The following is a 115,343-nucleotide window of genomic DNA, read 5'->3' as shown; positions in this document are numbered from 1 at the left end:
CCTATTACATGATCCTCGCCATGCTGTCCGAGGCGCCCGAACGCACCATGACGATGACCGAGCTGGCCCAGTTGGTGCGCTCGTCGGCGAGCAGGCTCTCGCACGCCGTGGCCAAGCTGGAGGCCCAGGGCTGGGTGCGCCGGTGCAAGCGCCCCGGCGATGCCCGCACGACCCTGGCCACGCTCACCGGCGAGGGGTTCGCGGCCCTGGTGGAGGCGGCCCCCGGCCACGTCGAGCACGTGCGGCGGGTGCTGTTCGACCGCCTCACCCCCGAGCAGACGCGCCAGCTCCACGAGATCTCCGGCGCCCTGCTGGGCGGCCTCAACGCCCCGGCCGTCGCCGACCTCGGCATGCCCGGCGGTCGCTGACCATCCACGCCGCGCGGCGCCCGCCCGCGATCAGGGGAGCACCCGGCCGACCATGCGCGCGTACATGCGCCCCGGGCTCGGGACCGACGGCGGGGCCAGGAAGCCGGGCAGCATGGGCAGGTCGACCGCGAAGGGCTGCAGGCGGTCGTACAGCGCGACGGCGTCGGCCGGACGGTCCTCGGGCTTCTTCTCCAGCAGGCCGGCGATCAGCCGGTCGAGCTCCCCGGGCACGCCCGGCACGCCGGGCGGCCGCTCGTTCACCTGCTTCTCGAACACGGCGTACTCCGTGGGACCGACGAACAACTGTTGTCCGGTGAGCATCTCGTGCAGCACGCAGCCGAGGGAGTACAGGTCGCTGCGCGGGCTCGCCACCCCGCTCTGGATCTGCTCGGGCGACATGTACGCCGGGGTGCCGAGGATCTGGCCGATGCGGGTGAACTGCGCGACGTCGGCCTCGCGCAGCATCGCCAGGCCGAAGTCCAGCACCTTGACACTCCCGTCCGGGCAGAGCATGAGGTTGGTCGGCTTGAGGTCGCGGTGGCAGATGGACAGGGCGTGGGCGGCCGACAGCACGGCGCACGCCTGGGCGGCGATGGCGGCGGCCCAGGGCACCGGCAGCGGGCCGTGCTCGCTCACCAGGTCGGCCACGGTGACGCCCTCGATGAACTGCATGACCTGGAACAGGCGGTGCTCGAAGGTGCCGAAGTCGTAGAGGATCGGCGCGCCCGCGTGCTCCAGCCGGGCCAGGATGCGGGCCTCGCGCATGAACCGCTGCTCGAGCTCGTCGTCGTGCCCGCCGGGGAAGCGCAGGAGCTTGACGGCGACCTTGCGGTCCAGGCGCCGGTCGTGGCCGCCGTAGACCGCCCCCATGCCGCCCTGGCCGAGAGGCAGGTCGTCAAGCACGTACCGGTCGCCGATGACCATTCGCCCCTCCTGATGATCTATCGGGGAAAAATACACCCTCAGCCCTCGGGGCGCAGATGACCGCCGGCCAGCCCGTCAAAGCCTAGCCGGACGAGCCTCTCGCCAAGGGCGGCCGTCGCCCGCAGGCGGTCCTCCAGGGCGAGCAGCTCGCGAAAGGCCCTGCCGTACGCGCGCTGCTCGGCCAGGGAGAGCAGCGGGACGCGCACCCGGCGCGCGTCGACCCTGCTCACGCCGGAGTAGGGCCGGGCGGCCGAGGCCCCGGCATGGCGCAGGTGCCCGGCCAGGAAGTCGGGGTCGAGCCGGTCGCGGTCAAGGCGGTAGAGGTGGAGCTGGGGCCCGAGCACGGCGCCCGGCTCGGCGACCACGCGGGCGGCGCCGTCCCCGGTCGCGACCGTCGCCACCACGTCCCCCGCCGCGAGGACGACGTGGCCGGCGCCGGCCGGGGCGCGCCCGGACGGCGGGCCGCCGGCGACCACGTCGGCGGCGGTGAGAACCGGCACCTCGCCGGCGTCGGTCGTCATCTTCGGCGGGCCCGGGTGGATCGTGACGATGCCCGCCCTGACCAGCTCGCCGATGGTCGTCGTGGGCAGCTCCCGCGCCTGTTCCGGCGGCGCGACGCCCGGCAGCGCGCCGGTCAGCGAGGCCGCCGCGTCCGCGAAGCGCTCGCGCACCCGCCCGAACTCCGCCACCGCGTCCGGCTCGTCCGGCGGCCGGCGGTGGCGCGCCGGGCTGAGATCCACCTCGTCGTCCAGCAGGTCGATGATGCGCACCGCGCGGCCGGGGGCCGGCGGCTCGCCCTCGGGGTCGGCGGCGAAGGCGCGCCAGGCGGCCTCCACGCCGGTCAGGCCGTCGGAGGCGTCCAGCATGAGCACCTGCGAGGGCGGACGCTCGCCGGGCTCGGGGCGGCGCAGCAGCCACAGGTCGGGGCCGCCGGCGGCGAGCGTCAGCACCGCGCGCAGCGCCCCGCCGCGCAGCAGGTTGCCCCGGATGCGCTTACCCGGACGGCGGCCGGCCGCGGCGGCCGGCATCAGGATGGCCACCAGGCCCCCGGGGCGGACGCGGGCCAGGCAGTGCTGCACCCAGGCGAGCTCGGACTCGCCGCGCGGCGGCAGGCCGTACTCCCAGCGGGGGTCGCCGGTGAGCTCCTCGTGACCCCAGGCGCGCTCGTTGAACGGCGGATCGCAGACCACGACGTCGGCGCGCAGGTCGGGGAAGCCGTCCTGCCGCAGGGAGTCGCCGGCGACCAGGTCGGCGCGGACACCGCGCAGCAGCAGCCGCACGGCCGCCAGCAGCGCCGCCGTCTCGCCGCTCTCCTGGCCGATCACGCGCGCCCCGGTGAAGGGAAGCAGCAGGGCGCCCACCCCGCAGGCCGGGTCGAACACGGTCGCGGGGCCGCCGGCCGGGTCTCCTGCGACCTCGGCGGACCCCTCCGCCCCCTCGGCGGAGCCTTCCGCGGGCTTGGAGGAGCCTTCCGCGGGCTCGGCGCGGGAGCGTGGGGCCGGGCGGGCGCCGGCGAGCCGGGCCATCAGCTCGGCGTGGTCGGCCCGCGTGACCGACAGGCGGCGCGAGTGGGCCTCGACGTAACGCTCGCAGAGCAGTTCGAAGGCGTCCGCAGGCCCCTGTTCGGCGGTTAGATCGGCGAGCAGGCGGTACAGCCGGATGTCGATCAGGCTCCAGTCGACCGGCACGGGCAGGTCGGCCGTGGCCGCGGCGGCGGCCTGATGCAGCCGCTTGGCGGGCTCCTGGCTGCGGGTGACGGCCTTCCAGCCGCCCGGGTCGCGCCGCAGGTACAGCAGGAACGCGCCCGCGCAGGCCACCAGGTCGCCCAGGCGCAGGTCGTCACCGGCGGCTCGTAACCGCTGCCACGCGCGGTCGCCGAGCGACATCTCATACGATTTGCCGTTACGGCGCAGCCACTCCTCGACTTCGGGAAGGGAGAAGAGCGGGCTCGCGGCCGTGCCGCCCACAGGCTGGGGGAAGTCGTCGTAGCGACGCCGCCAGTTGCTCACCGCCGCGCGGCCGACATCGGCGAGCCGGGCGATGTCGCCCGCGTTCAACGTGGCGTCGTGTCCCATAAGCGTCGCCCCTTCCTGCTCGCCTACCGGTACCTTGGCGGCTCAGGGTCAGATTAGTCCACCTTGCCGCTCCAATCCACAGAATATGTGCTTGTGAAGTGTTTCAACCAATGATTTACTGAGGACATGTCAAACAACGCGTCGTTCACGTTGCGCTACGCGGCCCGCACCGACGTCGGCCTGCGCCGGGAGCAGAACGAGGACTCGGTGTACGCCGGCCCCCGCCTGCTCGCCGTCGCCGACGGCATGGGCGGGCACAGTCATGGCGAGGTCGCCAGCGCCACCGTCATCGCCGCGCTGTCCGTCCTGGACGGCGATCCGCCGAGCGGCGACCTGCTCGGGGCGATGGAGTCCGCCATCACCGAGGCCGTCCGGCGGCTGAAGGACATGACCGACCGCGACCCCAAGCTCACCGGCATGGGCACCACGCTCACCGCCATGCTGTGGGACGGCGGCCGCTTCGCCCTGGCCCACATCGGCGACTCCCGCGCGTACATGCTGCGCGAGGGCATGCTGTACCAGATCACGCGCGACCACACCCTCGTGCAGTCGCTCGTGGACGACGGCCAGATGACCGCCGAGCAGGCCGCCGCGCATCCGCGCAGGTCGCTGCTCATGCGGGCGCTCGGCGGCAGCGGCTCGGTCGAGCCCGACCTGTCCCTGCGCGAGGCGCGCCCGGGCGACCGCTACCTGCTGTGCTCGGACGGGCTGAGCGGCGTCGTGGGCCCGCAGGGGCTGCACGAGACGCTGACCTCCCTGGAGGACCTGGGCGAGGCGGCCGACCGGCTGATCGCCCTGGCCAGGGACGGCGGCGGTCCCGACAACATCAGTTGCGTGGTGTGCGAGGTCGGCGCCGGGGCTTGAGCCGGGTGCGCGCCGGTCAGACGGACGGGTGGCGGTGAAAGACCGCAACCGCGATTATCTGCTGAAACAGGATGTACGGCGCTGATGTCGCCGCACCCCTGTTCAAAGCGGGGTTATCGGGGTAGCACGCACTGCCGTGCCTCGAGCTGCCGTGATTATGAACCCGCTCCGGGTGGCCGACCCGGACCGCCACCGTGCCGACGTGACCGCCGAACTGGCGCGGCACGGCTGGGACGAGCCGTTGTGGTACGAGACCACCGCCGAGGACCCCGGCGCGGGCATGGCCGCCAAGGCCCTGGCCGAGGGCGTCGACGTGGTCTTCGCCTCCGGAGGGGACGGCACCGTCCGCGGATGCGCCGAGGGCCTGATGGGCACCGGTGTGCCCCTGGCCATCCTGCCCGCCGGCACGGGAAACCTGCTGGCCCGCAACCTCGGCATGCCCACCGCGCTGCCCGAGGCCGTCCGCGTAGGAGTCGCCGGGCGCACCAGGGCCATCGACCTCGGCGTCCTGGACGGGCGTCCCTTCGTCGTCATGGCCGGCATCGGGCTGGACGCCGCCATGGCCGACAGCACCAGCGAGAACGCCAAGAACCGCATCGGCTGGCTCGCCTACGTGAGCGGCGTGGTCAAGCACATCACCGACCGCCCCTTCCGCGTCACGCTGCGCCTGGACGGGCGCACCACCATCCGCCGGCGGGCGGTCATGGTGCTCGTCGGAAACGTCGGCCGCCTCCAGGGCGGGCTGGAGCTCCTGCCCGAGGCGCGCCCGGACGACGGGCTGCTCGACATCCTCATCCTGGCTCCCCGCACCCCGACGGACTGGCTCCACGTAGCCTGGCACGTGCTCACCCGCTCGCGGCGCCACGACCGGCGCGCCGAGCGGTACACCGCCTCCCGTGCCCTCATCACGGTGGACCCGCCCGTGCTGCACGAATGCGACGGCGACCCGATCGGCCATGCCACCACCATGTCCGTCGAGACACGCCCCCAGGCGCTGCTGCTACGCACGCCGCGCGGAACGGAGAGCTGACCCATGGGAACGGCGACCGCGGTACCGCAGACCAGGTCCATGAGCGGCGAGGAGCTCGGCGCCGACGACGCCTGGGCGACGCTGCGTCGCTACGGTGGATGGCACCTGGTCCGCGACTCCTTCGTCAGGTTCCGTTACGCGGACGGCTTCAGTCACTCCCGCGCCCTGGCCTTCCAGATCTGCCTGTCGGTGATCCCCGGCGCCATCGCCGTCGTCGGGCTCAGCACCGTGCTGCACCAGGAGCGGATCGGCCAGGTCGTGCAGCTCGCCATCCGCCGGTTCGTCCCCGGCGACGGGGCCGAGGTGGTCAACGACGCCCTCGCGGTCAGCCGCCACCACGCCGGCGCCGGCGGCGCCATCGCGCTCTGGCTCGGCCTGGTCACCGCGCTGGTCGGACTGACCACCGCCATGGCCCAGGTCGAGCGGGGCGCCAACCGCATCTACGGCGTGGAGCGGGACAGCCCCTTCCGCCGCAAGTACACCAAGGCCGTGCTGATGGCGGTCAGCGCCGGCTCCTTCATGACCCTCGGCTTCGCGACCATGGTGGGCGGCCAGGCCATCGGCCGCTCGCTCGCCCAGGTGTACCACTGGAGCGACACGGCCCTCACGGCGTGGACGCTGCTGCGCTGGCCGGTCGGGTTCCTGCTGGCGCTGCTGTCGGCCTCGGTGCTGTTCCGCGCCGCGCCGCGCCGCAAGCAGCCCGGCCACACCTGGCTGGCCGCCGGAGGCGTCGTCGCGCTGACGCTGTGGCTGCTGTTCACCTGGGGACTGACCTTCTACATCGAGAACACCGGTTCGTTCGGCACGACCTACGGCCCGCTGACCGCCGTGATGGCGCTGCTGCTGTGGTCGCTGCTCAGCTCCGTCGCGCTGTTCCTCGGACTGTCGTTCGCGGCGCAGCTCGAGGCGTGCCGGGGCGGGATCGGGGACCCCATCGTCCCTGACCCCGGGCCGAGCGGGACCCAACATCGCACGGGAGGCGACAAGGTGGGAGAAAGACGGTCATGAGCATCTTCACAACCGGGCGCCGGCTCGGGCACGCGATCGCCGATCAGGCCCGGCCGAAGGGACGCCGGCACGGCTGGGCCCGCAGGCGGATGGACAAGGACGCCAGGCTCGGGCTCCGCCTGAGCCTGGCCTCGGGAGCGCTGTTCCTGGTCCTGGTCCCGTTCACGCTCCTGCTGGTGCTGGTGAAGACCTCCTTCGGCCCGCTCAACCGGCTGGACGAGGGCGCGGCGAACTCCCTGCACGCCTACGCCGTCGACCACCCCGCGTGGGTGAGCTTCCTGCGGCTGTGGACCGACGTCTTCGGCCCCGGGCCGTGGCGGATCGTGGTCGGGGCCGCCGCGGTCTGGCTGGTCTACAAGCGCGCCCCCCGCCTGGCCGCCTGGGCGGTCACCACGATCACCGTCGGCGGGCTGCTCGGGCTGGCGCTCAAGGTGGTCGTCGCCCGCGCCCGGCCCCACCTGCCCAACCCCGTGGACCTGGCGCCCGGCTCCTCCTTCCCCTCCGGGCACGCCGTCAACGCGACGCTCGGCGTCGGCATCGTCCTGCTGCTGGTGATGCCGCTGCTCTCCCATCGACAGCGGGTGGCCGCCTGGATCGCGGGCGCGATCATCGTGCTCGGCGTGGCCTACACGCGCGTCGCGCTCGGCGTCCACTGGGTGAGCGACGTGGTGGCGGGCGTCGTGTTCGGCGCCGCCGTCGTCGCGGCGACCGCCGCGGCCTTCGAGACCTGGCGCCGCGACATCGGGCGCCGACCGGCCGAACCACACCGCGAAGGCGTGGAGCCGGAGGCTATGCAGGACATCTCAACGAAGGGAACTGCGCATGGTCACCGACACTAGAGTGGTGGCGAACCGGGACACGGGCTGGTCACAGACCGCCGCGTGGACGCTCCGCCTCCTCCTCGCGCCCCTCGCGGTGCTGGCGGTGGTGACCCTCGGCGTCGGATGGCTCATCATCAAGCCGTTCCATAGCGAAGTCGCCGGCGAGATCGCGGTCAACCAGGGGTTCGCGGCCGACCGCACCCCGTTGTTCAACACGCTCACGCACTTCGGGTCGATGCTGTCGGACACCCCGGTGATCGTCGTGCTCACCGCGATCGCCGCCCTGACCTTCCGTTTCGCCTTCGGGCGCTGGCGCGAGTCGGTCTTCATCATCCTGGCCGTCTGGTCGCAGTCGATCGTCTTCCTGCTGGCCACGGTGTTCATCCAGCGCCCGAGGCCGACCGTCCAGCACCTGGACCCGGCGCCGCCCACCTCCAGCTTCCCCTCCGGGCACACCAGCGCCGCCGTCGGCTTCTACTGCGGGATGGCCCTGGTGCTCACCCTGCACGCTCATCGCCACACCGTGCTGAAGGTCCTGTTGTGGACGGTCGGCCTGGCCGCCCCGCTGATCGTCGCGGTCTCCCGGCTCTACCGCGGCATGCACCACCTGACCGACGTGAGCTGGGGCCTGGTCCTCGGCTTCGTCTGCCTCGCCGTCGTCGCCCACGCCATCCTCGGCACCCCCCTGCTCCCCGGCAGAAAATCCACCACCCGTCCTATCCCGGCCCCGCACAGCGGCTGACCACATCGCCGTCAGGCCGGCCTTCACGTGTGGCGGTCGATTCCAGATCGACGCGACACAGTGCTCGATCTTCGGCGCGAGGAAGCACGGCAAGACGCCCGGCTGGACGCCCCAGCCGGGCGTCTCGCCGTTTGACGCAAGTCCTCCGCGGCTTGGGCCGAAATTGTCGGGCTTATCAGAAATGCTCTGGGTTGATGCCTTGTCGTCGCCACTCGTCGAGAGGGAAGAGCATGAGTGCGGTCACGCCCGAGATGATCGACTACTACGTAGGGCTCCTCAAGGATGTGCACCGACTGAATCACTATGTCAGCAACGCGATGTTCTGGATGGTGGTGCGAGGGCGGGCGGAGCCACTCACGGTCCGCGATATCGCCCGCCGACTCGATGCCGACCTTGACATGACGACTCTCCGCACGGTGCTGGAGCGGGGGCAGGAGCGCACCCTCGTCCTGGAACAGAGCGACCACGGTGTGATCATGCTGGGATACAACATCTGTGTCAGCGCTTCCGACCTCTGGGACCGCCTGACCAAGAACGCCCAAGCGTGGGCCTTCGGGTGGATGGTCAACAACGCCAATGAGTTGCTCTATGCCGCCGACGGCAGCCTGGTCACCAGGCTGAACGTCTTCTGGCCCGAACCCGAGCAGTGCACGGGCCGGGACCCACGGGCGCTGGACCACCACCTCGGTGCGATTCGGGAGATTGTCGCACGGAGGGACGCTGATGAACGGGCGGGAGCATTCGACTCTCCCCCCTATCCCCGATATCCGCACTGGGCGACCGCCCTGGCGACCATGGAGGCGATGACAGGCGCTCGCCTGGACCTCGACCGGTTCACCCGAAAGCAGCCGTCCATCCGAGCCCGCGGCCTGGGCTGATCGCGCTCGGTGCGCAACGGCCACCGGTGCCCGACCACTTTCCGGTCGCCGGGCACCGCGCGACCGGCGGCGTCGAGGGGAAGCCGCCAGGTCGTGTCTTCGGCGGGCGGAGGTGATCGCGGCCGGGTGGGCCGAAAACGCGATCACACGCCTCTGCGAAGGTTTTCTTCGGAGGGACGCGTGTCCCTCCGGCACCGCCCCGGACTCTTTATGCTGCCTCCTGACGATCTAAACGGCACGACGGAGATCCGATGACCACCGATCGCTCCTCGCCTCCGCACCTGATGGTGTTCAGCCACGCCCCCGGCCCTATCGACGAACCGATGACCAAGCTGGGTGGTCAGCCGGTGTGGCTCCAGGAGCCCGCGTGGCCCGTCTGCTTCAGGCACGAAACGCCCATGGGCTTCATCGGGCAGTTCCGCCTGCCCGGACGACGGGTCCGGGTGGCCTATCTCTTCATGAGTGCTCACCATGAGGGGACGTGGGACGCCGAGGGGGGCGAGAACGCCCTTATCGTGCAGCCGGGCCGGGTTCCGTCGTTCGTCGAGACGATCCCCCGGCGAACCGGGGAATCTCTCGTGCACGAGGAGTTGTTCGTCGACCTGGAGGAGGTGAACCAGACGGATGTGAGCACGCGGGACTCCTGGCTTCTGGGAGCCCCGATCTGGCAGCAGTACGAGGAGGTGCCTCCAGGTGGGCCATGGACGTTCTTCTTCCAGCTTCGAGCATCCGTCGAGAATCACTACGACCTCAATTTCGGTGACGCGGGCGTCGGATACGCCTTCCTCTCCGGGGACCTGGCGGAAGGGCGGTTCCTCTGGCAGGGGTGACGCCTTGGCCGGGGCCCGGTACGGCGATGGGGCGATCCGTACGGCGGATCGCCCCATCGTGAGACCGCTGGGAACTAGTTGATGACCTTCACATAGAACTGGTTGTACCCGCTGGGAATGTTCTTGCCGTCGTAGTCGGAGCCGAGGACCCGATAGCGGGCGAAGAAGCCGGGAAGTGCTCCGCCCACACTTCTATTGTGCGAATGATGAACGTACCTTACGGCGAAGTTCCTGGTGTTGTTCACTCGCGCCGACCCTTCCAGAGTCGTGGCGAACGGGTACTCGTCACAGTCCAGGCCTTCCTTCTGCGGGACGATCAACGGCCATCTGCGCCAGCACCAGTCCACCGAGTTCTCGCGGTTCTGCGCGTTGATGTCGCCGTCGGACGTGCGGTGAAGTCGGTTCCCGCTTCCCTGTTTCCCCGGAATGACCTTGTGGCCGTCATACTTCGTCGGCCAGGTGCTGTCCGCTCTATCGAACGCATCGTCGATCAGTGCGGTGGACTCGTTCTGAATCGGGGAGCCGTCGGACCAGGCGTAGATGCGGTGGACCACGAACGACGGGGTCTTGAAGAACACGCACCCCCCGTATCTCATCGTGAGGGTTTCGGAGGTGTCGCACCTCGCGGACACGGGAGCCATGCCCGCCTTGCGAGGATCGAGGTATGTGATCTTCGCCGGGCTCGTGACACGAATCTCCGGCGTGAAGTTGCACATGCCGAGCTTGTGCGGCGCGAAGCTCCCGTTCTTGTCCGAGAAGAACGTGATCTGCATGGCGGGCTGCGCCTTCCAGTTCGCCAGCGTGTCGTATCGGTTGTTGGTGCCCTGTGGCCGGCAGGCCGACTCAGTGGGCCAAGGTGAGGACTGCAGCCCGAGGTGGACGCTGACGTTCTGCAGCGTGTAGTAAGGACGGCCCCCGAGTGCGATCAGGTCTTGCGTGATGATCGGGTTCGTCACCCTGATCCATGTGTCGATCTCACGACTGTTGCGCCCTGTTCCGGAGTCCTTCTCCGACCAGGTACTCCCTTTTTCGCCACCGGTGAAGGTCTTAGCCAGAGTCGTGACCGTGAATTCGACGTTTCCCACGATCTCTTCTTTGGGGAGGCCATTCCTTTGGATGATCGTGCGTTTCAGGGCGGCCCCTATTGTTCGTTTCCTGCACCAACTGTACAGGTTTTTGATCCAGCCGCGAGGATGAGAGAATGTGAACGCCTGGGCGGGATTCGCGTCGCACTCCGTGAGATCCATGTGGTAGTAGGGGAAGGAATTGACCGCGGCGGTGGCGTCCGCCCCCCGCTCGGAATCCGCGGAATGCCAGGCGGACGGGCCGGCCACTGCGGTTCCGGTGGTGGTGAACGACCAGTGATGGTCGGCCATGCCGTTGCCGGCGCCGTCCTCGGCGCCGCTGACGGTGGCCGTGTAGCGAGTTCCCGCCTTCAAGGGCTCGCCGGGGGTGAAGGTCAGGGCCGTGGAGGATGCGCGAGCCGATGTCCCGGGCACGATCACGTCCTGCGAGTCCCACAGCTCGATGACCGCGTTGGACACCGGTTCGCTGAACCAGACCCCGATAGGGGTGTCCTGCGGGATGTCGATGGAATTGGCCGACGGGTCGGTCGCTGTGACCGTGGGTGCGACCGCGTCCGGCTGCGCGCTCTCGGTCAACGTCAGCTCGTCCAGGTAGGTCTGGACATCAGGCGAGGTAGGAGTTGTGATCGACACCCGGATCTGCGCGGTTCTGACACCCGCTGGGGAAAGATACGAGTTCTCGGAGCTCGACCATTGAGTGAGATCTGGTGTGAGCCGGGATGCGCTGGGAGTCAACCGCTCCCCATTGGCGTCGAACCAGTCGAGGCCGTATTCGATTTCCGTGGCGACGCCCGACTGCAGGAATCTCCCCTTGAGCGAATACCGCGTGTTCTCGGTGACCGCGATTCCCGCCTCGGATCGAACGGTGACGCTCCCAGCATCCTCCTCGGGGGTCAGCAGCGCCGCCGCCTGTTGCTCGTAGGCCTTCGCCTGTGTGCGCTGCAGGGTTCCGCCCGAAGCCGTCCACGGGGCGATGCCCGTCTCGAAGAACGGGTTCTCATTGAGCACGGGCGCGGGAGTCGTGATGGGGGGATCTGGAATATCGGGTACGTCGTCGATCTCACTGCTGTCGACTTCGAACGTGTCCTCATCGGAAGCCTGCTCGGCTGCGCCGTCCGCCGCCGTGAGCGGAGGGATCACCGGTGGCGTCGCCGACTCCGCTACCTGGTTCTGCAGAACTTCAGTCACGGTGGAGATCGTCTCTCTCGGCTCTCCTTCGTGGGTATAGATGACCTGCTCGAAGGAGCGAGGGGCGGGTTCGTACTCAATGAAGAGGATGGGTTCGTGGTCGGGCATCTCGCGGTCGTGGGTGCCGCTTTCTTGGGACCGGAACTGGCGCCAGTTGATGATGGTGGTCTCGCTGGGGGCCATGAGGACCAGGCCGTGGTCGGGTTCGCCGTTGGCCCAGGACTGGACGATCGATTCGATGGACCAGAGCAGCTCGCCGGTCTGGCAGCCGGCGGTGTCACTGTAGGCGGCCTTGTTGCCGTACTGGCCGGATGTCGTCCAAGTGGGCTGGTTGTTCCAGGACAGCGTGGCGGGGGCCCAGCTAGAGGTGAGCTTTCTGGCCACGGTGCCCGAGGCGACCTCAAGGCCGCAGTTCTTGGTGCTGCCCGCCGGGGCGCCCGAACGGTAGTTCCACAGCATCAGGTTGGCGTCGAGGATCTTCGCCTGGTCCAGCGTCTCGGTGCCGGTGACGTTGTAGTGCAGGTAGATGCGGGCGATGTCGGCGCTGGTCTGCGTGGTCCCCACCCGCAGCCAGCCGTCGGTGAGGTGGTTGAGAGATGGGTTGTTCTTGTTGACCCACGCGTCGTCGGTCAGGCCCGCGCCGATGTACTCGCTTGCCACCGACATGGTCACCGGGTAGGTGACCGAGGGGTCGGACAGGAACGCGGCGTCCGGCCGGAGAACGAGCTTGGTCGTGTCGCGGGCGTGCTCGACGGTGGCCTTGACCTCGCCCATCTTGCCGGAGTCCGGGGACTGCTCGGCCAGGGCGTCGACGGCCTGCACGGCGATCGGGGCGGCCTTGGGCTTACCGTCCTTGGCCAGCAACTGCTGCGCGCCGTCGGGCCCCTTTCCGTACGTCATCCCCGTGGGCAGCGCCATGGGGAGCTCGACCGACAGAGGGCCTTTGGGGCGCTCCCGGAGCACGATCTTCTGGACGAACCCGTCGGCCTCCGCACGGACCACCAGGTCGACGCCCTTGGTGACGGCGTCGCGATATTCGGCCTGGTCGCCCGATACGACGGGTGCGGGGAGCCTCTTGTTCCAGCGGAACCCGCCCTGGGAGTTCCCGGTCTCGGCCGTGACCAGGGTCGTGGAGTCCTTGCCGCCGAAGCGCAGCGGGGACTTGACCCGTCTGGCGGTCAGCCGCCCGTTCTCGGAGACGATCGTGGTGTCGATGGGCTCCCAGACGGCCGTGCCGTCCTTGGCCGTGGACCTGAGCTGGATGGGCCGGGTGTGCAGTTCGGTGCTCAGGGTCCTGCCGTCGGTGTTGGCCCACACCTTGGCGTTCTCGCTGAACAGTGCGGGCACCTCGACGCGCTGACCGGTCTCGCGCGCCTTCTTCTTGGCGGCTTCCACCTCTTTGTCGCCGGAGGGAGTCTGATCTCCCGGTGTCTTTGCGGCATTGGAGGGTCGCGATGGCACAGGGTTGGCCCCGGCAGCGGTGCCGGGATAGACGGTGGCGGCCGCGGTGACCACGGCCGCTACGAGTACTCCGGTGAGTCGCCTGCGCGCCGGGCCTCTGGTTCTGATCACGGGCAGCGCTCGTGGACGGGGGGTGGCTGCATGTGGCTTCCTTCTCTGCGAACGGGGGCCTTGTCATGGCGGCACCGCTGCCGAGGTGTGCATGGGCTCGACGGGCCCGTGCACCCATGTCGCTCGCGTCGTCGTCTCTCCGGCGAGGGATGCGCTCACTACGCCGCCGCGAGGACCGCTCGGTGTCGATGTCGCCCTGATTGAGACACGGCTGCGCCGCCGGTGCGCCTCGTCCGCGCGCCGTTCGGGACGTTGTCGCAGGTGAAGGAGGTGATCCGCGTTGTTCGGACCGGTTCGGTCCGAACAACGCGGGCTGGTCGTGGCAGGAGTTCGGAGATGTGGCGCGGGGACCGGTCAGGGGGCCGGGGTGAGGAGGTTCTCGCCGGCTCCGCACTCCTTCTGGCTCCGTCGTCTCCGTCCAAGGCCGCTCGAACACCCCGGGCGGCCTTGCCGTAGTCGGCCGAAGGGGCCGGCGATGGGGAGACCGGCTGGGTGGGGCGAACAGCGGGCGCCTTCGCCGTGGGAAGGGCTCGCGGGTGGGTGTGTCTCAGATGCCGAGGCGGCCGTTCTTGATGCCGTCCAGGAACGCCGACCATTCGCCAGGGGGGGAGATCAGTGCGGGTCCATCCGCGTTCTTGCTGTCGCGGACGGCTACGACATGAGGGAGGTTGCCGGCGACCTCAACGCATTCACCCCCGTTGTTGCCACTGCGGGAACTCTTCCTCCACACGGCCTTCGACAGATCCCTGGTGATCAGGTCTTCGCGTTCCATCGCTCTACTGCTTCCTTGATGATTTGGAGGGATTCGCCAGGACGGTAGGCTTCTGTGTTGAGTCTGTCATATCGATCCACGATCGACGCGACAAGATTCGGCTCTGCTGACACCTCTCCTCTGCCTGCGGAGTCAACGGACACGGTCGTCGGCGCGTCCGTCAGTTCCGCGATGACGAATGCGGACGATAGTCCGTCAGTACAGGCAGTGTCATAGGGAACGAGTTGTACCGTGACATGGCGGCGAGCCGCCACCGCCGCTAGGTGTCTGAGCTGATCTCTCATAACTTCCCGGCTGCCAATCGGACGCTTCAGTACCCACTCGTCGATAAGTACTCGCAATTGCGGCGGATTGTTTCGGATCGAGGGCTTCCTGGCGCCGGATGCGGGCGGCTACCTGCTCTTCCACCTGTGCTTCTGGGGTCGAGAAGTGACCGAGGAAGACCGCCCGCGCATAGTCCTCTGTCTGGAGGAGCCCTGGAATCAAGAAGGGCGCCCAGACGCGCAGCACGGTGGCCCCGGGTTCGATCTCTTCCAGCCACCGCAGGAACCACTCTGGCCCAGAGGGGGCATGGTGGATCCGTCGGTGCAGCCGGACGAAGTGATCGCCGCCGGGTGGTTCGAAAACGCGATCACACGCCTCCGCGAAGTCGAGTTGCGGGTTGCGGCTACCGGCTTCGATGTGTCCTACAAGGGACGGTGAGCACCCGATGCGTTCAGCCAACCGTCTCTGCGACCAGCCTCTCGCCTTGCGGCGTGTGGCCAGCTCACGGCCAAAGCCTGTGACAGGGGACGTGCGAGGGTCGGCATTGTCGGCCATGGTCGCCTCTGAGTGTTCGGTAGAGATGCGGATGACGCATGCTTACATTGCGGTTACAACTCTTACATGAGCTGAGGTTTTCTGTCGTTGAATCGTCCGTCCATTCTTTGCGCAGCATGACGACTTCTATCGGCATTCTAGGCACGTCAGACAGGCGGTCAGTGAAGGTCTCGTATCGAAGTCGACAATTTGCTCACAGGAATGGTGCCAGTAGTGACAGATCAAGATCTGCGAAGTCGTCGAACCCGTACGACGGGTGGCGCAAATTCGATCACCGCCCGGGTTCCCCCGACGCTGAGGGAGCAGCAGTACTACCACCTGGTTCGGCCGGCGTGGGGTCTCAACCGGCGGGGACTGCGCGCGGCGGTGGAATTGCCGCTGAAGACCGAGCCTGTGGTGGTGGTGCCGCGGACGGCGACGAGCGCGCTGCGGGTCATGGCGTGCAGCGTCGAGGGGATATGGGTCTACACCTGGGGCCGGGGTCCGGATCAGCGGGTGAGGGTGGTGGCCGACGACGCGGCCGAGCGGGTCTGGGAGGTCGTGCAGTGAGGACCATGGGTGGCCTGCTCGGCAGGGTCGAGGTTCTCGGGCTGAGCAGTTCGGTGAAGATCGCGCGGGAGTATGTGCGTTCGGTGCTGCGGGTGGCCGGGCGGTGCGACCTGGACGAGGTGGAGATCCTGGTCAGTGAGGTCGTCACGAACGCGGTGCGGCATTCGGACTCGGGGCGCCGGCCGGGCGGCGTGGTGGCGGTCCGGGTGTACGACGACGGCGAGACGGTACGGGTCGAGGTCACCGACGAGGGATCGCCCGGCGGCATACCGATGGTCCCGGTACAGGCCGAGCCGTTCAGCGAGAGCGGCCGGGGGTTGTGACTGGTCCGGGAGTTGTCCACGTCCTGGGGATGGAACCAGAACGCCGAAGGCCACACGGTCTGGTTCGAACTCCGGCCATGACGCGCCCACCCGGTCCGGCCGCCCATGTCACGCAAACGGCCGGACCACCCGGACACCAGAACTCGCGACCGGTGCATCGGCTCACCGCCGTACACGGCGCCGGATTCACCGTACGACGTCCCACCGCTTCGGCGCCGGTTGATTAGCTCCACGTCGAGGGAAACTGTGCCAGGTCGCGCTCCAGTGATACAGCCGATGCCACCGAAGCGGCCGGACCACCCGGACACCGCAAACGGCAACGAGCGATCGGCGTATCGGCTCACCGCCGTACATGACGCTGGTGTCTTCAGCGGGCGGCCCGCGCTTCTTGCGGTGAGGGAGAGGTCAGGGGGTCGGAGTGAGGAGGTTCTCGCGTTCTACGGCTTCGAGGGAGAGGGTCTTGTAGCCGACCTCCTCGAACAGGACCGTGACACGGTCGGGTTCGCGGCTCATGACGACGCCCGGGCCCCACTCACTGTGCCGGACCTTGGCGTGCATGGCGAAGGGCGTCTCGCCGGCGTGCTCCTCGGGGATGTTCTCGGTGGCCGTGCCGGCGCGGCAGGTGTCGCAGTTCCCGCAGGCCCGCTCGTACGGCTCGCCGAAGTACTCCAGCAGCGTCCGCCGCCGGCATCCGGTGGTCTCGGCGTACGCGCGCATCATGTCGATGCGGGACTCGTCCACCCGGCGCCGGGTCGCGTCGAGCTCGGCCGCCCGCGCCGCCGCGTCCTCGGGCGAGGGACCGTCCTCCACGGCGCGCAGGTCGCCCCGCTCGGTCACCGTGACCGCGCCCGTCCGCTCCAGCAGGTTCACCACGCCGGTCAGCTTGGAGGAGCCGACGTCGAGCAGGTCGCGCAGCTCCCGCGCCGGGACCACCCCGCCGTGCTCGCCGACCAGCGTCGCCACCCGCACCAGCATCTCCTCGTCGACCCGGCCGCCGGCGAAGAACCTGCGCAGGCCGAGGTCCTCCGGCCGGTAGAACAGCACGGCGGAGGCCGGCTCCTGGTCGCGTCCCGCCCGGCCGATCTCCTGGTAGTAGGAGTCGAGCGAGTCCGGCGGGTCGGCGTGCAGGACGTACCTGACGTCCGGCTTGTCGATGCCCATGCCGAAGGCCGAGGTGGCGACCACCACGTCCAGATCGCCGTCACGGAACAGCTCGTGGACCCGGTGCCGGTCGGCGGCCTTCATCCCCGCGTGGTAGGACTCGGCCCGCCGCCCGGCCTCGCGCAGCGCGGTCGCGTACTCCTCGGCGGACCGGCGGGTCGCGACGTAGATCAGGCCGAGGCCGGGACGGTCGGCGGCGTCCTCGATCAGGGCGCGGCGCTTGTCCTCCTTGCCGACGAACCTGCGCACCTGGAGGTCGATGTTCGGCCGGTCGAAGCCGCGCACGACCAGTTCGGCGTCCGGCAGGCCGAGAGAGGTGAGGATGTCGTCGCGCACCAGCGGCGCGGCGGTGGCGGTCAGCGCGACCACCGGCGGGTGGCCGAGCCGCTCGATCGCCTTGCCGAGCCGCAGGTAGTCGGGGCGGAAGTCGTGCCCCCACGCCGAGACGCAGTGCGCCTCGTCGATCGCGATCAGGGACGGCCGCGCCTCGCGCAGCCGGTCGATCACCTCGGGCTTGGCGAGCTGCTCGGGGGACAGGAACACGAACTCGGCGGTGCCCGCGTGCACCTGGTCGAGCGAGGCGTCGCTGGTGCCGCCGGACTGCGCCGAATTCACCGCGACCGCGCCGCCCGCGTCGGCCTCGGCCAGCCCGGCGACCTGGTCGCGCTGCAGGGCGATCAGCGGGGAGACCACCACGGTCGGCCCGTCCAGCAGGAGGGCGGGGATCTGGTAGACGGCCGACTTGCCGCTGCCGGTCGGCATGACGACCAGGACGTCCCGCCCGGCGAGCAGGTGCTCCATCGCCTCGCGCTGGCCCGGCCGCAGGTCCTTCCACCCGTACGCCTCGCGGGCCACCATCCGCAAGCGCCTGCCGTCACGGCCGGAGGCCCTGCGCAGCGCCGTCCGCAGCCGCTCGCTCACCGTGATCCGGGTCTTGCCGCTCCCCGCCTTCGGCTCGGCCTTCTCCGAGGCCGCCGCGCGGGTGCGCCCGCCCTTCCCGCCGGACCCGCGGTCGCTACCGGGCTGTCTGCTCATGACGGCTCGCTCCCCCCTCATCGTTCACCGGCCGCGACCCGGCGTTCACCGGTCGCGGCCGTCGCGGCGCCGTCCGCGGGCCGCACCCTCCAGTGCCCCCGAAGGGGCCTCTTAAGCCGGTGACCGGCGGGTTCCACGGGGCGGCCGGGGCGGATGTCACCCGAGGGACCAGTGGCTAGTGCCGTGCCTGAGGGGATGCCGCCTCCGCGCTGCCCGGCGCGGTCGCGGCCTTCTGCAAGAACGGGGTCAGCAGACCGGGAATTCCCTGGTCGGCGAGGCGCAGGGCCTCACCGAGCTCGACGTCCCACACGCCGTACCCCTGGCGGCCGGCCGCCGTGGTCGCGGTGAGGGTGGCCAGGCCGGCGCGCCGCTGGAAGAACGACCTGCGGATGTTCCAGCCGATGACGCCGTCCAGGTCCAGGGCCACGCGGCGGCGCACCAGCGTGCCCCACCGGGTGACCAGGTGGCCCGGCGTCAGCGCGTGGCCGAGGGCGCGGTAGCGGTCGGCCGCGAGAGGCACGGTGGCGACCGTGCCGAGCAGGGCGAGCTGCCAGCCCCAGGCGGGCCACCCCTCCCACTCCCACAGCGCCGCGAGCGCCGCCGTCACCGGCAGGCACACGGCGAGCGCCCGCGTGAAGCGGCGGCGGAGCGCGGCCGGGCCGTGCGGGGTGAGCTCTACCGTCAGCGGACCCGCGGTGCCGATCACCCGGCCCGCCACCGCCACGGCCTCCGCGCGCGGGGCGGGGGGCAGCAGCATGGAACCGCCGCGCTGCGCGCCGCGCCCGACCCGCAGGCCGGTGGCCACGGCGATCAGCCGCGCGCCGCCCGCCACGCGCAGCGGCAGCGGCTCGCTCACCTCGATGCCGCGCAGGCGGCGCTCCTCCAGGGTGGTGGCCCGTGTGGTGATCAGCCCGCGGGTGACGTGCAGCGTGCCGCCCGCCGTGCGGGTCAGGCGGAACCGCCAGAACGCCAGCACGTACCCGAGTGTGGAGGCCACCGCGACGAACACTGCGAGCACGGCCACCACGGCGGTGACCTGCGCCCACAGCGCCTCCTGGCCGAGCCGGTCGACGACCTGCCGCACCGGGCCCACCTGGAGCAGGTCCACGTTGCCCTCGTTCGCGATGCGGGAGAGGAAACCGGCGAGCACACCGGCGGTGATCAACCCGGACATGGTGAACGGCCCGTAGCGGATCCACGCGGGGTGAAGAGCCGCCAGCTCGGTCTCCGCCGCCGGGCGCCGGAGCTGCGGGACCTCCCGCGTCCCGGTTTCACGGCCGTCCGGCGGTCCGGCGGGGATCGGCCCCTGACTCCCCTCGGCGGACGCCGCGTCCGCGGGCGGGCGGTGCAGGAGCTCCTCGCGCAGCCGGGCGACCTCGTCGGCGCGCAGCGCGTCCAGGCGCAGGGCGCCGCCGCGCTTGGTGTCGGTGCGGCCGGTGCCGATCTCCACCCGGGCCAGCCCCAGGAGGCGGTGCAGCATGTGGGAGGTCGCGTCCACGGTCCTGATGCGGTCGCGCGGCGCGGTGAGCACCTGCCTGCGCAGCAGGCCCTTGCGCACCTGCACGTACTGCGGGGTGACGCGGTAGGTGGTGGTGAACCACCGCAGCGTGCCCAGCACCAGCGTGGCCGCCAGTCCGGCCAGGCCCCAGAGGCTTCCCCGCTCTCCGCTGTGACTGAACCCGGCGAACAGCAGGCCGACGAGGGCGGGCGTGTTGCGGATGGTCTCCTGCACCGGGTGCACGAGCAGCATCCGCCGGCTCAGCCGGCGCCACGGCGCCTCGTCCTTCGTGCTCGCCTCGTCTCTTCCCGGGGTGCTCACGTCGCGTCACCCGTCGTCGCCTCGGTGCGCGCGGTGAGCTCGTCGACCAGGCGACGCGCGGTGTCGCGGCCCAGGCCGTGGACGCGCAGCGGGCCCGCGGCCGAGGCGGTGGTGACGGTGACGTTGACCAGCCCGAACAGCTGCTCGAGCGGGCCGCGCTCGCTGTCGACCGTCTGGATGCGGGAGATCGGCGCGATGCGCCACTCCTGCCGGAGCCAGCCCGACTGGGTGTAGACGGCGTCGGCCGTCGTCTCCCAGCGGTGGACCTTGTAGCGCCACCAGGGCATGACGGTCACGTGGGCCACGGCGAGCACGGCCGTGACGGCGAACACCACGACGTGCGGGCCGCGGTCACCGTCGTCGAGCAGCAGCCAGGCCACCTGCACGGCGGTCAGCACAAGCCACCCGAGGACGGCCCGTACCGTCCAGAACCAGATCGCGGTGCGGCTGACGCGGTGCCGTGGCGGCCGGAGGGAGAGATCAGCGGATTCCACGTCTCTACTCTGGCAGCACCACGGCACTGCGTCGCAGTGGACACCATCCGGAAATCAAGCAGACAAATGTCATATACCGCTGAACGTCATGCCAGGGCGCACTGGGTGTTGTTGAGCGTGAAGGCGGCGGGGGCGGTGTTGGTTCCGCTGTAGGAGGCGCCGAAGCCGAAGGAGGCGGAGCCGCCGGGGGAGATGGCGCCGTTCCATCCGCCGTCGGCCGCCGTCACCTGACGGCCGTTCTGGGTGACCCGGGCGTTCCAGGCGTTGGTGACGCGCTGGTCGCCGGCGAAGGAGAAGGCCAGGGTCCAGCCGTTGACCGCCGCGCCGGTGACGCTGATCGTCACCTCGCCGTTGAACCCGTTCTGCCACTGGCTGGTCACCTTGTAGGCCACCTTGCAGCCGAACCCGCCACCGGAGGTGGGCGTGGGAGTCGGCGTCGGGGTGGGAGTCGGCGTGGGCGTCGGTGTCGGCGTCGGTGTCGGCGTCGGGCTGGGCGTGGGTGTCGGGGTGGGTGTCGGGGTGGGCGTGGGTGTCGGCGTGGCGGTGGAGTACGTCAGGCCGTAGCCGTAGTCGAACAGGGCCGGCTTGCCGTCGCCCGCGTTGATGGGTTCCTGGGAGAACTGGCGCATCCACGTCATCGGCAGCTTGCCGCTGGGCGCGTAGTCGCCGAACAGCACGTCGGCGACGCCACCCCCTTCGGTGCCGGGCAGCCACGCGGCCACCAGCGCCCGCCAGCCGTCGATCTGCGCGGCGATGTCCATCGGCCGCCCGGAGACCAGGACCACGATCACCGGCACACCGGAGGCCCGCAGCCGCGACAGCGTGGCGAGGTCGGTGCTGTCCAGGGACAGCGACGACGGCCGGTCGCCCTGGCCCTCGGCGTACGGGGTCTCGCCCACCACGGCGATCGCGGCCCGGTAGGAGGAGTCGATACCGCTCCCGTCCCGGTTGTAGGTGACGGTCGTGCCGGACCCGGCCTTCTCGCGGATGCCCTGCAGGATCGTCGTCCCGGTGGTGGTCGCGCCGGAGGACCCCTGCCAGCTGATCGTCCAGCCGCCGCTCTGGTTGCCGATGTCGTCCGCGCTCTTGCCGGCCACGAAGATCTTCCCGCCGGATCTGGCGAGCGGCAGCACGCCGCCGTCGTTCTTGAGCAGCACCTGGGACTTGCGGACCGCCTCGCGCGCCAGCGCCCGGTGGGCGGCGTTGCCGACGGTGGAGGTGTAGGAGCGGTCGGTCAGCGGCTTCTCGAACAGGCCGAGCTCGAACTTCTTGCGCAGGATGCGCCGGTTGGCGTCGTCGACGCGCGCGGTGGTGACCCGGCCGGCCTGCACCTCCGCCTTCAGCAGCGAGATGAACCTCTTGTAGTCGTTGGGCACCATCACCATGTCGATGCCGGCGTTGACGGCCGTCCTGACCTCGTCGGCGGTGAACCCGGACTGCCCGTCGAGCTGGTCGATGGCGGCCCAGTCGGTGACCACGAAGCCGGTGAACCCGAGCTCGCCCTTGAGCACGTCGGTGATCAGGTAGCGGTTGCCGTGCATCTTCTGGCCGTTGAAGCTGCTGAAGGACACCATGACCGACCCGACGCCGCGGTCGACGGCGGCCTTGAACGGCGGCAGGTGGATGGCGCGCAGGTCGGCCTCGCTGATCTGGGTGTCGCCCTGGTCCTTGCCGCCGGTCGTGCCGCCGTCGCCGAGGTAGTGCTTGGCGGTGGCCAGCACGGAGGCGGGCCCGTTGAGCGAGGAGCCCTGGAAGCCGTCGACGATCGTCGTCATCTGGCTCACCAGCTGCGGGTTCTCGCTGAAGGACTCGTAGGTGCGCCCCCAGCGGTCGTCGCGGGCGACGCACACGCAGGGCGCGAACGTCCAGTCCACCCCGGTGCCGGAGACCTCCTCGGCGGTGGCCCGGCCGACGCGCTGGGCGAGGTCGGGGTCGCGGGTGGCGCCGAGCCCGATGTTGTGCGGGAAGATCGTCGCGCCTCCCACGTTGTTGTCGCCGTGTACCGCGTCGACCCCGTAGATCATCGGGATGCCGAGCGGGGTGGACAGCGCCTGCCGCTGGAAGTTGTCGTACATGTCGGCCCAGCCGGTGGCCGAGTTGGTGGAGGGCGCGGACCCGCCGCCGGAGAGCACCGAGCCGATGCGGTAGGTCGCGAGGTCCGACACCGGGTTGAGCACGGCCCGTTCGGCCTGGGTCATCTGGCCGACCTTGTCGTCCAGGGTCATGCGGGACAGCAGGTCCTCCACCCGGGCGGAGACGCTCAGGCCGGGGTCCTTGTACGGCGGGTCGGCGAGCGCGGTGGCCGCGTGCGGCCGGTCGACGACGCCGAACGCGGCCAGGGCCAGCATCGCGACGAGGGTCGTCCTCAGGATCTTGCGCGGGTGGCGCGGCCGTGACACGGCGGTCATCGGTTCCTCCTCGATGTCGCCGTGACGGTAAGAAGCCGCCGCGCCGCGGGTCAACCGGGCGACCCGTCCACCCCCGATGACCTGCGGGAACGTCAGAAACTTTCAGGTGGGGGCCGGCGTCGTCGCGGCCCGCGTCAGCCGTCGTAGCGGTAGTAGCCGGCCAGGTCGGGAAGCAGGCCGACCGGGTCGGTGCGGATCGTCGTGCCGGTGCGCAGGGCGTTGATCATGCGGCCGGCGCCGATGTAGATGCCGACGTGGTGCGTCTTCACGGTCCGCTTGCGGATCTTCCCGTAGAAGACCAGGTCGCCGGGGCGCGCGGCGGCGGCCGGAACCTTGCGCAGGCGGCGGACGTGGTCGTCGGTGGTGCCGCCGCCCAGCACGTCCTCCTTGTAGGCGAGCTGGTACACCCAGCGGGTGAGCCCAGAGCAGTCGAGGCCCTTGGTGGTGGCGGCGGGGCACGGCCGGATGGAGCCGCGGTAGCCCTGGCAGGTGCCGAGCGAGGGGCCCGGCCGGGCGCCGTGGCCACCGCCCCAGACGTACGGCACCGGCCCGCCCGGCCAGCGCGTCTGCCTCTGCCCTTCCTGGATGGCCATGGCGATGGTCACCACCCGGTTCGGCTCGCCGCCGACCAGCAGGGGAGCCGACCCCGCGGCCAGGACGAGAACGCCCGCGATGACGGCCGCGCGGACAGCCCGTGCCACGTGAACCCCCCGTTCCGCCTGTTACACGTCCTCACCATTCTCATCAAGCCGGTGGTAGGTGTCGGCGGATGTCCGGAAATGTCACCTCAAGGACAGCTTGTGCGTCGCACGGCGGACGTCATGAGGCCCGGCCGGGCCCGTTGCAGGGCCCGGCCGGGCTGTGGTCTCGCGCTCCCAGGGCATATCGAGACCACGTATGGGGGGTCAGGCGGGCGTGCAGGTCACCGAGGAGGGGACTCCGCTGCCGCCGTTCGCCGTGAAGCCGAACGCCGTCGACCCGCCGGCCGCCAGGCCGCCGTTCCAGGAGAGGTTCTTCACCGACACGCCCGACCCGGACTGGGTGTAGGTCCCGCTCCAGAGCTGCGTGATCGTCTGGCCGCTGCTGGGGAACGTCCAGGCCACGGTCCAGCCGGTGATCGCCGCGCTGCCGCTGTTGCGCACGGTCACGTCGGCCTGGAAGCCGCCGCCCCAGCTGCTGGTGACCTTGTAGGCCGCCGCGCACGCCTTACCGGCCGTCGGGGTCGGCGTGGGAGTCGGCGTGGGAGTCGGCGTCGGGGTTGGCGTGGGAGTCGGCGTCGGGGTTGGCGTGGGAGTCGGCGTCGGCGTGGGGGTGGGGGTGGGCGTCGGGGTCGGCGTGGGGTCGGGGCCCGAGCCGGGCGCGTTGCCGTAAATCTTGGTGCCGCCCGAGTACACCGGGATGTTGGTCACGGTGACCGGCGTGGCGCCGGGGGTGGTGGCGACGCCGGTGTAGGACCAGTCGTTGGTGGGGTCCCACGACCCGGAGGAGCTGGCGATGCGGAACTGGGCCTCCCGCCGCGACTCCGACTGCCCGGCGGGCGCGATGGTCGTGCCGGAGCAGTCGATCGTGACGTAGTAGACCTTGCCCGAGTACTGCGTCGGCCCGGTCGGCGCCTTGCACTGCGTGTAGGCCGAGGCCAGGGTGATCTGGCTCGGCGTGGTGTCGCCGTCCAGGGTGAAGTAGTAGCGGAACGACCCGTCGGTCAGCGCCCGCGCGGGCCAGGCCGAGTGGTTGACCAGCAACGCCTTGATCTCGGTGTAGGTCGAGCCGGTGGAGTTGAGCGACGCCTGCAGGTAGATCTCCGGCCCGTCCGGGGTCTCGGCCACCGGGAAGTTGGCGAGCGGCGTGCCGCCGTACTCGCGGTACAGCCGGGCGAGCGCGCCGGTGAATGCGGCGTTGTAGTCGGTCGCCACCTCGTTCATCACGTAGTCGCTGCGGCTGTCGGCGTAGGCGTCGTCGTTGGACTTCGGCCCGCCGACCAGAGCGCCGTACAGGATGTGCCTGCTGTCGGCCGGCTCGTTGAGGCTGTTGGACCACGACCCGTGCGCGGTGCGGTGGTGGGGGTTCCTCGGCGGGTTCGCGCCGAAACCGATCATGTAGGAGGACCTGCGCGGGTTGTCGCCGAGCGCGTAGTTGATCTGCCGGACCCCGAAGTCGTGGTAGCGCGCCTTGCGCGTGGTGTCGGTCAGCCAGTCGCTGTAGACCAGGGCGGTGAACGCCGTATTGGCGGCGTAGCGCAGCGAGCCCCAGGTGTCCAGCACGGCCTCGCCGCCGGGGGAGTAGTTCACCTTGGCGCCGTTGACGCCGACGGTCCACCAGTCGAGCCAGCGGTTGGCGTCGTCGACGTACTTCTGCTTGCCGGTCAGCTTGGCCAGCAGCACGTACGCGCCGTAGGACTTGTCGTCCCAGGCGATCGTCCACTTGTAGGAGCGCGTCGTGCTCTGCGGCTCGGTGCCGAGGTTGTCGTAGTAGGTCTCCGCCTTGCTCAGGTAGGAGGCGTCGTTCGTGGCGCGGTACAGCCAGATCGCGCCCCAGACCAGCTCGTCGTTGTAGCCGCTCCACGACTTGTAGTAGCTCGCCGCGTCGGTGATGCAGTCGCTGTACACCTTCCTGACCGTGTCGGCGAAGGTGTAGAGCTGCTTGGCATGCGTGAGCAGCGTGTCGGCATAAGTCGGGTTCGTCGGGCGGAAGACCATGGAGGAGGCCGCCATCGCGGCCGCGGTCTCACCCGCGAGGTCGGAGCCGCCGCAGGAGGCGTCGATCTTGTAGGCCGGGCGCTCCATCGGCATCACCTCGGCCGGACCCCACCACGCGTGGTCGGTCCCGCCGTTGCCCACCTGGCCGTACAGCACGTTCGACGACGGATGGGCCTTGATGAAGTAGTCGTTGACCCACTTGAGGTTGTCCAGCAGGTACGTCAGCTGGCCCGAGCTCTGGTAGGCGTCGCGGTACTCCACGGCGCCCCAGGCGAGCATCGTCGTGCTCGCCGCCATCGGGAGGCCGAACTTCACGTGGTCGCCGGCGTCGTACCAGCCCCCGGTGAGGTCCAGGCCGGCCGAGCGGCCGTCGTTCATCCCCGAGTCGCCGCGCCAGGTGACGCGGTTGCCGGCCGGCAGGTCGCCCGACCGCTGGGCCTCGTAGAAGAACAGCGACTTCTGCAGCGCCTCGCCGTAGTTGAAGGTGGCGGCGGCCGCCGGTGAGGAGAACACAGGGAAGAGCGTGGCCGACGCGGCGAGGATCGCCAGGCCGGTGAGCGCGCGTCTGAGGGACATCGATCGCCTCTCGAGCCGGGGAACTGGTGGAGCCGATATGGGTGCGCCGCGGGGGCGGTGGTGGGTCGGCGGGGGTGCGACGGGGGTCAGGCCCGCCGCACCCCGCTGTACCGGGGGGCGGCCGCGGTCAAGGCGTGCCGCGCCCCTTCGGCCGGGGGTGCGACGGCGTGTCAGGCGCCGCCGCACCCGCGGGGGCCGGGGTGCGGTGGCGTGTCAGGCGCCACCACACCCGCGGGAGGCCGGATCAGGGGAACAGTCGGCCGTACTCGGCGAGGGCGACGGCGACGTCGACCTGCGCCCAGAAGCGGTGGTAGTTGAACGTCGGCGCCGGGCCCGTGCCGTCCAGGTACGCCTGGACCTTCGGCCAGCTCGGGTCGTTCTTGTACCAGCTGCGGATGGAGATGAAGGTCGAGCTGGAGTTGATCGGGTCGCCGTTCGGCATCTTGCCGCTCCAGCCGGACGGGACGTAGATCGGGTCGTCGAGGCGGTTGTAGTCCGCCTTGGTCTCCGGCACCGACACGCCCTTGCTGTCCTGGTCGTTCGCCCAGATGCCGTCCAGCAGAGCCTTGGCCATGTTCTTCGCCGCGGTGTTGTTCGCCTTGGCGGCGTAGTACATCAGGACCTTGGCGTAGGAGCCGGCGACGCCCACGTCGGTGGTGTAGTCGGCGATCGACACGTGCAGGCTCGCGTTCGACCCGGGGCTGGAGGCGTTCCAGGTGTCGGGCTGGCCGGTCCACTTCAGCGTCGAGGGGATCTGGAAGGTCCCGTCGGAGTTGATCGTGGTGTTGGCCATGGCCCACGCGACCCACTTGTCGAGGATGGCCTTGGCGGTGGTGTTGCCGCTGGCGTAGTACAGCTCGGCCACGCGCTCCAGCGACCACGCCTGGAAGCCGAACCACTGGTTCGACGGCGGGTCGTGGTAGACCGGCTGCCAGTCGTAGGCCATGCCGTAGAAGGTCGGCGTGCCGGACGGCGGCGCCGCGTAGTGGCCCTCCCAGCTGTTGGTCGCGCCACCGGCGATCGCACCCTCGGTCGACTGCAGCCAGCGGTAGAACTCCAGCTGACGGGTCAGGCTGGTGCTCCAGTCGGTGACGGCGGTCGCACCCTTGGGCTTGAGCGCGTCCACGTTGGACAGGGCCCAGGCCGCGAGCGGGTTCTGGTAGCCGGAGTGGTTGTGGCTGGAACCGATGCGCCACGCCCAGCCGGCCGAGGTGTCGGTCGCGCCGCCCCAGGCGTAGTACCACGACAGCAGGTAGGCCGAGCTGTCCTTGCCGGTGCCCGCCGCGCAGGAGGTGCTGGTGCAGCCCTGCTTCTTGAAGTACTTGTCGTACATCGCGTAGCGGAGGTAGTCGCCCATCTTCGCGGCCTTGGCGACGGTGGCCGAGATCTGGGAGTCCTTGCCCTGCGCCTTGGCCCAGGTATAGGCCCAGTACGCGGCCTGGACGGCGCGCGCGTCGGCGTCGGGGGCGTTGGTGTACTTCCACTGCTTGGCGTAGGACGCGTCACCGGTGAACAGGTCCAGGTAGCCGTTCGGGCCGCCGAACTTCATCGTGTCGCAGGACGGCTGGGGGATGGTCTCGAAGACCGACTCCTCCGGGCCGCGCTGGTAGGTGTTGATGTAGGCCGGCTTGGTGGTGCCGTCGCCGCAGCGGCCGAAGCCGTAGGTGTTGTCGACGTCCAGCAGCCAGTGCATGCCGTAGATGTCCTTGTTGCCGTACGCGCTCTGCAGCTCCGACGCGATCGGGTCCTTGCCGACCGAGACGCCGCTGTCGAGCTTGGACGGGTACTGCGAGATGTTGTTCCACTCACCGGCGTAGGTGGCCGGCTTGCTGGCGTCGTAGAACGAGTTGGTGGGCTGGTCCTGCTGGGAGGGGATGATGTACTTCTCCATCGTCGCCCAGGCGTTGTTGAAGTTGGTCCACGTGCCGGTGACCTGGCCGTACACCGCCTCCAGCCACAGGAAGTAGCTGAACGCCTCCGAGGTGGTCTCGTGGCCATGGTCCGGGGCCTCGACCATAAAGGTCTCCACCGAGTGGTAGGGGACGCCCTGCGGGGAGAAGTACCCGTTCGACGAGTCGTGGATCTTGTTGTACATCGTGGTGAAGCGGGTGATGTACTCGTTGCCGCCGCTGGTGCCGTCGTTGTCGGCCTCGGTCGCGGCGACCGACGCGGAGGTCCAGCCGCTCGCGGTGGAGGTGAACGTCGCGGTGCCGGCCGTGGTGTCGGAGTCCTCGGCGGCCGCGATGCGCACGGTCTGCGGGGTGTTCCAGTTGGAGGTGGTGAACGTCAGCGACGCGCCCGAGGAGATCGTGAGGTCGTCGTCACCGCCGCTGGCCTTGGCCGTCGTCACGGTCACGCTGCTGGAGGGCTGGCGGGACAGGCTCACCGTGTAGGTCGCCGAGCCGCCCTCGGGAACCAGGAGCGTGTTCGAGCTCGCCACGATGCTGGAGGTCTGCGTGCCCGACACCGTGATGCCCACCGGAGAGGAGGTGGTCGTCGCGCCGGAGTTGTCGGTCGCCTTCGCGGTCAGTGAGTAGCTGCCGGCCGCGACGTTGGTCCAGCTGTAGGTGTACGGCGAGCTGGTGTCGGTGCCGATCAGCGTGCTGCCCTGGTAGAAGTCGACCTTGCTGACCGTGCCGTCGGAGTCGGCGGCGCTGGCAGCGAGGTTCACCGTGGCGGGCGCGGTGTAGGTCTGGCCCGCGGTGGGCGAGGTCAGGCTCACCGTCGGCGGCTGGTTGGTGGGGGTACCGCCACCGTTGCACGTCGTGCCGTTGATCGTGAACGACGTGGGCTTGGAGTTGGTGCCGGTGTGCGAGCCGTTGAACCCGATGCCGACCGACTGGCCACTGCCCACGTTGCCGTTGTAGCTCATGTTCGTGGCCGTGACGTTCGCGCCGCTCTGGGTCCAGTTGGCGCTCCAGCCCTGGGTCACGCGCTGGCCGTTGGCGAAGGTGAAGCCGAGCGACCAGTTGGACCAGGCGTCACCGTTGTTGGTGATCTTGACGTTCGCGGTGAAGCCGTTGTTCCAGTCGTTGGTGCTGTAGTCGACGGTGCAGGCGACGGCCGCGGATGCCGGTACGGAGGCCAGGACGGTGAACAGGCCCGCCACCAGGCTGGTCAGCGCCAGCCACACGGCACGTCTTTTCATCCGTGACCGTGGGAGCGCTCCCGCTCCTAAGGATGTTGTTGACATTCTGGAGGTACTCCAAAGTGATGAATGGCGATGGACGGTACAGAAGTTGGCACAACGTCAGGTCTCGCACCGGGTGGGGAAGAAGTGGACTTATGGGAGCGCTCCCACCATGGATTCTGCTGGGTACACCAAAGATGTCAATGACATGTCAGGCGGATTTCAGGCGACGGACGCCTCTGGCGTCGCCAGCCTGCCCGTTCTTAGCTTCGCCTTATGTCGGCGGGCGGAGCGCTGTTGAAAGTTTCAACTGGTCATGAAGCGCCGTGAACGGGTTTCCCGGCCGTCCGCCGGGCAGGCCGGGGAGTGGGGGCGGGAGCTTCCCCTGGGCGGGCGCGGGGCAGGTCGGACGGGTGCGGCGGCCCACGTCACGGCCGGAAATGATCGCTTGGTCGTGACGCCGGCGCGGGGGCGTCGGCTCGGCTCGCCGCCCGGGTCCGGAACCCACGGAAATGATCACAGCTGGATGCCCGGTGTGAGATATCCCGCTTTGTCTGAAGGTGACGGTTTTGGGCCTTTGGGTACAGGGTGGAGTCATGAACAGAGTCGATCCGAGAAACCTGAGCGTGCGAGATCTGCGCGCCGAGCTCCAGGAGCTCGAGGAGTCATGGATGGAGACGCTGCTTCGCGGTTCCGAGGATGCCGTGGACGACTTCGCGTCACGCACGCGGGAGCTCGAGGAGGAGTTCGACCGCCGTCAGCGGGAGCGAGCCGGTGAGGCCGCCCCGACCAGCCAGGACGCCGCGCTGAGCGGCCAGGACGCCGCCCCGAGCGGCCAGCACGCCGTCTCGACCGGCCAGGACCCCGCACTGAGCGGCCAGGACCCCGCCCCGATCGGCCAGGACGCCGGACTGAGTGGCCAGGACCCCATCCCGGGCGGCGAGGACGCCGAGCCTGGCGGCCGGAAGAGCGAGCTGCAGCCGGTCGCCCGGCACGAGCCCGAGCGGACCGGCTCGCAGGACCTGGGCGGCGAGCCCCGCGGGGAGGCGCAGGACGGGCTTCACCCGGACGTGGACGGTGAGTCCGGCCGGGAGGCACAGGGCGAGCCTCGCCTGGACGTGGACGGCGCTCCGGTCGCTCCGCCGTTCCCCCACGAGGCCGTCTCCACTCCGGTCGCGTCACCGGCCGTCTCGGAGGCCGTCTCGGAGGCCGCCCCGTCGCCGGCCGTCCCCGAGGCCGCCCCGTCGCCGGCCGCTCCACCGGTCGGCCCGGAAGCGGCCGTGTCGCCGGCCGGGCCGCAAGCCGCTGTGTCACCGGCCGCCCCTGAGGCGGGCGTCCCGTCGGACGGGTCGCCGGCCGTCCGCGAGGAGCCGGCAGGGGCCTATCGCGGGTGGGACGGCGCCGGGGACGGCGGTCGCGGCCGGGCCATCCGGCCGGGCAGACGCCGCAGAGACGGCGTCCCCGCCGTCCGTGAGCAGCGGTCGCCGGGCAAGGTGGCCTGACCCAGAGGTTCTCCCATGAACGTTCGGGGCCCGTCCGAGGAGATCGGACGGGCCCCACGAGCGTTCAGGCGGTGTCGTCAGCGGATGTCGCGGATGTCACCGATGGTGTCGTCAGCCGGTGACACCAAGAGCCGGGCGCTGCCGCGTCTGGGCCTGAGCCTGGGAGCGTGCCTGCGAGCGGGCGTGAGCCTGGCCGTGGCCCTGGTGCCGGTGCCCACCGTGGGCCTGGCCGCCCTGGTGGCCGCGGTGACCGTCGCTGCGGGAATGGTGGCGGTGTCCGCCGCCCTCGCCGAGCACGCCGGTGATCGTGCGCACGTTGGCGAACTCCACCAGGCGGTCGTCGTTCCTGTTGTGGTGATGACGGATGTTCCGCGCCCTGTCGTCCACCTTTCTGTCGTCCGCGCGGACCTCATGCCTCCCCTTGGCGGCGCTGTCGTCCTCTTCCTTCTTCTCCACCTTCTCCACGCAGACTTCGGGGCAGGCGCCGCCGGGACCGAGGTCCTGGTGGATCGTCGCCGAGAGGCTCGAGTCGAACGACGCGCTGCCGGGGAACAGGGCGGTGATGGAGTGCGGTCCCTCCTCGAGGGCCGGGGGCACGAGAACCGCCTGCCCGGTGGCGTCCAGCGGGGCGGCGCCCCGGCTGATCCCGTCGGCGAGGAACACCACCTGGCCGGTCGGCGGGGTCGTGCCGTTGGTGCGCACCGTGGCGGTGAGGCTCAGCGGGCCGCGGTGCCCGGGGTCGGAGCAGGAGGTGGTCAGCGTGACCGTCGTCCTGCCCCCGCAGATCGGCCGCCTGATCCGGGCGTCGTTCAGCGCGACGCCGGCGCCGGTGCGCGCCAGAACGCGGCCGTTCACGATCGCCCTCGTGCCGATGTCGACCCCGGCGCCGGCCAGGACGGTGCCGTCGAGGACCGCGCCTGCGCCGATGATGGTCCTCCCGACGACCCGCCAGAAGACGTTGCACGCCCGCGCGCCGCCGGTGAGGGTCACCGTGCTCCCCGGCAGGGCGTTCAGCGAGCCGGGGCCGGAGGTGCGGAAGACGAAGACCGCGTTGGGGTCTCCGTGCGCGTCCAGGGTCAGGTTGCCGGTGATCGCGAAGGAACCGCCGGTGGAGTCGTACACCCCCGGCCCGCGGGTGGTCCCCCCGAGCTGCGACGGCACGGTGGCGGTCGCGACGCGGCTCGCCGCGTCGTTGTAGGCGGTGGTCAGCGCCGTCTGGGCGAGCGCGGCGATGGGGTCGCCCGCGTGGGTGACACCGATCACCCTGCCGGGCGGGAAGCCGGTGACGGCCGCCCCCGGGCTCACCCCGAGGTTCCCGGTGACGAGCGAGGGGCCGGTGTTGTGCACCGACGTTCCGGCCAGGAGTCCGAATGCGGCGGCCGGGCCCAGCGGCACCGGCGCCGTGGCGGCGCTCGCGGCGTGCGGTGTCGCGATGACGGCTCCCATCGCGACCAACGCGGGGAGGGCCGCCGCCAGCAAGGAACGAACGAAATGTCGTGCCCCCGCACGAGAACGACTGCCATTGTTCATGAAGCGGTCCTTTACTTTCGGTATCGCTATGAGAAAACGCATTGCCGATGATGCGTCTGGAGATCCTCACGGTACTGATCGTTGGACCCGCTATCCTCGTGCGACATGCGGATGATTTAATTCCGACGCCATCTGCGGATAAAATGGAAAAGTGTCCCGTTGCCGGTGGAAGGGGCGCCGTTTCCGGCAACGCCGTTAAGCGCGCCGCGGGGTGAAATGGGCGGGGGCCCGCTCCAGTGGGCGGGCGGTGGCCGAATCGCCGGGGACGCCCGTGGAAAAGACCGGAATCCGGACATGAGAACGGCGGGCGGGCGCGTCGCGCGCCCGCCCGCCGTTCGGCCGGAGGACGGGTGTCCCGTCCGGGGCCGATCTCACCAGGGGGGGTCTCCCCGGCTCACGGCCGCCGTCGTGCGGCGCCCGTGACCGGGGACGATCGTCGTTTCAGGAGCAGATGAAGGATGCCGGGGCCGGCGTCGAGGGGCCGTTGGCGGTGAAGCCGACGGCGACCGACTGCCCGGGAGCGATGCTGGGGGCGTAGCTCGGCGCCTTGGCGGTGAAGGTGGTCCCGCTCTGTGTGAGCGTGGCGTTCCAGCCGCTGACCAGGGTGACGCCGGAAGGCATCGCCCAGGTCACCGTCCAGTTGTTCCAGGCGGAGGTCCCGTTGTTCTTGACGGTGAGCTGGGCCTGGAACCCGCCCGACCAGGCGTTGGTGATCGTGTACGCCGTCCCGCAGGCGCCGGCCGTGGGGGTCGGGGTCGGGGTAGGCGTGGGCGTGGGAGTGGGCGTAGGAGTGGGCGTCCGGGTCGGCGTGGGGGTGGGGGTGGGCGTGGGCGTGGGGGTCCTGGTCGGCGTCGGGGTGGGGGTCCCGGTGCCGCCGCCGACCGGCGGGATCAGGTAGGGCTGCAGGATGCTCTGCTTGGCCTGATCGACCGTGGCCCAGTCGTCCTTCAGGATGCCGCCGGTGTCGCCGGAGTTGGGGTTCCAGGACCAGTAGGTGAAGGACATGCCGTTCACCCCGGTGCCGGTGTACTTCATCAGCTCCTGCAGCCACACCTTGTCGGTGTTGCTGGCCAGCGTGGTGCCGAACTCGCCCATCATGATCGGGGCGATGTTCTCCTTGTAGAGGTAGCCGAAGAACTTGTCCCAGATGGCGGGCATGTTGGCCGGGTAGTTCGGGTCGTCGAACCACGTCTGGTGGAACACCGAGGTCGCGTACTCGTGGGGGGAGTAGACCAGCCGGTTGGCCACGTTGAGCCGCACGGGGTAGTCCCTGGCCTTGGAGAGGTTGCCGCCCCACCAGCCGCAGGGCTCGTCGGGGATGTTGTCCCAGGCGTTGGCGTTGCCGCCGCTCGGGCAGCTCACGCCCTCGACGAAGATGAGCCAGTTGGGCTGCACGGACAAGATCGCGTTGCCGGCCCGCTCCGCGGCGAGCCGCCAGTCGCGGGCGGTGTCGCCGCAACCCCAGCACGAGCCGGTGCTGTTCGGCTCCGTCCCGTCGGCGTGCGGCTCGTTGTGCAGGTCGGCGCCGATGACGGTGGTGTTGCCCGCGTAGTGCTGCGCCAGCGACTTCCAGTCGTTGATCCAGGTGCTCTCGGGGACGGCGCTGGTGTACCAGAGGGCGGTCTGGCCGGCCGAGGTGGGCCGGTGCCGGTCCAGGATGATGCGCATCCCCTTGACGCCCGCGTAATCGATCACCTTGTCCAGGATCTGGATCGGCGACAGGCCGACCAGATCGGGGTTGGAGTAGGTGTTCACGCTGGTGGCGACCGCGCCGGGCTTGATGGCGTCGTCGGAGAACGGCACCCGGATGGTGTTGTAGCCCAGGCTCGCCATGAGGTCGAGCTGGCTCTTCCACGGGTTGTTCGCCCACAGGCCGTGGAAGGTCTTGTTGTCGGTCTCCATGCCGAACCAGTTGATGCCGGTCAGCCGGACGGTGGCGCCGGTGCTGTCGACGATCTTGTTGCCGTTGGTGTGCAGGTAGCCGGTGCCGGTGCCGCCCGCCGCCGCGGCGGGTGCGGAGCCGAAGGTGACGGCCAGCACGGTGGTGGCGGCGGCGGTCGCGACCGCGGTGACGGCCGCCTTCCACCTCGTGCCGATCGATCGAGATGTCATCAGGTTTCCTTCACGACTGAGGGGAGCGCGACGGCCGCTTACGGCACGGCCGTTCTGTACGGCCAGGTCGCGCACGTCATGCTTCGGCGCGGTTTTCCGGCCCGTCAACCGGGAGCGGAGAAGGCGCCTCGCTGACCTGCGTAGCCCGTTGTAACTTTCATCGTGGAAGGAGTGCCTCTGAGGGCGAATCGGGGCCCAAGAGGGCCCAGAGTCTTGGGAGCGCTCCCACTTCGCTCCCGCCGTTGCCCCCTTCCAGTGGGCTTCCGGGCGCCGGCCCGGCCCCATGTTGTCAAGACATCCTTGTCAAGGTGGTGAACTCCGGCGGCGGGGCGGCGTTATTGCACACCTCACGGCGCGCGGCGCGCGGACTTATCCGGAGAATATTGTTGTCCATAAAAGGCGGCTTTTATGGATTAGCCGGTCTGGTCGCCGAACGGCCGCCGGTGCGCGAGCCCGGCGGCCGTTCGGCGTACGGTGGACCACCCGACGCGGTGGATCACCGGACGCGGGTGACCCGGACGACGCGGTGGTCCGCAGCGCGGTGGTCCGGCGGACGCGGTCGCTCAGGCGCTGCGCTGGAGGGCGGCGCCGATCAGCGTCAGCCCTCGGTCCAGCTCCTTGCGCACGTCCGGCGTGAGACCCCCTTCGCGTTCCCGGTCGTCGAGTTTCTCGCGTACCTTCGTCAGCTCTCTGACCGGGTCGTCCGGCGACTTCAACAGGTTGTGCACCACCTGCCGCAGGTCGAGGGCGACGTCGGAGCGGATGGCCCCGAGGTACTCCCCGGCCTCCAGCGTGGCGTCGAAGCGTCCCACCGCCTGGGTGAGCGTCGGCGCGGCCGGGCGGGCGCTCGCCGGGACGCCCGTGCGCTGCCGCTCGGCCGCCGTCGAACGTGCCGGGACAGGCGGCGCCTTCGACGGTGCGGGCGGCTCGGAGGCGAGCCGGGTGAGGGTCGGGACCGGCGAGGAGCCCGCGCCGCGCGCGTCGCCGGAGATCGGCTCGTCGAGCGCGCCGGAGTGCCGGGAGGCGGACGCGCTCGCCGATGGTGTCGCCGGCGCCGCGTCCGGCGGCCGGGTGGTGACCGAGGCCGTGACGGGCGGGCGCCCGTTCGGCTGGATCCACAGCAGGGCCGCGGTCCAGGTGGCCAGCATGACGGCCGCGATGGAGGCCATCCGTGCCCGCCGCACCCAGGTCGCCGTCTCCCGTCCGGCGGTCAGGAACGCGCTCAGCGAGGCGGTGAGGGTCTCTGCCACGTAGTGGGCCGTCGGCCGGTCGCCGGGGTCCTGGGCGAGGCAGCTCGCGCAGAGGTCGGCCACCTCCTGCGGCAGGCCGGGCGCGCGCGGCACGGGCGGCGGGCCGGTGCGGTGCGCCGCCTCCAGCGCCTCCCACGTCGTCTCCGGGTAGGGGTGCTCGCCGGTGAGCATCGCGTACATCAGCACACCGAGGGCGTACACGTCGACGGCGGGATGGACGCTGGAGCTGGTGAGGCGTTCCGGCGCCACGTAAGGAGGGGTGCCGAAGTCGGCCAGCCTCTGGTCGACCTCCTCGCCGACGAACGCCGCGATGCCGAAGTCCAGGAGCTTGGCGCCCTCAAGAGTGAGCAGCACGTTCTCCGCGGTGACGTCCCGGTGGACGATGCCGCGCTGGTGGGCGGCCGCGAGCACCATCGCCACACGGGCTCCGATGACCGCCGCCTCCCGCCAGGGCAGGGGGCCCTCCTCGCAGATGCGCTCCGACAGCGGCCGCCCGTCGAGCAGGCGCATCACGACGTACGCGGCGAGCCTGCCCCGGGCGGTGACCGTCTCCCCGTAGTCGTACACCTCGATCGCGTCCGGGTGGATGAGGCGGGCGGTCGCCCGCGCCTCCCTCCGGATCAGGTCTCGCCCGCCGTGGTCACCGCCGACGCTGCCGTCGAGAACCTTGATCGCGACGGTACGGTGCAATGACTGGTCGAAGGCCCGCCAGATGGCGGACATCCCCCCGGAGGCGATCTGCTCGACGAGCCGATAGCGGCGCGTGAGCACATCGCCTTCCTGCATGCCCCCCGAATCAAGTTGATTCACGTACCACCAGCTCCGTGGGAAGTATGGGGTTGCCGTGCGGGACGTCATCCTCCGAAGTGATCGACATGAGCAGCATCCTCGCGGCGAGCACGGCCATCTCCTCGACCGGCTGCCGCACAGTGGTCAGCGTAGGCGAGGTGTGCCGGGCGAGGGGAGCGTCGTCGAACCCGACCACGGCCACGTCGTCCGGCACCCGCCGGCCCGCGCGCCGCAGTGCCTGCATGGCGCCGGCGGCCATCGGGTCGGAGGCGGCGAACACCGCGTCCAGGTGCGGCGACCGCTGTAGCAGCCACTGCATGGCGTGCGCCCCTGAGGCGTGGGTGAAGTCGCCGTAGGCGACCGGGACGTCGTTCATCCCGGCCGCGTGCAGCGTCCGCAGGAAACCGTCGAGGCGGTCGCGGGCGCCGGGCAGCGTGGGCGGCCCGGCGATCACGGTGATCGCCCTGCGGTTGGTGAGCAGCAGGTGTTCCGCCGCCTGACGCGCCCCGTCCATGTTGTCCATGTCGACGAACGGCAGCTCGATGCCGTCCGGTGGACGGCCGGCGCTGCGCACCGCGATGCCGGACGCGGCCAGGGTGACGGCCAGAGGATGTCGCTCGCGGGCGCCCGCGAGCAGGACGCCGTCGAAGGAGCCCGTCACCAGTGGTGGAGCGGCGATCGTCGAGGTGGCCGGGGTGGCGTTCATCACGACGAACGGCACTCCATAGCTGGTGAACACCTCGTCCGCCGCCGAGAGCAGCCGTGCGTAGAAGGGTTCGGAGAACATGCGCTGGGTGTGTTCGCAGATGACGGCCGCGACAAGCTGGTCGGACCGCCGGGCGGACGTTCCCCGCGGCGCGCGATGCCGTACGTAACCAAGACGTGACATGGCGTCGTGGACCTGACGGCGAGTGGAGGTGCTCACGCGGACAGAGCCGGTGAGCACTCGTGAGGCCGTGGCGGGGGAGACCCCTGCTTCGGCTGCTACCTGGGCAAGCGTGGGCTGGTCAGCCATCCGGCTTCCTCCGCTTTCAAGGTATATCGCGAAGGCGTGGGAGCGCTCCCATTACAATAACAGTGTTTCTTGCGTGTCAACAGATGTTTCCGGTAAATGTTCCACGCCCGGTCTGGAGGCGATGTTACGGACATATTCCATGCGAAGAAAGGTCCCTGTCAGAGATTCCTGCCCGGCCGGGGTCGGACGGGCGGCCCGGCGGGGCGGCGGCGGGGAGCGCCGTAGGCCACAGACCTGCTCAGCCACCCTCGGACATGCCTATGACCGCGCGGGCGAGAGGCCCGCGCGGGCGCAAGTGTTACCGCAGCGTTACCTCAAGTCTCTGGCGGGTGGTTGTTCCGTTCCATCCGGCCTGAGACGTCTATCGGCGTTAGTCGCTCTATGGGTGATATGGGCGATTGGTTGCTCTAAGAGGGCTTTAGTGGCTGATGTCCTTCATGCCGCAGGCATTGACGATCAGCTCGAAGAGCTCTCGAACGGGCCGCCGGCGGGATGGGCGTCACCGAGGAAGCGCTCGGCCCGGCTGGGCCACCCGGAACCGGTGGTGGCCCAATCCTCGGCCCTGCGGGCCGGCTCGGTGCTCCTGCTGCGTGCGTCACCCGGCGTGTCCCCCACTCCGACGGTGCCAGGTCCAGGATCGACACAGGGACGCTCGACCCGCCACGGGCGACACCAGGGTCAGATCACTCACAACCCCCACAACCCGCCGGCGATGCCCCCTATTCCTTCGAGGATGGGACGGGTCTCACGCCGATGGGACCACTGCGGCGGGTCTCACGCCGGCGGGCGGTCGTCCGCCGGCACGGTGACGAGCTCGGCGGTGCAGAAGGCGCAGCGGCGCGCCTCGAGGGGGATGTCGCTCAGGCACTCGGGGCACTTCTTCTCGGTGCTCTTCTTGTCCCGGTCGAGGTAGGAGACCAGCCGGGTCATCGGCATCACCACGAGCCAGTAGATCACCGCGGCGATGATCAGGAAGGTGAGCAGGTGGTTGACGAAATCCCCGTACTTGAACTGCGCCCCGTTGAGGGTGAAGGAGTACTTGGAGAAGTCGGGGTTGCGCCCGCCGGTCACCGCGCCGATCAGCGGCGTGATCAGGTCGGCCACCAGCGCCTGTACCAGGCCGCTGAAAGTGGCTCCCACGACCACCGCCACGGCCAGCTCGACCAGGTTGCCGCGCATGAGGAACTTCTTGAATCCACCCATCTCAGGGTCCTCCGGGGGGAGTGTCACCGGCTCGGAGCCGGTCGGCTACCCGGCCACCGTCCCGCAAACCCTCGGCGGGGTGCGGGCCGGGCCGGCTCGGGGGGAACGGCCGGAGCCGGCGACGGCGTCCGGAATTCGTCGTGATGACGATATCCTATTTCGTCGTGGTGACGATATCGAGCGGGTGTCATAAAGCGGGCGCCGGGCAATGTGCGCCGATCCGGGAAAGCCGGAGGCGGGCTTGTGCCGACCCGCCCCTGGCCTCGGTCTCAAACCGTCTCTTTGCTATTCGGAGAGACTCTGCAGGTCGAACTCGCCTTTCTTGGCGCCGTCGATGAAGGCCAGCCACTCGTCCTCGGTGTAGACGAGCACCGGACTGTCGGGATCCTTCGAGTCGCGGACCGCTATGTGACCGCCGGTGGCGGCGACCTCGACACAATGCTCGGCGTTGCACCGGCTGGCGGAGCGCCATCGCACGTCGTTATCATACGAGGATGATGAGAGCCTCATGAATTCCCCTGATGGTCGTCGAAGTGACAGGATCACCCAGGAGGGATGTCCATATCCGGCATTATGCCACCAGAAGATCATCGAGGCGTCCGTTCACCCCTCTTGATCAGGATCTGTATTTCTGCGAGACTTCCTCGATGAGCGCGCGGGAGGCGCCCTGCCCGAGACCCACGGCGCGCAGATGGCCGATGAGGTCGCGGTAGGCCTGCAGTTCCTTCTCTTTACGGAAGTACTCGATTCGCCCGCCGACTTCTTGATATATGACGTCGGGAATGGGATCGGCCATCTCGAGCAGCGTGAAGGTCTCGTTCAGCCCTTTGTGGGAGCCCGCGCTGAACGGGATGACCTGCAACGACATGCGGTGGCGCCCCGAGAGCTCCAGCAGGTGCGACAATTGTTCGTACATTACCCTCTCGTCGCCGATCCGGCGGTGGAGGGCCGACTCGTCGACGATGATGTGCAGGCGCGGCGGGTCTTTCTTGTGCAGGATGTCCTGCCGGCGCATCCGCAACTCGACGCGCTTGGCCAGGGTTTCGGCGCTTATTCTGCCCGCCACTCCCTTGATGATGGCGCGGGCGTAGCCGGACGTCTGCACGATGCCGGGAAATATGCCGGTGTCGTAAGAGAAGATCGCGACGGCGTCCGCCTCGTGGCCGATGTAGGCGCGGAATTTCTCGTCGGGGTATTCCTCCCACCACTCCGACGCGCGCGCCTCGCGGGCCATCGCTATCAGGACGGCCGCTTCGGCCGGGTCGGCGCCGTAGATGGCGCACAGATCGCGCACGTCCCGCGGGATGACGCCGCGCGCGGCGGTCTCCAGGCGGCTGATCTTGGCCACCGAGCACTCGAGCCTCTGCGCCGCCTCTTTCATGGTGAGACCGGCGTCCATCCGCAGCGCGCGCAGCCGGGTGGCGACCTCATGGTGTCGGAGCGACGGATTGATCCCGGCCATGACCTGCTCACCTCGCCTCGGCGCGGTGATCACCTTCTCGGATGCGCGGTCACCGCTGATGCCGAGTCTCCTCCGTACTGTTAGGGCGCACACTACTCATGCCCTATGGGCAGCAAGGTGTTCGCCGGAGATACTTTCCTGTGGCAATTGCCAATGGCGGTTGCTCTTGGCATCAACCCGGGTAAACGTAAGGCTAGCCCCTACAGAGAGGACGTCACTCCCTAAGAGCCGCCTCCTCGCGGGGTGGCCGTCCCCTGCGGGAGGGGGAGGGCCGGGCCGCGAGGCGGGCGGCGGACGGGTGGCGTTCCCGGGGGCGCGTTGAGGCCGGGTCCGGTGGTGGGGGCATCGACCGGCTCCCGACCACCGCGAGAGGACCGATCCCTATGAATGTGAGCCCCGCCGGGATCGCCACCACCCTGTGGACCCACATACGCGAACACGCCCTCGCCCGTAACTGGGAGCTCAGCGACGCCTTCTTCGCTGAGATCGACGGCTTCGCGTGGGTGCAGGGCTGGGCGATCGTCCGGCGCCGGACGCGCCACACCTACCGCGACCCCCGGTTCGACCGGGTGGTCGTGTGCTGCACCTGCGGGGGGAACGGCAGGGGGGAGGGCGGCCGTCCGTGCCGCACCTGCAAGGGGGAAGGGCTGCTCAACTTCTTCGAGCCGCCTCCGGCCGCCAGGAAGAGCGCCTGACCCGGTACGGCGCGACCGTGCCGGGGGCCTGACGCCGCTCCGGACCGCGCCGCCGGCCCGCCGGATAGCCGCCCGCATGGGCCCCGCGGCCGCCATCTCCAGGTGTTCCCGTGGTCAGGGTTGTTTAATGTGCCGCGCCTGCGGCAGGTCCCCAGCCGTGACCGAGTCGTGTGACCGCCCTGTTACCGCCCGAGTGTCCCCGACGGCCTCGACCTGCGGGTCAAGTAGCCTGGCACGGACTGCGCGGATCGCACGGGTGACAGGGTCGGCGCGGCGTCGCGGACAGCAGGTCACATTGGTACAGCGCACGATGTCCTCCTGCGAGAAGTGATCTGGCGCACTGAGCTGCGCTGGTCGGCATGGTCAGGAGAACATGGGGCAAATCCCTATCCGGGTGGTGACATGATCGAGATTTGGCCCGGCGACCCCTATCCGCTCGGGGCTACATACGACGGCGCGGGCACGAACTTCGCGCTCTACACCGAGGTGGGCGAGCGTGTGGAGCTCTGCCTCTTCGACGAGGACAACAAGGAGGAGCGCGTACCCCTCACCGAGTGCGAGGGTTTCGTGTGGCACGGATACCTGCCCGGCATCGGCCCGGGCCAGCGCTACGGCTACCGCGTCCACGGGCCCTACGACCCGGCGCGCGGCCAGCGCTGCAATCCGAGCAAGCTGCTGCTCGACCCCTACGCCAAGGCGATCGAGGGGAGTGTGAAGTGGGACCAGGCCGTCTACGGCTACCGCTTCGGCGACCCCGACAGCCGCGAGGACACCGACTCGGCGCCGTTCGTGCCGAAGTCCATCGTGGTCAACCCGTTCTTCGGGTGGGGCCACGACCGGCCGCCTGCGACGCCGTACCACGACACGGTGATCTACGAGGCGCACGTCCGCGGCCTGACGATCCAGCATCCGCGCATCCCCGAGCGCATCAGGGGCACCTACGCCGCGCTCGGGCACCCGGAGATCATCGACCATCTGACGGGGCTCGGGGTGACCGCGGTCGAGCTGATGCCGGTGCACCAGTTCGTCACCGACGACACCCTCCAGCAGCGCGGGCTGACCAACTACTGGGGCTACAACACCATCGGCTTCTTCGCCCCGCACAACGCCTACTCCAGCTCCGGCGAGCGGGGCGGGCAGGTGCTGGAGTTCAAGGCCATGGTCAAGGCCCTGCACGAGGCGAACATCGAGGTCATCCTCGACGTCGTCTACAACCACACGGCCGAGGGCAACCACCTCGGGCCGACGCTCAGCATGCGCGGCATCGACAACGAGGCCTACTACCGGCTCGTCGACGACGACCAGCGCTACTACATGGACACCACCGGCACCGGCAACAGCCTGCTCATGCGCTCGCCGCACACGCTGCAGATGATCATGGACTCGCTGCGCTACTGGGTCATCGAGATGCACGTCGACGGCTTCCGCTTCGACCTCGCCTCGACGCTGGCCCGGGAGCTGCACGAGGTCGACCGGCTGTCGGCCTTCTTCGACCTGGTCCAGCAGGACCCGGTGCTCAGCCAGGTCAAGCTGATCGCCGAGCCGTGGGACGTCGGGCCTGGCGGTTACCAGGTGGGCAACTTCCCGCCCCGCTGGACCGAGTGGAACGGCCGCTACCGCGACACGATCCGCGACATGTGGCGCGGCGAGCCGGCCGCGCTGCCGGAGTTCGCCTCCCGGCTCACCGGCTCCAGCGACCTCTACCAGGACGACAGCCGGCGCCCCGCAGCGTCCATCAACTTCGTCACCTGCCACGACGGCTTCACGCTGCAGGACCTGGTGTCCTACAACCACAAGCACAACGAGGCCAACGGCGAGGGCAACCGCGACGGCACCGACGACAACCGGTCGTGGAACTGCGGCGAGGAGGGCGCCGCGGGCGTGGCCGTGGAGGCGCTGCGCGAACAGCAGAAGCGCAACTTCCTCACCACGCTGTTCCTGTCGCAGGGCGTGCCGATGCTCTCCCACGGCGACGAGCTGGGCCGCAGCCAGCAGGGCAACAACAACGCCTACTGCCAGGACAACGAGATCAGCTGGGTCGACTGGTCCGACATCAAGGAGAACTGGCTGCTGCTGGAGTTCACCCAGCGGCTGGCACGGCTGCGGCGCGACCACCCGGTGTTCCGGCGCAGGCGCTTCTTCTTCGGCCGCGCGGTCCGCGGGTCGGGCGACGAGCTGACCGACATCGCCTGGCTCACCCCCGGCGGCGGCGAGATGGCCGACGCCGACTGGCACAACGGCTACGCCCGCTCGCTGTGCGTGTTCCTCAACGGGGAGGCCATCACCGAGCCCGACCGGCGCGGCCGGCGGGTCGTGGACGACTCCTTCCTGCTGATGTTCAACGCCCATCACGAGACCATCCAGTTCACGATCCCCAAGGACTTCGGCGACGCCTGGGTCCCGGAGATCGACACCGCGGTGCCGATCGCCATCGACACCAAGCTCTACCGCGCCAAGGAGGAGGTGCCGGTGGAAGGCCGATCGGTGCGGGTCCTGCGCCGCGCCTGACCACGCCGCGCCCGCTCCGGCATGCCCGACGAGACACCCGCGAAGGAACACGACGTGACCGAACCGGCCAAGCCCACGGCGACCTACCGGCTCCAGCTCACCCCCCGCTTCGGGTTCGGGGAGGCGAAGGCCCTGGTCGGCTACCTGACCGAGCTGGGCGTGAGCCACCTGTACCTCTCGCCGATCCTGCAGGCGGTGCCCTCCTCCGAGCACGGGTACGACGTGACCGACCACACGCAGGTCAGGGCGGAGTTCGGCGGGGTGGAGGGGCTGCGGAGCCTGGCGGCGGCGGGGCTGCCCCTGGTCGTGGACATCGTGCCGAACCACATGACGGTGCCCGTCCCCGAGTCGGGCAACGCCCGTCTCTGGGACGTGCTGGCGCACGGGTCGCAGGCCGGTTCGGCGCGGTGGTTCGACATCGACTGGCAGGGCGGCGGCGGCAAGGTGGCCATGCCCGTGCTGGGCGACGAGACCGACCTGGAGGCCGAGGTGGTGGCCGACGGCGACGTGCTGCGCTACTACGACCACCTGTTCCCGGTGCGGCCGGGCAGCGGCGGGCGGTTGGCCGACCAGCACTACCGGCTGGTGCAGTGGCGGCGGCCGCCCGGCTACCGGCGGTTCTTCGACGTGTCCTCGCTGATCGGCCTGCGGGTCGAGGACCCCGAGGTCTTCGAGGCGACGCACGAGGTGATCCTGTCACTGGTCGCCGAGGGCGTGATCAGCGGGCTGCGGGTGGACCATCCCGACGGGCTGGCCGACCCGCGCGGCTATCTCGCCCGGCTGCGCGAGCTGGCCCCGGTGTGGACGGTCGCCGAGAAGATCCTGATCGACGACGAGCGGCTGCCGGACGACTGGGCGTGCGACGGCACCACGGGGTACGACGCGCTCAACATGGTGACCCGGCTGTTCGTCGACCCGGCGGGCGCCGAGCCGCTGCTGGAACTGTTCGTCCGGCACACCGCCTTCCCCCGCGACTACGAGACGGTGCGCTACGAGGCCAAGAAGCAGGTGCTGGCCCAGTTCTTCACCGGGGAGGTCGAGCGGCTGACCCGGGAGCACCCCGAGCTGCGCGAGGCGATGATCGAGCTGCTGGCCGCCATGCCCGTGTACCGCGCCTACGCGGTGCCCGGCGAGCGGCCGCCCGCCGAGACCGGCCGGCTGCTGCGCGAGGCGGGGGCGCGCGCGGCCCGGCACGCCGACCCGGCGGCCGTCGAGCGCGCCGTCGAGCTGGTCCTGTCCGGCCCCGCCGAGACGGTGACCCGCTTCCAGCAGACCTGCGGCCCGGTCATGGCCAAGGGCGTGGAGGACACCGCCCTGTACCGCTGGTACCCGCTGGCCTGCCTCAACGAGGTCGGCGGTGAGCCCGACCGGTTCGGCGTGCCGGCCGAGGAGTTCCACGCCTACTGCGCCGGCATGGCGCCGTACACGATGACCACGCTGTCCACCCACGACACCAAGCGCTCGGAGGACGTCCGCGCGCGGCTCGCGGTGCTGTCGGAGCTGCACGAGGAGTGGGCCGAGGCGGTCGCCGGCTGGTCCGAGCGGGTGTCCTTCGACCCCAAGCTCGACTACTTCGCCTGGCAGAACCTCATGGCGGCCTGGCCGATCAGCGTGGAGCGCTTCAGCGACTACCTGTACAAGGCGGCCAGGGAGGCCAAGACCTCCATCTCGTGGATCAGCCCGGACGCCGCCTACGAGAAGGGCGTGCGCGACTTCGCGGCGCGGGCGATCGACGTCTGCGGGCCGTCTGTCGCGGCCTTCACCGAGCGCGTCGACCGGTACGCCAGGGTCAACTCCCTGGGGCAGAAGCTCGTGCAACTGCTGATGCCGGGCATCCCCGACGTGTACCAGGGCAGCGAGACCACCGACTTCTCGCTGGTCGACCCGGACAACCGGCGGCCGGTGGACTTCGCCTACCGGCGATCGCTGCCGGCGGCACCGGACGCCGACAGCTGGGACGCCGCCAAGTTCCTGGTGACCACCTCGGCGCTGCGGCTGCGCAAGCGGCTCGACGTGGCGGCCCCCTACGTCCCGATCTCCACCGGGGAGTCCGGCCCGGGACGCGACCACGCGATCGCCTTCGCCCGTGGTGACCGAGCCGTGGCGGTGGCCACCCGGCTGCCCGCCGGCCTTTCGCGCCGCGGCGGATGGGGCGGCGCCACCCTCACGCTGCCGCCGGGGCGCTGGCGCGACCTGCTCACCGGCGCCCGGCACACCGGCCGCATCCCATTCGCGCACCTTCTGGGGCGTTATCCCGTGGCGCTGCTGGAAAAGGAATAGCAGGCGAGCCCCGCCGATGCGGCGGGGACGCGCCTAATCCACGGGGAGGAACATGTTCGAGGTCTGGGCGCCCACGGCCGGCCGCGTCGAGGTGGAGATCGACAGGTCCGAACGGCATCCGATGGTCCGCGGCGAGGGCGGATGGTGGTCGGCGGAGGTGCCGGGCGCGGGCCACGGCACCGACTACGCCTTCAGCGTCGACGGCGGCGAGGCGTTTCCCGATCCGCGCACCCGGCGCCAGCCGTACGGCGTCTTCGGGCCGAGCCGCGTCTACGAGCACGACCGGTACGCCTGGGGCGACCGGGCGTGGCGGGGGCGCCAGCTTCCCGGTTCGGTGATCTACGAGCTGCACGTCGGCACCTTCACCCGCGAGGGGACCTTCGACGCGGCGATCGGCAGGCTGGACCACCTGGTGGCGCTCGGCGTCGACTTCGTCGAGCTGCTGCCCGTCCCGCCCGTTCCCGGGCGCCACAACTGGGGCTACGACGGGGTGGACCTGTACGCCGTGCACGAGGAGTACGGCGGGCCGGACGGTCTCAAGCGCTTGGTGGACGCCTGTCACCAGGCGGGCCTCGGCGTGCTGCTGGACGTGGTCTACAACCATCTCGGCCCCTCGGGCAACTTCCTCGCCCAGTTCGGCCCCTACCTCCACGAGTCGGCCTCCTCCTTCTGGGGGCAGGCGGTGAACCTGGACGGCGCGTGGTCGGACGAGGTGCGCCGGTACTTCATCGGCAACGCGGTGCAGTGGCTGCGCGACTACCACATGGACGGCCTGCGCCTGGACGCCGTGCACGCCTTCCACGACAAGCGGGCCGTGCACTTCCTGGAGGAGCTCGCGGCCGAGGTGGACGGGCTGTCGGCCGCGCTCGGACGGCCGTTGACCCTGATCGCCGAGTCCGACATGAACGACCCCCGCCTGGTCATCCCGCGCGAGGCGGGCGGGTACGGCCTGGCCGCGGTGTGGGACGACGACGTGCACCACGCCCTGCACTCCGCGCTGACCGGTGAGCGCCACGGGTACTACTGCGACTTCGGGCCCATGGAGGTGCTGGCCAAGGTGCTCACCTCGGCCTTCCTGCACGACGGCACCTACTCCACCTTCCGCGGGCGCACCCATGGCCGGCCTGTGGACCGCCTGCGCGTCTCCGGGCACCGGTTCGTGTGCGCCCTGCAGAACCACGACCAGATCGGCAACCGGGCCATGGGCGACCGGATGCCGTCCGAGGCGCTCAAGGTCGGCGCGGGCCTGCTGCTGACCTCGCCGTTCACCCCGATGCTGTTCATGGGCGAGGAGTGGGGCGCGAGCACGCCGTTCCTGTTCTTCACCGACCACATCGAGCCGCACCTGGCGCAGGGCGAGAGCGAGCGCAGAGAACGGGAGTTCCTCGGGCACGGCTACGACGACTGGGGGTCCAAGGCGCCCGACCCGCAGGACGAGGCCACCTTCCACCGCTCCAAGCTCGACTGGGACGAGCCGTCGTCGCCGGCGCACGCCGAGTTGCTGGCCTGGTACCGCGACCTGATCGCCCTGCGCAGGTCGTGCCCCGACCTGGCCGATCCCCGGCTGGACCGGGTGGCGGTGGAGGTGAGCGAGGAGGGCCGCTGGATCGTGGTCCACCGTGGCGCGCACCGCGTGGCGGCCAACCTGGGGGAGGCCCCGGTCACGGTCCCCGTCGCGAGCGGCGCCGTCCTGCTGGCCTCCGACCCCAAGGTGGGCTTCGCCGACGAGGGCCTGTCCCTGCCGCCGCACACCGTCGCCATCGTCCGTCCCGCCTGACCGGGCGGGACGTGCCGCCCCGGCCGGGCGTGGGGGGCCCGCCCGGCGCCGGGCGGCTCGTCAGGGGGTGGCCGGCGGTTCAGGCCGCGGCCGAGGACAGGATCGTCGACAGGCGGCGCAGGCCGCGCGCCGTGCGGGCCTTGACGGTGCCGAGGGGCACGGCGAGCCGTTCGGCGATCTCGCGCTGGGTGAGGTCGGCGTAGTAGGCCAGCTCGATCGCCTCGCGCTGCGGGCCGGGCAGCACGGCGAGCGCCCTGCGCACCTGGTCGCGGCGGCCCAGCGTGTCGGCCATGTCCCGGCCGTCCCCGCCGGATGGTTCGATCACGCTCTCCAGGGGGACGGTCGTGAGCGTACGGACCCGCAGGTGGTCGATGGCGCGGTTGCGGGCGATGCCGAGCAGCCACGCCTCCAGGCTGCGGCCGGGGTCGTACCGGTGGCGCGAGCGCCAGACCTCGGAGAAGACCACCTGCCGGACGTCCTCGACGTCCTGCGGGGGAACGAACTTGCGCAGGTAGGAGGCGACCAGCCCGGCATGGGCGCGGTAGCACTCCGCCAGCGCGGTCTCTTCGCCTCGCGCCAGCCGTACGCCGAGCGTGCCCGCCATGACAACCCACCTCACGGTCGAAAACCTATTCATAAGTTATTCAATGTGCCCGTCATCGCCCGCACAACCAAGAGCGGACATGCGGGGTCCATAACTGGGCAAAGGCCGTGGCCGATGCGGTGGAGAGGTCGCGCGGTCAGGGACCGAGGATGGCGCGGTCAGGGACCGAGGGCGGCGCGGTCAGGGACCGAGGATGGCGCGGATCCGCGCCTGCGCCTCGCGGAGCGAGGCGACGCGGGTGACGCCCGGCGGCAGCCCGCCGTCCCACCAGCCGGGGCCGCCGACGAAGATCCGGCTGGCCGGGCGCAGCGCCGGGAGGGAACGCAGCGGCGCGGGGTCGCCCGTCGTGCCGAGCTGGGACCAGACGAACACCGCCAGCGGCCCGACGCGCCGCATCGCCTCGGCCAGCGCGGCGTAGGGGGTGCGGGCGCCGAGGACGCGCGTCTCCAGGCGGTAGGAGGTGGTCAGCGCGGCGGCGAGCGCGTGCACCGGCAGAGTGTGCTGCTCCTCCTCCGCGCAGGCCAGCAGGACGGGACGGGGGTGGACCGGCCGCTCGGGCCGTGCGGACCGCCGGATCAGCGCGCTCAGCAGCCGCTCGGAGAACAGGTGCTCGATCTCGATGCCGGCCCCCGATCTCTCCTGACGCCGGGTGATCGCCGCGAACACCGGCTGGACCAGCCGCTCCCAGGTCCAGACGACCCCCTGCCGATCCAGCGCGGCGTGCAGGCACGCGGTGACCGCATGGTCGTCCAGGTTCAGCACGGCGCGGGACAGGGCGGTCACGCCCGGGACCGCCGTGTCCCGCGGCGGCGCCTGCGCGGCCGGTTCCTCGGCCGGTACTACCGTGCCGGGGTGCCCCGGCGCCTGCGCGGTCCGCTCCTCGGGAGGTGCGACCGTGCCGGGGTGCCGCAGCGCCGAGCGGGCGGCCTCGGCCGGGGGGACGCCCGCCTTGACCAGCCGGCTCATCTCCTCAAGGCGCACCAGGTCGGCGGCGTCGTAGCGGCGGTGCCCGCCGGGGCTGCGGTGGCTCGGGCCGATGCCGTAGCGCAGGTTCCAGGTGCGCAGGGTGGGCGCCGGCACGCCCAGACGGCGGGCGACCGCGCCGATGCCGAAGCCCGGTGACGCCTCGCCCGGGGGCTCGCCCTGCGCGCCTCGCCGGCCGCTCTCGTCGTCCATCCGTCCGCCCGCCTCGCCGCCCGCCGCCGCGGGCGGGGCAGCGGGGCGCCCTCCTCGCCTGGTACTTCGCAACGACGGGCGCCGCTGGACGCAACCGGCCGCGGTGATCGCGCGAAGGCACTGGTGTGGAGACCATCATCGTGCTGCTCACCAGAGATCTTCGTGTGCACGACCACCCGGCGCTGGCCGAGGCCTGCGCGCGGGCCCGGTCGGTGGTGCCGCTGTTCGTGCAGGATCCGGCGATACGGGCGCGCGGCCGCCAGAGGTTCCTGAACGAGGCGCTGCAGGACCTGCGCGCGTCGCTGCGCGAGCGCGGCGGCGACCTGGTGGTGCGCCGGGGCGACCCGGTGGAGGAGACGATGCGGCTGGCCGCACAGCTCGGGGCGGAGGCCGTGTTCACCTCCGCCGACGTCAGCGCCTACGCCCGCCGGCGCGAGCGCCGCCTGGCCGAGGCGTGCGCGGCCCACCGGCTGCTCCTGCGCCTGTTCCCGGGCGTCACCGTGGTGCCGCCCGGCGCGCTCCAGCCCACCGGCGGAGACCACTATCGCGTGTTCACGCCGTACTGGCGGGCCTGGTCGGGCGCCGCCCGCAGGCCCGTCCTGCCGGCGCCGGACGCGGTGAGCCTGGCCCCGGGTGTGGAGCCGGGGGAGCTGCCGCCTCCCGGCCCGCCGCACGGCATGCTGCCGGGCGGCGAGACGGCCGGGCGCGGGCGGCTGGAGCACTGGCTGGCGCACGGCCTGGCCGGGTACGCCGAGGGCCACGACGACCTGCCGCGCGAGCGGACCTCCATGCTGAGCCCCTACCTGCGCTTCGGGTGCGTGTCGCCGTCGGAGGTCGCCGCGCGCGCGGAGGGCCGGCACGGCGGCGACGCCTTCGTGCGGCAGATCTGCTGGCGCGACTTCTACTACCAGGTCGCGCTCGCCTTCCCCGACCTGCCGCGGCGCGACTACCGCGAGCGCCAGGTCGACTGGAACGATGACGGGGAGGCCGCGCAGGCGTGGCGCGAGGGCAGGACCGGGCTGCCGATCGTGGACGCCGGAATGCGCCAGCTCGCGGCCGAGGGATGGATGCACAACCGCGCCCGGCTCATCACCGGCTCCTACCTGACCCGGCGGCTGAAGGTCCACTGGCGTATCGGCGGCGAGCACTTCGCCGACCTGCTCCTGGACGCCGACATCCCGGACAACTGGGGCAACTGGCAGTGGGTGGCCGGCACGGGGAACGACACCCGGCCGAACCGGGTGCTCAACCCCGTCCGGCAGGCCAAGAAGTTCGACCCCGACGGCGAGTACGTCCGGCGGTACGTCCCCGAGCTGGCCGGCCTGCCGGCGGAGGCGGTCCACGAGCCGTGGAAGCTGCCCAGGCCGGTACCCGGCTACCCGGCGCCGCTGGTCGCCCTCGACAATGGATAGATGATCGTAGCCTTCTCGGTGACCCCCCTCGGCGTGGGCGAGGGCGTCGCCGAACCTGTGGCGCGGGCCGTCCGCGTCGTCCGCGAGAGCGGCCTGCCCAACAGCACCGACGCGATGTTCACCACCGTCGAGGGCGAGTGGGAAGAGGTGATGGACGTCGTCAGGCGCGCCGTCGAGGCCGTCGCCGAGGTCGCGCCGAGGGTGAGCCTGGTGCTCAAGGCGGACGTGCGCCAAGGGGTGAGCGACGCCATGACCTCCAAGGTCGCCTCCCTGGAGCGCCACCTGGAGCAGGGCACGACCTGACGCGGCCTGACGCGGCCGGGGGCGGCCTGACGCGGCCGGGGGCGGCCGGGCAGGGGTCAGTCCTGGGCCGCCGCCTCGCGCAGAGCCGCCGCCTTCCGAGTGGTCTCCGCCTCGCGCATGGTCTCCGCCTCGCGCATGGCTCCGGCCGTCGCGCGGTCGGACTCGGAGCCGTCGAGCAGGCCGGCGACCACGCCCTCGACGTCGTCCCGGCCGCGGTTCTGGTTGAGCTTCCACTTCGCCTCGACGCGGGTGATGACGACCTCGACCCCGACGATGGCCCTCAGCTGCCCCTGGATGTAGGCGTCGGGGGCGTCGTCCACCGACCACGGCGCCGGGCGCCGCGACTCGTGCTCGTCGGTCAGGCGCCTGACCAGCGCCCCGGTCCAGGCCGGGTCGTCGTGGGCGACCAGCCGGCCGTAGACGTGGGCCGTCACGTAGTTCCAGGTGGGCACCACCCGGCCGTGCTCGCGCTTGGCGGCGTACCACGACGGGGACACGTAGGCGTCGGGCCCCCGGACGATCACCAGCGCCTCGGTGCCGCCGCCGGCGTGCCGCCACTGCTCGTTGTTGCGGGCCAGGTGCCCGAGCAGGGCCCCGTGCTCCCCGGCGGAGGGGTCGAACACGAACGGCACGAGCGTGGCGACCATGCCGCCGGGGGTCATGGTGATCAGGTCCGAGGCTCCGGCGCGCCCGAGCAGCTCGGCGACGGCGGCGGGGCCGGGGGCGGCGAAATGCCGGGGGATGTACATGGTCACTCCGGGCGTCGCGGGTGGTCGGGCGGAGCCGGCGGCCAGGGTGCCGGTGGGGGTGGACGGCGCCGATCGCTCTGGCCGCGATCAGAATAGTTTGAGGCGTCCCGTGCGCTGGGCGGTGGCCTCGCCCAGGCGCAGCGCCACGACGGCGGCCAGCACCAGCAGCGCCGAGAGCGCGCCCAGCGCCAGCAGGTCGGGCGCCAGGCCGGCCAGAGTGCGCCCGTCGAGCAGGGCGCCCCGCACCACGACCAGGCTGCCGGTGAGCGGGAGCACCGAGCCTGCCGCCCGCACCCATCCCGGCAGCGCGAACAGTGGCAGGCGCACCCCGGCGGCGAACCACATCGGGTCGTCCAGCAGCGTGTAGAGGAACGCCGAGTCCCGGGAGAAGATGAGCAGGGAGTTCAGGAAGGCACCCCAGGCGACGGCCGGCACCAGCAGGGCGAGGAAGACCACGGCGTACATGGCCGGGTGGGCGACGTGGACCACGTCGAGCACGGTGAACATCGCCACCATGAAACAGGTGAACAGCCACACGTTCTGCACCAGCGCGCCGAAGCCGTTGGCGACGACGATGGCCAGGCGGTTGGCGGGGGACAGGAACAGCAGCTCCAGCGTGCCGGTCACCCGTTCGAAGGAGAAGTGCCAGGCCGACTGCACCAGGGAGAAGAAGAAGGCGAACCCGAGCGTGCCGGTGGCCAGGAACGCCAGCAGCCGTCCGGGGTCGGCGGCGAGCGGCCAGCGCTCGGCGATCCCGGGCGTCGCCGCGAGCGGGCGCACCGTGTAATAGGTGGCCGCGAGCTGCATCAGCGGCCAGATCAGCATCGAGAACACGACGAGCTTGCTGCCGAAGACGCGGCGGTGCTGCTTGAGCGCCTCGGCGGCGAACACCCTGCCCATGTGCGCGATCACCGGCATGACGGCGACCCTCCCGGAGCGGACCGCGCACCGGTCCGCCGCGGTCCTTCCCGGGGGGTCAGCGCGTCCGTACGTCGTGCTCTTTCCCGGGGGGTCAGCGCGCCGGTCCGCCGTGGTCCTTTCCGGTGGGCGGCGCGGCGGCGCGGCCATGGGGCGCCTTCTCTCGTGCGCGGGTCCGGGGTCGCCGGGCGGGCGCATCCCGTACAGCAGGGCCTCGTGCGGGCGCAGGGCGGAGTGCGGCAGCGCCTCGCGCGGTTCGCGGTCGTTCATGCGGTGACCAGCCCGGCCTCGTCGTTGAGGGTGAGGATGGCGTCCTCCAGGGAGGGCTCGGCCACCTCAAGCCCGGCCAGGGTGCCGCCCGCGTCCACGATCGCCATGGTCAGCGGGCCGGCGATCTCGTCGGGATGGCTGAGCGAGACGGTCATGTCGCCGTTCTCGGCGACCTCGACGTCGGCGCGGACGCCGAGCCGCCCGGCGAAGGCGGCCACGGCCGACTCCACCCGCGCGGAGTGCCCGGCGACGGTGACCCGCACCCGGCGGTGGCAGCCGGTCCGCGCGGTCAGCTCGGCGGGGCTGCCCTCCGTCAGGTGCCTGCCGTTCCCGATGACGTACACGTGCCGGCACAGCTCCTCGACCTCGGCCAGGTAGTGCGAGGTGAGCAGCACGCCCTTGCCCTCCCGGGCGAGCCGGGCGACCACGCGGCGCAGGTCGCGGGCGATGGGCGCGTCCAGGCCGAGGGTCGGCTCGTCCAGCAGCAGGTAGGCGGGGTCGTTGATCAGTCCGCGGGCGATGGACAGCCGCTGGGCCATGCCGCGCGAATAGCGTTCGACCACGGTGTCGGCGGCGGCGTCCAGCCCGACCAGGGCGAGCAGCTCGTCGATGCGGGGACGCAGCACGCCGCGCGGCACGTCGTAGAGCTGGCCGAAGTACCACAGGTTCTCCCGGCCGGTCATCCGGGCGTAGACCATGCGCTCGCCACCAGCGATGAGGTTGATCCGGCGGCGCACCGCGTTCGGGTCCCTGAGCGGGTCGAGGCCGTCCACCCGCACGGTGCCGGAGGTCTGCCGCAACAGCGTGGCGATGATCTTGATGGTGGTGGTCTTGCCCGCGCCGTTCAGCCCGAGCAGGCCGGTCACCCGGCCCGGCGGGATCGCCAGGGTCAGCCCGTCCACGGCGGTGGTGACGGCGCGGCCGGAGCGGCGGCGCACGAAGCCGGCGCGGCCGGCGCGGAACTCCTTGCGCAGGTCCTCGGTCTCGATCACGGGTCAGTAGCTCCTCTCCATCGCGCGCCGTTCGGCGCGCGGCAGCCACAGCAGTCCGGCGACGCCGTAGGCGCAGCCGAGGGCGAGGGCGATGGCGAGCCGGCCGGGCGGCGCGCCCGTTCCGGTGGTGAAGACGCCGCGCACGACGTCCATGGCCGCGGTGGTGGGCACCGGCTCGCCGAGCCACTGGAGTGCCGCCGGCAGGTCCTGGCGGGGGAAGGTGAAGCCGGACAGCAGGGCGACGGCGAAGAACACGGTGTTCTGCGTGATGTGCGCCTCGCCCGCGCTGATCATCACGGCGCTCAGCACCATGGACATGCCGAACACCGCCACGGCCAGGGTGAGCAGCGCGGTCAGGGCGCCCGCGGCGCCGCTCGCCGACGGGCGCACGCCGAGCGCCAGCGCGCAGGCGAGCAGGACGGCCACCTCCAGGGCGATGGCGGTGAAGGCGAACGCGGCGAAGCCGAGCAGGTAGGGCAGGCGGGCGGCGGGCGCGACCAGCAGCGCTCCCATCGTCCCCTCGCGCTGCTCCTGGATGAGGGCCTTGGCCACCCACAGGACGCCGTGCGTGGTGAACATGAACGCCGCGGCGCCGACGGTGATGTATCCGAGGTAGTCGGCCGAGCCGGTCGTGGCGGCGAAGTCGCCAGCCACCCGGCCGCCGCCGATGGCCGCGAGGCCGAGGTGGGCGAGGCCGACGGTGAACACGCCGAGCATGAGCGTGCCGATGAAGTACGACCACGGATAGGCGCGCCTGGTGATCGTCCAGGTGCGGAGAAAGGTCGCCCAGAGGATGCGTGCCGGGGGGCTGAGCATATAAGTCTCCTTTAGAAACTGATTAGTTTCTATCAGAGACCCGCTGAGGGCGTAAAGTGGCCGCATGGCACGGGAACCTCGCGGGCACGATCTCCAGTGCGCGATCGCGCAGGCCGCCGCGGTGATCGGCGACTGGTGGAGCCTGCTGATCGTCCGCGAGGTGACGCGGGGCCACCACCGCTTCGAGGAACTGCTCGCCGAGCTCGGCATCTCGCGCAAGGTGCTGACCGAACGGCTCCGGCATCTCGTCGAGCACCAGGTGCTCGACCGGCGCCCCTACCAGAGCGGCCCGGCGCGGTACGAGTACGTCCTGACCGGCACCGGGCGGGCGCTCGCGCCGGTGCTCATCTCGATGCAGGATTGGGCCGACCGCTGGCTGCTCGCCGACGGGTCCCTCACCGGCACCGCCGACCCCGACAGCGCCGAGGCCGGCCGCGTCCACGGCTTGCTCGGCTCCCGCGTCCCCGGCCCGCTCGCTCTCCCCGCCACCCTCCCGCCGCCGGTGAGCGAGTCCGGGAAGCCGGGCGGTCAGGCCTCGGAAGGGCCGGCGAAAGGGCCCGGCACGCAGGCGTCCCCCGCGTCGCTGGACGTGGTGGCGGACGCCGCGGCCACGGTGCTGTTCGCCTATCCGGCGACCGGCGTTCCCGCGCCGCTGCCGCCCTACTGGGGCTCGCTGCCGGGCGCGGTCGGCTGCACGCTGGAGAACCGGCTGTTCCGGGACGTCCAGCCGGCCTTCGCCGCCGAGGGCGTCGCCGTCCACGGCGTCAGCACCCAGCGCCCCGACGAGCAGGAGGCCTTCGCGCGGGCCGAGGGGCTGACCTTCCCGCTGCTGTCGGACATGGACGCGCAGTTCGCCGCGGCGCTGCGGCTGCCGACCTTCCGCGCCGGGCAGACCCTCCGCCTCAAGCGCCTGATCCTGGTCGTGGACCGCGCCCGGACGGTGCACCACGTGATCTATCCCGTGCTCGACATCCCCGCCGCCGTCGAGGAGGCCGGCCACGCGGCCATGAAGATCGTCTCGGCGACGCGGGCGGGTGATGGGGCGCCGGGCGACGCTTGAGTACCATCGGCCGCGAGGCGCCATCCATGAGCGGCGATTCCCGGATGAACGGGATCTCGCGCGGGTAGTGCCCCCCTGACCGTAGAGCGGTGAGACGAGGAGTTCTCATGGTGCACGAGCGCGCTGGGCAGCCGGCGCAGGCATCCGACCTGGTGGACGTGGCCCGTCTCGTGACGGCGTACTACAGCCTGCGCCCCGACCCCGGCCGCGCGGAGCAGCGGGTCTCCTTCGGCACCTCGGGCCACCGCGGGTCCTCACTGGCCACGGCCTTCAACGAGGAGCACATCCTGGCCACCAGCCAGGCCATCTGCGAGTACCGCGCGGCACAGGGCACCGACGGCCCGCTCTTCCTCGGCATCGACACCCACGCGCTCTCCGAGCCCGCCCGGGTCTCGGCCCTGGAGGTCTTCGCCGCCAACGGCGTGACGGTCCTGATCGACGACCGGGACGGCTACACCCCGACGCCCGCGGTGTCGCACGCCATCCTCACCCACAACCGCGGCCGCACCTCCGGCCTGGCCGACGGCGTGGTGGTCACCCCGTCCCACAACCCGCCCGCCGACGGCGGCTACAAGTACAACCCGCCGAGCGGCGGACCGGCCGACACCGACGCCACCTCCTGGATCCAGGACCGGGCGAACGCCCTGATCGCCGACGGCCTGAAGGAGGTCCGCAGGATCCCCTACTCGCGAGCCCTGGCCGCCGACACCACCGGGCGGTACGACTTCCTCGGCGCGTACGTCGACGACCTGCCCTCGGTGATCGACGTCGAGGCGATCCGCGGCGCGTCGGTGCGCATCGGCGCCGACCCGCTGGGCGGCGCCAGCGTCGCGTACTGGGGCGAGATCGCCGAGCGGCACGGGCTCGACCTCACCGTGGTCAACCCCGAGGTCGACCCGTCCTGGCGGTTCATGACGCTCGACTGGGACGGCAAGATCCGCATGGACTGCTCGTCGCCGTACGCGATGGCCTCGCTCATCGCCGGCCGGACGGCCTTCCAGGTGTCGACCGGCAACGACGCCGACGCCGACCGGCACGGCATCGTGACCCCCGACGGGGGGCTGATGAACCCCAACCACTACCTGGCCGTCGCCATCTCCTACCTGTGGGCCCACCGCCCCGGATGGCCGTCGGGCGCGCGGGTCGGCAAGACCATGGTCAGCAGCGGCATGATCGACCGCGTGGTGGCCGACCTCGGCCGTGAGCTGTACGAGGTGCCGGTCGGCTTCAAGTGGTTCGTCGGCGGGCTGCTCGACGGCTCGCTCGGCTTCGGCGGCGAGGAGAGCGCCGGCGCGTCCTTCCTGCGGCGCGACGGCTCGGTCTGGACCACCGACAAGGACGGCATCATCCTGGCGCTGCTGGCCTCGGAGATCGTCGCGGTGACCGGCCGGTCCCCGAGCGAGCACTACGCCGACCTGACCGCCCGGTTCGGCGACCCGGCGTACGCGCGGGTGGACGCGCCCGCCACCAGGGCGCAGAAGGCCGTGCTCGCCCGGCTGTCGGCCGGCGACGTCACGGCGGACACGCTCGCCGGCGCCCCCGTCACCGCCGTGCGGAGCGCGGCCCCCGGCAACGGGGCCGCCCTCGGCGGGATCAAGGTCGCGACGGCCGACGCCTGGTTCGCCGCCCGCCCGTCGGGGACGGAGGACGTCTACAAGATCTACGCCGAGTCCTTCAAGGGCCCCGAGCACCTGGCCGAGGTCCAGGACGAGGCCCGCGCCCTGGTCGGCGCCGCCCTCGACCGCGCCACCCTCTGAGGACCCGCCTGCCTGAGGACCCGCCTGAGGACCCGCCCCCCTGAGGGCCCGCCCCTCTGGGGGCCCGCCTGAGGACCCTCAGGGGCCTTCGTCAGGGCCGGCGCGCGGGCCGGGTGCCTGCCCGCGCGCCGGGGTCACGCGGCCTGAAGTGGCGCACGCCTGAACGGGTCACCTGACCTGAACGGCCGCGCGGGCCGGAATGATCTCATGGCCTGAACGGCCGCGCGGCCGGAAGGTCACGTGGCCGGAGGGGTCACGCCGGGCCGGGGGTGATGGCCGCGCCGCCGCCGAAGCCCTTCGCCCGGCACTCGTTCTGGATCTCGTCGATGTCCACGTCGTCCCCGGGGAGCTCGTCGTAGGTCCAGCCGAGCGCGTTGGGGTCGGAGGCGGGGGCCGGGACCAGGTGGACCTTGAAGCCGTGGTCCTGCATGCACTTCACCTGGACGCGCACGGAGGCCGCGTAGTGGGGGTTCTGCTTGGGGTCCAGCTCCGGCGGCAGCAGCGGGACCTTGTCCTGGCACGCCTTGCGCGCGGCCTGGTAGGCGGACTCCTGGGCCGGGGTGTACGTGCCGGCGCTCTGCGGCATCCCGTTGTCCTTCAGGCACTCCGCGTACGCCTTGCGGTACCTGTACACCTCCTCCGTGGTGCTGTCGAGGCGGAGCTGGGGACGCTTGCCGTGCGCGTCCCCGGCGCGCGGCGCGGCGCTCGACGGCGCGGACGCGGCAGGGGCCGCGGCCGGGCCTGCGGAGGCCGCCACCGGGGCGGGGCGGGGGTCGCGTGCGGCGGCGGAGGCGTCCGCGCAGGCGGCGGTCACCAGGCACAGTCCGGCGAGCGTCGTCGCGGCGAGCGCGCCGCGCCTCGCCGGGCGGCGGCGGAGCTGGGTGGGAGCGGTGTGATTCATGGGGCAGACCCTGCACGCCGGATATGAGGAACCTGTCAGGGACCGATCAGCTTCCGGTGGCGCCGGCCGAATGTCAGGAAGGTGTCAGCAGGTGGTGGTCATCCTGTGAGCTGCGGGAGGGCCGTGACGAAGCGGGGGAAGGGCGCGGGCCGGCTCGCCTAAGCTCGGCGATATGTGCGCTTATGTCGTGGTCGCGGAGGACGACGTCAAACAGGCCGAGCTGGTCCGCCGCTATCTCGAACACGAGGGCCACGAGGTCGTCGCCGTGCACGACGGCCGGGCCGCGCTGGACGCCGTCCGCGACCGCGCCCCCGACCTGCTCGTACTGGATGTCATGATGCCCAAGGTCGACGGGCTCGACGTGTGCCGCGTGCTGCGCGCCGAGTCCGACCTGCCGGTGCTGATGCTGACCGCCCGCGCCACCGAGGACGACCTGCTCCTCGGCCTGGATCTCGGCGCCGACGACTACATGACCAAGCCGTACAGCCCGCGCGAGCTGATGGCCCGGGTCCGTACGCTGCTGCGGCGCACCCGGGCGGCGGCCGCCGCCGCGCCGTCGCCGGCCGCCGCCCCGCCGCTGCGCGCGGGCGGGCTCAGCGTGGACCCGGCCCGCCACGAGGTGCGCGTGGACGGCGCGCCCGTCGAGTGCACTCCAGGGGAGTTCCAGCTGCTTGAGCTGATGGCGTCCCAGCCGGACCGGGTGTTCACCCGGCAGCAGATCCTCGGCCACCTGCACGGGTTCGACCGCTACATCACCTCCCGCACGGTCGACGTGCACGTCATGAACCTGCGCAAGAAGATCGAGCCGAACCCGCGCGCGCCCGTGCGGCTGGTCACCGTCTACGGGGTCGGCTACAAGCTGGCCGCCGTGGGCGGGCGGTCACCGGGCGATGCCTGAGGCGCCCCGCGTGATCCGGCGAGGCGGCCGCGTGCCGCCCGAGGCGGGGCGGGCGGCACGGGAGACAGGCAGGGTGACGCCTGAGGCGGGCCGGGTCGCACGCGAGGTGCCGCTGCGGCGGAGCCTGCTGGTGCGGCTGCTGGCCGTCTCGGTGCTGGTGTCGCTGTGCTCGATCGCGGCGACCGCCTGGCTCACCGTCCGCAGCACGAGCGTCGCGATCAGGCAGGAGCAGGGCCAGGCGCTGGCCGACGACGCGCGGGTGTACGACGCGCTGCTCGGTTACGCGGCCGGCCACACCTCCTGGGACGGCGCCGGGCCGACCGTGGCCCGCCTGGCGTCGCGCATCGGACGCCGGATCACGCTGACCACCGAGGACCGCAGGACCCTCCTTGACTCCGACCGCGGCCCGCTCACGCTGCCGGCCCGCCCGGCGGCCGTCATCGAGCCGCTCGCCATCGACACCGCCCTCGCCGACACCGCGCTCGCCGCCGGCGCGTCGTCGGGCCGCATCGACCCGCGCGCAGTCGGCCCGTTCCGGCTGCCCGCGGGGGAGCGGCGGCGGCTCCGCGCCGCGGCCGAGCAGCGGGTGAGCTGTCTGCGCACGGTGTTCGGCGCCCCCGCGGAGATCGTGTACGGGCCGAGCGGCCGCCCGCGCGTGGAGACCCACGACGTCGGCCCCGGCCTCGGCACACGGTGCGGCAGCCAGGCGCTGGACAGGCCCACCCCGACCGAGGCCGCGGCGCTCGGCCGGCTCACCGGGCTGGTCAACACCTGCCTGGCCCGGCGCCGGGCGCCGGAGGTGCGGCTGGGCCTGGACTTCACCTGGACCCCGCTGCCCGGCCCCGCCCCGCAGATCCCTCCCGCGCGGGTGGCGGCGGTCGCGCGCGCCGCGTCGAAGGCGGGCGCCGCCCCGGTGCCGGGCGAGTACGTGCCCGGGTGCATCGCCGCGAGCCGCCGCGAGCAGCTCGCGCCGTACGTGGCGCCGACCGCCCTGCTGTTCGTCAGCAGCCGCGGCGCGGACGCCTCGACGATCTTCGATCTGTCCCCGGCCAACCAGACGCGCATCGCCGGGGTCGCCGCGCTGGTGCTGCTGACCACCGTGACCGTGACCGCGCTGGCCGGCGTCCGGCTCGTCCGGCCGCTGCGCGCCCTGACCGGCGCGGCGCGGCGCATGGAGCAGGGGGACGTCACCGCCCGCGTCGCGGTGACCGGCGGGGACGAGATCGGCGCGCTCGCGGCGGCCTTCAACGCCATGTCCGAGCGGCGCGAGCGGCTGGAGGAACTGCGCACGGCGATGGTCAGCGACGTCGCCCACGAGCTGCGCACCCCGCTGAGCAACATCCGCGGCTGGCTGGAGGCGACCCAGGACGGCATCGCCGACCCCGACGGGGCGCTGGTGTCCTCGCTGCTGGAGGAGGCCCTGCTGCTCCAGCACGTCATCGACGACCTGCGCGACCTCGCCGAGGCGGACGCCGGCGAGCTGGCGCTGCACAAGGAGCCCGTCGAACCGGCCGACCTGCTGGAGCAGGTGGCCACCATGCACCGGGAAACGGCGCGGGCGGCGGGCGTCACGCTGTCGACCGAGGTGGACGGCGAGCCCGCGCTGGTCGCCGACCCGGTGCGGCTGCGCCAGGCGGTCGGCAACCTGGTGTCCAACGCGGTGCGGCACACCCCCGCCGGGGGAACGGTCGGCCTGCGCGCCCGCGGCGGGGACGGGCAGGTGGTGATCGAGGTCGCCGACACCGGGTGCGGCATCGCGCCGGAGGACCTCGCGCGGGTGTTCGAGCGGTTCTGGCGCGCGGACAGGTCGCGCAACCGGCGCACCGGCGGCAGCGGGCTCGGCCTCGCCATCGTTCGCAAGCTCGCCGAGGCGCACGGCGGCTCGGCCACCGTCGTGAGCGAGCCGGGCGCCGGTTCGGTCTTCACCCTCCGGCTCCCGGCCGGCGGCTGACCCGGACGAACCCCGCCCGCCGTGGCAGGCGGGACGGGGGTCACCCGGCCGGATGGCTGAGGGCAGGGGCGGTCAGGGGGCGGGATCGCGGGAAGGCGTGGCCGTCAGGGGAGCTTCCACTCGACGGGGGTGGCGCCCTGCTGCTCCAGGAGCTGGTTGGCGCGGCTGAAGGGCCGGCTGCCGAAGAAGCCGTTGCGGGCCGACAGCGGGCTCGGATGCGCGGACTCCACGCACGGCACCGGGCCGAGCATCGGCTTGAGCGAGCGGGCGTCGCGGCCCCACAGGATGGCGACCAGCGGGGTGCCGCGGGCGACCAGGGCGTGGATGGCCTGCTCGGTGACCTGCTCCCACCCCTTGCCCCGGTGGGAGGCGGGCTTGCCGGGGGCGACGGTGAGCACCCTGTTGAGCAGCAGCACCCCCTGCTCGGTCCAGGGCGTGAGATCGCCGTTGGAGGGCTGCGGGTGGCCGAGGTCGGCGGTGTACTCCTTGAAGATGTTGACCAGGCTGCCCGGGATCGGGCGCACGTCCGGGGCCACCGAGAAGCTCAGGCCGACGGGATGGCCCGGCGTCGGGTAGGGATCCTGCCCGACGATGAGCACGCGCACCTGGTCGAAGGGCTGCTGGAAGGCCCTGAGCACGTTCTGCCCGGCGGGGAGGTACTGCCGGCCCTCGGCGATCTCCTGGCGGAGGAAGTCGCCGAGCGCCGAGATGCGCTGGGCGACCGGCTCCAGGGCGGAGGCCCACCCGGACTCGACGACTTCGGTTAATGGACGAGCGGTCATGCCGGGATCTTAGCCGCGTGGCGGCGCCCCCGAGTGCCCTTCCCGGCCGACCGGCGAGCCCGGGTGCCCGTCTGCCCCCGCGAGACGGGCACCCGGAGGGCGGTCACTTCACCGAGCCGGCGAGCAGGCCCTGGACGAAGTACCGCTGGAAGGAGAAGAACAGCACCAACGGGATGATCAGCGACAGGAAGGCGCCTGGCGCGAGGATGTCGACGTTGGTCCCGAACTGCCGCATCTGCGACTGCAGCGCCTTGGTCATCGGCTGGGCGTCGGTGTCGGCGAAGACCAGCGCGACGAGCAGGTCGTTCCACACCCACAGGAACTGGAAGATGCCGAGGGAGGCGACCGCCGGCTTGGCCAGCGGGAACACCACCGTCGCGAAGATCTTCCACTCCGCCGCGCCGTCCATGCGCGCGGCCTCCAGCAGCTCCTTGGGGATGCCGACGAAGAAGTTGCGCAGCAGGAAGATGGCGAACGGCAGCCCGAACGCGACGTGGAACAGCACCACGCCCGGGACGGAGCCGAAGATGCCCACCGCCCCGTACATCTTGGCGATCGGGATCAGCGCGATCTGGATCGGCACCACCAGCAGGGCGATGACCACCATGAACAGCGCGTCGCGTCCGGGGAACTCGATCCAGGCGAAGGCGTACCCCGCCATGGCGGCGAACCCGATGACCAGGATGGTCGCGGGCACCGTGATCGCCACGGTGTTCCAGAAGGACGAGGTGAACCCGGTCGCCAGCAGGTTGCCGTAGTTCTCGAAGGTGAGCTGTGCGGGCTTGGTGAAGAAGGTCCACCATCCGCTGGAGTTGTTGTCGGTGTCGCCGCGCAGCGACACCACCAGCAGGCCCAGCGTGGGCAGCAGCCAGAACAGGGCCAGCACGATCAGGACGAGCTGGACCAGCCCGCCGCCGGCCCGGTCGATGATCCGGGAGAGCATCCCGCGCCGGAGCGCGCCGGCGTTGCTGGTCGTGCCAGGCTGGGACGCGGTGAGGGTCGTCATGCCTGCTCCCTCCGGAACCGCCGGATATTGATGATCATGAATGGCAGGACCAGCACGAGCAGGAAGATCGCCAGCGCGCTGCCCAGTCCCTGGTTCCCGCCGCCGCCGAAGGAGACCCGCCACATCTCCAGCGCGATGACGTTGGCGTTCGGCTGCACCGATCCCGGGGCGATGACGAAGACCAGGTCGAAGACCTTCAGGGTGTTGATGATCATCGTTACCAGGACGACGAGCAGCACCGGGGACAGCAGCGGGATGGTGATGCGGCGGAACACCTGCCACTCGGTCGCGCCGTCGATGCGGGCCGCCTCCAGGGCGTCACGCGGGATGGCCGACAGGCCCGCCGCGATCAGCACCATGGCGAACCCGGCCCACACCCAGATGAACGCGCCGATGATGGCCGGAGTGATCAGTGCGGGGCCGAGCCAGGTGAGCCCGCCGAACGGCTGGGCGAAGTTCGACTGCGGCAGTCGCACCTGGTAGGAGCCCGCGGGGAGCCCGGAGAAGTGGAAGGTGCCGTCGGCCGCCGTCGTGGCGGTGGCCTTGACCGCGCCGCCCGAGACCGCCTCGACGGTCACCTCGGGCATGCCCTTCTCGTTGCCGTCGATTTGGTTGACCGTCCCCCCGCCGGGGGTGAAGTCCAGCCAGACCGTGCCGGACAGCTCTCCGGGCGCGGCGGCGGCGGGCTTGGCCTTGGCGGCGCCCGCGGGCAGGGCGTCCGGCTTCATGCCCACCAGCGGGATGATGACCTGCTGCCCCGCCTGGGCGGGCTGCCGGGTGAGCACCGCGCCCTTGTCCGCCACCACCGGCGCCTGGTCGTTCTCCCGGGGACGCGCGCCGGGGTAGCCGCTGCTGGAGGCGAACACGTCGTGCACCGAGGTGATGATGGCGTTGGCGACGCCCTTGTCGGGGTCCTGCTCGTAGACCAGGCGGAAGATGACGCCGGAGGCGAGCAGCGACACCGCCATGGGCATGAACACGACCAGCTTGAACGCGGTCGCCCAGCGCACCCGCTCGGTCAGCACCGCGAAGATGAGGCCGAGGACGGTGACCAGGCTCGGGGCGACGACGACCCAGATCAGGTTGTTCCTGATCGTGGTCAGGGTGCCCGAGTCGCTGAAGATGGCGCCGTAGTTCGAAAGGCCGACGAACGTGCCGCCGTTGGCGTCGTACAGGCTGCGGATGATGGAGTAGATGATCGGGTAGACCACCCAGGCGCCCAGCAGGACGAACGCCGGGAGCAGGAACAGCGCGGCCGCCTTGGGTGAGGGGCCGAGGTTGCCCGAGCGGCCGTAGGCCACCTTGGGCGCGGCGTTGCCCGTGGCGAGCTCCGGCGGCGCGGCGCTCGTCGTGCCGTCCTCACCGGAGGCCACGTCCTCGAGCGCGGGATGCGCTTTCCCGGCCGGTGCGGCGGGGGCGGTCCGGTCGTTCGCCGTGGTCTGTTCCGGGGTCTCTTCTGGGGTCTCTTCTGGTCCGGGGGAGGCCCCGCGGGCGACGACCTCGTCGTCGCCACGCGGGGTCTGCGGGCCGTCCAACCGTTCGGTCACGGCCTGCGTCCCTACTTCTTCCAGGCCTTGGCGGCGTCGGCCTCGAGCTTCTCCTGCGCGCCCTTGATGTCCTTGGGGTCGCGCAGGAAGTCCTGCAGGTCCTTCCACTCGCCCTTGCCGTCGGTGCCGCCGAAGGCGCTCGGCGCCAGGTCGGACATGTCGTACCGGACGGCCTCGCCGGCCGAGATGATCGTCTGCGCGAGCTGCTTGGTCAGCGGGTCAGGGTAGTTGTCGGGCGAGACGTTGCGGTTGGGGGACAGGTAGCCGGGGTTCTTCGCCCAGATCGAGCCGCCCTCGGCGGAGGCGAGGTACTCCAGCAGCGCCATGGCGCCCTTGGAGTCCTTCATCGCCACCGCGACGTCGCCGCCGAGCACCACCGGGGCGGTGTCGCCGGCCTTCGGGAACGGCATGATCTTGGCGTCCTCGCCGACCTTGGCGCCGGACTGGACGGCCGAGGAGGCGACGAAGTCGGCCTCGATCACCATGGCGGCCTTCTTCTGGCCGTAGACCTGGGTGGCGCAGGTCGGGAAGTCGGTCTGCAGGGCGCCGGAGGAGCCGCCGAGCATGAACTCCTTCTTGCCGAAGATCTGCGCCATCTTCTCCAGCGCGGTGGTCACCGAGGCGTCGGTCCACGGGATCTCGTGCTTGGACAGCTTGTCGTAGTTGTCCGGGCCCGCGGTGGAGAGGTAGACGTTCTCGAACAGGTCGGTGAGCGTCCAGCCGGAGGCGGCGCACAGCGCGAACGGGGCGGTGCCGGAGTCCGCCAGCGTCTGGGCGGTCTTGGTGATCAGCTCGTCCCACGTGGTCGCGGGCTGGGCGCCGGCGTCGTCGAAGGCGGGGGCGCGGTACCAGATCATGGACTTGTGCGCGGCCTTGACCAGCACGCCGTACACCTGGCCGCCGGCCGAGCCGAGGCTCTTCCAGTACGGGGTGTAGTTCTGGTCGATCTGGGCCTGCACCTCGGTCGACAGCGGCTTCAGGGCCTTTTGGTCGGCGTACTGCTGCACCAGGCCGGGCTGCGGCAGGACCGCGACGTCCGGCGGGTTGCCGCCCTGGATGCGCGGGCCGAGGTAGGCGCCGGTGTCCTCGCCGGTCGAGGCGTAGGTCACCTTGGCGCCGGTCTTCTCCTCGAAGGCGGTGAGCACCTTCTGGAAGTACTTCTGCTCGTCGCCGGTCCACTTGGCCGCGATCTCGATCGTCGTCCCCGCGAGGGACTTGGCGGCCGGGGCGCTGCTGCCGCCGGCGCTGGCGGAAGGCGTGGTCTCGCCGGACTGACCGCCGCACGCGGTGGCCGCGAGCATGAGCCCGGCCACCACCGCAGTCGTCTTGGCACGCATGATGGTGCTACCTCCTGTTGAGGCCCAGAAAGCGAATATCGGATTTTTGGGATGAAGGGATGCGCGGGGGGATCGCCCCCGCTCTATGGGGTGCGAATGATCTCGCTGAGCTGTTGCTTCAGGGTCGCGACGGTCTCGTCGCTGGGTTTCCTGAGGTTGAGCGCGTCGGAGACGGCGCTCGAGATCACCAGGCTGACCTGGTCGTATTTGGAGGAGACCGGCCGGGGCCGGGCGGACATGATGCTCTGCTTGAGCACCGGGAGATACGGATAACGCCTGATGAGGGCCGGGTCGTCGTACAGCTCGGCCCATACCGGGGGGAAGGAGCCCTCGGTGAGCACGCTGCGCTCGTTGGCCAGGCCGGTGAAGTAGAGGATGAAGTCCAGTGCCGACTTCTGGTGCTTGGAGTAAGCGCTTATGGCCAGGTTGAGCCCGCCGAGCGTGCTCGACCCCGGCCCGTCGAGGCCGGGCAGCCGGGTCACCGCGAACTTGCCGGCGATGCTCGACCGGGTGGCCGGCCCGTACGCGTGCGGCCAGTTGCGGGCGAACAGCAGCTTGCCCTGCTGGAACGCCAGCCGGGACTCCTCCTCCTTGTAGGAGAGGGACTCCTGCGGGATCCAGCCCTGGCGCAGCCCGCCGACCAGGAAGTCCAGCCCTGTGGCGGCGGTACGGAGGTCGAGGGTGACCCTGGTGCCGTCCGGGCTGAGGATCTCGCCGCCCGCCGACTGCACGGCTTCGGCGTAGTTGACGGTGAGGCCCTCGTAGGGCAGGAACTGGCCGGCGTAGCCGTCCAGCTTGTACTTCCTGCCGAGGCGGACGGCCTGCTCACGCAGCTCGGCCCAGGTCTTCGGCGGCTTGAGGTGCTCGGCGGACAGGATGTCCTTGCGGTAGTAGAGCAGCCCCGCGTTGCTGGTGTAGGGCACCGCGTAGAGCTTGCCCTGGTACAGGGCGGTGTCCACGACCGGTTGCAGCAGCTTGTCCAGGGGGAACATGCTGCGGTCGAGCGGGACGATCCAGCCCGCGTCGGCGAACTCCGCCGTCCAGACCACGTCCAGCCCGAGCACGTCGTAGCGCTCGCTCCTGGCCTGGAGGTTGGCCACCATCTGGGCCCGCTGCTCGTCGGCGGCCTCGGGCAGCTCCAGGAGGCTGACCTGCTCCTTGGGATGCTCCCGGTTCCACTTGTCGATGAGGGGCTGCATGTAGCCGGTGGTGTCGCGCCCGGTGGCGAAGGTCATCGGCCCGGTGCCGTCGGTGCCCCCGGTCTGCACCGCGTCGCCCTCGCCCAGCCCGGCGCAGCCGCTGACCAGCAGCGCTGCGACGAGTACGGGGGCCAGGCGGCGCAACGTGTCCTCCGGATGTTGATTGGGTTACATGCGTGTTATGTAGATGCATGCATGTTATGCATAGCGATAATGTGGACGTCAACGGATTGGTCCGTAACACATAGGTAACGCGAGGCCCGAGGGAGGTGGGGCGTGCGGCTCCAGCTGCTGGCGCTCCTGGCGAAGGAACCTGCCCACGGGTACGAGCTGAAACAGGCGCTCGAACAGATCTTCGGCACCGCCTACCCGTCGCCCAACATCGGGCAGATCTACGTCACCCTCGGCAGGCTCGAGAAGGACGGCCTGATCCGCAGCGTCGACGTCGAGCAGTCCAACCGCCCGAACAAGAAGGTCTACTACTGCACCGCCCAGGGCCGCGAGGCGCTGGACGAGTGGGTCGACTCGCCCACCGAGGGGCCGCGGGTGAGGGACGAGTTCTTCATGAAGCTCGTGCTCGCCCCCATGACCGGCATCGCCGACCGCATGGCGCTGATCAACCGGCAGCGCCGGCATTACCTCGCTATCATGCGCGATCTGGTAGAACTCGCCGAACAGACCGATCAGGACAACCGCCCGGCGCACCTGCTGATCGAAGGCGCCATGCTCCATCTCCAGGCGGATCTCGACTGGCTGGAGCGCTGCCAGGAGGATCTGCTCTGACGAAGTGAACCAAGGAAAAGTGGTGAGTGACCAGTGACCACCGCGCCCCCCGGCCCGCCCCACCCGGCGACGCCCGCGTTGCACACGGTCAACCTGGTGAAGATCTACCAGACCGGCGGCCTGCCGGTGCCCGCCGTACGGAGCGTCGACCTGCGGGTCGAGCGCGGGGAGTTCGTGGCCATCATGGGGCCGTCGGGCTCGGGCAAGTCGACGCTGGTCCACATGCTCGGCGGCCTGGACACCCGCACCAGCGGCGAGATCTGGATCGACGGCCATCGCGCCGACACCCTCAACGAGAGCGCCTGGGCCATCCTGCGCCGCCAGAAGATCGGCTTCGTCTTCCAGTTCTTCAACCTCGTCGACAACATGACCGTCGCCGACAACGTCGAGCTCCCCGCCCTGCTGGCCGGCGCGTCCCCCAAGCACGCGCGCGAGCGCAGGGAGTACCTCCTGTGCGAGCTGAACCTCACCGACAAGGCCGACTCCGCGCCGGGCCGGCTGTCCGGCGGCGAGCAGCAGCGCGTCGCCCTCGCCCGCGCGCTCGCCAACCAGCCGCAGGTCCTGCTGGCCGACGAGCCCACCGGCAACCTCGACAGCCGCAACACCCGCGACGTTCTGCGCCTGCTCGGCCAGGTCCACCGGCAGGGCCAGACCATCGTCATGGTCACCCATGACGCCCGCGTCGCCGGCCTGGCCGACCGGGTCGTCACCCTCCTGGACGGCCAGGTCGTCGACGACGGCGCCATCGCCCCGGTCCGCCGCCGCAAGGGCGGCCCCGGCGACGTCGTGGAGCTGCGCGGATGAGAGGAGCTGGGATCTCTTCTTTCGTCCGAGGGAATGATCGCCATGAGCACGGGCGAGGCCGCGCCGGCGATCTAAGGGAGGAAGGCGGAAGTGCGAGGACCGAGTGCTTTCGGCTGACGACCGCAGATCGCCGGCTCAAGGGCGGTCTCGCCCCGCGTGAGCGGAGCGAGCGCCATTAACACGGCTGAGAGGCGGTGGATCAGGGCCGACCTGCGGGCGCGGCGGGCGCAGGCGGTGCTCACCGTGCTGGTGGTCGCCGGCATCGTCACCGCGCTGATCACCGCCGCCACCCTGCTGGAGGACGGCACCAACCCGTGGCGGGGCCTGTTCACGCGGGGCAACGGCGCGCACGTCTGGCTGCACACCAGGGACGCCCCGGACCCGGCGGCGCTCAAGGCGCTGGACGGCGTCACCGACGTGGCGGGCCCGTACCGCAGCGCGCCCGCGACGCTCGTCCAGGGCGGGAAGAAGACGCCCGTCGCCCTGCAGGAGATGAGCGCCGTCCTGCCCTCGGTGGGCCGGCCCGTCCTGCGGGAGGGCCGCTGGCTCGACCCGGGAGACGCCAACGGCGTGGTCGTCGAGCGCTCCTTCGCCCGCGCGGCCGGGCTGCGCACCGGCGGCCCGTTCACGGTCATCGGCCTGAACGGCGCCACGCACGGCCTGCGGGTGATCGGGCTGGCCGAGAGCGGCGACCAGGGCTTCTACCCCGAATGGACGCCGGGCGTCGCCTGGACCCTGGCCGCGACGCTGGAGCAGGTCGAGCCGGCGCTCGGGCGCAGCGAGTCGGTGACCGGCCTTCGCCTGGCCGACCCGGACGACACCTCGCTCATCGTCCAGCGCACGATCACCAAGCTGGCCGGCCAGGTGCAACGCGTGTCGACCTGGCGCGAGGTACAGGCGTCGATGGAGCTGGACAACCGGCTGCTGGGCGTGCTGCTGGCGCTGTTCGGCGTCGCCGGGCTGGTGGCGGCGGCGCTGGCCATCGCGAACGCGACCGGCGCGCGGGTGCTCACCCAGCGGCGCGACATCGCGACGCTCAAGTCCCTCGGGTTCACCCGCCGCCAGGTCGTCCGCATGCTCGTCGTCGAGCACGGCACTCTGGGGATGGCCGGCATCGCGGCCGGGGTGCTGATCGGCCGGCTGATCACCGCCTACGCGCTGGCGGACACGGTGGTGGTGCCGCTGTCCTCGGCGCCGCTGCTGGCGATCGCCTTCGGCACGGCGCTGGTGGTGCTGATCGCCGTCTGGCTGCCCGCCTGGCGCGGCGGCCGCACGCCGCCGCTCCCGGCCGCGCCGGTGACCCCGCCGCGCGGCCATCTGTCGCGCATGGCCCGCCTGGCGCTGCTGGTACGGCTGCCGCCGGCGCTGGTGCTCGGGGCCAGGGACGCCTTCACCCGCAGGCTGCCGGCGCTGCTGACGGCGTTCGGGCTGGCCATCCCGATGATGCTGATCACCATCGGTCTCGGCGTCTGGGCGACGCTGGACGGCTTCAAGGCCCATCCGGAACAGGTCGGCCAGGCCGCCGTCCTGACCGTCCGGCCGGGGAGCGTGCCCGCGACGGACGCCGGCCAGCGCGCGCTGGCCGACGCCGACGTGGTGGCGGCCTATCCGGGGACGGAGGTCGACGCGCTGGTCCCCGGGCAGACGCGCACGGTGCGCACCCGCGCGCTCGGCACGGTCACCGACCCCTACCCGTACTCGGTGGTCGAGGGCCGGCTGTACCGCGACCGGGGCGAGGCCGTGGCCGGGCAGGGCCTGCTCGACCTGCTGCACGTGCGCATCGGCGACCGCACCCGGCTGACCATCGGCGGCACCCCGCTGATCGTCCGCATCGTCGGGCGGGTGCTGGAGCCCGAGCAGGACGGCGAGGTGCTCTCGGTGCCGCTGGACACCCTGGCGCCCAAGGACGCGCTGCCGCCGCAGTACTACAGCCTGGCGCTACGGCACGGCGCCGAGCCGGCCGGCGTGCGCGCCCGCCTGCAGGAACAAGGCCTTGAGGTGTCGCAGGCGGTGAACCCGGCCGACCGGCTGTCGGTGATCCGGGTGATCATCGTGGCGCTCGTCGCGGTCCTGGCGTTGCTGGGACTGGCCAACCTGCTGACGGCGAGCGCCGTGGGGCTGCGCGACCACGCCCGGGACCTGGCGGTGCTGAAGGCCATGGGCCTGACCCCACGCCAGGTCATGGGCACGCTGGTGACCGGCACGGGGCTGCTGGTGGCGCTCGGCGTCGGCGTGGGCGCGGCGGCGGGGGCGCTGGTCTCCTCCGGCCTGATCGACCTGCAGGGCGCGGCCAGCGGCATCGGCGCGGGCATCGGACGGGCGCCCGGGCCGGCGACGCTGCTGCTGGCCATGGTCACGGCCATCGGGGCGTCCCTGCTGGTGGCCCTGATCCCCGCCCGGAAGGCCGCCCGCGCCAGGGTCCCGGTGACCCCGCGTTAGAGCGGGTCCCGCGACTCGATCGCCGGTGGCCACCCTTTCTTCCCCGACCTCGGGAGGTTATCGGTGACTCAGTGGCGATATCCGGATAAATCTGGTTGTGCGCGCTAACATATGCCTCGATCCCGGTGCGTCTCGCGGGCCGGTGGAGACAGGGTGGGGATGAGCGTGTCCGATCGTGAAGACTGGAACTGGGCCAAAAGCGACGATGCCGCTCTGCCGCCCGAAATAGACACCTCCAAGCCGAGTATCGCCCGTGTTTACGATTTCTTCCTGGGCGGTAAGGACAACTTCGCCGTCGACCGGCAGATCGGCGAGATGACGCTGCGCATCGTCCCCGACGCCAAGGAGGCCGGCAAGGCCAGCCGGCGGTTCCTGCGACGGGTCGTGCACTACTTGGCCGCCGAAGAGGGCATCCGCCAGTTCATCGATCTCGGATCCGGCCTGCCCACCCAGGGCAACGTCCACCAGATCGCCCAGGAGGTCGACCCGGCGGCGCGCGTGGTCTACGTGGACAACGACCCGATCGTCCTCGCGCACGGCCGGGCACTGCTGGCCACCAACGACACCACCACCGTTATCCAGGCCGACGTCCGTGAGCCGGAGGCGATCTACGCCAACGCCACGCTGCGGAAATTCATCGACTTCAGCGAGCCGGTCGGCCTGCTGATGTTCAGCATCCTGCACCACCTGAACGACGACGAGGACCCGTGGAGCATCGCCGCCCGGCTGCGCGACCCGCTCGCGTCGGGCAGCTTCCTGGCCATGTCGAACTTCTTCGACGCGCAGGACGAGCACCCCGAGTCGCACAAGCAGGCCGAGATCATGGAGAAGGTCTTCAACGAGCACCTGGGCACCGGAAGGTGGCGTACCCGCGAGGAGCTCATGCGCTTCATCGGCGACTTCGAGCTGCTGGAGCCCGGCCTGGTGCCGCTCGCGGACTGGCGCGCAGAACCCGGGGAGTCCTGGGAGCGCTCGGCCACCTACTACACCTTCAGCGGCGCCGTCGCCCGCAAGCCGTAACCCGCCGCATCCTGGGACGGCCGGCGCCCTCGCGTCGGCCTCGTCTTCGACGAGCGCGGGCCGGGGCCGTCACCGGCGGGGCCGTCACCCGCGGGCTCGTCACCCGCGGGCCCGGCGCCCGAGGCCGGTCCGCCTCAGAGTGGGAGAAGGCGTCGGCGCTTCTCCCACTCTTTCAGGGCCGTCTTCTAAGGGCGGGTGAGTGAGAACCAGTAGAAGCCGTGCCCGGGCAGCGTCAGCAGGTAGGGCAGCTCGCCGATGACCGGGAAGCTCACCCCGCCCCGGCACTCGACCGGCGTCATGCCCGTGAACCGGCGCAGGTCCAGCTCGACCGGCTGAGGGTGCTTGGAGAGGTTGTTCACGCACAGCATGCGGTCGTCGCCCTCCTCGCGGACGAAGGCCAGCACGCTGTAGTTCGGCGACCACAGCTCGGTGTAGGCGCCGGTGCCGAACACCGGGTGCTCCCGCCGCACCGCCAGCATCTTCCTGGTGAAGTGCAGCAGCGACGAGCCGCTCTTCATCTGGGCCTCGACGTTGACGGCCTGGTAGCCGTAGATCGGGTCCATGACGGCCGGCAGGTACAGCCGTCCGGGGTCACCGCCGGAGAAACCGGCGTTGCGGTCCGGGCTCCACTGCATCGGCGTGCGGACCGAGTCGCGGTCCTCCAGCCAGATGTTGTCGCCCATGCCGATCTCGTCGCCGTAGTACATGACGGGGGAGCCCGGCATGGACAGCAGCAGCGCGGTGAACAGCTCGATCTGGTCGCGGTCGTTCTCGAGCAGCGGCGCGAGGCGGCGGCGGATGCCCAGGTAGGCGCGCATGCGCGGGTCCTTGGCGTACTCCGCGTGCATGTAGTCGCGCTCTTCCTCGGTCACCGTCTCGAGGGTCAGCTCGTCGTGGTTGCGGAGGAAGATGCCCCACTGGGCGTTCTCCGGGATCTTGGGGGTGCGCGACATGATCTCGGAGATCGGCTCGCGCGACTCACGGCGCACCGCCATGAAGATGCGCGGCATCAGCGGGAAGTGGAAGGCCATGTGGCACTCGTCGCCGCCGGTCGTCGGGTCGCCGAAGTACTCCACGACGTCCTCGGGCCAGCCGTTGGCCTCGGCCAGCAGCACCCGGTCGGGGTACAGGCGGTCCACCTCGGCCCTGACCCGCTTGAGGTAGGTGTGGGTCTCGGGCAGGCCGGAGCAGGCCGTGCCCTCGCGCTCGAACAGGTAGGGCACCGCGTCAAGGCGGAAGCCGTCGATGCCCAGGTCGAGCCAGAACCGCAGGACCTCCAGCATGGCGTCCTGGACGGCGGGGTTGTCGTAGTTCAGGTCGGGCTGGTGGTGGAAGAACCGGTGCCAGTAGTACTGCCCGCGCACCGGGTCGTAGGTCCAGTTGGACTCCTCGGCCCCGATGAAGATGATCGGCGCGTCGGGGTAGCGCGTGGGGTCGTCCGACCAGACGTAGAAGTCGCCGTAGGGGCCGGTGGGGTCGTGCCGGGACGCCTGGAACCAGGGGTGCTTGTCGCTGGTGTGGTTCATCACCAGGTCGGTGATGATGCGCAGGCCCCGCTTGTGCGCCTGCTCGATCAACTCCACGAAGTCGGCCAGGTCGCCGAACTCCTGGAGGATCTTCATGTAGTCGGCGATGTCATAGCCGCCGTCGCGCAACGGCGACTCGTACAGGGGCAACAGCCACAGGCAATCGACGCCCAGCCACTGCAGGTAGTCGAGTTTCTCGATCAACCCGCGCAGGTCGCCGGTGCCGTCACCGTTGGAGTCACGGAAGCCGCGGACCAGAACCTCGTAGAAGACGGCTCTCTTGTACCACCGGGGGTCGGATGAGATGAAGTCTTCGGAAACGGATTCCGGGCATGGTGAAGCGCTCATAGGTATCGCTCGCATCAAGGGAGTAGGGCGGTAGAACACACAGGGGCTCGCGCCGACGGAGCCGTCATCCCTGCGGCTCCCGCCCGACGCCGTCACCGAAGGGGTGGCTCGGTGCTCAGCGTGTTTCGGCGCTGTTTCGCCGAAGACTAGCAGGCCATTAGGGTCCCTCGAAGTCGATCAGCGGAGGTCACCCAGCGTGCCAACCGCGTAATCGACCGCACTCCCTCGAATGCTCGCGTATTTCGGCCGCCACCCTCCGTGTCCCCGCTGATGGGACGCGGAATTCGCCGGTATTGGTGAAACGGTTCACAATGTCTGCGCCCACGGTGGCGTGAGGTCGCCCAGCGCGTCCTCGTAGTCGGTCAGCCAGGAACCGAAAAGCACCAATCCACGGAGCCAGAACCGCGAGTTCCACGACCCGAACGCCGTCAGGGCGTCCGGGCCCCGCTCGACCGCCTCCAGCATCGGGCCCGACATCAGCCCGGGGACCGTCGCGGCCTTCACCAGCATGCGGTGGTTCCACTCGCGCGCGGCCGGGCCGTTCGAGCGCAGCGGCACCCGCCGGTGCGGCAGCGCCCCGTTGGTCGACGGCAGGGCGGCGACCCGCCGGTTGGCCGCCGTCAGGATCTCCCGGTAGAACCGCCCGCCCTCCTTGCGGTCCACCGGCACCGAAAGGGCGGCGTCGAAGAGCTCCGGGTGCAGGAACGGGAAGACCGGGGTGATCTCCGGGCCCACCAGGTTCACCGGGGAACGGGCGATGCCGCGCGCGGTGCGGGTGTGCAGCACGCTCAGCGGCAGCTCCGAGCGGTGCCCGCGCAGCATGGACGTCGCCTGGCCGAACGCCGCGCCCACCCGGTCGTCCACGAAGGCCAGCGCCCGGTCCGACAACATCGGGACGTGCGGCTCGCCGGTCGCCAGCGCGGACAGCAGGGCGGCCTGCCGGTCGGCCGAGGTGCCCGCTCCCACGGCGTCGGCGGTGATGAGGAAGTTCTTCATCAGCGGCCCGCCCGCCAGCCCGTCCACGACCGCCCGCCCCGCCCGGTGCACCTCGCGGGCGAAGGGGGAGTACCAGGCGTGGTGGCTGGTCAGGTACTCCAGCCTGCGCGCCGCCCACCGCGCCTCGCCGGGGTAGGCCGCGGCGTCCTGCGGGACGACCCGGTGCGGGATGCCGAGCTCGCGGGTGACGTGGCGGGCGAAGTCGATGTCGTTGTCCAGCCCGTCGTCCGGGCTCGTCGTCCAGGACACCACGTCCATCTTGCGGGCCACCGCCACCGAGGCGAGCAGCCGCGAGTCGTACCCGCCGCTCACCGGCACCAGCAGCGGCCGGTCGTCGAAGGGCTTGAGCGCCTCGTGCAGCAGCGCGACGATGTCCCCTCCGGTGACGCCCCGGTCGAAGGGCTCCTCGCGCACCCAGCGGGGGGCGCGCCTGTCCACGCCGATCCTGCGCGCGGAGCGGGACCACACCAGGGCGGTCGCGCCGGGCAGCCGCCTGACCTGCCGGTAGGGGGTGTCCTCCAGCAGCGGATAGGTCAGCTTGAAGATGGCCGCCCAGGCGTCCCAGTTCACCTCGTGCGGCCGGCGGGCCAGGGCCAGCAGCGGCTCGATGTTGCCCGCGAAGTAAACGGCGTCGCCCTCGGGGCCCGGCTCGGTCAGGTAGTACACGTCGATCAGCCCGAAGGCGCCGGTGTGCAGGGTCACCGTGTCGGGCTCGTCGATCAGGCCGGGCGTCTCCCACGTCTCGGCCACCGCCCACCACGGCATGGCGCCGGACGGCCGGCCCTCCGCCCACGCGAACCGCGCCCCGCCGCTCGCCGGGGGTGCGAGGGCGGCGTCCTGCCCGGCGTCCTGGCCGGTGGGCGGTCTCGGCGGGGCCGCGTAGGGGGCCACGGGGGCCGAGCTCAGCAGGGCGGCCCCGGCGGCGCGGTACACCTCGCGCACGGCCGGGCCCGCGCCGGCGAGCAGTCGCAGCCGGTCGGGGTCGTAGGCGCCGATGGCGCCGCAGACGTACGGCCGCGCGGCGTACTCCGGCCACTTCCCGTTGCGCACTGTGACGTCTCCCCTCAGCGAGTACCTGCCGAGTGTACGGACTTGCGGCGGTTCGAGATGGTCGGGCCGGATCTGCGATTATTCTTGCTCGACGTCTGGGGACACGGTGATGGCATGAGTGAAGAGTTGGAGAGCACCCGTCGGGCCCTCGAAGCGGCCGTGGCGGCGGCTTCGGGCGCGGCCGAGCTCACCCGCCTGCTGGCCGACTACCAGGAACGGCTCGCCCGCGCCGCCGTCTCGGAGGCCGAGGCGCTCACCCGCCTGCGCGAGACCGAGGCCAGGCTGAAGACCGCCGAGCGGCAGGTCGCCCAGCTCGCCAAGAACCTCGCCGAGCAGCAGTACCAGACCGAGGTCGCCCAGTGGCGCCTTGAGTCGGTGCAGGCCAGCCGGTGGTCCAAGCTCGGCGACGCCATCCACACCAAGAACCCCGGCGAGGTCGCCCGCACCCTGCGCGCCCCCGTCGGCAAGCGTCCCGCGCCCAGGCGCTCCGACTTCGCCCCCACCCCGCCCGCCGTCGAAGCCGCGCCGGTGGCGGCCGTCACGCCGCAGACCGCCGGCCCCGAGGTCTCCACGGCGATGGCCGAGGGCTTCGTCGTGCCCAAGGGCCCGCTGACCCGGCCGTACCTGACCGTCGCCGCCATCGTGGACCGGCAGTCCGAGGCCCTGTTCCGGTACGAGTGGCGGCAGGTCACCAACTTCGGCCCGGACAACTGGCAGGCCATGCTCGACCAGCACCGGCCGCACCTGCTGTTCGTCGAGTCCGTCCAGGCCGGGCCGCGCCAGGGCAACGGCGGCCGGTGGCTGGAGGAGCTCGCCGGGCGCTCCCGCGGGCTGCGCGACCTGGTCGAGGAGTGCTCCCGCAGGGGCATCCGCACGATCTTCTGGCACTCCGCCGGCCCCGTCTCGACCGCCGTCCCGATGGCCTCTTACTTCGACCACGTGCTCGCCACCTCCGAGGCCAGGGCGCGCGAATGGCGCGCCGCGCTGCGCCACGACCGCGTCGGCATCCTGCCGCACGCCGTGCAGCCGCGGGTTCACAACCAGATCCCTGCCGCCGAGGGACGGCACGGGGTGGGCCTGCTCGGCACGGCCACCGAGGCCGCAGAGGTGCCGCCGGAGGCCGGGTGGCGGCCGCTGGTCACCCCCAAGGCCACCTACGACGACCTGCTGACGGCCTACCGCGCCGTGTCGATGGTGCTCGCCGGGCCGGACGCCGACGCGCGGACCGTCGAGGAGGTCTCCGCCTGCGGTACGCCGATCATGCAGCTCACCGCCCCGGTCGACCAGGCGTCACTGCCGGCGGCGCTCGACTCCGTCCGCGACTACCTCGCCGCCGAGGCCGAGTGCGCCTCCGAGGCCCACCTGGCCTGGCGCTCCACCGTGCCGGTGACCCCGCTGCTCGACCCGATCCTGCACACCGCCGGGCTCGCCTCGGTGCGCAACTCCGCCGCCGTCACCGCCATCGCCGCCGTCTTCGGCGCGGCCGAGCTGGACAACCTGCTGGCCCAGCTCGAACGCCAGGCCCACGCCCCCGGTCAGCTCGTCATCGTCACCGACGGCCTGGACACCGCCGTCGTGGAGAAGGCCGTCCGCGACCGCCTCTCCGGCATCCAGCGGTCCGGACACCCCTTCGGCGACCCCCCGGTGACCGGCTCTCCCGAGACGGCGCACTCATCCGGAAAGACGGACCTGTCCGAGACGGCCCACTCGCCCGAGAAGGCGGGTCTGTCCAAGACGGCCCACTCGCCCCGGAAGGCGGGCCTGTCCGGGGTGGCCGGCTCGCCGGGATTCGAGGACCTGATCGTCCGTGCGGCCGGCTCGCCCCTGACCCGGGGCGCCGCGCTCGACCGCGCACTGCGCCTGGCGGACGGCGACCTGGTGGCCGTCCTGGACCCCCGCGACCTGTACGGCGAGCACTACCTGGCCGACCTGTCGCGGTACTTCGCCGCCGTCGACGCCGAGATCGTCGGCAAGGCATCCTTCTACGCGCACATCGCCGGCACCGGCGCCACCCTGCTGCGCCAGCCCGGAGCCGAGCACCGCTTCCTGCCCGAACTCGGCGGCGCCACCCTGCTCGCCCGCCGTCCCGCCCTGGTCGAGCTCGGCATCGCCGATATGTCAGAGGAATGGGACGAGGTCCTCATGCGGCAGTGCCGCACCGACGGCGTCCGCGTCTACTCCGCCGACCGCTTCTCCTACCTCTGCCGCCGCCCCTCCACCGAAGGCCGCCTCCTCACCTCCGCCCACTTCGAAGGCTACGTCCAACCCCACCCTCTGGCCCTGATCTAGCCGCTTCCAGGCATGAGGTCCTCCCCTACGCGCGCTGCGCGCACTCCGTCTCGGGCTGTGTCCCCCAGGGGGCTCCGCCCCCTTCGACCCCCGATCGGCACCCTGTGAGGCGGATCCGCGCTCCGCTCGCATGGCGTCATGCTGGACCCGTGCGGTGATCGGCCATCACGACCTGCCGTCTTGAGGAACGGGCTCCAGTCGGTCGCTCTGCTCGGCGGCGGAGCGCTGGGCGGCGTCCTAGGGCCTTGGCTGGTGTTGTTCCGCCCTTTCACGCCTATGCCTCGGGTGGCTCCGTCCTTCGACTGGCTGAGCAGCGTTACGGGATCTGTCTGAAGGAACGCGGTGGAGAAGGAAGGGCGACGATGAGTGGCTATGTGCGATAGCGGACATTCGGTCAGAGCATGTCGGACGTGCAGGTGGAGAGAAGGCCGTGCGATCCGGCAAGCAGGAGCTCCTCGCCGAGGTTCGCGGTCACCGGCTCGCCGAGATTCGCCGTAGTCGTGGCTGGCCCTGCTCTGACCGCACATCGCGGGGCCCGACTGTCGTAGTCGGTTCCTATCATCGCGGCATGGCTCTCGACCTGTTCGCCGGAATCCCGGTCACCCACTACGCGGCGGCGCTGGAGTGGTACGAGCGACTGCTGGGTTCCCCGCCGGCGTTCTTCCCGAACGACACCGAGGCCGTGTGGGAACTGGCGGAACATCGCTACGTGTACATCGAGGCCCGCCCGGAGCACGCCGGGCACGCCAGGAACACGCTGTTCGTCGACGACCTCGATTCGCGCGTCGCCCAGATCGCCGAGCGAGGGCTCGATCCCGCGGCTCGGGAGACCTACTCGAACGGGGTCCGCAAGATCACCTATCGCGACCCGGACGGCAACGAAACGGCCTTCGGCGGCGCCTCGGCCTGAACGACCCGACCGCCGGCGGCGGGTGCTCACGCTCCTTCATCAGACCTCGTCCGGGTCGATGCCGCTTCGGCGTGTAAAAAATTCTGTACATGAGGTCAAGGATGACTTACATTGGAGGTGTCAAAGATTCTTAACATCTGAGAGGGCTGGTCATGACGCTCGAGGAGAAGCGCGCGTGGATCCGGTTGTTCGCCGCCGTGATCTCGTACGCCGTGTACCTGGTCATCGTCCTGGGACGCGCGGACGGGCGCGCCTTACCCGACGTGCCCTACGCCACCGTCCTGCTGTGGATTGTGGGCGCGAGCATCGCCGGGGCGATCGTGGCCGAGATCGTCCTCGGCGCCCTGACGCCGGGCGCGTCCCGTGCCAAGGACGTGCGCGACCGCGAGATCGGCCACCGCGGTGACCACATCGGCCAGTCGTTCGTCGTCATCGGCGGGGTCGCGGCGATGCTCATGGCGATGGCCGGATGGCATCAGTTCTGGATCGCCAACGTCATCTATCTCTGCTTCACCCTCTCGGCCGTCCTCGGCAACATCGCCAAGATCGGCCTGTACCGCGGGGGTTTCCCGCAATGGTGAGGGCGACCCGTGTCACCAACCGCATCCGCGCGCTGCGCTTCGAGCACGGCGAGATGACCCAGGCCCAGCTCGCCGAGCGCATCGGCGTGACGCGGCAGACCATCCTCGCCATCGAGCAGGGCCGCTACTCGCCGTCCCTGGAGATGGCCTTCCGTATCGCGCGCGTGTTCGGCGTTCCGCTCGACGACGTGTTCCAGTACCCCGACTCTCCGGAGGAGACGTCATGAAGGCGATCACCCAGGACGTGTACGGCTCGGCCGACGTGCTGGAACTGCGTGACATCGACCGCCCGTCGCCTGCCGAGGACGAGGTGCTCGTCCAGGTGCGTGCCGCCGGTGTGGACCCGGGCGTGTGGGTCTGCATGACGGGCAGGCCCTACGCCGCGCGTGCGGCGTTCGGGCTGCGCGCCCCCAAGGTCGGGGTGCGGGGTCTCGCCCTGGCCGGGGTGGTGACGGCGGCCGGCTCCGGCGTCACCCGGTTCCGGCCCGGACAGGAGGTGTTCGGCACCTGCCGCAGCGGCTCGTTCGCCGAGTACGCGACCGCGAGTTGCGGACGGCTGGCCGCCAAGCCGCCGGGTATGTCGTTCGAGCAGGCGGCGGCGGTGCCCATCTCGGGGATGACGGCACTGCAGGGTGTGCGCGACGCCGCCGCCGTGCGACCGGGGCAGCGGGTGATGGTCATCGGCGCGGCGGGCGGCATCGGGTCGTTCGCGGTGCAGATCGCCAAGGCGTTCGGCGCGCGGGTGACCGGCGTGTGCGGCGCCTCGAAGGCCGATCTGGTCCGCTCTCTGGGCGCCGACGACGTCATCGACTACACGCGTGAGGAGGTCGACCGCGACGGCCCGCGGTACGACGCCATCATCGACACCGCCGGATGCCGGCCGCTGTCGCTGCTGTGCCGCGCCCTCACGGCGCGCGGGACGCTCGTGCTGGCCGGCGGCGGCCACGACGCCGGCGGGCTGCTGGGCGGCTACACGCGTCAGCTCCGCGCGCCGCTGGTGTCGGTGTTCACCCGCCGGCGGCTACGCGGCCTGATCTCCAAGGAGCGCGCCGAGGACCTCGCGGAGCTGGCACGTCTCATCGAGTCCGGCGCGGTCACCCCGGTCATCGAGCGCACCTACCCCCTCCCCGGCGCCCCCGACGCCATCCGCCACCTCGCCCAGGGGCATCCGGCGGGGAAGATCGTGGTCACCGTCCCCTGACCGCCCGACCATGACGATCACTGCGCTTCGGTGGAGCCCGCCGGGGTCAGGCTCCGGCGCCGGGCAGTGTCTCCGACAACTCGAACATGTTGCCCCACGGGTCGCGGAAGAACGCCAGGCGGCGGCTGATCTCTGCCACCACGAACGGTTCGCCGACCAGGTCGACGCCCCGGCGGGCCAACTCCGCACGAGTCTGGTCGACGCTGTCGACGTGGAGGCACACGTGCTGGTAGCCGCCGTGCCTCAAGCTCACTTCCAGGTCGTCGAGGACCTCCTTGGGAAACTGGACCGGCCCCGCGAGGATCTCGACATGGAAGTCGTCGTCGTTCGGCGGGCTCAGGTAGGCCAGGCGAAGCTCGCCGTACGGCCACTCGTGCAGGACGCGGAAGTCCAGTTTCTCGGTGTACCAGGTCTTGGCGGCGTCGAAGTCCGGGACCCGGATCCCGACGTGGTGGCCCCCAAGTGAGGCGAAGGGGCTGGTGGGGGCTTTCGGTGGGTTGACCGGCATCGGCATGACGAACTCCTGGAGCCTTCGAGTGAGGGAGATCCCGTCCCGCGGCGGTGTGATCCGTTCGGCGGATCAGGCGGTCGACGGGGGCATGTGCCAGTCAATGGCAGCCGTTCCGCGGTGACAACGGAGTACCTGGCCCCGCTCGGCCCAGTTCTGCCCGACCTGGTTCTGGCGGGACCACCCTCGCGGGCGACGCCGCCCCATGCGCGCGCCGAGCGGTGCGGATCACGCCGCCACGCCGTGACAGCGGCGGGCGCGTGCCAGAGAGCGGCGATCTGGCGGGCGGTGGGAGCGGTTTCAACCCAGATCGCCCGAATCCTGGGCCTCTCGGTCTTGTGGTGGGAGGAGTCCCGGATAATGAGGTGTGGCCACTACTGCGGAGCTTCGTGAGTTCCTGCGCTCCCGGCGTGCCCGTCTCAGTCCCGCCGATGTGAACCTGCCGGTGCGGGACGAGCGTCGGCGCGTGCAAGGTCTGCGCCGCGAGGAACTCGCGCTGCTGGCCGGCGTGAGCGTGGACTACTACACCCGGCTGGAACAAGGTCGTGCCTCCAACGTCTCCAGCCAGGTGCTGGCCGCCGTCGCGGACGCCCTCCACCTCGATCCGCTGGAGCGGCGGCACCTGTTCGACCTGGTCAGGACCGCCTCTGGGCCCGCCGTCGATCTCGGCTCGGCCGAACGCCCACGAGCCCGGCTCGCGCTGCGCATGATGCTCGACGCCCTCGATCCCGTTCCCGCCGTGCTCCACGGTCCCTGTCTGGACGTCGTCGCGATCAACCGCATGGGCAAGGTCCTGCTGGACGACTTCACGGCTCCGGACGTCGGCCGCAACATGCTCCGCTGGATGTTCCTCAACCCCAAGGCCCGGCAGGTCTACCCGGACTGGGCGACCATCGCCGAGCAGATGGTCGCGATCCTGCGCGTCACCGCCGGTCAGGGCATGCACGACCCGTACCTCGGCCGGTTGGTCGACGACCTCGGCAGCCGGTCGCCGGAGTTCGCCCGATTCTGGGCGGACTACAGGGTCTACCAGCACACCCACGGGACGAAACGCATGCACCACCCGCAGGTGGGCATCATGACCCTCAACTACGAGTCGCTGGTTCCGCCGACGGACCCGGGCATGTGGCTGATCCTCTACTCGGCGGCGACCGGGTCGCCCTCGGAGGACAAACTCAAGTCCCTCTCCGAGTGGGCGGACGGCACGATCCGATAGGTCTCACCCCGCGTCCCGGGGAACGCGCTCCGGCCTCCGTTGTTGATCTGCCGCTTTCCGTTCAGTCGCCTTGGGCGGTCGGATCGGATGGCGGGTGGGCAGGGCCCGCCTCTTCGGAGATGGCGGGCCCTGCCGGTGTGTTCCGTTCCGGCGTCAGTGCAGGCCGGTGGCTCGGGTGATGGTCTGGGTGACGGCGTTGCCGGCGGAGTCCTTCGCGCCGGCTCTGAGGGACATGAAGGACGCGGTCCTGGGGGCGGACAGGCGGTAGCGGCCGTCGTGGTCGCAGGTGACGCGGTGCCAGGTCCGGCCGTCGTCGTAGGACAGGTCCAGGGTGACCGGGCCGATGCGCCCGGCTCCGGCGGCGCGCGGCAGTGCGGTGGCGGAGACGGACAGCGTGGCGTTCCGCGCCGCCCTGCCGGCGTCGTCGGTGGCGATCTCGTAGTCGAGCTGGATCAGCGGCAGGACCGCCTGGGCGTCCTGCTGCGCGGGGGCCTGCGAGACGAAGGTCCAGTCGGTGTGGGTGGTGGAGGAGTACGGGCTGAACGCCGCGTCGCGGCTGTTGTCCACGACGAGCCGGTAGGGCAGCCGGTCGTCCGCGGGCGCCGTCCCGCCGACGACGGTGCCCGTCCCCTGAGCCAGCCGGGTCTCGCCCTGGTAGAGGGTGAGGGTCTGCCGGCTGAGCTGGTAGTCCATGGACATGCCGACGTGGTCGGCGCCGCCGTAGCCGGGGACGTCCAGGCTGAGCCAGTTCCCGCTGCGGCTGGGGAGCTTGTAGTTGTCGTTGAGGTGGGGACGCTCGATCGGCTTGAACCACTCCTGCGACCGGGTGCTGCCCGGCCGGTAGGTGGCCCGAGGCTCGATCTGGTAGATCAGCCCGTCGACGTACGCTTCCTGTCCCCAGGCGTTCGCGGCGCCGGTGGAGACCCAGTCGACGCGCCGCCCCTTGACCGGCTCGCGCATGGTGGTGCCGATGCCCCACTCGGAGTAGGACGGCCAGTCGAAGCGGTACTCGCCGCCTCCCCGCTCCGGACCGGGGCCGGCGAAGGTGACGTCCACTCTGGCCAGGTTCTTCGGACCGCCCTGCACGACCAGGTCGGAGGGGATCTTGTTGTGCCAGGTGCGCATGAGGTCGTACACGTACGGGCTGACCGGCCGCGACTCCACCGTGAGCGTCGCCCTGCCGTCGCGGACCTGCTGGATGAGCCTGTCCCCTTCGTCGGTGCTGAGCAGCGCGACGTCGATCGGGGCCGGGGTGAGCGGGTCGGCGTTGTAGGGACGGACGCGCCGTCCCGGCTCGTCGTTGCGCACGAGCAGGAGCTTCGCGCCGGCGCGCGCGGCGGCCGCCGCCTGGTCGGCGTCGGCGATCGCGCCGGTGCGGCGCACCACCACGGCCTTGCCGCGCGCGTCGAGGCCGGCGTAGTCCGCGCTCGCGCCGTCACCGGCGTAGACGGCGGGCAGCTTGTAGCGGCCCTCGGGCAGCGCGGTGACCGAGTCCTGCCGCAGCACGTCGGTGAAGTCGGTCGTACGGCTGGAGACGCTCAGCGCGGGCAGTTCCTTGCGCCACCGGGCGGCCAGGTAGAAGTCGCCGTGGGTGACCTCGTCGGTCGTGGGCTGGGCCCAGAGGCTGTCGTAGCTGGTCTGGACCTCCATGTAGTCGCGCCACGACCAGCCGCCCATGGAGCGGAAGTACTCAAGGCGCTGGTAGGTGATCTCCGTCTTCTGCGGGGTGGTCATGTCCACCCGGCGGATCTTCCCCGCGTCGAGGGTGACGGTGGTGTCCCGGTCCATCCTGACCTCGGGGTCGCCGAGCAGCGCCATGCCCTGCGAGCTCGGGCCGTGCACGCCCTCGACGGCCTTGAAGGCCAGCACCGAGTACACGTCGTTGGGCAGGTACGTCTCGGCCGTGCCGGATTCGTCGATGACCCAGAACTCGGGGAGGTCCTGGCCGGACCTGAGAAGCTGGACCACCCCCGGCATCGGCTCGCCGTGCGCGTCCTTGAGGACCATGGTGAGCTTGTGCGCCACGTCGCCCAGGGACACGGCGGTGTGCGCGGCCACGTGCCCGTCCGGGCCGGTCGCCAGCACCTGGCCGCTGTAGCGCTCGTTGCCACTCGCCCGCGAGCCGTCGATCGTGACCGTGACCGCGGCGGTTCCGTGCGCGGGCACGACCACCTGGCCGGCCGACAGCCGGAACATGCCATCGGGGGCGCTCGGCGCCGCGACGGCCAGATCGAGGGTGACCGGGGTCGCGGTGGTGTTGGTGTAGGTCACCGGACGGTCCACCGCGCCGGAGGCGCCGGCCTTCACCTGCCCGGCGAAGGCGGTGGCCGAGGCGAAGACGCCCGCGTGCGCGGCCGCCGCGACGTCCAGCCGGCCGCTGCCGCCCTGGAACGCGTCGTACGACGGGGTCGGCCGGGAGGTGCTGGTCAGCAGGTCCTTCAACTGGCGGCCGTCCAGCTCCGGGTGGGCGGCGGCCAGCAGGGCCGCGGCGCCCGCCGCGTGCGGCGTGGCCATGGAGGTCCCGCTGAGGGTCTGGTAGTCGCCCTCGCCTTCGGGGGCGTACCGCGAACGGGCCGCGAGGACGTCGACGCCGGGGGCGGTGATCTCGGGCTTCAGGGCCCCGTCGCCGACGCGCGGACCCTGGCTGGAGAAGGACGCCACCGCGTCGGTGGAGTCGACCGCGCCGACGGTCAGCGCCGCGTCCGCCGCTCCGGGGCCGCTGATGCTGTAGGAGGCGCCGGTGTTGCCGGCGGCGACCACGAACAGCGCCCCGGTCTGGGCGCTGAGGCGGTCGACCGCCGCGCTCAGCGGGTCGGTGCCGTCGGAGGGGACGTCCGAGCCGAGGCTCATGTTGATCACCTTGGCGTGCTGGTCGACCGCGGCCCACTCCATGCCGGCCAGCACCCAGGAGTCCATCCCGGAGCCGCCGTTGGACAGCACCTTGCCGATGTGCAGCTCGGCGCCGGGCGCCACGCCCTTCTCCCGGCCGCCGGAGGCGGCACCCGTGCCGGCCACGGTGGAGGCGACATGCGTGCCGTGCCCGTTGTGGTCCTCTACGTCCTCCTCCGGCACGAAACTGCGCGTGGCGGCCAGGCGGCCGGCGAGGTCGGGGTGGCCGGTGTCGACGCCGGTGTCCAGGACGGCGACGTCCACGCCCTGCCCGGTGTCACCGCCCGCCCACACCTCGGGGGCGCCTATCTGGGCGGTGGTGTCGGCGAGATCGGCCTTCACCAGGCCGTCCAGCCAGATGCGCGCGATGCCGCCGGCGAAGGGCGAGCTCGCACGCGCGGCCTTGGGGGCGGCGGTGACCGCACTCCAGAAGTCGGCCGAGCGGGCGCGGTCCTGCGAGAGCGCGGCGCCCTGGACGCCGGCGAGGTCCCGCACCCGGGTGGCGCCCGGGGGCGGGCCGCTCGCGCGAAGACCGGAGGCGTCCTGCGCGTAGGCGACGATCAGCGGCAACCGCGGCCGGTGCGCGTCGTCGTAGCCGTCGGCGACCAGGTCGGTGATGTTGAACAGCCGCCGGTCCAGGATTCCGCGGGCCACGTACGGAAGGGCGGACTCGGGGTAGACGTAGAGGTCGCCCCCCGACTCGGTGACCCGGGCCTCAGCGGGGGATCCGCCGGGGCCGCGGACGACGACCGTGCCGCCGGACCGTCCAGGCTCCGAGGACGGGCGGGTGGTGACGATGTCCCCGGTGATCAGGGTGACCGAGTGGGTGCCCGGCGGCACACCCTCGGAGACCGTGCCGGTGGAGGAGGAGGGGGCGCGGGAGGTGTCCGCCGAAGCGGTGACCGGGCTCGACAGCGCCAGAACGGACACGGCGGCGATCGCCGGCACGCTCCAGCGTCGATGTGGTTGTTTCAAGGGGGTCCCTGCAGTTGATCAACAGTGCGGGGACGATTGTCTCTAATGACCAGGCATCACACCATATGTGGATAATGCCGGATTTTTAGGTGTTTCCTCCCAAGTTCCCCGGGTGTCAGTCGGACAGGCGTGACGCCGGTTCAGCCCGGCGCGGTCGGCATGGTCCTCCTCGACGGCCATGGGACCGTTGGACCCGAAGATCACGGCACGGCGGCGACAGGTCGCCGCCGGAGGGCGCGAGCGTCGACGGGCGGCTCAGGTGACCTGGAGGGAGCCGTCGTCGTTGAAGGGGAAGGCGCCCCAGGCGACCTCCCACAGGTAGCCGTCGGGGTCGGTGAAGTAGCCGGAGTAGCCGCCCCAGAAGGTGTCCTCCGCCGGTTTGACGATCTCGGCGCCGGCGGCGGCGGCGAGGGCCAGTACCTCGTCGACCTGGTGGCGTTCGCGGACGTTGTGCGCCAGGGTGATGCCGGAGAACTTCGACCGCGGCACCTCCCAGCCTGGGCCGACGTCCTTGGCCAGCTCGTCGTACGGGAAGAGCGCGAGCGTCGCCCCCGAGGTCTGGAAGAAGACGATGCCCTCCTCGGGCGTGCGGCTCGTCGGCAGGCCCAGGCCGTCCTTGTAGAACCGGTAGGACCGCGCGAGGTCGGCGACGCCGAGGGTGATGAGAGAGATCCGGGCTTCCATGCCCCGCAGTATGCCCACCGCCACCGACAACTCCGCCCCCGGGCGGTGCTCGCCCGCCTCGTCACTCCGAGGGGAGGAGGTATCGCCAGGAGAGGGCGTAGGTGTGGTCGTGGTGGTCGCGGTAGAGGGGCCAGGCGCCCTTCTTGGGGTCGCGGTGGACGAGGCGCACCACGGCGCGGGCCTTCGCGCCGGACAGGTGCCTGATGGCGATCGACTCGTTCGTGGCCGAGGGCTGGGGGACGGGACCCGGCCACGGCGCGCCGCTCTCGCCCGGACGGGGCTGGGCCACCAGCAGAACCCGGCCGGCGGTGTAGGGCGAGGACCTGCGGGCCACCCGGGCCGCCAGGCCGTTCATCGTGTCGAGCGCGTGGTAGAGGGCGGCCGGATAGCCGTGCTGGGAGCGGGTCTCCTGCAGGGCGTAGGCGGTGACCGACCGCATGGTGCCGCCGCTGCGCACCGCCAGCACCGTCGTCATGGCGTCGGAGACGCGCGGGCCCGCGGTGGGGGACGGGGTGGCGGCCTGGCCGCCGAGATCGCGGCGAAGGGTGCGCACCAGGGCGGTCACCTCGGCGGGCTTCACGGTCACCCGCCGCTCGGCGTCGGCGACCACCAGCCCGTCGCCGTAGACCGCGATCTTGGGCGGGGTGAGGTCCCTGCGGGTGCCCGCGAACCCTCCGAACGACTCCCACTGCGCCGCCAGCCGGCGGGGCTCGCCCCCCGAGTCGGTGGAGGCGGTGTCCCGGCCGCCACCGGTCGAGGAAGATCCGCCGGTCCTGGAGGTACCGATGGTGCCTGAAGTGCCGGGGGCCGCGGCAGAGCCGGTCGGGGGAGTGGGGGACCCGCCCTGCGGGCCGTCCGCGGGGTACGGCGCGGATGGGCGCGGGGCGGCGGGCATGGGGACGGCACCGGCGGCGGCTCCGGTCGTGGTGGCGCCGCATCCGGCGAGGGTTGCCGCCAGGAGGGCGGCCGGCAGGGCCGCCGAGAGGGCGGCCGGCATGACGGACGCCGTTCTCGTGAGCGGGCATCTCATCGCGACCACTCCTTGTCCCCGGCTCCAGGCACGAGGCTATCGCGGCGGCGCCGAGGGGTCCTCTGTCTCCCCGGCCAGGGTCGGACCCCGCACCCGCCAGGTCTCCCACAGGCTCGGACTTCCGGGGCGGTTCACGAAAGGACGCCGGCCGCTCCCCGCTGAGAGTCGGTGAGAGTCGGTGGAGGTCAGAAGGCGAGCACGAGCCGGCCGCGCACACCGCCGGCCTCCAGCGACCGGTGCGCGTCGGCGGCCTGGGCGGCGGGGAGGGTCGCCGCGACCCTCGGGGTCAGCACACCCGACTCGGCGAGCCGGCGGATCTGGTGCAGTTTGTCGGTCCGCCCCGCGTAGTCGGGGACGAAGACCGCCCGCACGGAGACCGCGCCGCCGTCGTCGAACCGGTGCCCGCCGGGTTCGTCGCCGCTGCGGAACCGGGCGTAGGCGCCACCGTCCCGTACGGCGTCCAGCAGGCGCGGGCCGATCAGCGCCGTGTCGGCCACGGCGTCCACGCCATCGGGATACCGGGCCCGGATGCGTTCGGCGACATCGGCCCCCCTGGCCACGACGTCGGCCGCGCCGGACCGGCGGACCAGGGCCTCGTCGGCGGGCGCGGCGTCGGCGACCACGGTCAGCCCCGCGTGCCTGCCCATCTGGACCAGGTACCCGCCGAGGGTGCCGGCGGCCCCGGTGACCGCCAGGACCGAGCCGGGGGCCAGTGCCAGACGGTCGAGCGCCAGCAGCGCGGTGAGCCCGTTCATCGGCAGCGTCGCGGCCGCCGGGTGGTCGACCCCCGCCGGTGCGGGGACGACCCAGCCGGCCGGCAGGACCACGTACTCGGCATAGCCGCCCGCGGCCGGCGGCAGTGGATCCACCATCGCCATCACCGGCCGGCCGGGGGACAGATCGGTCCTCGTACCCGGGCCGATCTCGTCGATCACCCCGGCGATGTCCATCCCGAGGACGTACGGGGCCGGCGTTCCGGCGAACGCCCCCGCATGCACGCCCGAGCGCAGCAGCGTGTCCGCGGGGTTCACCGCGGCGGCGTGCACCCGTACCCGGACCTGACCGGGCCCGGCATGTGGTTCCGTGAGGTCGACGACCCGCAGCACGTCAGGTCCCCCGAACTCGTACACCCCGATCGCTCGCAAAGTCCCAGCTCCTTCGTGGTTCTCGATGTATACCTGGTCTGTTGTTCGTACCGTTGCATCGATGTGGTGAAGGCGGCAAGAAGGCACTTCGCCATGACCTGGTATCGCCGGGAGAACCGTTCAGGAGCGGAACCTGGTACCTCTCGTATACTCCTGGTCATGGCACATCCGATCACCCAGGCGGACGACGCCGCCCTGTCCGAGCACACCCGCCGCGCCTTGATCCGCGACGTGCTCGAACGGATCGGCGACAAGTGGTCGGTCGTGGTCATCTGCCAGCTCGGCGACACCACCCGGCGGTTCAACGAGCTGAGCCGGATGAGCGAACCCATCACCAAACGCATGCTCAGCGCGACGCTCCAGGGGCTGGAGCGCGACGGCCTGGTGACGCGGACCGTCTACGACACCAAACCCCCGCGGGTCGACTACGCGCTGACCGCGCGCGGGCACAGCCTGCTCGAGGTCGTCCGCACCCTGGCCGGGTGGGCGGAGGACAACGCCTCCGGCATCCTTGAGTCGAGGACGGCCTACGACGCCCGATGACCCCGGTCACGGGTTCGCCGTGCGGCCGGTCACGGCGGCCGGCATCAGTGGAGATCCGGCCGTTCCACGACAGGTGGGCCGCCAAGCACACCGGGCGTCTGATGACGGCGCTCGTCGATCGCAACGCGGAACCGGAGGACCGGGCATGACCACCCCCACGCCCGGCGCGGCGGACACCCAGGTCTACCGCGTCTACATCAAGGCCACCCCCGAGCGCATCTGGGAGGCCATCACCAGGCCCGAGTGGACCGCCCGGTACGGCTACACCGGCCTGGCCGACTACGACCTGCGCCCCGGCGGCGCGTACAAGGTGCGCGCCACCGAGCAGTTCAAGGCGGCGGGCGCGGCCGGCGGCCGGGAGGTTCCCGACGTGGTCATCGAGGGGGAGGTCGTGTCGGCCGACCCGCCCCGCAAGCTCGTCACCACCTTCCGCATGTTGATGGACCCCGAGATCGCCGGCGAGCGCGCCACCGTGATCACGCATGAGATCAAGGAACTGCCGGGCGGGGTCTGCTCCCTGACCCTCACCCACGAACTGGCGGGCGCCCCCAGGCTCGCGGCGCTGGTCGCCGGCCAGTGGGAGGACCACGGCGCGGGCGGCGGCCACGCCTGGGTCCTCAGCGAACTCAAGACCCTCCTGGAAACCGGCAAGACCTTCGCCGAGTGAGCGGTCGGCCGCGCCGTCAGGCGGCGGGGCCGACGACCGGCGATCACTCCCGCACGGCCGTCACCCCGACGCCGGCGTCCGGTAGTACGGGTCGTCGCCGAGGATCTCCTCCAACTCGGCGCGTTCCACGTCGAAGACGAGCAGCGCGCCGGAGCTCTCACGCTGCCCGGCACCCGGCAGGTCATGGCCGACCTGCCGGGGGCGCGGGCGACGGTCATCCGGGCCCTTTCCCGGCTCCGCCGCGACGGACTGATCGGGGTTCACGGCAGGACGGTCGCCGTCCTCGCCCCCGAGCTCCTTGCGCCGCGTGCCGATGAACGGCTCCGTGCCGCGATATTCGGTCGCCGGCCGGACCGGGAGAGGGTCAGACTGGCCGGATGGGACGGACGGTCAGCGCGTGGGTGACCCTGGGCGAGGAGGTTCTCGGCCTGGCCGGGCCCTTCTCCGTGGACATCCCCTGGTGGGCGGAGGTCGAGCAGGTGCTCGGCCACCTGCGGCGGATGCTCGGGGCCGAGGTGGTGGTGCTGCGCCTGCTCCGGGTCGAGGGCGGGGAGGGCGGCCGTGACGGCCACGCCGTCTACCACGCCGAGGCGCTGGAGCGACCGGCGCGCCTCCCGGCGGCGGAGCGGCCCGTGCACGTCGAGGCGTCGGAGTCACCTGAGCGCGCGCAGCCGTCGGAGCGGCCCGCCGGTGCGGAGGGTGGATGGGTGCCCGGGGTCGAGGTTCGGCGGCGTATAGGGCGTGACGTGACGCCGGTCTCGGCGTCGGGGTCGGTCGCCGCGTCGGCGTCGGCGTCGGCTTCGGGGTCGAGGTCGGAATCGAGGTCGGAATCGAGGTCGGAGTCGGAGTCGGAGTCGGAGTCGGTACGGGTAGATCTCGCCGCCATCGCCGGGGAGCACGAGCTGCGCGCGCCGTGGGCGCGGGCCGAGGGGCTGCGCGAGGCGTTCGCCTGGGCCGCGGACGCGCTGGCGCGCGCCGGTCGTCCCCTGAACGGGCCGATCCGGCAGCGCCGCACCTGGAACCTGGCCGGGCTGTTCCGCCTGCCCACCGATCGGGGCCCGGTCTGGCTGAAGACCACCCCCCGATTCGCCGCCGACGAGGCCGCCGTGATCGCCGCGTTCGCCCGCCACGACCCCGGCCTGGTCCCCGCCGTCATCGCGGCCGACCGGGGACGCGTGCTGCTGGACCACGTGCCCGGTGAGGACTGCTGGGACGCCGGTGAGGACGTCGTCACCAGCGCGGTGGCCCGCCTGGTCGCCGCGCAGGCGGCCCTCGCCCGGGAGGCCCGCGCCCGGAAGCCCCGCGCCGGGGAAACCCGCGCCGGGGAAACCCGCGCCGGGGAGGACCGCGCCGGGGATGCGGCAGGGCCTTCAAGGGTCGCCTGGGACGACCGGCTCGTCCTCGACGACCGGCGCGGGCCGGTGGTCGCCGGGCTGGTGCGCGACCTGCTCGAGGGAGACGTGGGCCGGGAGCTGACCGCCGAGGAGGTCGGCCGCGCGCTGGAGCTGGTCGAACGCTGGCCGCTGCTCGCCGAGTGCGGGCTGCCCGCCACGATCGTGCACGGCGACTTCCACCCGGGAAACCTGCGCGGAGACGGCGGCCCGCCACGCGTCCTGGACTTCGCGGACGCGCACTTCGGCGATCCGGTGCTGGACGGGCTGCGCATCCGCGACTTCCTGCCACGGGCCGCGCGCCCGGCCGCCGCCCGGGCGTGGGCGGACGCGTGGGCGTCGGAGGTGCCCGGGTGCGATCCGGCCAGGGCGCTGGCCCTCGCCGAGCCGCTGGCGCACCTGGTCTATGCCGTGCGCTACCAGGAGTTCCTGGACGGCATCGAGCCGTCCGAGCGCGTCTACCACCTCGGCGACCCGGCCGCGGTGATCCGCGAGGCGCTGCGCCTGGCGGCGGCGCCCGCCACGGACGCCCCGGCGGCGGCGGGGGCGGGGAGCGCCGGTGGCGGCCCCGTAGCCTGAGCTCTGTGCGACCTATCGTGGCGGCGCTGCGTGCCGTGCTCGGCACTCCACCCGTGCCTGAAGGGTCCTGGGAGCGCGAGGCGGTGTACGTCTCGACGGCGGCGCTCCGGCGGGCGGCGGGGCGGCCCGTGCCCGAGGTGGCGGAGGGGCTGGCGGCGCGGCTGCGGTCGGTGCCGGGCGTGCGGGCGGTCCAGGCCCGGCCGAACGGCTTCCTGGTGATCGAGGTGGCGGTGCCCGGGATGATCGTCCCGGAGATCCTGGCCGAGCCGCCGCCCCCGGCGCCGGCGCATGGCGGTCCGCTGACGGCGCCGTGGCCGGACCGGCCGCGCGGCTGGAGCAATCCCGGCTTCGCCGTCCGGTACGCCTACGTGCGCGCGGGCTCCGTCCAGCGCTGGGCCCGCGACCTCGGCCTGGGCGCCGCCCTGTGGCCGGAGCCGGGCCTTGCGGTGGCGTCCGAGGCGGTGGCGGCGTCCGAGGCGGCGGTGTCCGACGCTGGAGCACCTGATGCGGGGGCGTCCGAGGAGAGTCAGGCGGAGCCGGGCCTTGCGGGGGTGCCGGGGGAAAGTCAGGGGGCGCGGGCGGCTTTCCGGGGTGAGTCGCTCGACGATCGGCGTGACCGGGCGGTGCTGCGGGTGCTGGCCGAGCTGCCGAGCAGGCGGGCGGGGCGCGACTCCGGCCGGCCGGCGTACCTGGAACGGCTGGCGTGGGCCTACCACGAGGCGTTCGAGCACGCCCCGGCGATCCCGATGGGCGACCAGGCGCCGACCGGCACGCACGTCGCGCGCCTGTGGATGGCGCGAGCCGTCCGCAAGGTGCTCGGGGAGGAGCTCGCGGAACTCGGGCAGACCCCGCCGGGCAAAATATGACTAAAAGCGGCAAATAGCCGGAAGTGGTACGCCTTGCGGCCTGCCGCGCGGAAGATCTTCCTTATCGCCGTCTCGCCAGGTGGGCACAGGGCGCGGTGGGATCACAGGGTCGGATAGCCTCGTTCGGGTGAGTCGATTCGCCCATCCCGCCGGTGACCGGCACGCCGAAGTGCTGCCCGAGGAGCGCCCTCCGCAGGCCCCCGCCGACCTGAACACGCTCGCCCCCACCATCTGGCCGCGAACGTCCGGCCGCGCGGACGGGGCCGTCACGATCGCCGGCGTGGACGTCCGCGACCTGGCCCGCGAGTACGGCACCCCCCTCTACATCGTGGACGAGGACGACTTCCGCTCCCGGTGCCGCGACTACAAGGCGGCCTTCCCGGGCGACGACGTCTACTACGCGGGGAAGGCGTTCCTGTGCAAGGAGGTCGCCCGCTGGGTCGACCAGGAGGGCCTGGGCCTGGACGTCTGCAGCGGCGGCGAACTGGCCGTGGCGCTCAGCGTCGGCTTCCCGCCCGAGCGCATCGCCCTGCACGGCAACAACAAGTCCTACGCCGAGCTCAAGCGGGCGCTGTCGGCGGGCGTCGGGCACATCGTCGTCGACTCCTTCCAGGAGATCGCCCGCGTCGGCTACCTCGCCGAGGAGCTGGGCGTCCGTCCCAAGATCCAGATTCGGGTCACCACGGGCGTCGAGGCGCACACGCACGAGTTCATCGCCACCGCCCACGACGACCAGAAGTTCGGCCTGTCGCTCAACAGCGGCGCGGCGGCCGAGGCCGTCCGCCGCATCCTGGCGCTGCCGCAGCTCGAACTGGTCGGCCTGCACTCCCACATCGGCTCCCAGATCTTCGACACGGCGGGCTTCGAGGTGGCGGCCCGGCGCCTGGCCGTGCTCCTGACGCAGATCAAGGAGGAGCACGGCGTCGTCCTGCCCGAGCTCGACCTCGGCGGCGGCTACGGCATCGCCTACGTCGACGGCGACGACGCGCCCGACATCAAGGTCGTGGCCGACAACCTGCGCATGATCGTGACCCGGGTCTGCGAGGACGCCGGCCTGCCCGTCCCCCGGCTCACCGTCGAGCCGGGGCGGGCCATCTCGGGGCCGGGCGGCATCACGGTCTACGAGGTCGGCACGGTCAAGGACGTCGAAGGGCTGCGGTCCTACGTCAGCGTCGACGGCGGCATGAGCGACAACCTGCGCACCGCCCTGTACGGGGCCGAGTACACCTGCGTGCTCGCCTCGCGCGCCAGCGACGCGGCCCCCATGCTGTCGCGCGTGGTCGGCAAGCACTGCGAGAGCGGCGACATCGTGGTGCGCGACGTGTGGCTGCCGAAGGACGTCACCGCCGGAGACCTGCTCGCGGTTCCGGCGACCGGCGCGTACTGCCGCTCGCTCGCGCACAACTACAACTACCTCCTCAAGCCCGCCGTGGTGGCGGTCAAGGACGGCGAGTCACGCGTCATCATGCACAGGGAGACCGAGGACGACCTGCTGAGGGGGCAAGTATGAAACCGGTCGAGCCCGAGGGGCCACAGGGATCCGGAGCGGCGGCCACGCCCGGCGCGGAGGTCCCGGCCGCCCCGGGGGCCCGGGGCAGGCACGAGAGGCCGGGCGATCCCGGCGAGCCGCGCACGCCGCTGAAGGTCGCGCTGCTCGGCTGCGGCGTCGTCGGCTCCCAGGTGGTGCGGCTGATGCACGAGCAGGCCGACGACCTCGCCGCCCGCATCGGGGCGCCGCTCGAGCTGGCGGGCGTCGCGGTCCGGAGGCTCGCCCGCAAGCGCGACGGCGACGTCGACCCCGCCCTGCTCACCACCGACGCCGAGGCCCTGGTGGCCAGGGACGACATCGACATCGTCGTGGAGGTGATCGGCGGCATCGAGCCGGCCCGGTCGCTGATGCTGGCCGCCATGTCCGGCGGCAAGTCGATCGTCACCGCCAACAAGGCCCTGCTCGCCGAGGACGGCGCCACCCTCCACGGCGCGGCCGGGCGGCACGGCGTCGACCTGTACTACGAGGCCAGCGTGGCCGGGGCGATCCCGCTGCTCCGGCCGCTGCGCGAGTCCATGGCGGGCGACCACGTCCGCCGCGTGCTCGGCATCGTCAACGGCACCACCAACTACATCCTCGACAAGATGGACTCCACGGGCGCCTCGTTCAGCGACGCCCTGGACGAGGCCCAGTCGCTCGGGTACGCCGAGGCCGACCCGACCGCCGACGTCGAGGGCTTCGACGCCGCCGCCAAGGCCGCCATCCTGGCCGAGCTGGCCTTCCACAGCCGCGTGACGGCCGCCGACGTGCACCGCGAGGGCATCACCGAGATCACCGCGACCGACGTCGCGAGCGCCAAGGCCATGGGCTACGTCATCAAGCTGCTGGCGATCTGCGCCAGGTCCGACGACGGCCGCTCGGTCGGCGTGCGGGTGCACCCGGCGATGATCCCGAGGAGCCACCCGCTCGCCGGGGTACGCGAGGCCTACAACGCGGTCTTCGTGGAGGCGCGCTCCGCCGGGCAGCTCATGTTCTACGGCAAGGGCGCGGGCGGCGCGCCGACGGCGTCGGCGGTGCTCGGAGACCTGGTCGCCGTGGCCCGCAACCGCCTGGCCGGCACCCACGGCCCGCAGGCGTCCACCTACGCCGACCTGCCGGTCCACCCGATGGGCGAGACGGTCACCCGCTACCACGTGTCGCTGGACGTCGCCGACAAGCCCGGCGTGCTCGCCACGGTCGCCGACATGTTCGCCAAGCACGACGTGTCCATCCAGACCGTGCGCCAGGAGGGGCACGGCGACGACGCCCAGCTCGTCCTGGTCACCCACCGGGCCAGTGACGCCGCGCTTTCGGCCACAATAGACGGGCTGCGCGAGCTCGACATCGTCAGAGGCGTGACGAGCGTGATGCGCGTCGAGGGCGACGACACGCCCTGACCCGGGCCCGCCCGGGGACGCCGTTCCGCGCATCCTCGCGGGACCTCGGCGCGGTGCGGCGCCCCTGTCCCGCGCGGTCCTGGGCGTCTTTCCCCCGCCGCCCCCCGGCGGGGCCGGCAGTTGAAAGGTGAGGCCTTGGCAGAGGGCGACCCGACACCGCTCGGCTACGTGCGGACGCCGACGGCCGATCCCGGCGAGCTGTCGTTCTCGGGCGCCCGGCCGGTGCTCGCCGGACGGCCCGCCGACGCGCCGCTGACCGCGGCCGACATCGTGCCGCTCCGCGCCCTTCCGGGCCTGCGCGTCCGCTGGCCGCAGGCCGCGGGCGGTGCAGAGGAGGCGTCCGGGAGTCCGGGCCCGGCCGAGATCGCGGGGGCGCTGGAGACCATCCGCGCGCTCGCCCGCGCGGGCGTGCCCCTCCACGCGGACGACGCGCCCGCCTGGATGAAGCAGGCCGATCCCGTCCTCGCCGGCTTGCTCGCCTCCTGGGCGCCGGGCCCGCGCGACCCCTCGGTGGGCTCGGTGAGCGATCTGCGCAGGGAGGAGCACAGCCTCCGCCTGCGGCGCCACGTCCTGCGCCACGGCAACGACGGGACGGCGGGGTCGCGCGGCTCCGCGTCCGCGGCTGCGGCGGCCGCCCTCGCGATGCCGCCCGCGCCGGCCGTCCCCGCGGTGACGGCCGCGCCGGCTCTGCCGACGGTGAGCGTCGTGATGTCGAGCAAGCGGCCCGCCCTGCTCACCTCCGCGCTCGCCCAGATCGCGCGTCAGCGGCACGTCCAGGTCGAGGTTCTGCTGGGGCTGCACGGCGTCCCCGCCTCCCACCAGGACGTGCGCCGCGCCGTCGCCGGGTTCCCCCTGCCGCTGACCCTGGTGGAGGCCGACGAGGCCACGCCGTTCGGCCAGGTGCTGCACGAGGTGGCGGCCAAGGCGGGCGGCGACGACATCGCCAAATGGGACGACGACGACTGGTACTCCCCGGAGCACCTCGCCGACCTGCTCATGGCCCGCGCCTACAGCGGGGCCGACATCGTGGGCACCGCCGCCGAGTTCTTCTACCTGGAGCCGCTGAAGGTCACCGTGCGCCGCACCGACTACACCAGCGAGGTCTGGTCGGACCACGTGGCCGGCGGTACCATCTTCCTCGCTCGTGAGAAGTACCACGAGATCGGCGGGTTCGAGGGGGTGTCGCGGGGGGTGGACGCCCAGCTCCTCAAGACCGCCCACGCCGCCGGAGCCCGCATCTACCGCACCCAGGGGCTCGGCTACGTCCTGCGCCGCGCGCTCGCCGCCGGCCACACCTGGCAGCTGCCCCTCGCGCACTTCCTGCGCGTCTCGGCGAACCAATGGCGCGGCTTCCGGCCGAGCCGCATCCTGGAGACGCAGTGACCCGTCCCGGCGGCCCCGTGCCCCGCCACTTTCTGGGAACCCGATGAGCGGCCAGCCCCTGCGCCCCGACGACACGGCGCCCGCGGCGGCCGGTCCGGCGGTCCGGCGCGTCCGCGGCAACGACTACACCGTGCTCGACCCGCCCGCGCTCGGCGCGTGGACGCCGAGCCTTCGCGTCAGCGTCGTCGTGCCGGCCTACAACGGCCAGGACAAGCTCGATCTCGTCCTCGCCGGGCTGGCCGCGCAGACCTACCCCGGCGAGCTCACCGAGGTCGTCGTGGTGGACAACGGCAGCAGCCCGCCGCTGCGCCTGCCGGAGATCCGTCCGGCCGCCACCCGGCTGGTCGTCTGCGAGGTCCCCGGCCGGGCCAACGCCCGCAACACCGGCCTGGCCGCCGCCACCGGCGACGTCGTCCACTGGCTCGACTCCGACGTGGTCCCGGACCGGCACGAGGTGGAGGCGCACATGCGCTGGCACCACCTCGCCCCCTACCTCGTCGTGACCAGCTACCTCAGGTTCACCGCGGCCCCGCTGCCCGATCCCGGGGCGGTGGCGGCCACCGCCGACCTGTCCGTCCTGTTCGAGCCCGCCGAGCCGCACGAGTGGCTGGTCGATCTGGTGCAGCGCACCAACGGGCTCACCGACACCCCCAACCGCGCCTTCAGCCTGCACGTCGGCGGGGCGACCTCGGTGGCCCGCCGGCTGATCGACGCGGCCGGCCCCATGGACGAAGAGCTCATCCTCGGCCAGGACACCGAGATGGGATACCGCCTCGCGCAGGCCGGCGCGGTGTTCGTCCCCGAGCCGCTCGCCCGGGGCTACCACCTCGGCCCGTCGATGCGCATGCGCGACAAGCAGCCCATCGACCGGGTCAGCCACGCCCTGATCGGCGACCGCATCCCGCAGTACCGCTGGCTCCGCGCCCATCCCGCGCGCCAGTGGAAGGTGCCGTACCTGGAGGTCGTGGTCGAGGCCGCCGGGTACGAGGACACCCGGGCCACCGTGGACGCCGTCCTGTCCGGCACCCTGCCGGACGTGTCGGTGCTGGTCACCGGGCCGTGGGACACGCTGGAGCCCGAGCGCCGCGCGCCGCTCACCGATCCCCGCCTTAACCTCGCGCTCATCCTCGGCCACTACGCCCATGACGGCCGCGTGCGGTTCGCCTCGGGCGGCGCTCCGCGCGTGGCGCCGTTCCGGCTGTGCCTGCCGGCCGGGTGGGTGCCGGAGGAGGACACGCTGGCCAAGCTGCTTGACCTGGCGGTGGACGACGGGTACGGCCTGGTCGGCGTGCTGCTCGCCGAGACCCCCGAAGAGCTGGCCACGGCTCGCCTGGAGCGCCGCGCCGCCTTCGCCCGCGCCGCGCTCGTCCTGGCCGCCGAGCCCTCCTCCACCCTCGCGGGTCCCGCCATGGACGACCTGGTGGACGACCTGGTGGACGAGGTCTACGGCGCGCTGTGGATCGACGGCGAGACGCTCGGGTTCGTCCCCGCGTCCCAGGCCGTGCCCGCCAAGGGACGCCGGATGGCCTACCGCGCCCGGCTGGAGACCGAGGCCGAGGTGGTCAGGTTGACCAAGGAGGCCGAGCGGCTGCGCGGGCAGGTCGCCAAGTGGCGCGAGGAGGCGGGGCGCTGGCGCAAGAGCGCCGTCGACCTGCGCAGGGAGGTCGGCGGGCTGCGCCGGGAGGTGGCCAGGCTCAAGGCGGGCCGGCTGCGCACCATGATCAAACGCATCTCCGTGCGCCGCGCCGCCCAGGCCCCGAGCGAGCCGCTGAACGGCCCGTCGTCGCCCGTGACGATCCCTGACGAGCCCGCGAACGGCACGGGGGGCCGACAGGCGGGCGGCGCTTCGGGCGTGCGGGGGAAGGCCGATGGCATTCCTGGCACAGGCGTGAAGGCGAACGGCGCCGCAGATGCGAGCGGCAAGACGGACGGCGCTGCGGGCGCGGGCGGGTAGCCGGACGGCGCTGCGGGCGCGGGCGAGTGAGCGGACGGCGCTACGGGCGAGTGAGCGGACGGCGCGTCGGCCGGGTGGGTGGACGGCGCTTCGGGGGGAGCGGGAGGCGGACGGCGCGTCGGGCGGGGGAGTGGATGACGGGCGGGGGAGCGGCGATCGGCCGGAGGCCGGCGACGCGACGGGGGTGGCGCCCTGGAGGTTCACTCGGAGGCGGCCGGCGCGGTAAGGGCGCATGTCGGATGGCGCGGGCCGCGCATGATCCGCGCAGGGAGGGAAGACCGGCAGGTGACCGCGCCCGGGCCTCTCATGAACCTCCCAGCTTCCTTGGGTAATGTCGGCTCCGGCGGCGAACGGAACCGACGAAGGAGCGATCATCTTGACCGCCTCCACGAACGTGACCGGTGATGGCGGCGAAGGCTCGGCCTCCCCGAACGGCGCCGGCGGTCCCGCGCGGCCGGTGATCCGGCACAACGACTACTCGCCGCTCATCCCGCCGCCGCTCGGCGCGTGGACGCCGTCCCTGCCCGTGAGCGTGGTCATCCCCGCGTACGGCGGGCAGCACCGGCTCGATCTGACGCTCGCCGCCCTGGCCGCGCAGACCTACCCCTCCCACCTGATGGAGGTCGTCGTCGTCGACGACGGCAGCGAGCCGCCGCTGCGCCTGCCCGGCATCCGCCCCGAGCGCACCCGCCTGGTGCCCGGCGCCCCCGGCGGCTGGGGCATCGCGCACGCCATCAACACCGGCGCGCGCCTGGCCGAGGGCGAGATCGTCCAGCGCCTCGACTCCGACATGGTGATCTGCCGCGAGCACATCGAGGCGCTCATGCGCTGGCACCATCTGGCCGACTACGTGGTCACCATCGGCGCCAAGGTCTTCGTCGAGGAGCAGGCGCGCACCCCCGAGCAGGTGCACGCCGCCGTGCGCGACGGCGACTTCGACGGGCTGTTCGACCTGTCCACGGCCGTCCCGAGCTCCACGGAGGCGACGATCAGGCGGCTGGACGGGCTGCGGACCAGCAAGAACCCCTATCACGTCTGCACCGGGCCCACCGTCTCCTTCCGTCGCGCGTTGTTCGCGCGAGCCGGGGGTTTCGACGCGCGGGTCCTCAGGGGCGAGGACACCGAGTTCGCCTACCGGCTCGCCATGACCGGCGCCGTGTTCGTGCCCGACATGGAAGCGCGCGCCGTCCACCTGGGCCTGCCGGCCCAGCGCGTCGACACCGACACGATCGTCCGCGTCGTGGCCCCCTATCTGGCCCAGCGGGTCCCGCTGCGCCGCGACCTGCGCAAGGAGCCGGGCCGGCGCTGGCTGGTGCCCTACGTCGAGGTGGTCCTCCAGGCCGAGGGGCACGCCGAGCCGCGGGTGCGGGCCGCCGTGGCCGCGGCGCTCGGCGGCACCTTGCCGGACGTGCGGGTCACGCTCGTCGCGCCGTGGGACCGGCTGACCGAGGGCCGCCACCGCGTGCTGGACGATCCCGACCTGGAGCTGCGGCTGGTCCAGGAGCAGTTCCGGCACGACGAGGGGGTGCTCCTCGCGCCGGCCCCGGCGCGAGACGCCGCGCCCGTCCCGTTCCGCTACACCGGGCCGGTGGAGGTGCCGCTGCACCGCCGCTCGCTCGAGGTCATGATCAGGATGATCAACGACAAGCGGGCCGGGCTGCTGGTCGTGGAGTTCCCCGACGGCAGAACGGCGCGCTTGGAGCGCACCGACGCCGTCAACCGCGCCCGCCTGCTCGCCGGCCCCGGCGACGACCTCGACGCGGTGATCGAGCGGACGCACGGCGTGCATCGCGCTCCCGCGGCCAAGTTCTGGCCGCCGGCGCCGGCCGATCGGCCGAGGACGCAACCCGGGAAGACGGCCCCTTCGAGCGTCCCGGCGGACTCGTCCGCCCCGGCGTCATCGCCGTCGTCCCCTTCCGGGCCCCTGCCTTCACCGGCCGCCGAGAAGCCGCCGTCCGGCGCTCAGCCGGCGAGCGCTCAGCCGTCGTCCCCGCCTCCGGCCGCGCGGAAGCTCGTCAACCGCATCCGGTCGCTCCGCGGCCGATGAGATCTTCGGTGCGGGGACGCGGCCCACGAACGGGTGGTACGGCTCAGGGTTCCGTCCGGCCGGGCAAAGCGCGCCGGGCGGACGGGGGAGCCGCGAGCGCCACGGGGTGCTGCGCGGCGGGCGGGGCCTCGCGAACCGAGGAGTAACGCACCCGCCGGTAGGCGGTGATCAGGCGCCACGCCCGCGAGCGGCGCAGGCGCGCGATCAGTTCGCGGTACTCGGCGAGGCGGCCTTCCAGATGCCGCATCCGCTGCAGCAGGCGCGTCGCCTCGGCGCGCAACTGGGCGTTGCGGCCGAGCAACTCCTGCCCGGCGCGGGTCAGGGTGGCCTCGCGCTCGCTCAGTTCGGCGCACAGGGCGCGCAACTCGGCGATCTCACCGTGCAGGTGCCGTTCGCGCTGGAGGAACGCGGTCTCGGCCCGGCTCAGCGCGAACCCCGGGGTGCCGCGCGGCTCGTCCCTGCGGACGGCGACCCCGGCGAGGTGGTGGCGCAGCACGGTCAGCTCGCGGATCTCGAACAGCGGTTCCACCAGGTGGCGCAGGCTGCCGTGGTAGAAGACCCGCCGCCGCTCGGCCTCGTCCTCCCCGGTGTCGCCCGGGTCTTCGGCATGGTCGCCGACGGCGCGGGCGAGGCGCAGGACGGCCTCGTTCACGCCGTAGGGCACGGTGAAGACGAGCGTCGCGGCCGGGCGGAGGGTGCGGTGGAGGGCTTCGAGAACCTGGACGGGGTCACCGACGCGGTCGAGGATCTCCCCGGCCACGGCCGCGTCGAAGCTCTCGTCGGGAACGCCGTCCAGCGCGTGCCCGTCCCCGACCTCGAACTCGACGCGCGCGGCGATGTCGGCGGACAGCCGGCCGGCGTGCCGGCGCGCTTCGGCGACCAGCCGCGGGTCACGGTCGACGCCGGTCACCTTGTCGCCCCGCTCGGCGAGCAGGAACGACAGCTCGCCCTCGGCGCAGCCCAGGTCGAGGACGGAGACCGGGCGGCCGGGACGGCTCGCGGGCAGGTGGTCCAGGAGCCAGTGCAGGCGGTCGCGGTCGTCCCCGGCCCGGATTCTGCTCGCGGCGGTCACGGCGACGTTTTCCTTCCGGCATGGCGGGTCTTGCCCCAATTGTGAGGCAAAAGAGGTTAAAGAGACAGTGAGCTTTCCGGGGTTCTTCAGGGATGCGATATTGACCGCTACCCGGTGTATCCCTGGCGCACCTTGCCCGAGTATGGAAAGTGCGGCCGCCGGAGTGGTCCACCCTGTGGACAACAGGCGCGGGGGCGCCCGGCGCCTGCGTAGACTCGGTGCCTGATACCGCTGGTAGCGGGACCCCATGGTTACGCGCCGTCGTGCCCGCTCGACCCGGGCCGGGCGCGGGAGGAGTGACGATGCTCAGGGCTTGGCGTGGCCTTATCGAGGAATACCGTGACCGGCTCCCCGTGACCACGACGACGCCCGTCGTCACCCTGCTGGAGGGCGGCACGCCGCTGGTCCCGGCCAGGCGCGTCTCCGCGCTCACCGGTTGCGAGGTGTACCTCAAGGTCGAGGGCCTCAATCCCACAGGCAGCTTCAAAGACCGCGGCATGACCGTGGCCATCAGCAAGGCCCTCGAAGAGGGCGCCAAGGCCGTCATCTGCGCCTCCACCGGCAACACCAGCGCCTCCGCGGCCGCCTACGCCGTCCGGGCCGGGCTCACCTGCGCGGTGCTCGTGCCGCGCGGCAAGATCGCCATGGGCAAGCTGGCGCAGGCCCTGGTGCACGGCGCCCGGCTGCTCCAGGTCGACGGCTCCTTCGACGACTGCCTCGAGATGACGTGCAAGCTCGCCGAGAACTATCCGATCGCCCTGGTCAACTCGGTCAACCCGCACCGCCTCCAGGGGCAGAAGACCGCGGCGTTCGAGATCGTGGACGCCCTCGGCGACGCGCCGGACGTCCACTGCATCCCGGTGGGCAACGCGGGCAACATCTCCGCCTACTGGATGGGCTACCGCGAGTACGCCGAGAGCTCGGCGGCCACCCACACCCCGCGCATGCTGGGCTTCCAGGCCAAGGGGGCGGCGCCCATCGTCGACGGCGCCCCGGTCACCCATCCGCAGACGATCGCCACGGCCATCCGCATCGGCAACCCGGCCTCCTGGCATCTCGCCGAGGCCGCGCGCGACGAGTCCGGGGGCGACATCCAGGCCGTCACCGACCGCCAGATCGCCGCCGCGTACAAACTGCTCGCCCAGGAGGAAGGCGTGTTCGTCGAGCTCGCCTCGGCGACGAGCGTCGCGGGCCTGCTGCAGGCCCACGAGCAGGGGCTGGTCCGCCCGGGCCAGCGCGTCGTGTGCACCGTCACCGGCAACGGCCTGAAGGACCCCGACTGGGCGATCTCCGGCGCGCCCACCCCGCTCACCATCCCGGTCGACGCCTTCGCGGCGGCCGCCGCGCTCGAACTCGCCTGACACACCGGGCGCCGCCCCGAGACCCACCCGCCGGTGGTCCGGCCGGTGGACCCCTCCGTCCACATGGACCGGCCCCGCGAAGGGGCCGTTCCCATGCGACCCGCCGGGCGGTGACCGCACGGCCGCCCCGGCGGCGACCCGGCGGCGACCCCGCGGTGACCCTGCGGCGCATGACGCGCGGCGCGGTCGTATGATCGGCCGAGATCGACCCCATCCCTTGAGGAAACGCATGTCACCGAGCAGCACCGTCATGGTCCGCGTGCCCGCCACCAGCGCGAACCTCGGGCCGGGCTTCGACTCTCTGGGGCTCGCCCTGACCCTGTACGACGAGGTCGAGGTCTCGGTCCTCGACGACGCGCCGGGCGCCGAGGGGGACGGCCCGGGCGTCGAGGTCCACGTCGAGGGCGAGGGCGCGGGCGAGCTGGACACCGGCGAGGGCCATCTGATCGTCAGGGCCGTCCGTGCAACGCTCGATCTCGCGGGCGCGCCGCAGCCGCGGCGCCTGAGATTGCGGTGTCACAACCGCATCCCGCACGCGCGCGGCCTCGGATCCTCCTCGGCGGCCATCTGCGCCGGCATCCTCGCCGCCCGTGCGCTCGCCGCGCCCTCGCTCTCCGACGACGACGTCTTCGCGCTGGCCACGCGCATGGAGGGGCATCCCGACAACGTCGCGCCCTGCCTGTCAGGAGGGCTCACGATCGCGTGGAGCGACTTGTCCGGAACACCGCATAAGCTGGAACTGAGCCCGCATGGGGGCGTCCGACCTGTGGTGTGCGTGCCGAGAACCCGGCTCTCCACCGAGGAGGCGCGCGGGCTTCTGCCGAAGGACGTGCCGCACGCCGACGCGGCGGCCAACGCCGGACGCGCGGCCCTGCTGATCGCGGCGCTCACCCAGCGACCCGAGAGCGGGCTGTTGCTCGCCGCCACCGAAGACCGTCTCCACCAGGCCTACCGCGCGCCTGCGATGCCGGGCACCGCCGATCTGGTAGAACGTCTCCGCGTGGCAAGGGTTCCCGCCGTCGTCTCCGGAGCCGGTCCTACGGTTCTGGTGTTCGGAACGGCGGATACCCATGATTTGATCGCGTCGGAAGTGGGTAGTGACTGGCACATCCAGCCATTGGACGTCGATCGGTCCGGCGCGAGCGTTGAATCTCCCGAGACACGCTGATGCATCTTCGACCTTCAGGGAATAGCAGTGTGCGCTGGTGATGTTAGGCTGATAGCCGCACCAGATGCCCCCGTTGCGGGTGCGTGCTTGTCAGCCATACATCGCTGGATCGCGCCTTGGGTCGCAAGACACAGGCCGCACAGCGGGCTTCCCGAATTCATCGCCTCCGGTTGCTCCACATCCGGTTGGTGCGTCGAGGAGCGGCGTAATCGGGGACATGCGCGTTCGACTGACATCGACATCTGGTCGGCGGTAACCAGCCGGGGGGCGACCCCCGGGCCCCCAACGGCTCACGAATCTCGACGGTGACGGCCACGGGCCGGTTCGACGCACCGGTTTACCGACACCTTAGAGCTTCGTCCAGCCCGACCCGGTCTGTCCCGCCGGGTCGCACCACCGGGACGCCTGGCTGATCGTGGCCGACGCCCGACCCCTGGGAAGGACCTTTTAGTTGAGCGACACCACCGAACTCCTCTCCGACGCCCCCGGCGCAGCGCCGTCGGCCGCCGGCGACACCCCCACCCGCGCCGCGGCCAAGCCGCGCCGTCGCTCCGGCACCGGCCTCGCGGCCATGGTGCTGCCCGAGCTGCAGGCTCTCGCGTCGAGCCTCGGCATCAGCGGGACCGGACGGATGCGCAAGAGCCAGCTGATCGCGGCCATCCAGGAAAAGCAGGGCGTTTCTGCTGACGGTGCCTCCACCTCCGCCCCTGCCGCCCCCGCCGAGCCTGTCGCCGCCCCGGCTCCCGCGGTCGCCGCCGAGCCGGTGGCCGAGCGCCCGGCCCGTACCCGTCGGGAACGTTCCCGCCCCGCGCCGGTCGAGGCCGTCGTCGAGACCCGCGAAGAGCGCGCTCCCGTGGCCGAGACGCAGGCTCCCGAGCAGGCCCCGGCCGCCCCGGCCGCCGTCTCCACGCCGGTCGAGGCTCCGCAGGCCGAGGGCCGTCCCGAGCGCGGCGAGTCCCGTCGTGAGCGCGGCGAGCGCCGCGGCCGTGGCGCCGACCGTCGTGACCGCGGGGACAACCGTCCCGACAACCGCAACGACAACAGCCGTCCCGAGCAGCGCGCCGCCGACGCGGGCGAGGCCCAGGGCCGCCGCGAGCCGACCCGCGATCAGGGGCGTGACCGCGACCAGTCCCGTGACCGCGACCAGACCCGCGACCGCGACCAGTCACGTGACCGCGACCAGACCCGCGACCGCGACCAGTCGCGTGACCGTGACCGCGACCAGGGACGCCAGCAGACGCGCGACCAGGGTCGTGACCAGGGCCGCGATCAGGACCGTGACCTGCAGGGCGACGACGACCGCCGCGGACGCCGCGGCAGGTTCAGGGAGCGCAACCGCCGCGGGCGCGACCGTTTCGACAGCAACGAGCCCGTGATCGGCGACGACGACGTCCTGATCCCGATCGCCGGCATCCTCGACATCCTGGACAACTACGCGTTCGTCCGCACCAGCGGCTACCTGCCGGGCACCAACGACGTGTACGTCTCGCTCGCGCAGATCCGCCGCAACGGCCTGCGCAAGGGCGACGTCATCACCGGAGCGGTGCGCCAGCCCCGCGACGGCGAGCGCCGTGAGAAGTTCAACGCCCTGGTGCGGCTGGACACCGTCAACGGCATGGACCCCGAGCAGTCGCGCAACCGCCCCGACTTCTCCAAGCTCACGCCGCTCTACCCGCAGGAGCGTTTGCGGCTGGAGACCGACCCCAACATCCTGACGACGCGCATCATCGACATGGTGGCGCCCATCGGCAAGGGCCAGCGCGGTCTCATCGTCTCCCCGCCGAAGGCCGGCAAGACGATGGTGCTCCAGGCGATCGCCAACGCGATCACCCGGAACAACCCCGAGTGCCACCTGATGGTCGTCCTGGTGGACGAGCGTCCTGAAGAGGTCACCGACATGCAGCGGTCGGTGAAGGGCGAGGTCATCCACTCGACCTTCGACCGTCCCGCCGAGGACCACACCACCGTCGCCGAGCTCGCCATCGAGCGCGCCAAGCGGCTGGTGGAGCTGGGCCACGACGTGGTCGTCCTGCTCGACTCCATCACCCGCCTCGGCCGCGCCTACAACCTGGCGGCCCCGGCGTCCGGGCGCATCCTGTCCGGTGGTGTCGACTCCACCGCCCTGTACCCGCCCAAGCGGTTCTTCGGCGCCGCCCGCAACATCGAGAACGGCGGCTCGCTGACGATCCTCGCCACGGCGCTGGTCGAGACCGGCTCCAAGATGGACGAGGTCATCTTCGAGGAGTTCAAGGGCACCGGCAACGCCGAACTGAAGCTCAACCGCTCCCTGGCCGACAAGCGCATCTTCCCCGCGGTGGACGTCGACGCGTCCGGCACCCGCAAGGAAGAGATCCTGATGTCCAGGGACGAGCTGCAGATCGTTTGGAAGCTGCGCCGCGTGCTGCACGCCCTCGACATGCAGCAGGCTCTGGAGCTGCTGCTGGAGAAGATGCGCGAGACGCAGTCCAACGCCGAGTTCCTGCTCCAGGTCCAGAAGACCACGGTCAGCTCCGACCGCGACTGACCGGCCCGCCCCGCCTGGGCACGCCCACGTCACAGCCCGTCCCTGTCCGGCCCCGGCCGGAAGGACCGGCCTGCCGACCAGGGCCTCCCAGGGCGGGCGCGGCAACCGGCCGGACCACCCCACCTCCGCCGCCCCGGACCCCGTCCGAGGGCGGCGGTCGTGTTTCCTGCTCTCTCCTGTCCGTGCCGGTGATCCGGTCCACCTGAGCACGGCGGTGGTGTGGCCCTGCCTCCTTCGTGCCGGTGACCGGTTCACCCGTCGGCCCGCGGATGGCGGTGGTGTTCCCAGATTCTTCGCTCGTACCGGTGACCCGGTCCACCCGAGGGCGGCGGGGTGTTGCCGCACTCCGTCCGTGCCGGTGACCCGGTCAACCCGTCGGCCCGAGGATCGCGGTCGTGGTCTCCGGGGCCTCCGCCCATGCCGGGTACCGGCTCACCCATCCGCCTCATCGCCGATCGGCGCTCAGGTGCAGGGCCGAAGGTAGGGCTGGCCACACCCCACTCCTGGTGCCATCTCCATGGCGCCGAGCCCGCGGGCTTGGCAGGCTCTTTCCGTACGGCCGGACGGGCCGTCGCCGATGACGCGATTCGGATCGGAGGGCATGCCATGGCCGGCGAGACGGCGTCCGGGCGCCCGCCGTTGCGGCTGAGGGTGCCGCTCGGCGCGCGTGGCCCGCTCGGGCTGCTCGTCGATCCCCTCACCTGGCGCGCGGTGCCCTATCTGCTGCTCAGCATGTTCTGGGGCGTCACCTGGTTCGTCATCCTCCTGACCGGTCTGGCGCTCTCCTTCGCCACGGTGGCCATCTGGGTCGGCGTGCCGCTGCTGGTGCTCACCATGCTCGTCTGGCGAGGCGGTGCCATGCTCGAACGGCGGCTGCTCCGCCTGGCGTTCGGCGTGACGATCCGTGATCCCTACCAGCCCATGGCAGGCGGGGGCGTCCTGGCTCGTCTGCGCCGGCTCTTCGCCGACCCCGCCACCTACAAAGATCTCGGCTATCTGTTCCTGCTGTTGCCCCTCGGGCTGGTCGAGTCGCTGGCGACGTTCACGCTGGGCGTCGTCTCCGGTGCGCTGATCACGCAGCCGATCCTGGTGCTGTTCGGCGTGCCCACCCGCGTCAGCGAGCGCCTTCTGATCGACACCTGGCCCGAGGCGCTGCCCTGGGTGCCGGCCGGGCTCGCCCTGCTCTGCGTGACGCTGTACGTCGTGCGGGGCATGGCGTGGATCCACGGCATGCTGGCCGGGGCGCTGCTCGGCGCGGGCGACGAGGCCCGGGTCAGGCACCTGCAGGCCAGCCGGGCCAGAGGTGTGGACGCCGCCGAGGCCGAGCGCCGCCGCATCGAGCGCGACCTGCACGACGGCGCCCAGCAGCGGCTGCTGGCGGTGGTGCTCGATCTCGGCAGGGCGCAGGCGAAGTTCGACACCGAGCCCGACGAGGCACGTGGGCTGCTCGCGCAGGCCCACGCGGGCACCAAGGCCGCCATCGCCGAGTTGCGCGACCTGGCACGCGGCATCTACCCGGCCATCCTCACCGACAGAGGCCTTGACGCCGCGCTGTCGGCGCTGGCCGCCCGGGCCCCGGTGCGGGTGACGGTGTCGGTGGACATCGCCGATCGTCCGCCCGCGGCCGTCGAGAGCATCGCCTACTTCATCGTCGCCGAGTCCCTGGCGAACATCGCCAAGCACTCGATGGCGACGGAGGCGTCGGTCCGGGTGGGGCGTCAGGAGCAGCGGGTGGTGGTCGAGGTGCGCGACAACGGGGTGGGCGGTGCCGGGGCGCGGCCGGGCGGCGGCCTCGCGGGCCTCGCCGACCGCGCGGCCACCATCGACGGCACGCTGACCGTCGAAAGCCCGCCGGGCGGCCCCACTCTCGTCCGCGCGGCCTTACCCTGCGAATGGTGACCTCCCCACCGACCGGCGCGGTGCACCGGCCCACGCGGTCCGGTGGCCGGCGAACCGGCGCCGGCTGAGCCGGATAATCCCGTCACGAAGCGGGCGCGCGGGTTCAGTGCGGCGGCCGGCAGGCATGGCGGTGCGGGTCACTGCGGTGATCTCGGCTGCGGCGCGCTAGAGGGGTCGTGCGGCCTGAGGTGAAGGTGAGGATGGAGGTGGACGGGTGCGGGTGGTGATCGCGGAGGACTCCGTGCTGCTGCGGGAAGGCCTGGTCAGGCTGCTCGGTGACGGCGGCATCGAGACCGTGGCCGCCGTGGGCGACGGGCCCGGGCTGGTCGAGGCGGTACGGTCGCACCGGCCCGATCTCGCGGTGGTCGATGTCCGCATGCCGCCGAGCCACACCGACGAGGGCCTGCGCGCGGCGCTGGAGGCCCGGTCCGTGCTGCCTCGTCTTCCGGTGCTCGTGCTGTCGCAGTACGTCGAGGAGCGGTACGCCGCCGAGCTCATCGGGCGGAACGCCGCCGCGGTGGGCTATCTGCTCAAGGAGCGGGTCGCCGATGTGACCGAGTTCCTCGAGGCCGTACGCCGGGTGGCGGGCGGCGGGACGGTCATCGACCCGGAGGTCGTGATCCAGTTGCTGAGCCGCCGGGGCGGCCACGAGCCCCTGGACTCCCTCACCGCCAGGGAGTCGGAGGTGCTGGCGCTGATGGCGGAGGGCCGGTCGAACAACGCGATCGCCGCGCGTCTCGGCATCAGCGACGGTGCGGTCGAGAAGCACATCTCCGGCATCTTCGGCAAGCTGGGCCTCGACCCCACACCCGATGACCATCGCCGCGTCCTCGCCGTCCTCGCCTACCTCCGCCGCGTCTGATCCCGGCGACCGCCGCCACGCCGCTGCCGTGCTCGCCTTCTCCTGCGGGTCCCATGCCGGTGATCCGCCGCCGTGTCCTCGGCCACTCCTCGCCTTGGGCGGACCTCATCCTGGCGGTCACGTTTCTCTTCGTCCGCCTGTCTTCGTCGTGTCCGAGGCCCAGGTGCGAGGGGTGACGGGGGGCTGCGCTCGGCACTGTTACCGAACTTTTGCGGTCCTGTGGGGCATTTGTGGGCAGCGGCGGTGTCCGGGGGCCTAGGCTCGGCGGGTCACCTGGGCCGCCCGAGGACAGGTGCCGGGTCCAGCCCTCGCCGGGGAATGCGCGATGGCCTGGCGAGGTTGGAGGATCTGGCACACTGGTAGCCGACCCATTCGGCGGTTCCGGTTCCCGCCCGTCCGCGTGTCACCTGACCGCGTGAGACCAAGGCGACCCGGCGGCCGCGCCAGAGAGGATTACAGATGAAGCCCGACATTCACCCGGACTATGTCACCACCCAGGTGACGTGCAGCTGTGGCAACAGCTTCACCACCCGCAGCACCGCCAAGAACGGCGTGATCCACGCCGACGTGTGCTCGGCCTGCCACCCCTTCTACACGGGCAAGCAGAAGATCCTGGACACCGGCGGCCGGGTGGCCCGCTTCGAGAAGCGTTTCGGCAAGAAGCCCGCGAGCAAGTAGCTCCGCGCCCGACGCCGGCTCGGCATCGCTCCCGCTCGCGGGAGCGATGCCCGGGTCGGCGTTCTTGGTAGAGGGCCCAGGTGGTGCAGCAAGCCGGTGGTGAAGGAAGAAGGACGCACGGTGAATCTCGACGAGTTGCTCAACGAGTATGCGGAGCTTGAGCAAAGGCTCGCCGATCCCGCTGTGCACGCCGACCAGAACCAGGCGCGCACCCTCGGCAAGCGCTACGCGCAGCTGACCCCCATCGTGTCGGCCTACCGCGAGCTCGAGAGTGTCCGCGACGACCTGCAGGCGGCCAAGGAACTCGCCGCCGAGGACGCCGCGTTCGCCGAGGAGGCCGTGCAACTGGAGGGCCGCGTCGCCCCGCTCGAAGAGCGGCTCAAACACCTGCTCATCCCGCGTGATCCCAACGATGACAAGGACATCATCATGGAGATCAAGGCGGGTGAGGGCGGCGAGGAGTCGGCGCTTTTCGCCGGCGACCTGCTCCGCATGTACCTGCGGTACGCCGAGCGCATCGGGTGGAAGGCCGAGATCATCGACGCCCAGCACTCCGATCTCGGCGGCTACAAAGACGTCACGGTCGCGGTGAAGGGCAAGGGCTCCGACGGCGTCTGGTCCCGTCTGAAGTACGAGGGCGGCGTCCACCGGGTCCAGCGCGTGCCGGTCACCGAGTCGCAGGGCCGCATCCACACCTCCGCGGCCGGCGTCCTGGTGTACCCGGAGGCGGAGGAGGTCGACGTCCAGGTCGACCCCAACGACCTGCGCATCGACGTGTTCCGCAGCTCCGGCCCCGGAGGCCAGAGCGTCAACACCACCGACTCCGCGGTGCGCATCACCCACGTGCCGACCGGTGTGGTCGTCTCCTGCCAGAACGAGAAGAGCCAGCTTCAGAACAAGGAGTCCGCGCTGCGTATCCTGCGGGCGCGGCTGCTGGCGATCGCACAGGAGGAGGCCGACGCCGCGGCCTCGGCCGAGCGCAAGTCGCAGGTGCGCACGGTCGACCGCTCCGAGCGCGTCCGCACCTACAACTATCCCGAGAACCGCATCTCCGACCACCGCGTAGGTTTCAAGGCGTACAACCTCGACCAGGTGCTGGACGGTGACCTCTCCGCGGTCATCCAGGCCCTCACCGACGCCGAGATGGCCGATAAGCTCGCGGCGCACTCCTGACCACGTGACCTCGCCCGCCCCGCCCCCCGGCACGCAGCCGGACGCGACCACGACACCGCCGACGCCCTTCACGAAAACTCCCATGACGCTGCTGATGGACGAGATAGCCCTCGCCACCGCCCGGCTCGCCGAGGCGGGGGTGCCCTCACCGCGCACCGACGCCGAGGAGATCGCCGCGTTCGTCCATGGCGTACGGCGCGGCCAGCTCCACACGGTGCCCGATTCGGAGTTCGACGCGCTTTTCTGGGAGGGCATCGCGCGGCGTGAGGCCCGCGAGCCGCTTCAGCACATCACCGGCCGGGCCTACTTCCGCTACCTGTCGCTTGAGGTGGGCCCAGGGGTGTTCGTGCCGCGTCCCGAGACCGAGGTGGTGGCGGGCTGGGCCATCGACCGGCTCCGCGAGATGGACGTGGCATCGCCCCTCGTCGTCGACCTCGGCACGGGGTCGGGCGCCATCGCCCTGTCGATCGCCCAAGAGGTCGCCCTCGCGCAGGTGCACGCGGTGGAGGTCGACCCGGTGGCCTACGGGTGGGCGAAGCGCAACATCGTCGAGCACGGGCAGGGACGGGTCTCCCTGCACCCGGAGGACCTCGCCGACTGCCTTCCCGAGCTGAACGGCCAGGTGGACCTGGTGGTCTCCAACCCGCCCTACATCCCGCCGGGGGCTGTGCCGCGCGACCCCGAGGTGCGCGACTACGACCCCTCGCGGGCCCTGTACGGCTCGGGGGAGGACGGTCTGGACGAGGTCCGGGCCGTCGAGCGCACGGCCCGGCGCCTGTTGCGCCCGGGTGGCCTGGTCGCGGTGGAGCACGCCGACCAGCAGGGGTCGGCCGTCTATCTGGAGTTCTCGGAGGACCGCGGCTGGCGGGACGCGCGCGACCACGCCGACCTGGCCGGCCGCGACCGGTTCGTCACGGCCCGCTACGGCCAAGAATGATCGCAGGGCGGGGGATCCCGGCTCTGACCGGCCCGCCCACGTGGGAGGATGACAAGTCGTGAGCCGACGTTATGACTGTTCCACCGCCGAGCAGCGCGCCGCGGGCATCGCCGACGCCGCGGCCGCCATCCGGGCCGGTGAGCTGGTGGTGATCCCGACGGACACCGTCTACGGCATCGGGGCCGACGCCTTCACGCCCTTTGCCGTCAACGCCCTCCTCGAGGCCAAGGGACGCGGCAGGGACATGCCCGTTCCCGTCCTGGTCGGCACCGTACGCGCCGCCACCGCCCTCATCGAGGACCTCGGCACCTACGGGCAGGACCTCATCGACACCTTCTGGCCCGGGCCCCTGACGATCATCTGCCGGGCGAGCCGCTCCCTCAACTGGGACCTCGGCGAGACCAAGGGCACCGTGGCGGTGCGCATGCCGCTGCACGTCGTCGCCCTTGAGCTGCTCAAGGAGACCGGTCCGATGGCGGTCAGCAGCGCCAACCGGTCGGGCGCGCCGCCCGCGACGACCGCGGCCGGCGCCGAGGAGCAGCTTGGAGAGTCCGTCGCGGTCTACCTGGACGGCGGCGCCTGCGCCGACACCACGCCCTCGACGATCATCGACCTGACGACGGCCGTCCCGCGGGTGCTGCGCCAGGGCGCCATCCCGGTGGAGAAGCTGCGCGGCGTCATCGGGTACGTCGCCACCGACGCGGCCCCTGACACCGACGTCTCCGGCCTGACGGGCGCGCGGCAGGCCCTCGCCGAGGCCGCCGAGCCCATCGGCGAGGCCGAGCCGGAAGACACGTCCAAGCCCGACGAGATCGTCACATCCGACAAGACGGCGAAGCCCGGCGGCGCCGTCACGTCCGACGACGCCACCACCGCGTCCGTCGAGACCGAGAAGCCCGACGAGACCGAGAAGCCCGACGACACCCTCAAGGGTGACGACACCGCCAAGAGCGACAGGGCGATCACGGGTGGCGTGGAGACGCACACGGGCGACGAAGGCCGGTCCGACAAGCGCCCGTGATGGCGGTGGCCGGGTTGTGACCGCCGTGACTCATGCCGTATGGCTATCGTGCGGACTCGGGGTCGAGATGCCTCAGTAGCGTGAGGTGCGTCTGTGCTCTTGAGCGACGGCCGATGGCGAGAGAGCATGGCTGCGAGCGGGCGCGAGTCTTCTCTGGAGGCGCACCAGAGGAGCGGCGGTCACGACCACGGGAGACGCCCATGGGCAAGCTGGACGGAATGGACCCCAAGCTGGTCCGTGAGCTGTTGGCCGAAGTGGGGCGCGCGGGCAAGCAGATGCGCGGCGTCGAGGGCCGTGTCACCCAGCTGACCAGCGCCGCCGGCCTTTCCGTGCCGACCACGTACCGGCCGGCCCAGGTGGCGGACGCCGGCGAGGCGTTCGTCCGTGATGTCAGCGCCCGGGTCGTCCTGCTCGAGAAGAAGGTGAAGCAGAACGACACGGTGACCGGGCCCAAGAACATGGGCCAGAAGGCTCCCGACAAACACGACGACAAGAACGACAAGAACGACAAGAACGACAAGAACGACAAGACCCATACCGCCGACCAGGACGGGCATCCCACGTCCGACAAGGGCGACAAGGACGACGCCCCCAAGGCCAAGAACGAGAAGGGCGGCCCGCCGAAGGTCGAGAAGATCGACAAAGACGACGCCCTCAAGCACGACAAACACGACAAGAACGACGCGCCCAAGGCCGACAAGCACGACAAGAATGACGCGCCGAAGGCCGACAAGCACGATGCGCCGACGTCCGACCCCCAGGACAAGACTCACAAGGTCGACACGCACCCCGACCAGCAGGAGAAGACCGAAAAGCAGCAGCCGCCAAAGGCCGAAAAGCCCGACGCCACCCCACGGCACGACCCCGCGCCCAAGCACGATCCCGCGCCTAAGCACGATCCCGCGCCTAAGCACGATCCCGCGCCTAAGCA

General features: G+C 71.5%; 91 protein-coding genes (1 of these 91 running past the window's edge). 51 read left to right on the top strand and 40 right to left on the bottom strand.

Features of this window, described 5'->3' with window-relative positions; genetic code table 11:
- Nucleotides 1-368: the 3' portion of a MarR family winged helix-turn-helix transcriptional regulator gene (locus tag ACWEN6_RS16665; protein ID WP_452570969.1), read on the top strand. It extends 124 nt beyond the left edge of the window; only the last 368 of its 492 coding nucleotides appear in the window; its start codon lies beyond the left edge, outside the window; the stop codon is at nt 366-368.
- A 30-nt stretch (nt 369-398) separates the two neighbouring features.
- Here the strand turns inward: ACWEN6_RS16665 and ACWEN6_RS16660 are convergent, their stop codons facing one another.
- On the bottom strand, nt 399-1,292 hold the full coding sequence (locus tag ACWEN6_RS16660; protein WP_452570968.1) for a serine/threonine-protein kinase: 894 nt from the start codon (nt 1,290-1,292) through the stop codon (nt 399-401).
- 38 nt (nt 1,293-1,330) lie between these two features.
- Nucleotides 1,331-3,367: an N-6 DNA methylase gene (locus tag ACWEN6_RS16655; RefSeq protein WP_452570967.1), complete on the bottom strand. Its 2,037-nt coding sequence runs from the start codon at nt 3,365-3,367 to the stop codon at nt 1,331-1,333.
- 126 nt (nt 3,368-3,493) lie between these two features.
- On the opposite strand from ACWEN6_RS16655, the gene ACWEN6_RS16650 reads away from it, so the two are divergent.
- From ACWEN6_RS16650 to ACWEN6_RS16620, 7 genes are all read left to right on the top strand, one after another.
- Nucleotides 3,494-4,231: a PP2C family protein-serine/threonine phosphatase gene (locus ACWEN6_RS16650; RefSeq protein ID WP_452570966.1), complete on the top strand. Its 738-nt coding sequence runs from the start codon at nt 3,494-3,496 to the stop codon at nt 4,229-4,231.
- A 157-nt stretch (nt 4,232-4,388) separates the two neighbouring features.
- On the top strand, nt 4,389-5,261 hold the full coding sequence (locus ACWEN6_RS16645; protein ID WP_452570965.1) for a diacylglycerol/lipid kinase family protein: 873 nt from the start codon (nt 4,389-4,391) through the stop codon (nt 5,259-5,261).
- Nucleotides 5,262-5,264: 3 nt separating this feature from the next.
- Nucleotides 5,265-6,269 (top strand): YihY/virulence factor BrkB family protein, encoded by a 1,005-nt coding sequence (locus tag ACWEN6_RS16640; protein WP_452570964.1) that lies wholly within the window; start codon nt 5,265-5,267, stop codon nt 6,267-6,269.
- Entirely contained in the window at nt 6,266-7,108 is an 843-nt protein-coding gene (locus ACWEN6_RS16635; RefSeq protein ID WP_452570963.1) for a phosphatase PAP2 family protein, read from the top strand. Before ACWEN6_RS16640 ends, ACWEN6_RS16635 begins: the two co-directional genes overlap by 4 nt.
- On the top strand, nt 7,092-7,832 hold the full coding sequence (locus ACWEN6_RS16630) for a phosphatase PAP2 family protein (protein ID WP_452570962.1): 741 nt from the start codon (nt 7,092-7,094) through the stop codon (nt 7,830-7,832). Before ACWEN6_RS16635 ends, ACWEN6_RS16630 begins: the two co-directional genes overlap by 17 nt.
- Before the next feature lie 230 nt (nt 7,833-8,062).
- On the top strand, nt 8,063-8,710 hold the full coding sequence (locus ACWEN6_RS16625; protein WP_354841612.1) for a hypothetical protein: 648 nt from the start codon (nt 8,063-8,065) through the stop codon (nt 8,708-8,710).
- A gap of 251 nt (nt 8,711-8,961) precedes the next feature.
- Nucleotides 8,962-9,540, top strand: coding sequence for a hypothetical protein (locus ACWEN6_RS16620; RefSeq protein ID WP_452570961.1), 579 nt, complete (start codon nt 8,962-8,964; stop codon nt 9,538-9,540).
- Nucleotides 9,541-9,614: 74 nt separating this feature from the next.
- Here ACWEN6_RS16620 and ACWEN6_RS16615 read toward each other — a convergent pair whose 3' ends face one another.
- The 4 genes from ACWEN6_RS16615 to ACWEN6_RS16600 form a co-directional block, all read right to left on the bottom strand.
- Nucleotides 9,615-13,328 carry a DNRLRE domain-containing protein gene (locus ACWEN6_RS16615; protein ID WP_452570960.1) on the bottom strand — a complete coding sequence of 1,238 codons (3,714 nt, stop codon included), beginning with the start codon at nt 13,326-13,328 and terminating at the stop codon, nt 9,615-9,617.
- 604 nt (nt 13,329-13,932) lie between these two features.
- Complete coding sequence (locus tag ACWEN6_RS16610) at nt 13,933-14,157, bottom strand: DUF397 domain-containing protein (RefSeq protein ID WP_452570959.1); 225 nt, start codon at nt 14,155-14,157, stop codon at nt 13,933-13,935.
- A complete protein-coding gene (locus ACWEN6_RS16605; protein ID WP_452571005.1) occupies nt 14,139-14,459 on the bottom strand; it encodes a Scr1 family TA system antitoxin-like transcriptional regulator in 321 nt (106 codons plus the stop codon). The genes ACWEN6_RS16610 and ACWEN6_RS16605 overlap by 19 nt, the downstream gene beginning before the upstream one ends.
- Nucleotides 14,368-14,976, bottom strand: coding sequence for a Scr1 family TA system antitoxin-like transcriptional regulator (locus ACWEN6_RS16600; protein WP_452570958.1), 609 nt, complete (start codon nt 14,974-14,976; stop codon nt 14,368-14,370). Before ACWEN6_RS16600 ends, ACWEN6_RS16605 begins: the two co-directional genes overlap by 92 nt.
- A gap of 213 nt (nt 14,977-15,189) precedes the next feature.
- On the opposite strand from ACWEN6_RS16600, the gene ACWEN6_RS16595 reads away from it, so the two are divergent.
- Both ACWEN6_RS16595 and ACWEN6_RS16590 read left to right on the top strand, forming a co-directional pair.
- Nucleotides 15,190-15,525, top strand: a complete 336-nt coding sequence (locus tag ACWEN6_RS16595; protein ID WP_452570957.1) for a hypothetical protein — start codon at nt 15,190-15,192, stop codon at nt 15,523-15,525.
- 5 nt (nt 15,526-15,530) lie between these two features.
- Nucleotides 15,531-15,848, top strand: a complete 318-nt coding sequence (locus ACWEN6_RS16590) for an ATP-binding protein (RefSeq protein WP_452571004.1) — start codon at nt 15,531-15,533, stop codon at nt 15,846-15,848.
- 405 nt (nt 15,849-16,253) lie between these two features.
- Here the strand turns inward: ACWEN6_RS16590 and ACWEN6_RS16585 are convergent, their stop codons facing one another.
- The 7 genes from ACWEN6_RS16585 to ACWEN6_RS16555 form a co-directional block, all read right to left on the bottom strand.
- Nucleotides 16,254-18,044 carry a RecQ family ATP-dependent DNA helicase gene (locus ACWEN6_RS16585; protein WP_452570956.1) on the bottom strand — a complete coding sequence of 597 codons (1,791 nt, stop codon included), beginning with the start codon at nt 18,042-18,044 and terminating at the stop codon, nt 16,254-16,256.
- Nucleotides 18,045-18,219: 175 nt separating this feature from the next.
- On the bottom strand, nt 18,220-19,863 hold the full coding sequence (locus ACWEN6_RS16580; protein ID WP_452570955.1) for a PH domain-containing protein: 1,644 nt from the start codon (nt 19,861-19,863) through the stop codon (nt 18,220-18,222).
- Nucleotides 19,860-20,357, bottom strand: a complete 498-nt coding sequence (locus tag ACWEN6_RS16575; RefSeq protein ID WP_452570954.1) for a PH domain-containing protein — start codon at nt 20,355-20,357, stop codon at nt 19,860-19,862. Before ACWEN6_RS16575 ends, ACWEN6_RS16580 begins: the two co-directional genes overlap by 4 nt.
- An 86-nt stretch (nt 20,358-20,443) precedes the next feature.
- Nucleotides 20,444-22,765, bottom strand: coding sequence for a glycoside hydrolase family 3 N-terminal domain-containing protein (locus tag ACWEN6_RS16570; protein WP_452570953.1), 2,322 nt, complete (start codon nt 22,763-22,765; stop codon nt 20,444-20,446).
- 134 nt (nt 22,766-22,899) lie between these two features.
- A complete protein-coding gene (locus ACWEN6_RS16565; protein ID WP_354916320.1) occupies nt 22,900-23,466 on the bottom strand; it encodes a C40 family peptidase in 567 nt (188 codons plus the stop codon).
- A 204-nt stretch (nt 23,467-23,670) separates the two neighbouring features.
- Nucleotides 23,671-26,037 carry a glycoside hydrolase family 9 protein gene (locus ACWEN6_RS16560; RefSeq protein WP_452570952.1) on the bottom strand — a complete coding sequence of 789 codons (2,367 nt, stop codon included), beginning with the start codon at nt 26,035-26,037 and terminating at the stop codon, nt 23,671-23,673.
- A gap of 244 nt (nt 26,038-26,281) precedes the next feature.
- On the bottom strand, nt 26,282-29,185 hold the full coding sequence (locus ACWEN6_RS16555) for a glycoside hydrolase family 48 protein (protein WP_452570951.1): 2,904 nt from the start codon (nt 29,183-29,185) through the stop codon (nt 26,282-26,284).
- 578 nt (nt 29,186-29,763) lie between these two features.
- On the opposite strand from ACWEN6_RS16555, the gene ACWEN6_RS16550 reads away from it, so the two are divergent.
- Nucleotides 29,764-30,669: a DUF6158 family protein gene (locus tag ACWEN6_RS16550; RefSeq protein ID WP_452570950.1), complete on the top strand. Its 906-nt coding sequence runs from the start codon at nt 29,764-29,766 to the stop codon at nt 30,667-30,669.
- A gap of 111 nt (nt 30,670-30,780) precedes the next feature.
- Here the strand turns inward: ACWEN6_RS16550 and ACWEN6_RS16545 are convergent, their stop codons facing one another.
- The 7 genes from ACWEN6_RS16545 to ACWEN6_RS16515 form a co-directional block, all read right to left on the bottom strand.
- The gene (locus tag ACWEN6_RS16545; RefSeq protein WP_452570949.1) at nt 30,781-32,115 is read right to left on the bottom strand and encodes an ice-binding family protein; all 1,335 of its coding nucleotides are present in this window, start codon (nt 32,113-32,115) and stop codon (nt 30,781-30,783) included.
- 525 nt (nt 32,116-32,640) lie between these two features.
- Complete coding sequence (locus tag ACWEN6_RS16540; protein ID WP_452570948.1) at nt 32,641-34,311, bottom strand: cellulase family glycosylhydrolase; 1,671 nt, start codon at nt 34,309-34,311, stop codon at nt 32,641-32,643.
- 563 nt (nt 34,312-34,874) lie between these two features.
- The gene (locus ACWEN6_RS16535; RefSeq protein WP_452570947.1) at nt 34,875-36,347 is read right to left on the bottom strand and encodes a protein kinase domain-containing protein; all 1,473 of its coding nucleotides are present in this window, start codon (nt 36,345-36,347) and stop codon (nt 34,875-34,877) included.
- Nucleotides 36,348-36,357: 10 nt separating this feature from the next.
- Nucleotides 36,358-37,365, bottom strand: coding sequence for a LacI family DNA-binding transcriptional regulator (locus ACWEN6_RS16530; RefSeq protein WP_354841646.1), 1,008 nt, complete (start codon nt 37,363-37,365; stop codon nt 36,358-36,360).
- A gap of 774 nt (nt 37,366-38,139) precedes the next feature.
- Nucleotides 38,140-38,568, bottom strand: a complete 429-nt coding sequence (mscL, locus tag ACWEN6_RS16525) for a large conductance mechanosensitive channel protein MscL (protein ID WP_452570946.1) — start codon at nt 38,566-38,568, stop codon at nt 38,140-38,142.
- Between the two features lie 285 nt (nt 38,569-38,853).
- Nucleotides 38,854-39,045: a DUF397 domain-containing protein gene (locus ACWEN6_RS16520; RefSeq protein WP_452570945.1), complete on the bottom strand. Its 192-nt coding sequence runs from the start codon at nt 39,043-39,045 to the stop codon at nt 38,854-38,856.
- A 139-nt stretch (nt 39,046-39,184) separates the two neighbouring features.
- On the bottom strand, nt 39,185-40,030 hold the full coding sequence (locus tag ACWEN6_RS16515) for a helix-turn-helix domain-containing protein (RefSeq protein WP_452570944.1): 846 nt from the start codon (nt 40,028-40,030) through the stop codon (nt 39,185-39,187).
- Between the two features lie 383 nt (nt 40,031-40,413).
- Here ACWEN6_RS16515 and ACWEN6_RS16510 point away from each other — a divergent pair, with 383 nt between their 5' ends.
- The 4 genes from ACWEN6_RS16510 (at nt 40,414) to treZ (ending at nt 47,290) form a co-directional block, all read left to right on the top strand.
- Entirely contained in the window at nt 40,414-40,725 is a 312-nt protein-coding gene (locus ACWEN6_RS16510) for a hypothetical protein (RefSeq protein WP_452570943.1), read from the top strand.
- Nucleotides 40,726-41,127: 402 nt separating this feature from the next.
- Entirely contained in the window at nt 41,128-43,233 is a 2,106-nt protein-coding gene (glgX, locus tag ACWEN6_RS16505; RefSeq protein WP_452570942.1) for a glycogen debranching protein GlgX, read from the top strand.
- A 54-nt stretch (nt 43,234-43,287) separates the two neighbouring features.
- The gene (gene treY, locus ACWEN6_RS16500; RefSeq protein WP_452570941.1) at nt 43,288-45,513 is read left to right on the top strand and encodes a malto-oligosyltrehalose synthase; all 2,226 of its coding nucleotides are present in this window, start codon (nt 43,288-43,290) and stop codon (nt 45,511-45,513) included.
- 52 nt (nt 45,514-45,565) lie between these two features.
- Nucleotides 45,566-47,290 (top strand): malto-oligosyltrehalose trehalohydrolase, encoded by a 1,725-nt coding sequence (gene treZ / locus ACWEN6_RS16495; protein WP_452570940.1) that lies wholly within the window; start codon nt 45,566-45,568, stop codon nt 47,288-47,290.
- Between the two features lie 79 nt (nt 47,291-47,369).
- Here treZ and ACWEN6_RS16490 read toward each other — a convergent pair whose 3' ends face one another.
- Both ACWEN6_RS16490 and ACWEN6_RS16485 read right to left on the bottom strand, forming a co-directional pair.
- Nucleotides 47,370-47,909 carry an RNA polymerase sigma factor gene (locus tag ACWEN6_RS16490; RefSeq protein ID WP_452570939.1) on the bottom strand — a complete coding sequence of 180 codons (540 nt, stop codon included), beginning with the start codon at nt 47,907-47,909 and terminating at the stop codon, nt 47,370-47,372.
- A gap of 165 nt (nt 47,910-48,074) precedes the next feature.
- On the bottom strand, nt 48,075-49,070 hold the full coding sequence (locus ACWEN6_RS16485) for a MerR family transcriptional regulator (RefSeq protein ID WP_452570938.1): 996 nt from the start codon (nt 49,068-49,070) through the stop codon (nt 48,075-48,077).
- 125 nt (nt 49,071-49,195) lie between these two features.
- Between ACWEN6_RS16485 and ACWEN6_RS16480 the strand changes: the two genes are divergently transcribed.
- Nucleotides 49,196-50,482: a cryptochrome/photolyase family protein gene (locus tag ACWEN6_RS16480; RefSeq protein WP_452570937.1), complete on the top strand. Its 1,287-nt coding sequence runs from the start codon at nt 49,196-49,198 to the stop codon at nt 50,480-50,482.
- Entirely contained in the window at nt 50,483-50,785 is a 303-nt protein-coding gene (locus tag ACWEN6_RS16475) for an MTH1187 family thiamine-binding protein (RefSeq protein WP_452570936.1), read from the top strand.
- Nucleotides 50,786-50,841: 56 nt separating this feature from the next.
- Here ACWEN6_RS16475 and ACWEN6_RS16470 read toward each other — a convergent pair whose 3' ends face one another.
- The 4 genes from ACWEN6_RS16470 to ACWEN6_RS16455 form a co-directional block, all read right to left on the bottom strand.
- The gene (locus ACWEN6_RS16470) at nt 50,842-51,534 is read right to left on the bottom strand and encodes an FMN-binding negative transcriptional regulator (RefSeq protein WP_452570935.1); all 693 of its coding nucleotides are present in this window, start codon (nt 51,532-51,534) and stop codon (nt 50,842-50,844) included.
- Nucleotides 51,535-51,621: 87 nt separating this feature from the next.
- Complete coding sequence (locus ACWEN6_RS16465; RefSeq protein ID WP_452570934.1) at nt 51,622-52,452, bottom strand: ABC transporter permease; 831 nt, start codon at nt 52,450-52,452, stop codon at nt 51,622-51,624.
- Between the two features lie 266 nt (nt 52,453-52,718).
- Nucleotides 52,719-53,714, bottom strand: coding sequence for an ABC transporter ATP-binding protein (locus tag ACWEN6_RS16460; protein WP_452570933.1), 996 nt, complete (start codon nt 53,712-53,714; stop codon nt 52,719-52,721).
- 3 nt (nt 53,715-53,717) lie between these two features.
- The gene (locus ACWEN6_RS16455; protein WP_452570932.1) at nt 53,718-54,530 is read right to left on the bottom strand and encodes an ABC transporter permease; all 813 of its coding nucleotides are present in this window, start codon (nt 54,528-54,530) and stop codon (nt 53,718-53,720) included.
- A gap of 64 nt (nt 54,531-54,594) precedes the next feature.
- On the opposite strand from ACWEN6_RS16455, the gene ACWEN6_RS16450 reads away from it, so the two are divergent.
- Both ACWEN6_RS16450 and pgm read left to right on the top strand, forming a co-directional pair.
- Nucleotides 54,595-55,590 (top strand): winged helix-turn-helix transcriptional regulator, encoded by a 996-nt coding sequence (locus tag ACWEN6_RS16450; RefSeq protein ID WP_452570931.1) that lies wholly within the window; start codon nt 54,595-54,597, stop codon nt 55,588-55,590.
- Between the two features lie 107 nt (nt 55,591-55,697).
- Nucleotides 55,698-57,347, top strand: a complete 1,650-nt coding sequence (pgm, locus tag ACWEN6_RS16445; RefSeq protein WP_452570930.1) for a phosphoglucomutase (alpha-D-glucose-1,6-bisphosphate-dependent) — start codon at nt 55,698-55,700, stop codon at nt 57,345-57,347.
- Between the two features lie 253 nt (nt 57,348-57,600).
- On the opposite strand, the gene ACWEN6_RS16440 is transcribed toward pgm, so the two are convergent.
- Nucleotides 57,601-58,248, bottom strand: coding sequence for a hypothetical protein (locus ACWEN6_RS16440; protein WP_452570929.1), 648 nt, complete (start codon nt 58,246-58,248; stop codon nt 57,601-57,603).
- Between the two features lie 172 nt (nt 58,249-58,420).
- Here ACWEN6_RS16440 and ACWEN6_RS16435 point away from each other — a divergent pair, with 172 nt between their 5' ends.
- Nucleotides 58,421-59,146, top strand: a complete 726-nt coding sequence (locus ACWEN6_RS16435; protein ID WP_452570928.1) for a response regulator transcription factor — start codon at nt 58,421-58,423, stop codon at nt 59,144-59,146.
- Nucleotides 59,147-59,219: 73 nt separating this feature from the next.
- The gene (locus ACWEN6_RS16430; protein ID WP_452570927.1) at nt 59,220-61,097 is read left to right on the top strand and encodes a HAMP domain-containing sensor histidine kinase; all 1,878 of its coding nucleotides are present in this window, start codon (nt 59,220-59,222) and stop codon (nt 61,095-61,097) included.
- Nucleotides 61,098-61,201: 104 nt separating this feature from the next.
- Here ACWEN6_RS16430 and ACWEN6_RS16425 read toward each other — a convergent pair whose 3' ends face one another.
- The 5 genes from ACWEN6_RS16425 to ACWEN6_RS16405 all read right to left on the bottom strand — a co-directional run bounded on the left by ACWEN6_RS16425 (nt 61,202) and on the right by ACWEN6_RS16405 (nt 67,112).
- Nucleotides 61,202-61,879, bottom strand: a complete 678-nt coding sequence (locus ACWEN6_RS16425) for a uracil-DNA glycosylase (RefSeq protein WP_452570926.1) — start codon at nt 61,877-61,879, stop codon at nt 61,202-61,204.
- 103 nt (nt 61,880-61,982) lie between these two features.
- Nucleotides 61,983-62,885, bottom strand: coding sequence for a carbohydrate ABC transporter permease (locus ACWEN6_RS16420; protein WP_452570925.1), 903 nt, complete (start codon nt 62,883-62,885; stop codon nt 61,983-61,985).
- Nucleotides 62,882-64,432 carry a carbohydrate ABC transporter permease gene (locus ACWEN6_RS16415; protein WP_452570924.1) on the bottom strand — a complete coding sequence of 517 codons (1,551 nt, stop codon included), beginning with the start codon at nt 64,430-64,432 and terminating at the stop codon, nt 62,882-62,884. The genes ACWEN6_RS16420 and ACWEN6_RS16415 overlap by 4 nt, the downstream gene beginning before the upstream one ends.
- 11 nt (nt 64,433-64,443) lie before the next feature.
- Nucleotides 64,444-65,769, bottom strand: a complete 1,326-nt coding sequence (locus tag ACWEN6_RS16410) for an ABC transporter substrate-binding protein (protein WP_354916398.1) — start codon at nt 65,767-65,769, stop codon at nt 64,444-64,446.
- A gap of 83 nt (nt 65,770-65,852) precedes the next feature.
- A complete protein-coding gene (locus tag ACWEN6_RS16405) occupies nt 65,853-67,112 on the bottom strand; it encodes an ABC transporter substrate-binding protein (protein WP_452570923.1) in 1,260 nt (419 codons plus the stop codon).
- Between the two features lie 132 nt (nt 67,113-67,244).
- Here ACWEN6_RS16405 and ACWEN6_RS16400 point away from each other — a divergent pair, with 132 nt between their 5' ends.
- The 4 genes from ACWEN6_RS16400 (at nt 67,245) to ACWEN6_RS16385 (ending at nt 72,014) form a co-directional block, all read left to right on the top strand.
- Nucleotides 67,245-67,751 (top strand): PadR family transcriptional regulator, encoded by a 507-nt coding sequence (locus ACWEN6_RS16400; RefSeq protein WP_354841717.1) that lies wholly within the window; start codon nt 67,245-67,247, stop codon nt 67,749-67,751.
- Between the two features lie 33 nt (nt 67,752-67,784).
- Nucleotides 67,785-68,555, top strand: coding sequence for an ABC transporter ATP-binding protein (locus ACWEN6_RS16395; protein ID WP_452570922.1), 771 nt, complete (start codon nt 67,785-67,787; stop codon nt 68,553-68,555).
- Nucleotides 68,556-68,711: 156 nt separating this feature from the next.
- Complete coding sequence (locus ACWEN6_RS16390; protein WP_452570921.1) at nt 68,712-70,994, top strand: FtsX-like permease family protein; 2,283 nt, start codon at nt 68,712-68,714, stop codon at nt 70,992-70,994.
- A gap of 165 nt (nt 70,995-71,159) precedes the next feature.
- Nucleotides 71,160-72,014: an SAM-dependent methyltransferase gene (locus ACWEN6_RS16385; RefSeq protein ID WP_452570920.1), complete on the top strand. Its 855-nt coding sequence runs from the start codon at nt 71,160-71,162 to the stop codon at nt 72,012-72,014.
- Nucleotides 72,015-72,199: 185 nt separating this feature from the next.
- Here ACWEN6_RS16385 and treS read toward each other — a convergent pair whose 3' ends face one another.
- Both treS and ACWEN6_RS16375 read right to left on the bottom strand, forming a co-directional pair.
- Nucleotides 72,200-73,888, bottom strand: coding sequence for a maltose alpha-D-glucosyltransferase (gene treS / locus ACWEN6_RS16380; protein ID WP_452570919.1), 1,689 nt, complete (start codon nt 73,886-73,888; stop codon nt 72,200-72,202).
- Between the two features lie 306 nt (nt 73,889-74,194).
- On the bottom strand, nt 74,195-75,934 hold the full coding sequence (locus ACWEN6_RS16375) for an asparagine synthetase B family protein (RefSeq protein ID WP_452570918.1): 1,740 nt from the start codon (nt 75,932-75,934) through the stop codon (nt 74,195-74,197).
- A 114-nt stretch (nt 75,935-76,048) separates the two neighbouring features.
- Between ACWEN6_RS16375 and ACWEN6_RS16370 the strand changes: the two genes are divergently transcribed.
- From ACWEN6_RS16370 to ACWEN6_RS16350, 5 genes are all read left to right on the top strand, one after another.
- Nucleotides 76,049-78,223, top strand: a complete 2,175-nt coding sequence (locus ACWEN6_RS16370; protein WP_452570917.1) for a hypothetical protein — start codon at nt 76,049-76,051, stop codon at nt 78,221-78,223.
- A 568-nt stretch (nt 78,224-78,791) separates the two neighbouring features.
- Nucleotides 78,792-79,133: a VOC family protein gene (locus ACWEN6_RS16365; protein ID WP_452570916.1), complete on the top strand. Its 342-nt coding sequence runs from the start codon at nt 78,792-78,794 to the stop codon at nt 79,131-79,133.
- A 152-nt stretch (nt 79,134-79,285) separates the two neighbouring features.
- Nucleotides 79,286-79,714, top strand: a complete 429-nt coding sequence (locus ACWEN6_RS16360) for a hypothetical protein (RefSeq protein ID WP_452570915.1) — start codon at nt 79,286-79,288, stop codon at nt 79,712-79,714.
- Complete coding sequence (locus tag ACWEN6_RS16355; RefSeq protein WP_452570914.1) at nt 79,708-79,941, top strand: helix-turn-helix transcriptional regulator; 234 nt, start codon at nt 79,708-79,710, stop codon at nt 79,939-79,941. Before ACWEN6_RS16360 ends, ACWEN6_RS16355 begins: the two co-directional genes overlap by 7 nt.
- Nucleotides 79,938-80,915, top strand: a complete 978-nt coding sequence (locus ACWEN6_RS16350) for an NAD(P)-dependent alcohol dehydrogenase (protein WP_452570913.1) — start codon at nt 79,938-79,940, stop codon at nt 80,913-80,915. The genes ACWEN6_RS16355 and ACWEN6_RS16350 overlap by 4 nt, the downstream gene beginning before the upstream one ends.
- A 46-nt stretch (nt 80,916-80,961) precedes the next feature.
- On the opposite strand, the gene ACWEN6_RS16345 is transcribed toward ACWEN6_RS16350, so the two are convergent.
- Nucleotides 80,962-81,429, bottom strand: coding sequence for a VOC family protein (locus tag ACWEN6_RS16345; protein WP_452570912.1), 468 nt, complete (start codon nt 81,427-81,429; stop codon nt 80,962-80,964).
- Between the two features lie 361 nt (nt 81,430-81,790).
- Here ACWEN6_RS16345 and ACWEN6_RS16340 point away from each other — a divergent pair, with 361 nt between their 5' ends.
- Nucleotides 81,791-82,639: a helix-turn-helix domain-containing protein gene (locus ACWEN6_RS16340; protein ID WP_452570911.1), complete on the top strand. Its 849-nt coding sequence runs from the start codon at nt 81,791-81,793 to the stop codon at nt 82,637-82,639.
- A 153-nt stretch (nt 82,640-82,792) separates the two neighbouring features.
- Here the strand turns inward: ACWEN6_RS16340 and ACWEN6_RS16335 are convergent, their stop codons facing one another.
- The 4 genes from ACWEN6_RS16335 to ACWEN6_RS16320 form a co-directional block, all read right to left on the bottom strand.
- Nucleotides 82,793-86,458 carry a S8 family peptidase gene (locus tag ACWEN6_RS16335; RefSeq protein WP_452570910.1) on the bottom strand — a complete coding sequence of 1,222 codons (3,666 nt, stop codon included), beginning with the start codon at nt 86,456-86,458 and terminating at the stop codon, nt 82,793-82,795.
- Between the two features lie 300 nt (nt 86,459-86,758).
- Nucleotides 86,759-87,187: a VOC family protein gene (locus ACWEN6_RS16330; RefSeq protein ID WP_452570909.1), complete on the bottom strand. Its 429-nt coding sequence runs from the start codon at nt 87,185-87,187 to the stop codon at nt 86,759-86,761.
- Between the two features lie 61 nt (nt 87,188-87,248).
- Nucleotides 87,249-88,217 carry a hypothetical protein gene (locus tag ACWEN6_RS16325; RefSeq protein WP_452570908.1) on the bottom strand — a complete coding sequence of 323 codons (969 nt, stop codon included), beginning with the start codon at nt 88,215-88,217 and terminating at the stop codon, nt 87,249-87,251.
- Nucleotides 88,218-88,402: 185 nt separating this feature from the next.
- Nucleotides 88,403-89,362, bottom strand: a complete 960-nt coding sequence (locus ACWEN6_RS16320) for an NADP-dependent oxidoreductase (protein ID WP_452570907.1) — start codon at nt 89,360-89,362, stop codon at nt 88,403-88,405.
- 159 nt (nt 89,363-89,521) lie between these two features.
- On the opposite strand from ACWEN6_RS16320, the gene ACWEN6_RS16315 reads away from it, so the two are divergent.
- From ACWEN6_RS16315 to ACWEN6_RS16270, 10 genes are all read left to right on the top strand, one after another.
- Entirely contained in the window at nt 89,522-89,905 is a 384-nt protein-coding gene (locus ACWEN6_RS16315) for a winged helix-turn-helix transcriptional regulator (RefSeq protein ID WP_452570906.1), read from the top strand.
- Nucleotides 89,906-90,050: 145 nt separating this feature from the next.
- Entirely contained in the window at nt 90,051-90,572 is a 522-nt protein-coding gene (locus ACWEN6_RS16310) for an SRPBCC domain-containing protein (RefSeq protein ID WP_380827013.1), read from the top strand.
- Nucleotides 90,573-90,614: 42 nt separating this feature from the next.
- Entirely contained in the window at nt 90,615-90,977 is a 363-nt protein-coding gene (locus ACWEN6_RS16305) for a helix-turn-helix domain-containing protein (RefSeq protein ID WP_452571003.1), read from the top strand.
- Complete coding sequence (locus tag ACWEN6_RS16300; RefSeq protein ID WP_452570905.1) at nt 90,950-92,542, top strand: phosphotransferase; 1,593 nt, start codon at nt 90,950-90,952, stop codon at nt 92,540-92,542. Before ACWEN6_RS16305 ends, ACWEN6_RS16300 begins: the two co-directional genes overlap by 28 nt.
- A gap of 5 nt (nt 92,543-92,547) precedes the next feature.
- Nucleotides 92,548-93,408, top strand: a complete 861-nt coding sequence (locus ACWEN6_RS16295; RefSeq protein WP_452570904.1) for an anticodon-binding protein — start codon at nt 92,548-92,550, stop codon at nt 93,406-93,408.
- Nucleotides 93,409-93,535: 127 nt separating this feature from the next.
- Complete coding sequence (gene lysA, locus ACWEN6_RS16290) at nt 93,536-94,918, top strand: diaminopimelate decarboxylase (RefSeq protein WP_452570903.1); 1,383 nt, start codon at nt 93,536-93,538, stop codon at nt 94,916-94,918.
- On the top strand, nt 94,915-96,333 hold the full coding sequence (locus tag ACWEN6_RS16285; RefSeq protein ID WP_354841788.1) for a homoserine dehydrogenase: 1,419 nt from the start codon (nt 94,915-94,917) through the stop codon (nt 96,331-96,333). The genes lysA and ACWEN6_RS16285 overlap by 4 nt, the downstream gene beginning before the upstream one ends.
- Nucleotides 96,334-96,468: 135 nt before the next feature.
- The gene (locus ACWEN6_RS16280) at nt 96,469-97,716 is read left to right on the top strand and encodes a glycosyltransferase family 2 protein (protein WP_452570902.1); all 1,248 of its coding nucleotides are present in this window, start codon (nt 96,469-96,471) and stop codon (nt 97,714-97,716) included.
- Between the two features lie 43 nt (nt 97,717-97,759).
- Nucleotides 97,760-99,670, top strand: a complete 1,911-nt coding sequence (locus ACWEN6_RS16275) for a glycosyltransferase (protein ID WP_452570901.1) — start codon at nt 97,760-97,762, stop codon at nt 99,668-99,670.
- Nucleotides 99,671-100,046: 376 nt separating this feature from the next.
- A complete protein-coding gene (locus ACWEN6_RS16270; RefSeq protein WP_452570900.1) occupies nt 100,047-101,717 on the top strand; it encodes a glycosyltransferase in 1,671 nt (556 codons plus the stop codon).
- A 43-nt stretch (nt 101,718-101,760) separates the two neighbouring features.
- Here the strand turns inward: ACWEN6_RS16270 and ACWEN6_RS16265 are convergent, their stop codons facing one another.
- Nucleotides 101,761-102,789, bottom strand: a complete 1,029-nt coding sequence (locus ACWEN6_RS16265; RefSeq protein WP_452570899.1) for a methyltransferase domain-containing protein — start codon at nt 102,787-102,789, stop codon at nt 101,761-101,763.
- Between the two features lie 302 nt (nt 102,790-103,091).
- On the opposite strand from ACWEN6_RS16265, the gene thrC reads away from it, so the two are divergent.
- The 10 genes from thrC to ACWEN6_RS16215 form a co-directional block, all read left to right on the top strand.
- A complete protein-coding gene (thrC, locus tag ACWEN6_RS16260) occupies nt 103,092-104,150 on the top strand; it encodes a threonine synthase (protein ID WP_354841803.1) in 1,059 nt (352 codons plus the stop codon).
- Between the two features lie 229 nt (nt 104,151-104,379).
- Nucleotides 104,380-105,318: a homoserine kinase gene (gene thrB / locus ACWEN6_RS16255; protein ID WP_452571002.1), complete on the top strand. Its 939-nt coding sequence runs from the start codon at nt 104,380-104,382 to the stop codon at nt 105,316-105,318.
- Nucleotides 105,319-105,769: 451 nt separating this feature from the next.
- Nucleotides 105,770-107,842: a transcription termination factor Rho gene (rho, locus tag ACWEN6_RS16250; protein WP_452570898.1), complete on the top strand. Its 2,073-nt coding sequence runs from the start codon at nt 105,770-105,772 to the stop codon at nt 107,840-107,842.
- 606 nt (nt 107,843-108,448) lie between these two features.
- Nucleotides 108,449-109,741 carry a sensor histidine kinase gene (locus ACWEN6_RS16245; RefSeq protein ID WP_452570897.1) on the top strand — a complete coding sequence of 431 codons (1,293 nt, stop codon included), beginning with the start codon at nt 108,449-108,451 and terminating at the stop codon, nt 109,739-109,741.
- 214 nt (nt 109,742-109,955) lie between these two features.
- Nucleotides 109,956-110,603, top strand: coding sequence for a response regulator transcription factor (locus ACWEN6_RS16240; protein WP_452570896.1), 648 nt, complete (start codon nt 109,956-109,958; stop codon nt 110,601-110,603).
- 459 nt (nt 110,604-111,062) lie between these two features.
- Entirely contained in the window at nt 111,063-111,281 is a 219-nt protein-coding gene (gene rpmE / locus ACWEN6_RS16235) for a 50S ribosomal protein L31 (RefSeq protein ID WP_354841816.1), read from the top strand.
- Nucleotides 111,282-111,401: 120 nt separating this feature from the next.
- Complete coding sequence (gene prfA, locus ACWEN6_RS16230; protein WP_452570895.1) at nt 111,402-112,454, top strand: peptide chain release factor 1; 1,053 nt, start codon at nt 111,402-111,404, stop codon at nt 112,452-112,454.
- Nucleotides 112,455-112,536: 82 nt separating this feature from the next.
- Complete coding sequence (prmC, locus tag ACWEN6_RS16225; RefSeq protein WP_452570894.1) at nt 112,537-113,391, top strand: peptide chain release factor N(5)-glutamine methyltransferase; 855 nt, start codon at nt 112,537-112,539, stop codon at nt 113,389-113,391.
- 58 nt (nt 113,392-113,449) lie between these two features.
- A complete protein-coding gene (locus tag ACWEN6_RS16220; protein WP_452570893.1) occupies nt 113,450-114,412 on the top strand; it encodes an L-threonylcarbamoyladenylate synthase in 963 nt (320 codons plus the stop codon).
- Between the two features lie 200 nt (nt 114,413-114,612).
- Nucleotides 114,613-115,343 (top strand): hypothetical protein (locus tag ACWEN6_RS16215; RefSeq protein ID WP_452570892.1); only part of this gene is annotated, 731 nt, incomplete at its 3' end.

It is taken from the genome of Sphaerisporangium sp. NPDC004334, assembly GCF_053602655.1.
Note: the sequence above shows the minus strand (reverse complement) of the source record. Positions and strands in the feature narration are given on the sequence as shown.

Coding starts and splice junctions, on each gene's coding strand:
- mscL (WP_452570946.1), bottom strand. CDS start 38,568: ATGGGTGGATTCAAGAAGTTCCTCATGCGCGGCAACCTGGTCGAGCTG.
- ACWEN6_RS16475 (WP_452570936.1), top strand. CDS start 50,483: ATGATCGTAGCCTTCTCGGTGACCCCCCTCGGCGTGGGCGAGGGCGTC.
- ACWEN6_RS16455 (WP_452570932.1), bottom strand. CDS start 54,530: ATGCTCAGCCCCCCGGCACGCATCCTCTGGGCGACCTTTCTCCGCACC.
- ACWEN6_RS16625 (WP_354841612.1), top strand. CDS start 8,063: ATGAGTGCGGTCACGCCCGAGATGATCGACTACTACGTAGGGCTCCTC.
- ACWEN6_RS16285 (WP_354841788.1), top strand. CDS start 94,915: ATGAAACCGGTCGAGCCCGAGGGGCCACAGGGATCCGGAGCGGCGGCC.
- ACWEN6_RS16325 (WP_452570908.1), bottom strand. CDS start 88,217: ATGAGATGCCCGCTCACGAGAACGGCGTCCGTCATGCCGGCCGCCCTC.
- prmC (WP_452570894.1), top strand. CDS start 112,537: ATGACGCTGCTGATGGACGAGATAGCCCTCGCCACCGCCCGGCTCGCC.
- ACWEN6_RS16365 (WP_452570916.1), top strand. CDS start 78,792: ATGGCTCTCGACCTGTTCGCCGGAATCCCGGTCACCCACTACGCGGCG.
- ACWEN6_RS16600 (WP_452570958.1), bottom strand. CDS start 14,976: ATGGCCGACAATGCCGACCCTCGCACGTCCCCTGTCACAGGCTTTGGC.
- ACWEN6_RS16530 (WP_354841646.1), bottom strand. CDS start 37,365: ATGGCTGACCAGCCCACGCTTGCCCAGGTAGCAGCCGAAGCAGGGGTC.
- ACWEN6_RS16540 (WP_452570948.1), bottom strand. CDS start 34,311: ATGACATCTCGATCGATCGGCACGAGGTGGAAGGCGGCCGTCACCGCG.
- ACWEN6_RS16450 (WP_452570931.1), top strand. CDS start 54,595: ATGGCACGGGAACCTCGCGGGCACGATCTCCAGTGCGCGATCGCGCAG.
- ACWEN6_RS16655 (WP_452570967.1), bottom strand. CDS start 3,367: ATGGGACACGACGCCACGTTGAACGCGGGCGACATCGCCCGGCTCGCC.
- ACWEN6_RS16330 (WP_452570909.1), bottom strand. CDS start 87,187: ATGGAAGCCCGGATCTCTCTCATCACCCTCGGCGTCGCCGACCTCGCG.
- ACWEN6_RS16350 (WP_452570913.1), top strand. CDS start 79,938: ATGAAGGCGATCACCCAGGACGTGTACGGCTCGGCCGACGTGCTGGAA.
- rpmE (WP_354841816.1), top strand. CDS start 111,063: ATGAAGCCCGACATTCACCCGGACTATGTCACCACCCAGGTGACGTGC.
- ACWEN6_RS16470 (WP_452570935.1), bottom strand. CDS start 51,534: ATGTACATCCCCCGGCATTTCGCCGCCCCCGGCCCCGCCGCCGTCGCC.
- treZ (WP_452570940.1), top strand. CDS start 45,566: ATGTTCGAGGTCTGGGCGCCCACGGCCGGCCGCGTCGAGGTGGAGATC.
- ACWEN6_RS16440 (WP_452570929.1), bottom strand. CDS start 58,248: ATGAATCACACCGCTCCCACCCAGCTCCGCCGCCGCCCGGCGAGGCGC.
- ACWEN6_RS16435 (WP_452570928.1), top strand. CDS start 58,421: ATGTGCGCTTATGTCGTGGTCGCGGAGGACGACGTCAAACAGGCCGAG.
- treS (WP_452570919.1), bottom strand. CDS start 73,888: ATGAGCGCTTCACCATGCCCGGAATCCGTTTCCGAAGACTTCATCTCA.
- ACWEN6_RS16360 (WP_452570915.1), top strand. CDS start 79,286: ATGACGCTCGAGGAGAAGCGCGCGTGGATCCGGTTGTTCGCCGCCGTG.
- ACWEN6_RS16510 (WP_452570943.1), top strand. CDS start 40,414: ATGAATGTGAGCCCCGCCGGGATCGCCACCACCCTGTGGACCCACATA.
- glgX (WP_452570942.1), top strand. CDS start 41,128: ATGATCGAGATTTGGCCCGGCGACCCCTATCCGCTCGGGGCTACATAC.
- thrC (WP_354841803.1), top strand. CDS start 103,092: ATGCTCAGGGCTTGGCGTGGCCTTATCGAGGAATACCGTGACCGGCTC.
- ACWEN6_RS16535 (WP_452570947.1), bottom strand. CDS start 36,347: ATGCAGGAAGGCGATGTGCTCACGCGCCGCTATCGGCTCGTCGAGCAG.
- ACWEN6_RS16355 (WP_452570914.1), top strand. CDS start 79,708: ATGGTGAGGGCGACCCGTGTCACCAACCGCATCCGCGCGCTGCGCTTC.
- ACWEN6_RS16660 (WP_452570968.1), bottom strand. CDS start 1,292: ATGGTCATCGGCGACCGGTACGTGCTTGACGACCTGCCTCTCGGCCAG.
- ACWEN6_RS16420 (WP_452570925.1), bottom strand. CDS start 62,885: ATGACGACCCTCACCGCGTCCCAGCCTGGCACGACCAGCAACGCCGGC.
- ACWEN6_RS16630 (WP_452570962.1), top strand. CDS start 7,092: ATGGTCACCGACACTAGAGTGGTGGCGAACCGGGACACGGGCTGGTCA.
- ACWEN6_RS16310 (WP_380827013.1), top strand. CDS start 90,051: ATGACCACCCCCACGCCCGGCGCGGCGGACACCCAGGTCTACCGCGTC.
- ACWEN6_RS16425 (WP_452570926.1), bottom strand. CDS start 61,879: ATGACCGCTCGTCCATTAACCGAAGTCGTCGAGTCCGGGTGGGCCTCC.
- ACWEN6_RS16640 (WP_452570964.1), top strand. CDS start 5,265: ATGGGAACGGCGACCGCGGTACCGCAGACCAGGTCCATGAGCGGCGAG.
- ACWEN6_RS16550 (WP_452570950.1), top strand. CDS start 29,764: ATGAACAGAGTCGATCCGAGAAACCTGAGCGTGCGAGATCTGCGCGCC.
- ACWEN6_RS16610 (WP_452570959.1), bottom strand. CDS start 14,157: ATGGAACGCGAAGACCTGATCACCAGGGATCTGTCGAAGGCCGTGTGG.
- ACWEN6_RS16590 (WP_452571004.1), top strand. CDS start 15,531: ATGGGTGGCCTGCTCGGCAGGGTCGAGGTTCTCGGGCTGAGCAGTTCG.
- ACWEN6_RS16650 (WP_452570966.1), top strand. CDS start 3,494: ATGTCAAACAACGCGTCGTTCACGTTGCGCTACGCGGCCCGCACCGAC.
- ACWEN6_RS16635 (WP_452570963.1), top strand. CDS start 6,266: ATGAGCATCTTCACAACCGGGCGCCGGCTCGGGCACGCGATCGCCGAT.
- ACWEN6_RS16555 (WP_452570951.1), bottom strand. CDS start 29,185: ATGAAAAGACGTGCCGTGTGGCTGGCGCTGACCAGCCTGGTGGCGGGC.
- thrB (WP_452571002.1), top strand. CDS start 104,380: ATGTCACCGAGCAGCACCGTCATGGTCCGCGTGCCCGCCACCAGCGCG.
- ACWEN6_RS16370 (WP_452570917.1), top strand. CDS start 76,049: ATGAGTGAAGAGTTGGAGAGCACCCGTCGGGCCCTCGAAGCGGCCGTG.
- ACWEN6_RS16300 (WP_452570905.1), top strand. CDS start 90,950: ATGGGACGGACGGTCAGCGCGTGGGTGACCCTGGGCGAGGAGGTTCTC.
- ACWEN6_RS16245 (WP_452570897.1), top strand. CDS start 108,449: ATGGCCGGCGAGACGGCGTCCGGGCGCCCGCCGTTGCGGCTGAGGGTG.
- ACWEN6_RS16485 (WP_452570938.1), bottom strand. CDS start 49,070: ATGGACGACGAGAGCGGCCGGCGAGGCGCGCAGGGCGAGCCCCCGGGC.
- pgm (WP_452570930.1), top strand. CDS start 55,698: ATGGTGCACGAGCGCGCTGGGCAGCCGGCGCAGGCATCCGACCTGGTG.
- ACWEN6_RS16570 (WP_452570953.1), bottom strand. CDS start 22,765: ATGACCGCCGTGTCACGGCCGCGCCACCCGCGCAAGATCCTGAGGACG.
- ACWEN6_RS16560 (WP_452570952.1), bottom strand. CDS start 26,037: ATGTCCCTCAGACGCGCGCTCACCGGCCTGGCGATCCTCGCCGCGTCG.
- ACWEN6_RS16410 (WP_354916398.1), bottom strand. CDS start 65,769: ATGCGTGCCAAGACGACTGCGGTGGTGGCCGGGCTCATGCTCGCGGCC.
- ACWEN6_RS16585 (WP_452570956.1), bottom strand. CDS start 18,044: ATGAGCAGACAGCCCGGTAGCGACCGCGGGTCCGGCGGGAAGGGCGGG.
- ACWEN6_RS16545 (WP_452570949.1), bottom strand. CDS start 32,115: ATGGGAGCCGTCATCGCGACACCGCACGCCGCGAGCGCCGCCACGGCG.
- ACWEN6_RS16465 (WP_452570934.1), bottom strand. CDS start 52,452: ATGCCGGTGATCGCGCACATGGGCAGGGTGTTCGCCGCCGAGGCGCTC.
- ACWEN6_RS16515 (WP_452570944.1), bottom strand. CDS start 40,030: ATGGCCGGGATCAATCCGTCGCTCCGACACCATGAGGTCGCCACCCGG.
- ACWEN6_RS16345 (WP_452570912.1), bottom strand. CDS start 81,429: ATGCCGATGCCGGTCAACCCACCGAAAGCCCCCACCAGCCCCTTCGCC.
- ACWEN6_RS16275 (WP_452570901.1), top strand. CDS start 97,760: ATGAGCGGCCAGCCCCTGCGCCCCGACGACACGGCGCCCGCGGCGGCC.
- ACWEN6_RS16645 (WP_452570965.1), top strand. CDS start 4,389: ATGAACCCGCTCCGGGTGGCCGACCCGGACCGCCACCGTGCCGACGTG.
- ACWEN6_RS16315 (WP_452570906.1), top strand. CDS start 89,522: ATGGCACATCCGATCACCCAGGCGGACGACGCCGCCCTGTCCGAGCAC.
- ACWEN6_RS16620 (WP_452570961.1), top strand. CDS start 8,962: ATGACCACCGATCGCTCCTCGCCTCCGCACCTGATGGTGTTCAGCCAC.